Origin of the sequence: Streptomyces sp. enrichment culture (assembly GCF_964273255.1) — a bacterium.
GTDB lineage: Bacteria > Actinomycetota > Actinomycetes > Streptomycetales > Streptomycetaceae > Streptomyces.
In genome coordinates this window covers 3,817,501-3,930,099 of sequence record NZ_OZ186835.1, presented here as the reverse complement: position 1 = coordinate 3,930,099, position 112,599 = coordinate 3,817,501, and the positions used below count along the sequence as shown (strand labels likewise).

The 112,599-nt window shown below is 72.8% G+C and carries 105 protein-coding genes, 2 rRNA genes and 5 pseudogenes (2 of these 112 cut by a window edge); 48 read left to right on the top strand and 64 right to left on the bottom strand.

Going from position 1 to position 112,599, the window contains the following annotated elements:
• The 6 genes from ACSU53_RS17025 to ACSU53_RS17000 form a co-directional block, all read right to left on the bottom strand.
• Positions 1-1,179 carry the 5' portion of a DoxX family membrane protein gene (locus tag ACSU53_RS17025; protein ID WP_437028671.1) on the bottom strand. It extends 492 nt beyond the left edge of the window, so the window shows 1,179 of its 1,671 coding nt (coding positions 1-1,179); the start codon lies at positions 1,177-1,179; its stop codon lies beyond the left edge, outside the window.
• Between the two features lie 118 nt (positions 1,180-1,297).
• A complete protein-coding gene (rlmB, locus tag ACSU53_RS17020; RefSeq protein WP_437028669.1) occupies positions 1,298-2,236 on the bottom strand; it encodes a 23S rRNA (guanosine(2251)-2'-O)-methyltransferase RlmB in 939 nt (312 codons plus the stop codon).
• Positions 2,237-2,532: 296 nt separating this feature from the next.
• On the bottom strand, positions 2,533-3,930 hold the full coding sequence (gene cysS / locus ACSU53_RS17015; RefSeq protein WP_437028667.1) for a cysteine--tRNA ligase: 1,398 nt from the start codon (positions 3,928-3,930) through the stop codon (positions 2,533-2,535).
• A 315-nt stretch (positions 3,931-4,245) separates the two neighbouring features.
• Positions 4,246-4,785 carry a 2-C-methyl-D-erythritol 2,4-cyclodiphosphate synthase gene (ispF, locus tag ACSU53_RS17010; RefSeq protein WP_437028665.1) on the bottom strand — a complete coding sequence of 180 codons (540 nt, stop codon included), beginning with the start codon at positions 4,783-4,785 and terminating at the stop codon, positions 4,246-4,248.
• Complete coding sequence (ispD, locus tag ACSU53_RS17005) at positions 4,775-5,560, bottom strand: 2-C-methyl-D-erythritol 4-phosphate cytidylyltransferase (RefSeq protein WP_437028663.1); 786 nt, start codon at positions 5,558-5,560, stop codon at positions 4,775-4,777. Before ispD ends, ispF begins: the two co-directional genes overlap by 11 nt.
• 585 nt (positions 5,561-6,145) lie before the next feature.
• Positions 6,146-6,628 carry a CarD family transcriptional regulator gene (locus ACSU53_RS17000; RefSeq protein ID WP_003953493.1) on the bottom strand — a complete coding sequence of 161 codons (483 nt, stop codon included), beginning with the start codon at positions 6,626-6,628 and terminating at the stop codon, positions 6,146-6,148.
• Positions 6,629-7,760: 1,132 nt separating this feature from the next.
• On the opposite strand from ACSU53_RS17000, the gene ACSU53_RS16995 reads away from it, so the two are divergent.
• Complete coding sequence (locus tag ACSU53_RS16995) at positions 7,761-8,423, top strand: DUF461 domain-containing protein (RefSeq protein WP_437028661.1); 663 nt, start codon at positions 7,761-7,763, stop codon at positions 8,421-8,423.
• 148 nt (positions 8,424-8,571) lie between these two features.
• Here ACSU53_RS16995 and ACSU53_RS16990 read toward each other — a convergent pair whose 3' ends face one another.
• Positions 8,572-9,252, bottom strand: coding sequence for a response regulator (locus tag ACSU53_RS16990; RefSeq protein WP_432054763.1), 681 nt, complete (start codon positions 9,250-9,252; stop codon positions 8,572-8,574).
• Complete coding sequence (locus ACSU53_RS16985) at positions 9,249-10,817, bottom strand: ATP-binding protein (RefSeq protein WP_437028660.1); 1,569 nt, start codon at positions 10,815-10,817, stop codon at positions 9,249-9,251. Before ACSU53_RS16985 ends, ACSU53_RS16990 begins: the two co-directional genes overlap by 4 nt.
• Before the next feature lie 267 nt (positions 10,818-11,084).
• On the opposite strand from ACSU53_RS16985, the gene phoU reads away from it, so the two are divergent.
• The gene (gene phoU, locus ACSU53_RS16980; RefSeq protein ID WP_437028658.1) at positions 11,085-11,798 is read left to right on the top strand and encodes a phosphate signaling complex protein PhoU; all 714 of its coding nucleotides are present in this window, start codon (positions 11,085-11,087) and stop codon (positions 11,796-11,798) included.
• A gap of 362 nt (positions 11,799-12,160) precedes the next feature.
• Complete coding sequence (locus ACSU53_RS16975; RefSeq protein WP_437033496.1) at positions 12,161-12,349, top strand: hypothetical protein; 189 nt, start codon at positions 12,161-12,163, stop codon at positions 12,347-12,349.
• Positions 12,350-12,499: 150 nt separating this feature from the next.
• On the opposite strand, the gene ACSU53_RS16970 is transcribed toward ACSU53_RS16975, so the two are convergent.
• Positions 12,500-13,819: an MDR family MFS transporter gene (locus tag ACSU53_RS16970; protein ID WP_437028656.1), complete on the bottom strand. Its 1,320-nt coding sequence runs from the start codon at positions 13,817-13,819 to the stop codon at positions 12,500-12,502.
• Between the two features lie 193 nt (positions 13,820-14,012).
• On the opposite strand from ACSU53_RS16970, the gene ACSU53_RS16965 reads away from it, so the two are divergent.
• Together ACSU53_RS16965 and ACSU53_RS16960 are read left to right on the top strand one after the other, a co-directional pair.
• Positions 14,013-14,774, top strand: coding sequence for a phosphoglyceromutase (locus ACSU53_RS16965; RefSeq protein WP_437028654.1), 762 nt, complete (start codon positions 14,013-14,015; stop codon positions 14,772-14,774).
• A 110-nt stretch (positions 14,775-14,884) separates the two neighbouring features.
• Positions 14,885-15,502, top strand: a complete 618-nt coding sequence (locus ACSU53_RS16960; RefSeq protein ID WP_437028652.1) for a hypothetical protein — start codon at positions 14,885-14,887, stop codon at positions 15,500-15,502.
• Between the two features lie 28 nt (positions 15,503-15,530).
• Here ACSU53_RS16960 and ACSU53_RS16955 read toward each other — a convergent pair whose 3' ends face one another.
• Positions 15,531-16,106 (bottom strand): DUF5959 family protein, encoded by a 576-nt coding sequence (locus tag ACSU53_RS16955; RefSeq protein WP_437028650.1) that lies wholly within the window; start codon positions 16,104-16,106, stop codon positions 15,531-15,533.
• Positions 16,107-16,551: 445 nt separating this feature from the next.
• Here ACSU53_RS16955 and ACSU53_RS16950 point away from each other — a divergent pair, with 445 nt between their 5' ends.
• Positions 16,552-17,961: an MFS transporter gene (locus ACSU53_RS16950; RefSeq protein ID WP_437028648.1), complete on the top strand. Its 1,410-nt coding sequence runs from the start codon at positions 16,552-16,554 to the stop codon at positions 17,959-17,961.
• 229 nt (positions 17,962-18,190) lie between these two features.
• On the opposite strand, the gene ACSU53_RS16945 is transcribed toward ACSU53_RS16950, so the two are convergent.
• Positions 18,191-18,460, bottom strand: a complete 270-nt coding sequence (locus tag ACSU53_RS16945) for a hypothetical protein (RefSeq protein ID WP_437028646.1) — start codon at positions 18,458-18,460, stop codon at positions 18,191-18,193.
• Positions 18,461-19,051: 591 nt separating this feature from the next.
• On the opposite strand from ACSU53_RS16945, the gene ACSU53_RS16940 reads away from it, so the two are divergent.
• A complete protein-coding gene (locus ACSU53_RS16940; protein ID WP_437028645.1) occupies positions 19,052-21,016 on the top strand; it encodes a DEDDh family exonuclease in 1,965 nt (654 codons plus the stop codon).
• A gap of 295 nt (positions 21,017-21,311) precedes the next feature.
• Here the strand turns inward: ACSU53_RS16940 and helR are convergent, their stop codons facing one another.
• On the bottom strand, positions 21,312-23,627 hold the full coding sequence (gene helR / locus ACSU53_RS16935) for an RNA polymerase recycling motor ATPase HelR (protein WP_437028643.1): 2,316 nt from the start codon (positions 23,625-23,627) through the stop codon (positions 21,312-21,314).
• A 294-nt stretch (positions 23,628-23,921) separates the two neighbouring features.
• Between helR and ACSU53_RS16930 the strand changes: the two are divergent.
• From ACSU53_RS16930 to ACSU53_RS16915, 4 genes and pseudogenes are all read left to right on the top strand, one after another.
• Positions 23,922-24,167, top strand: a pseudogene (locus tag ACSU53_RS16930) (transcriptional regulator); the annotation flags it as partial.
• The gene (locus ACSU53_RS16925) at positions 24,079-24,261 is read left to right on the top strand and encodes a DUF397 domain-containing protein (protein ID WP_437028642.1); all 183 of its coding nucleotides are present in this window, start codon (positions 24,079-24,081) and stop codon (positions 24,259-24,261) included. The pseudogene ACSU53_RS16930 and the gene ACSU53_RS16925, both read left to right, overlap by 89 nt.
• 31 nt (positions 24,262-24,292) lie before the next feature.
• Positions 24,293-24,511 (top strand): DUF397 domain-containing protein, encoded by a 219-nt coding sequence (locus tag ACSU53_RS16920; protein WP_437028640.1) that lies wholly within the window; start codon positions 24,293-24,295, stop codon positions 24,509-24,511.
• 270 nt (positions 24,512-24,781) lie between these two features.
• On the top strand, positions 24,782-25,708 hold the full coding sequence (locus tag ACSU53_RS16915) for a hypothetical protein (protein WP_437028638.1): 927 nt from the start codon (positions 24,782-24,784) through the stop codon (positions 25,706-25,708).
• 44 nt (positions 25,709-25,752) lie between these two features.
• Here ACSU53_RS16915 and ACSU53_RS16910 read toward each other — a convergent pair whose 3' ends face one another.
• Positions 25,753-26,343: a hypothetical protein gene (locus ACSU53_RS16910; protein ID WP_437028636.1), complete on the bottom strand. Its 591-nt coding sequence runs from the start codon at positions 26,341-26,343 to the stop codon at positions 25,753-25,755.
• Between the two features lie 177 nt (positions 26,344-26,520).
• The gene (locus tag ACSU53_RS16905; RefSeq protein WP_437028635.1) at positions 26,521-26,991 is read right to left on the bottom strand and encodes a DUF2000 family protein; all 471 of its coding nucleotides are present in this window, start codon (positions 26,989-26,991) and stop codon (positions 26,521-26,523) included.
• On the opposite strand from ACSU53_RS16905, the gene ACSU53_RS16900 reads away from it, so the two are divergent.
• Positions 26,990-27,811, top strand: coding sequence for an AraC family transcriptional regulator (locus ACSU53_RS16900; protein WP_437028633.1), 822 nt, complete (start codon positions 26,990-26,992; stop codon positions 27,809-27,811). The genes ACSU53_RS16905 and ACSU53_RS16900 overlap by 2 nt on opposite strands.
• Before the next feature lie 190 nt (positions 27,812-28,001).
• Here the strand turns inward: ACSU53_RS16900 and ACSU53_RS16895 are convergent, their stop codons facing one another.
• The 3 genes from ACSU53_RS16895 to mshA all read right to left on the bottom strand — a co-directional run bounded on the left by ACSU53_RS16895 (position 28,002) and on the right by mshA (position 31,051).
• A complete protein-coding gene (locus tag ACSU53_RS16895) occupies positions 28,002-28,811 on the bottom strand; it encodes a hypothetical protein (RefSeq protein WP_437028631.1) in 810 nt (269 codons plus the stop codon).
• A 334-nt stretch (positions 28,812-29,145) separates the two neighbouring features.
• Positions 29,146-29,670, bottom strand: coding sequence for a YbjN domain-containing protein (locus ACSU53_RS16890; protein ID WP_437028629.1), 525 nt, complete (start codon positions 29,668-29,670; stop codon positions 29,146-29,148).
• Complete coding sequence (mshA, locus tag ACSU53_RS16885) at positions 29,663-31,051, bottom strand: D-inositol-3-phosphate glycosyltransferase (RefSeq protein ID WP_437028627.1); 1,389 nt, start codon at positions 31,049-31,051, stop codon at positions 29,663-29,665. The genes ACSU53_RS16890 and mshA overlap by 8 nt, the downstream gene beginning before the upstream one ends.
• A 539-nt stretch (positions 31,052-31,590) precedes the next feature.
• On the opposite strand from mshA, the gene ACSU53_RS16880 reads away from it, so the two are divergent.
• From ACSU53_RS16880 to ACSU53_RS16870, 3 genes and pseudogenes are all read left to right on the top strand, one after another.
• A complete protein-coding gene (locus tag ACSU53_RS16880) occupies positions 31,591-32,445 on the top strand; it encodes a class I SAM-dependent methyltransferase (protein WP_437028625.1) in 855 nt (284 codons plus the stop codon).
• Between the two features lie 351 nt (positions 32,446-32,796).
• A pseudogene (locus ACSU53_RS16875) lies at positions 32,797-33,891 on the top strand (NlpC/P60 family protein); the annotation flags it as partial.
• 787 nt (positions 33,892-34,678) lie between these two features.
• A complete protein-coding gene (locus ACSU53_RS16870) occupies positions 34,679-36,049 on the top strand; it encodes a PP2C family protein-serine/threonine phosphatase (protein WP_437028623.1) in 1,371 nt (456 codons plus the stop codon).
• A 154-nt stretch (positions 36,050-36,203) separates the two neighbouring features.
• On the opposite strand, the gene ACSU53_RS16865 is transcribed toward ACSU53_RS16870, so the two are convergent.
• The 5 genes from ACSU53_RS16865 to ACSU53_RS16845 form a co-directional block, all read right to left on the bottom strand.
• Positions 36,204-36,536 carry a DUF2516 family protein gene (locus ACSU53_RS16865; protein ID WP_362101412.1) on the bottom strand — a complete coding sequence of 111 codons (333 nt, stop codon included), beginning with the start codon at positions 36,534-36,536 and terminating at the stop codon, positions 36,204-36,206.
• A 148-nt stretch (positions 36,537-36,684) separates the two neighbouring features.
• On the bottom strand, positions 36,685-37,314 hold the full coding sequence (locus tag ACSU53_RS16860; protein WP_437028621.1) for a hypothetical protein: 630 nt from the start codon (positions 37,312-37,314) through the stop codon (positions 36,685-36,687).
• A gap of 78 nt (positions 37,315-37,392) precedes the next feature.
• Positions 37,393-38,007: a helix-turn-helix domain-containing protein gene (locus ACSU53_RS16855; RefSeq protein WP_437028619.1), complete on the bottom strand. Its 615-nt coding sequence runs from the start codon at positions 38,005-38,007 to the stop codon at positions 37,393-37,395.
• A 232-nt stretch (positions 38,008-38,239) separates the two neighbouring features.
• A complete protein-coding gene (locus ACSU53_RS16850) occupies positions 38,240-38,833 on the bottom strand; it encodes a DUF4240 domain-containing protein (RefSeq protein WP_437028618.1) in 594 nt (197 codons plus the stop codon).
• A 193-nt stretch (positions 38,834-39,026) separates the two neighbouring features.
• Complete coding sequence (locus ACSU53_RS16845) at positions 39,027-39,689, bottom strand: HAD family hydrolase (RefSeq protein WP_437028616.1); 663 nt, start codon at positions 39,687-39,689, stop codon at positions 39,027-39,029.
• A gap of 159 nt (positions 39,690-39,848) precedes the next feature.
• On the opposite strand from ACSU53_RS16845, the gene ACSU53_RS16840 reads away from it, so the two are divergent.
• The 3 genes and pseudogenes from ACSU53_RS16840 to ACSU53_RS16830 form a co-directional block, all read left to right on the top strand.
• Complete coding sequence (locus ACSU53_RS16840) at positions 39,849-40,718, top strand: NAD(P)H-binding protein (RefSeq protein WP_437028614.1); 870 nt, start codon at positions 39,849-39,851, stop codon at positions 40,716-40,718.
• 305 nt (positions 40,719-41,023) lie between these two features.
• Positions 41,024-41,533 (top strand): GNAT family N-acetyltransferase, encoded by a 510-nt coding sequence (locus ACSU53_RS16835; RefSeq protein ID WP_437028613.1) that lies wholly within the window; start codon positions 41,024-41,026, stop codon positions 41,531-41,533.
• 38 nt (positions 41,534-41,571) lie between these two features.
• Positions 41,572-41,814 (top strand): annotated as a pseudogene (locus tag ACSU53_RS16830) (PP2C family protein-serine/threonine phosphatase); the annotation flags it as partial.
• 139 nt (positions 41,815-41,953) lie between these two features.
• Here ACSU53_RS16830 and ACSU53_RS16825 read toward each other — a convergent pair.
• From ACSU53_RS16825 to ACSU53_RS16810, 4 genes and pseudogenes are all read right to left on the bottom strand, one after another.
• On the bottom strand, positions 41,954-42,547 hold the full coding sequence (locus ACSU53_RS16825; RefSeq protein ID WP_437028611.1) for a hypothetical protein: 594 nt from the start codon (positions 42,545-42,547) through the stop codon (positions 41,954-41,956).
• 437 nt (positions 42,548-42,984) lie between these two features.
• Positions 42,985-44,205: pseudogene (locus tag ACSU53_RS16820) on the bottom strand (aminotransferase class V-fold PLP-dependent enzyme); the annotation flags it as partial.
• Positions 44,206-44,535: 330 nt separating this feature from the next.
• Positions 44,536-46,836: a phosphotransferase gene (locus ACSU53_RS16815; RefSeq protein ID WP_437028609.1), complete on the bottom strand. Its 2,301-nt coding sequence runs from the start codon at positions 46,834-46,836 to the stop codon at positions 44,536-44,538.
• Positions 46,837-46,881: 45 nt separating this feature from the next.
• Positions 46,882-47,967: a phosphotransferase gene (locus ACSU53_RS16810; protein WP_437028607.1), complete on the bottom strand. Its 1,086-nt coding sequence runs from the start codon at positions 47,965-47,967 to the stop codon at positions 46,882-46,884.
• Positions 47,968-48,367: 400 nt separating this feature from the next.
• Between ACSU53_RS16810 and ACSU53_RS16805 the strand changes: the two genes are divergently transcribed.
• Complete coding sequence (locus ACSU53_RS16805; protein ID WP_437028605.1) at positions 48,368-49,126, top strand: HAD family hydrolase; 759 nt, start codon at positions 48,368-48,370, stop codon at positions 49,124-49,126.
• Here the strand turns inward: ACSU53_RS16805 and ACSU53_RS16800 are convergent.
• Positions 49,092-50,024, bottom strand: coding sequence for a winged helix-turn-helix domain-containing protein (locus ACSU53_RS16800; RefSeq protein ID WP_437028603.1), 933 nt, complete (start codon positions 50,022-50,024; stop codon positions 49,092-49,094). The two genes, ACSU53_RS16805 and ACSU53_RS16800, sit on opposite strands and share 35 nt — an antisense overlap.
• 175 nt (positions 50,025-50,199) lie before the next feature.
• Here ACSU53_RS16800 and ACSU53_RS16795 point away from each other — a divergent pair, with 175 nt between their 5' ends.
• Positions 50,200-50,382: a hypothetical protein gene (locus ACSU53_RS16795; protein ID WP_437028601.1), complete on the top strand. Its 183-nt coding sequence runs from the start codon at positions 50,200-50,202 to the stop codon at positions 50,380-50,382.
• Here the strand turns inward: ACSU53_RS16795 and ACSU53_RS16790 are convergent.
• Together ACSU53_RS16790 and ACSU53_RS16785 are read right to left on the bottom strand one after the other, a co-directional pair.
• Positions 50,373-51,098, bottom strand: a complete 726-nt coding sequence (locus ACSU53_RS16790; protein WP_437028599.1) for an HAD family hydrolase — start codon at positions 51,096-51,098, stop codon at positions 50,373-50,375. The genes ACSU53_RS16795 and ACSU53_RS16790 overlap by 10 nt on opposite strands.
• A gap of 29 nt (positions 51,099-51,127) precedes the next feature.
• Positions 51,128-52,015 carry a winged helix-turn-helix domain-containing protein gene (locus ACSU53_RS16785; protein WP_437028597.1) on the bottom strand — a complete coding sequence of 296 codons (888 nt, stop codon included), beginning with the start codon at positions 52,013-52,015 and terminating at the stop codon, positions 51,128-51,130.
• Between the two features lie 135 nt (positions 52,016-52,150).
• Here ACSU53_RS16785 and ACSU53_RS16780 point away from each other — a divergent pair, with 135 nt between their 5' ends.
• Complete coding sequence (locus ACSU53_RS16780; RefSeq protein WP_437028595.1) at positions 52,151-52,339, top strand: hypothetical protein; 189 nt, start codon at positions 52,151-52,153, stop codon at positions 52,337-52,339.
• Between the two features lie 41 nt (positions 52,340-52,380).
• Here the strand turns inward: ACSU53_RS16780 and ACSU53_RS16775 are convergent, their stop codons facing one another.
• On the bottom strand, positions 52,381-53,286 hold the full coding sequence (locus tag ACSU53_RS16775; protein ID WP_437028593.1) for a winged helix-turn-helix domain-containing protein: 906 nt from the start codon (positions 53,284-53,286) through the stop codon (positions 52,381-52,383).
• 179 nt (positions 53,287-53,465) lie between these two features.
• On the opposite strand from ACSU53_RS16775, the gene ACSU53_RS16770 reads away from it, so the two are divergent.
• Positions 53,466-53,651 (top strand): hypothetical protein, encoded by a 186-nt coding sequence (locus ACSU53_RS16770; RefSeq protein ID WP_437028592.1) that lies wholly within the window; start codon positions 53,466-53,468, stop codon positions 53,649-53,651.
• A 205-nt stretch (positions 53,652-53,856) separates the two neighbouring features.
• Here ACSU53_RS16770 and ACSU53_RS16765 read toward each other — a convergent pair whose 3' ends face one another.
• The 3 genes from ACSU53_RS16765 to ACSU53_RS16755 all read right to left on the bottom strand — a co-directional run bounded on the left by ACSU53_RS16765 (position 53,857) and on the right by ACSU53_RS16755 (position 57,164).
• A complete protein-coding gene (locus tag ACSU53_RS16765; RefSeq protein WP_437028590.1) occupies positions 53,857-55,116 on the bottom strand; it encodes a GNAT family N-acetyltransferase in 1,260 nt (419 codons plus the stop codon).
• Between the two features lie 309 nt (positions 55,117-55,425).
• Positions 55,426-56,451 carry an asparaginase gene (locus ACSU53_RS16760; protein ID WP_437028588.1) on the bottom strand — a complete coding sequence of 342 codons (1,026 nt, stop codon included), beginning with the start codon at positions 56,449-56,451 and terminating at the stop codon, positions 55,426-55,428.
• A gap of 71 nt (positions 56,452-56,522) precedes the next feature.
• Positions 56,523-57,164, bottom strand: coding sequence for an RsiG family protein (locus tag ACSU53_RS16755; RefSeq protein ID WP_437028586.1), 642 nt, complete (start codon positions 57,162-57,164; stop codon positions 56,523-56,525).
• Positions 57,165-57,353: 189 nt separating this feature from the next.
• Here ACSU53_RS16755 and dtd point away from each other — a divergent pair, with 189 nt between their 5' ends.
• A complete protein-coding gene (dtd, locus tag ACSU53_RS16750) occupies positions 57,354-57,779 on the top strand; it encodes a D-aminoacyl-tRNA deacylase (protein ID WP_437028584.1) in 426 nt (141 codons plus the stop codon).
• A gap of 61 nt (positions 57,780-57,840) precedes the next feature.
• On the opposite strand, the gene ygfZ is transcribed toward dtd, so the two are convergent.
• From ygfZ to ACSU53_RS16720, 6 genes are all read right to left on the bottom strand, one after another.
• Positions 57,841-58,806, bottom strand: coding sequence for a CAF17-like 4Fe-4S cluster assembly/insertion protein YgfZ (gene ygfZ / locus ACSU53_RS16745; RefSeq protein WP_437028583.1), 966 nt, complete (start codon positions 58,804-58,806; stop codon positions 57,841-57,843).
• 9 nt (positions 58,807-58,815) lie between these two features.
• A complete protein-coding gene (locus tag ACSU53_RS16740; protein WP_437028581.1) occupies positions 58,816-59,253 on the bottom strand; it encodes a Fur family transcriptional regulator in 438 nt (145 codons plus the stop codon).
• A 110-nt stretch (positions 59,254-59,363) separates the two neighbouring features.
• The gene (locus ACSU53_RS16735; protein ID WP_437028579.1) at positions 59,364-59,939 is read right to left on the bottom strand and encodes an FABP family protein; all 576 of its coding nucleotides are present in this window, start codon (positions 59,937-59,939) and stop codon (positions 59,364-59,366) included.
• A gap of 230 nt (positions 59,940-60,169) precedes the next feature.
• Positions 60,170-61,516 (bottom strand): hypothetical protein, encoded by a 1,347-nt coding sequence (locus ACSU53_RS16730; RefSeq protein ID WP_437028577.1) that lies wholly within the window; start codon positions 61,514-61,516, stop codon positions 60,170-60,172.
• The gene (locus ACSU53_RS16725; protein ID WP_437028575.1) at positions 61,513-62,346 is read right to left on the bottom strand and encodes a hypothetical protein; all 834 of its coding nucleotides are present in this window, start codon (positions 62,344-62,346) and stop codon (positions 61,513-61,515) included. The genes ACSU53_RS16730 and ACSU53_RS16725 overlap by 4 nt, the downstream gene beginning before the upstream one ends.
• Positions 62,343-63,194, bottom strand: a complete 852-nt coding sequence (locus ACSU53_RS16720; protein WP_437028574.1) for a hypothetical protein — start codon at positions 63,192-63,194, stop codon at positions 62,343-62,345. Before ACSU53_RS16720 ends, ACSU53_RS16725 begins: the two co-directional genes overlap by 4 nt.
• Positions 63,195-63,295: 101 nt before the next feature.
• Here ACSU53_RS16720 and ACSU53_RS16715 point away from each other — a divergent pair, with 101 nt between their 5' ends.
• Positions 63,296-63,658 (top strand): DsrE family protein, encoded by a 363-nt coding sequence (locus ACSU53_RS16715; protein WP_437028572.1) that lies wholly within the window; start codon positions 63,296-63,298, stop codon positions 63,656-63,658.
• 36 nt (positions 63,659-63,694) lie between these two features.
• Here ACSU53_RS16715 and ACSU53_RS16710 read toward each other — a convergent pair whose 3' ends face one another.
• From ACSU53_RS16710 to ACSU53_RS16675, 8 genes are all read right to left on the bottom strand, one after another.
• Positions 63,695-63,955 carry a DUF3099 domain-containing protein gene (locus ACSU53_RS16710; protein WP_437028570.1) on the bottom strand — a complete coding sequence of 87 codons (261 nt, stop codon included), beginning with the start codon at positions 63,953-63,955 and terminating at the stop codon, positions 63,695-63,697.
• A 194-nt stretch (positions 63,956-64,149) separates the two neighbouring features.
• Positions 64,150-64,437, bottom strand: a complete 288-nt coding sequence (locus ACSU53_RS16705; RefSeq protein WP_006348354.1) for a DUF1416 domain-containing protein — start codon at positions 64,435-64,437, stop codon at positions 64,150-64,152.
• 42 nt (positions 64,438-64,479) lie between these two features.
• The gene (locus ACSU53_RS16700; RefSeq protein WP_437028568.1) at positions 64,480-65,325 is read right to left on the bottom strand and encodes a sulfurtransferase; all 846 of its coding nucleotides are present in this window, start codon (positions 65,323-65,325) and stop codon (positions 64,480-64,482) included.
• Positions 65,326-65,454: 129 nt separating this feature from the next.
• Positions 65,455-65,535 (bottom strand): putative leader peptide, encoded by an 81-nt coding sequence (locus ACSU53_RS16695; protein ID WP_355172694.1) that lies wholly within the window; start codon positions 65,533-65,535, stop codon positions 65,455-65,457.
• A gap of 356 nt (positions 65,536-65,891) precedes the next feature.
• The gene (locus ACSU53_RS16690; protein ID WP_437028566.1) at positions 65,892-66,632 is read right to left on the bottom strand and encodes an LmeA family phospholipid-binding protein; all 741 of its coding nucleotides are present in this window, start codon (positions 66,630-66,632) and stop codon (positions 65,892-65,894) included.
• A 284-nt stretch (positions 66,633-66,916) separates the two neighbouring features.
• On the bottom strand, positions 66,917-68,347 hold the full coding sequence (locus ACSU53_RS16685) for a hypothetical protein (protein ID WP_437028565.1): 1,431 nt from the start codon (positions 68,345-68,347) through the stop codon (positions 66,917-66,919).
• Between the two features lie 3 nt (positions 68,348-68,350).
• Complete coding sequence (locus tag ACSU53_RS16680) at positions 68,351-68,605, bottom strand: MoaD/ThiS family protein (protein ID WP_437028563.1); 255 nt, start codon at positions 68,603-68,605, stop codon at positions 68,351-68,353.
• A 39-nt stretch (positions 68,606-68,644) separates the two neighbouring features.
• Complete coding sequence (locus ACSU53_RS16675) at positions 68,645-69,634, bottom strand: alpha/beta hydrolase (RefSeq protein ID WP_437028561.1); 990 nt, start codon at positions 69,632-69,634, stop codon at positions 68,645-68,647.
• Between the two features lie 225 nt (positions 69,635-69,859).
• On the opposite strand from ACSU53_RS16675, the gene ACSU53_RS16670 reads away from it, so the two are divergent.
• From ACSU53_RS16670 to ACSU53_RS16645, 6 genes are all read left to right on the top strand, one after another.
• Positions 69,860-70,648 (top strand): winged helix-turn-helix domain-containing protein, encoded by a 789-nt coding sequence (locus tag ACSU53_RS16670; protein ID WP_437028559.1) that lies wholly within the window; start codon positions 69,860-69,862, stop codon positions 70,646-70,648.
• 128 nt (positions 70,649-70,776) lie between these two features.
• On the top strand, positions 70,777-71,799 hold the full coding sequence (locus ACSU53_RS16665; protein ID WP_437028557.1) for a LacI family DNA-binding transcriptional regulator: 1,023 nt from the start codon (positions 70,777-70,779) through the stop codon (positions 71,797-71,799).
• 149 nt (positions 71,800-71,948) lie between these two features.
• On the top strand, positions 71,949-73,199 hold the full coding sequence (locus tag ACSU53_RS16660) for a S1C family serine protease (RefSeq protein WP_437028555.1): 1,251 nt from the start codon (positions 71,949-71,951) through the stop codon (positions 73,197-73,199).
• 208 nt (positions 73,200-73,407) lie between these two features.
• The gene (locus ACSU53_RS16655) at positions 73,408-74,160 is read left to right on the top strand and encodes a response regulator transcription factor (protein ID WP_437028553.1); all 753 of its coding nucleotides are present in this window, start codon (positions 73,408-73,410) and stop codon (positions 74,158-74,160) included.
• On the top strand, positions 74,157-75,620 hold the full coding sequence (locus ACSU53_RS16650; protein WP_437028551.1) for a sensor histidine kinase: 1,464 nt from the start codon (positions 74,157-74,159) through the stop codon (positions 75,618-75,620). Before ACSU53_RS16655 ends, ACSU53_RS16650 begins: the two co-directional genes overlap by 4 nt.
• A 145-nt stretch (positions 75,621-75,765) precedes the next feature.
• A complete protein-coding gene (locus tag ACSU53_RS16645; RefSeq protein ID WP_437028549.1) occupies positions 75,766-76,347 on the top strand; it encodes a hypothetical protein in 582 nt (193 codons plus the stop codon).
• Positions 76,348-76,449: 102 nt separating this feature from the next.
• Here ACSU53_RS16645 and ACSU53_RS16640 read toward each other — a convergent pair whose 3' ends face one another.
• Entirely contained in the window at positions 76,450-78,279 is a 1,830-nt protein-coding gene (locus tag ACSU53_RS16640; protein ID WP_437028546.1) for a bifunctional metallophosphatase/5'-nucleotidase, read from the bottom strand.
• A 241-nt stretch (positions 78,280-78,520) separates the two neighbouring features.
• Between ACSU53_RS16640 and mshD the strand changes: the two genes are divergently transcribed.
• Complete coding sequence (gene mshD, locus ACSU53_RS16635) at positions 78,521-79,447, top strand: mycothiol synthase (protein ID WP_437028544.1); 927 nt, start codon at positions 78,521-78,523, stop codon at positions 79,445-79,447.
• Positions 79,448-79,514: 67 nt separating this feature from the next.
• Here the strand turns inward: mshD and ACSU53_RS16630 are convergent, their stop codons facing one another.
• The 5 genes from ACSU53_RS16630 to ACSU53_RS16610 form a co-directional block, all read right to left on the bottom strand.
• Entirely contained in the window at positions 79,515-80,156 is a 642-nt protein-coding gene (locus tag ACSU53_RS16630; protein WP_437028542.1) for an ABC transporter, read from the bottom strand.
• Positions 80,157-80,269: 113 nt separating this feature from the next.
• On the bottom strand, positions 80,270-81,799 hold the full coding sequence (locus ACSU53_RS16625) for an ABC transporter permease (protein ID WP_437028540.1): 1,530 nt from the start codon (positions 81,797-81,799) through the stop codon (positions 80,270-80,272).
• Positions 81,796-82,656, bottom strand: a complete 861-nt coding sequence (locus tag ACSU53_RS16620) for an ABC transporter ATP-binding protein (RefSeq protein ID WP_437028538.1) — start codon at positions 82,654-82,656, stop codon at positions 81,796-81,798. The genes ACSU53_RS16625 and ACSU53_RS16620 overlap by 4 nt, the downstream gene beginning before the upstream one ends.
• A 196-nt stretch (positions 82,657-82,852) precedes the next feature.
• Complete coding sequence (locus ACSU53_RS16615; protein ID WP_437028536.1) at positions 82,853-83,767, bottom strand: zf-HC2 domain-containing protein; 915 nt, start codon at positions 83,765-83,767, stop codon at positions 82,853-82,855.
• Positions 83,764-84,309 carry an RNA polymerase sigma factor gene (locus tag ACSU53_RS16610; protein ID WP_437028534.1) on the bottom strand — a complete coding sequence of 182 codons (546 nt, stop codon included), beginning with the start codon at positions 84,307-84,309 and terminating at the stop codon, positions 83,764-83,766. Before ACSU53_RS16610 ends, ACSU53_RS16615 begins: the two co-directional genes overlap by 4 nt.
• A gap of 123 nt (positions 84,310-84,432) precedes the next feature.
• Between ACSU53_RS16610 and ACSU53_RS16605 the strand changes: the two genes are divergently transcribed.
• Both ACSU53_RS16605 and ACSU53_RS16600 read left to right on the top strand, forming a co-directional pair.
• On the top strand, positions 84,433-84,837 hold the full coding sequence (locus ACSU53_RS16605; protein ID WP_437033241.1) for a GntR family transcriptional regulator: 405 nt from the start codon (positions 84,433-84,435) through the stop codon (positions 84,835-84,837).
• Positions 84,834-85,310: pseudogene (locus ACSU53_RS16600) on the top strand (ATP-binding cassette domain-containing protein); the annotation flags it as partial. The gene ACSU53_RS16605 and the pseudogene ACSU53_RS16600, both read left to right, overlap by 4 nt.
• Before the next feature lie 147 nt (positions 85,311-85,457).
• Here the strand turns inward: ACSU53_RS16600 and ACSU53_RS16595 are convergent.
• Positions 85,458-85,769, bottom strand: coding sequence for a putative quinol monooxygenase (locus ACSU53_RS16595; RefSeq protein WP_437028532.1), 312 nt, complete (start codon positions 85,767-85,769; stop codon positions 85,458-85,460).
• A gap of 543 nt (positions 85,770-86,312) precedes the next feature.
• Between ACSU53_RS16595 and ACSU53_RS16590 the strand changes: the two genes are divergently transcribed.
• The 7 genes from ACSU53_RS16590 to pstB all read left to right on the top strand — a co-directional run bounded on the left by ACSU53_RS16590 (position 86,313) and on the right by pstB (position 95,232).
• Positions 86,313-88,682 carry an RNA degradosome polyphosphate kinase gene (locus tag ACSU53_RS16590; RefSeq protein ID WP_437028530.1) on the top strand — a complete coding sequence of 790 codons (2,370 nt, stop codon included), beginning with the start codon at positions 86,313-86,315 and terminating at the stop codon, positions 88,680-88,682.
• A complete protein-coding gene (locus ACSU53_RS16585; RefSeq protein ID WP_437028528.1) occupies positions 88,663-89,901 on the top strand; it encodes a CHAD domain-containing protein in 1,239 nt (412 codons plus the stop codon). Before ACSU53_RS16590 ends, ACSU53_RS16585 begins: the two co-directional genes overlap by 20 nt.
• Before the next feature lie 91 nt (positions 89,902-89,992).
• Positions 89,993-90,448 carry an NUDIX hydrolase gene (locus ACSU53_RS16580; RefSeq protein WP_437028526.1) on the top strand — a complete coding sequence of 152 codons (456 nt, stop codon included), beginning with the start codon at positions 89,993-89,995 and terminating at the stop codon, positions 90,446-90,448.
• A gap of 633 nt (positions 90,449-91,081) precedes the next feature.
• Complete coding sequence (pstS, locus tag ACSU53_RS16575; RefSeq protein ID WP_437028524.1) at positions 91,082-92,209, top strand: phosphate ABC transporter substrate-binding protein PstS; 1,128 nt, start codon at positions 91,082-91,084, stop codon at positions 92,207-92,209.
• Positions 92,210-92,340: 131 nt separating this feature from the next.
• Complete coding sequence (pstC, locus tag ACSU53_RS16570; protein WP_437028522.1) at positions 92,341-93,348, top strand: phosphate ABC transporter permease subunit PstC; 1,008 nt, start codon at positions 92,341-92,343, stop codon at positions 93,346-93,348.
• Entirely contained in the window at positions 93,345-94,406 is a 1,062-nt protein-coding gene (gene pstA / locus ACSU53_RS16565; RefSeq protein ID WP_437028520.1) for a phosphate ABC transporter permease PstA, read from the top strand. Before pstC ends, pstA begins: the two co-directional genes overlap by 4 nt.
• A gap of 49 nt (positions 94,407-94,455) precedes the next feature.
• Complete coding sequence (gene pstB / locus ACSU53_RS16560) at positions 94,456-95,232, top strand: phosphate ABC transporter ATP-binding protein PstB (RefSeq protein ID WP_362101245.1); 777 nt, start codon at positions 94,456-94,458, stop codon at positions 95,230-95,232.
• A 219-nt stretch (positions 95,233-95,451) separates the two neighbouring features.
• Here pstB and ACSU53_RS16555 read toward each other — a convergent pair whose 3' ends face one another.
• Positions 95,452-96,450: an anion permease gene (locus tag ACSU53_RS16555; protein WP_437028518.1), complete on the bottom strand. Its 999-nt coding sequence runs from the start codon at positions 96,448-96,450 to the stop codon at positions 95,452-95,454.
• Between the two features lie 8 nt (positions 96,451-96,458).
• Positions 96,459-97,079 carry a DUF47 domain-containing protein gene (locus ACSU53_RS16550; RefSeq protein ID WP_362101240.1) on the bottom strand — a complete coding sequence of 207 codons (621 nt, stop codon included), beginning with the start codon at positions 97,077-97,079 and terminating at the stop codon, positions 96,459-96,461.
• A gap of 248 nt (positions 97,080-97,327) precedes the next feature.
• Between ACSU53_RS16550 and ACSU53_RS16545 the strand changes: the two genes are divergently transcribed.
• On the top strand, positions 97,328-97,684 hold the full coding sequence (locus tag ACSU53_RS16545; protein WP_362101237.1) for a metal-sensitive transcriptional regulator: 357 nt from the start codon (positions 97,328-97,330) through the stop codon (positions 97,682-97,684).
• Positions 97,685-97,788: 104 nt separating this feature from the next.
• Here ACSU53_RS16545 and ACSU53_RS16540 read toward each other — a convergent pair whose 3' ends face one another.
• Positions 97,789-97,989 carry a hypothetical protein gene (locus ACSU53_RS16540; protein WP_437028515.1) on the bottom strand — a complete coding sequence of 67 codons (201 nt, stop codon included), beginning with the start codon at positions 97,987-97,989 and terminating at the stop codon, positions 97,789-97,791.
• A gap of 103 nt (positions 97,990-98,092) precedes the next feature.
• On the bottom strand, positions 98,093-98,938 hold the full coding sequence (locus tag ACSU53_RS16535) for a hypothetical protein (protein WP_437028513.1): 846 nt from the start codon (positions 98,936-98,938) through the stop codon (positions 98,093-98,095).
• 105 nt (positions 98,939-99,043) lie between these two features.
• Between ACSU53_RS16535 and ACSU53_RS16530 the strand changes: the two genes are divergently transcribed.
• Positions 99,044-99,214, top strand: coding sequence for a hypothetical protein (locus ACSU53_RS16530; RefSeq protein ID WP_362101230.1), 171 nt, complete (start codon positions 99,044-99,046; stop codon positions 99,212-99,214).
• A 106-nt stretch (positions 99,215-99,320) separates the two neighbouring features.
• Here ACSU53_RS16530 and ygiD read toward each other — a convergent pair whose 3' ends face one another.
• From ygiD to ACSU53_RS16515, 3 genes are all read right to left on the bottom strand, one after another.
• Positions 99,321-100,277: a 4,5-DOPA dioxygenase extradiol gene (ygiD, locus tag ACSU53_RS16525; RefSeq protein WP_437028511.1), complete on the bottom strand. Its 957-nt coding sequence runs from the start codon at positions 100,275-100,277 to the stop codon at positions 99,321-99,323.
• A 140-nt stretch (positions 100,278-100,417) separates the two neighbouring features.
• Positions 100,418-101,122 (bottom strand): phosphatase PAP2 family protein, encoded by a 705-nt coding sequence (locus ACSU53_RS16520; RefSeq protein WP_437028509.1) that lies wholly within the window; start codon positions 101,120-101,122, stop codon positions 100,418-100,420.
• Positions 101,123-101,328: 206 nt separating this feature from the next.
• A complete protein-coding gene (locus ACSU53_RS16515; RefSeq protein ID WP_437033240.1) occupies positions 101,329-102,276 on the bottom strand; it encodes an NlpC/P60 family protein in 948 nt (315 codons plus the stop codon).
• Positions 102,277-102,679: 403 nt separating this feature from the next.
• Here ACSU53_RS16515 and ACSU53_RS16510 point away from each other — a divergent pair, with 403 nt between their 5' ends.
• The 6 genes from ACSU53_RS16510 (at position 102,680) to ACSU53_RS16485 (ending at position 109,937) form a co-directional block, all read left to right on the top strand.
• A complete protein-coding gene (locus tag ACSU53_RS16510) occupies positions 102,680-102,988 on the top strand; it encodes a hypothetical protein (protein WP_006136301.1) in 309 nt (102 codons plus the stop codon).
• A 198-nt stretch (positions 102,989-103,186) separates the two neighbouring features.
• Positions 103,187-104,020, top strand: coding sequence for a hypothetical protein (locus tag ACSU53_RS16505; RefSeq protein WP_437028508.1), 834 nt, complete (start codon positions 103,187-103,189; stop codon positions 104,018-104,020).
• Positions 104,010-105,350, top strand: coding sequence for a hypothetical protein (locus ACSU53_RS16500; RefSeq protein ID WP_437028506.1), 1,341 nt, complete (start codon positions 104,010-104,012; stop codon positions 105,348-105,350). Before ACSU53_RS16505 ends, ACSU53_RS16500 begins: the two co-directional genes overlap by 11 nt.
• The gene (locus ACSU53_RS16495) at positions 105,347-106,903 is read left to right on the top strand and encodes an SCO6880 family protein (protein ID WP_437028504.1); all 1,557 of its coding nucleotides are present in this window, start codon (positions 105,347-105,349) and stop codon (positions 106,901-106,903) included. Before ACSU53_RS16500 ends, ACSU53_RS16495 begins: the two co-directional genes overlap by 4 nt.
• Before the next feature lie 12 nt (positions 106,904-106,915).
• Entirely contained in the window at positions 106,916-108,325 is a 1,410-nt protein-coding gene (locus ACSU53_RS16490; RefSeq protein ID WP_437028502.1) for an ATP-binding protein, read from the top strand.
• Between the two features lie 25 nt (positions 108,326-108,350).
• Positions 108,351-109,937, top strand: coding sequence for a type IV secretory system conjugative DNA transfer family protein (locus tag ACSU53_RS16485; RefSeq protein WP_437028500.1), 1,587 nt, complete (start codon positions 108,351-108,353; stop codon positions 109,935-109,937).
• Here the strand turns inward: ACSU53_RS16485 and ACSU53_RS16480 are convergent.
• The 3 genes from ACSU53_RS16480 to ACSU53_RS16470 form a co-directional block, all read right to left on the bottom strand.
• On the bottom strand, positions 109,926-110,474 hold the full coding sequence (locus ACSU53_RS16480; RefSeq protein WP_437028498.1) for a GNAT family N-acetyltransferase: 549 nt from the start codon (positions 110,472-110,474) through the stop codon (positions 109,926-109,928). The two genes, ACSU53_RS16485 and ACSU53_RS16480, sit on opposite strands and share 12 nt — an antisense overlap.
• A gap of 108 nt (positions 110,475-110,582) precedes the next feature.
• A 5S ribosomal RNA gene (gene rrf / locus ACSU53_RS16475) occupies positions 110,583-110,699 on the bottom strand.
• 91 nt (positions 110,700-110,790) lie between these two features.
• Positions 110,791-112,599: ribosomal RNA gene (locus ACSU53_RS16470) — 23S ribosomal RNA — on the bottom strand; it runs 1,315 nt beyond the window's last position.

The window sequence follows — 112,599 nt, the reverse complement described above, 5'->3', positions numbered from 1 at the left end:
CAGGACGTAGCGGCGCAGGTCCCAGATGTCGGCGCGGGGGCCGAGGCGCCGCCAGGCGCTGCCGGCCAGGCGGCCGTCCACGGAGTACACGGGGGCACCGGCGATGATCAGCGGCGACCAGGCGGCGAGGTAGATGATGTCGGGCGTGTCGTAGACCGGGACGCTCTTCCAGCTGACGGTGACCAGCAGGGCGGCGGAGAGCAGCGCGCCGACCACGGCGGCCACGCGCTGCCAGCAGCCGAGGACGGTCAGGACGCCGACGATGACCTGGAGGAAGGCGATGACGAGGCCGGAGCCGACGGGGTGTTCGAGGGCGAACTGCCGCAGCGGCTCGGCGACTTCCCAGGGGTGCAGGGTGTTCAGCCAGGTGACCATGGAGCCGCGCTTGCCGCCGTCGAAGTAGACGGGGTCGCACAGCTTGCCCATGCCGGCGTAGATGGAGATGAAGCCGAGGAAGACGCGCAGCGGCAGCAGCACGACGCCCAGGTTCATCCGGCGGCCGGGGTAGTAGGCGTGCCGGGCCGGGTCGTCGCCGTGGCGCCGGGTGCGCGGGGCGTCCTCGTCGGCGGCGGGCCGGGCGTCCGTGTCCTCGAACCCGTCGTCGCCATAGCCGCCCCGGTCGTAACCGCCCGTGTCGTAGGCCGGTTCGTCGTAGGCGCTGCCGACGGTGCGCATGGGCGGCAGCAGCGGGCCGCCGCCGTGGGTGCGCTGGGCGCCGACGACCGGCGTCTCCAGGGTGGCCGGGTCGTCGCCGTAGCCGTAGCCGGCGCCGACGCGCGGGATGACCTGGGTGGCGCCGGCGTCGGCGAGGGGCTCCTCGGCGTGGCGGACGCCGTCGTGCCGCACGGCCTGCAGCAGGCGGTGGGCTCCGGTGTCGTCCGGCGCCGACCGGCCGCTCCAGACGACGGGACGGCGACGGGCGGCGCCCGGACCGGCGGCGCCCATGGTGGTGACCACGGGGATGCGGGCGGTGTCCTGGGCGGCGCTCAGGTGCCGGGCGATCCGCGGTGACTGGACGCGTCGCGCCGAGACGCCCAGCTGCACGCGGAAGCTGGCGTGATTGACGATGACCTGCGCCGGATCGCTCGGCACCTTCACCATGCTCAGCGCGGGAGTGTCGTCGAGTCCCAACGAGCGGTCCCCCGTGGGCGGGCGGGGTGTTCTGGTGTCCACACTCATCTAACCGAGTGACACGGGGTTAGGACACTGCCTTGACCGGCCGGATGTGTCCGGACCCCGTCAAGCCGGTCCGGACCGCCGGGAACACTCCGTGTGGGTGATACGGCCGAACGCGCGTTCAGGCGCGGCGGCGCGCCACCTCGTACAGCACGATGCCCGCCGCGACACCGGCGTTGAGCGACTCCGCGCCGCCCGGCATCGGGATCCGCACCCGCACGTCACAGGTCTCGCCGACCAGCCGCGACAGCCCCTTGCCCTCGCTGCCGACGACGATGACGACCGGGCCGTCCAGCGCCGCCAGGGTGCCGAGTTCGGCCTCCCCGTCGGCGGCCAGCCCGACGACCGTGATCCCGGCCTTCTTGTACGCCTCCAGGGCGCGCGTCAGGTTGGTGGCGCGGGCGACGGGCGTCCGCGCCGCCGTGCCGGCCGACGTCTTCCAGGCACCGGCGGTCATCCCGGCGGCCCGCCGCTCGGGGACGACGACACCGTGACCGCCGAAGGCGGCGACGGAGCGGACCACGGCACCCAGGTTGCGCGGGTCGGTCACCCCGTCGAGGGCGACGATCAACGGGTCCTGGCCCTCGTCGTGGGCGCTCGCGACCAGGTCCTCGGGGTGCGCGTACTCGTAGGGCGGGACCTGGAGGACCAGGCCCTGGTGGTTCAGCCCGTTGGTCATCCGGTCGAGCTCGGGGCGGGGGGCCTCCATGAGGTTGATCCCGCCGCGGTCGGCCGCGAGCTGGAGCGCCTCGCGCACCCGCTCGTCGTTGTCGATGAACTGCTGCACGTACAGCGTCGAGGCGGGCACGCCCTCGCGCAGCGCCTCGACGACCGGGTTGCGGCCGACGACCAGCTCGGAGGCCGAGCGGCCGCCGCGGCGCTGCGGGGCGCGGCCCGTGGCGCGGCGCGCCTTGGCCTGGGCGGCCCGCTGCTTGGCGTGGCCCTTGCGCATCTCGGCGGGGGGCGTGGGGCCCTTGCCTTCCAGGCCCCGGCGCCGCTGGCCGCCGCTGCCGACCTGCGCGCCCTTCTTGCCGGACATGCGGCGGTTGTTCGCGGCCATGAGGTACTCGTCTCCGTGAAGTCGTGCGGTGCACGCGGGCTCGCGCGTCCCGCGATGGCGTCCGTGGGTCCTGCTCCGCACGGGGTCCGTGCGGGTGTTGCTCTGCGGTTGTCGTCCGCGGTGGCGTGCCCGTACGGACACGCGGCCGTGTACGTGCAGTGTGCCGTCCGGGGGCCCGGACGGCACACCCGGTTCCCGAGTCGCACGCGGTCCCCGGGGGCGTCGTCGCCCCCGTGGCCCGTGTGGTCCTCACGCTTGGGGTGCCCCGGGGGTCCCGCGGCACCGTTGCGGCGGGCTCAGCGCGGGCCGAGGCTCCAGCGCGGTCCCTGCGGGCTGTCCTCGATGACCAGGCCGGACTGGTTGAGCTGGTCGCGGATGGCGTCCGCGGTCGTCCAGTCCTTGCGGGCCCGGGCGGCCTCCCGCTGGTCGAGGACCATGCGCACCAGGGTGTCGACCACCCCGTGCAGGTCCTCGCCGCGGTCGCCCTCACCGGCCCAGTGCGGGTCCAGCGGGTCCAGGCCGAGCACACCGAGCATGGCGCGGACCTCGGCGAGGCGGGCGACGGCCGCTTCCTTGTCGTCGGCGGCCAGCGCGCTGTTGCCCTGCCGGACCGTGGTGTGCACCACGGCCAGTGCCTGCGGCACACCGAGGTCGTCGTCCATCGCCTCCGCGAAGGCGGGCGGCACCTCGGCCGACGGCTCGACGGAGCCGGCCTTCTCCACCACGCGCTGGACGAAGCCCTCGATCCGCGCGAAGGCCGACTCGGCCTCGCGCAGCGCCTCCTCGCTGTACTCGATCATCGAGCGGTAGTGCGGGGTGCCCAGGTAGTAGCGCAGCACGATCGGCCGCCACCGCTTGACCATCTCGCTGACCAGCACCGAGTTGCCGAGCGACTTCGACATCTTCTCGCCGCTCATGGTGACCCAGGCGTTGTGCACCCAGTACCGGGCGAACTCGTCCCCGAAGGCCTTGGCCTGCGCGATCTCGTTCTCGTGGTGCGGGAAGATCAGGTCGAGGCCGCCGCCGTGGATGTCGAAGGCGGTGCCCAGGTACTTGTGCGCCATCGCCGAGCACTCCAGGTGCCAGCCCGGGCGCCCGCGGCCCCACGGCGTCTCCCAGCTCGGCTCGCCGGGCTTGGCCGCCTTCCACATGGCGAAGTCCCGCGGGTCCCGCTTGCCGGTCTCGCCCTCGCCGGACGGCTGGAGCAGGTTCTCCAGCTCCTGGTTGGACAGCTTCAGGTACGCGGGGAACGAGGTGACGGCGAAGTAGACGTTGCCGTCGGCCTCGTAGGCGTGGCCGCGCTCGATCAGGCCGCGCATCATCTCCACCATCTCGGTGATGTGGCCGGTGGCGCGCGGTTCGTAGGTCGGGGGCAGGCAGCCGAGGGCCCGGTAGCCGTCGCTGAAGGCTCGCTCGTTCTCGTAGCCGATGGCCCACCAGGGGCGTTCCTGCTCCACCGACTTCGCGATGATCTTGTCGTCGATGTCGGTGACGTTGCGGACGAACGTGACGTCCAGGCCGCGGTACTCGAACCAGCGGCGCATGATGTCGAAGTTCAGCCCCGAGCGGATGTGCCCGATGTGGGGCGCCGCCTGCACGGTGGCACCACACAGGTAGATCGAGACGCAACCCGGCTGGAGCGGGGTGAAGTCACGGATCTGCCGGGCGCTGGTGTCGTACAGGCGAATAGTCACCCCTCCAGGGTAGTGGGCCCCGGAGGGTGCGTGTGCCTCCACCGCCGAGCCGTCCCGGACGGGGGACGTACGGACCACAGGAGCGCGCACGGGCCTGCGGGTGCCCGCACGGACCCGCGGGTACGCGCACGGGCCTGCGGGTGCACCCACGGACCCGCGGGTACGCGCACGGGTCTGCGGGTGCACCCACGGACCACCGGGCTCCGGCCCGGGGCCGCGCCGGACACCGCACGCGGACGTCCTGGCACGCGGACCCTCTGGCACGCGGACCCCCTGGCACGCGGACACCGGCCCGTCCGCGTGCGGACCCGGGCGTCAGTCCGTCGGCACCCGGACCACCAGCGCGGTGGCCACCGCCATCAGCCCTTCGCCGCGCCCCGGGAAGCCGAGGCCGTCCGTGGTCGCCCCGGAGACCGACACCGGCGCCCCGGCGGCCTCGGAGAGGACCTTCTGCGCCTCGTCACGCCGCTTGCCGATCTTGGGCCGCGGCCCGACGACCTGCACGGCGACGTTGCCGATGCGGAACCCGGCCGACCGCACGATCCGGGCGGCCTCGGTCAGCAGCGTGACCCCTGAGGCACCGGACCACTCGGGCCGCCCGGTGCCGAAGTGCTGCCCCAGGTCACCGAGGCCGGCGGCCGAGAACAGGGCGTTGCAGGCGGCATGGGCGACGACGTCCGCGTCGGAGTGCCCGGCCAGGCCGGGCCCCTCGCCCTCCCACTTCAGTCCGGCGCACCACAGCTCGCGGCCGTCCTCGAAGGCGTGGATGTCGGTGCCGATGCCGACCTGCGGAAGCGGCGGCAGCGGGGGCAGCGGCGGGACCGGCTCCGGAGCGCCGGGCGTCTCAGAAGCCATCGTTGTGCCTCCTGCGGGCCAGGACCGCCTCGGCGAGGACCAGGTCCAGGGGACGGGTGACCTTGAACGCCTCCTCGTGACCGGGCACGGTGACGACGGTCAGGCCGAGCTGCTCGACCATGCTCGCGTCGTCGGTGACCTGCTCCGTGACGGTCTCGTGGGCGCGCACCAGCGCGGACCGGTCGAAGCCCTGCGGGGTCTGCACCGCGCGCAGCACCGACCGGTCCGGCGTGGCGACGACCGCTTCCGGGTCGCCGGGGGCGGCGGCCGGCTCGACCTGCTTGACGGTGTCGGCCAGCGGCAGCGCGGGCACGACGGCGGGCGCGCCGCCGCGCACCGCCTCGATCACGGCGTCGACGGTGTCGACGGGGACCAGGGGGCGGGCCGCGTCGTGCACCAGCACGATGTCGTACTCCTCGGGCAGCGCCTCCAGGCCCAGCCGGACGGACTCCTGGCGGCTCTCCCCGCCGGGCACCACCAGGAAGTCGGTGCGTTCGGGCAGCGCGTGCGCGTCCAGCAGCGTCCTGACCTCGGCGGCCCCGTCGGGCGGGGCGACGAGGACGACCAGGGAGACGGCGCGCGAGTCGGCCATCGCGCGGACCGCGTGGATCAGCATGGGCGTCCCGCCCAGCGCGCGAAGCGCCTTCGGGGCGCCCGGGCCGAGTCGCACGCCCCGGCCGGCGGCCGGGATGACGGCTGCCGTACGGCGTGTCGTACGGTCGGACGCGTCGGGCGCGGGGTTCTGCGACGGCGGGGTGAGGGGATCGTCAGACATCGGTTCCTGTCAGGTTTGTGTGCTCGGCCTACCTGGGTATGGCCTGGGCGTACCCGCCGCTCGAGGAGCGGAGGGATGACCGGGCGTGACGACTCGACCAGCCCCTTCCGTGACTCTGGTCGAGCCGGGACGCCCGGACCGGTGTACCGGGTGCGGGACGTGAGTGACGGCACAGCCCGCGCGGACCCGGCACGCACCAGTACGGCGTACGGACGGCCGGCCCCTCGCGGTCGCCGGCCGGGCCGCATGCCGGTGGCCGTACGCGCCGCGCAGTCGTATCAGTACCAGGCGGCCGGAGCCAAGGGGCGTCACGGGCAGTCAGCCGTACGTCCGACCGGCCGCATGGCGCACCGTCCGGCTCCCGGAGCCGGCGCGGAACCGGGTGGCGACGCCGCGTGTCCGGATGCTCCTTCGGACGGTCCGGACGCCGGAGCCCCGGCCACTCGTGTCCCGGGTGCGGACATGCCGCAGCGCCCGGCGACATCTCCTTCGTCATCGGGCACCACGGCATTTCACTGTGCTGTGCTTGCTGCGTTGTGACTGCTGCGCTCAGGGAGCGCCGAGCGAGCAGCGCTCCGCCTCGGCTCAGGAGGCGAGTACCTCGTCGAGCAGGGCCTCGGCCTTGTCCTCGTTGGTGTTCTCCGCGAGCGCGAGCTCGCTGACCAGAATCTGGCGCGCCTTGGCGAGCATGCGCTTCTCACCCGCGGAGAGTCCGCGCTCGCGCTCACGACGCCACAGGTCACGCACGACTTCCGCGACCTTGATGACATCGCCCGAGGCGAGCTTCTCCAGGTTTGCCTTGTAGCGACGGGACCAGTTCGTGGGCTCTTCGGCGTAGGGTGCACGCAGCACCTCGAAGACTCGGTCCAGCCCGTCCTGACCGACCACATCGCGCACGCCGACGAACTCCGCATTGTCCGCTGGCACACGTACCGTCAGATCACCCTGGGCGACCTTCAGCACCAAGTAGGTCTTGTCCACGCCTTTGATCTGGCGAGTTTCGATAGCCTCGATCAGCGCGGCCCCGTGATGGGGATAGACCACGGTGTCGCCAACCTTGAACGTCATGTGACAGGTACCCCTTCCGTGGCTATCCAGGGTAACACGGATACGGCGGGTTCTGAATGACGTTTTCGCAGGTCAGGGCCATTCTCGGGGCTTGACAACCGCAACATGAACGTGCATCGGCCGCGGAACGGAAGCAGGTATTCGCAGGTCGGAGCGGCTCTCCGGGGCAGGGGAAAGACGCACGTCACACACGCCGGAAGCCCGCCACGAGTGACCGAACATACCCAAATGTCCGGTTCCACATGCTCGACTTCCGCTACTCCGTTCGGTGCGCCGGGCGGGGTTCCGGCCGAATCGGGAATTGATCTTCACAGGTCCCGGTGAACGGCCGGTGATCAATTCCCTGGGGGGCGTCGGCACATTCCCGCACGGGGAAATGCCGACCGGCCGGCCGGGCTATGCCCGCGCACCCGGGTGACACTCCCGGGAGTAATGCGAATGCCCACCACGTGCCACGACATCCACGTCCCGAATGCGCTGCGGTGTGGGTGGGGGGCGTGGCCGAGGCGAGGGAACGTCAGCGGTGAGGGCGAGGGTGTCGACAGGGACGAGGGGGCGAGAAGGGCTAGGAGGCTGGGAGGGCGGGGTGAGGGAGCCGCCGTCTCGGACGGGAGCGAGAAGGAGGCGGGAGGGGTCGGCGGCACGGTCCGTGGCCTGTGTCCCCGCGACATGTGGGTGAGGACCTGTATGTGCCCAGGGCCTGTAGGCCAGGCCCCTGTGTGCCAGGGCCCTGTGTGTCCAAGACCCGTGTGCCCGGGGCCTGTGTGCCCAGAACCCGTGTGCCCAAGCCCGGGGTGATCCGGGTGTGTCGGGCGCGCCGGGCAGGCCGGGTGGACCGGATGGGGGCAGGCCGGGCAGGCCGGACAGGCCGGGCCCCCGCTCGGGCGGACGACCGGCGTCCGGAGACCCGGCGGGCTCGGCAGGCTCGTCGGGCCCGGCGGAACGCGGAGCCCAGGCCGATCACCGGACGGGCGCGCCGCGGGCCGATGGGCGGCTTCTCGGGGGAACGGGGCCGTTCCGGGGAGGGTCGGGTGCGGTCGGGCGGGGACGGCTCGGTAACCTGAGGCCGCTGACAGACACTTAGGGCGGCTTTACAGGTCGCCACGCTCGAGTCCAAGGAGTTGCCGCCGCCGTGAGCAGCAGCCTTCGACGCGGTGCCCTCGCCGCCGCCGCCATCGCGTTCTCGGTCGTCTCGCTCTCCGCGTGCGCGTCCGGCAACAACGCCGAGACCCTCCAGGTCAAGCCGGACAACGCGGCCACGACCGTCGGTGACATCAAGGCCCAGAACGTCGTCGTCATCACCCAGCCCGACCTCGAGTCCACGGGCCCGGCCGTCGTCTCGGCCACGTTCTTCAACGAGGGTTCCACCGACCAGACCCTGGAGTCCGTCACCATCCCGGGCACCGGCAAGACCGCCGAGCTGTCCCCCGCCGAGGGCGGCAGCCTGACCGTGCCGGCCGGCGGTTCGCTGATCCTGGGCGGCGAGGGCAACGCGTCCGCCGTCCTGCCCAGCAGCCGTGAGGCCGTCCAGGACGGCAACGCGCAGAAGGTCACCTTCACCTTCAGCAAGACCGGCGACGTCTCCCTCCAGGCGTTCGTCCAGCCGGCCGCGGGCTTCTACGCCGAGTGGGGCCCGAGCAAGGCTCCGGCCACGCCGCCGGCGCAGCAGAGCGAGGAGCCGTCCGCGGACGCCCCGGAGTCCACCGAGTCCGGCGCGCCTTCCGGCGGCAGCAGCGACGCCCCGTCGGGCAACCCCTCCAGCGACGCCTCCGCCAGCCGGCCGGCCGGCGACTGACCCACCGCGGGGCGCCGCTCAGGCGCACGCGGACATGCGGAAGGGCGGGACCCGGGTGCAGTACCCGGGTCCCGCCCTTCCGTCGCGTCGGTCCGCCGGACCGGCCGCCTGACCGACCGGATCCGAGGGATCCGCCGGCACGCGCCTCCTACGGCTCGAACTTGTAGCCGAGGCCGCGGACCGTCACCAGGTACCGCGGGGCCCCCGGGTCAGGCTCGATCTTGGCGCGCAGCCGCTTGACGTGCACGTCCAGGGTCTTGGTGTCCCCCACGTAGTCGGCGCCCCAGACCCGGTCGATGAGCTGCATCCGGGTCAGCACGCGCCCGGCGTTGCGCAGCAGCATCTCCAGCAGGTCGAACTCCTTCAGCGGCAGGTCGACCTTGGTGCCGCCCACGGTCACCACGTGCCGGTCGACGTCCATCCGCACCGGTCCGGCCTCCAGGGCCGCCGGCGTGACCTCCTCCGGCTCCCCCCGGCGGCGCAGCACGGCGCGGATCCGGGCGACCAGTTCCCGGGAGGAGAACGGCTTGGTGACGTAGTCGTCGGCTCCTATCTCCAGGCCGACCACCTTGTCGATCTCGCTGTCCTTGGCGGTCACCATGATCACGGGGACGTTGGAGCGGTTGCGCAGCTGGCGGCACACCTCGGTGCCCGGCAGCCCGGGCAGCATCAGGTCGAGGAGGACGAGGTCGGCGCCGTTGCGCTCGAACTCGTCGAGGCCGTCGGGCCCGGTGGTCGCCACGGCGACCTCGAAGCCCTCCTTGCGGAGCATGTACGACAGGGCGTCGGAGAAGGACTCCTCGTCCTCGACGACGAGCACTCGGGTCACGGAAGGACCTCCGGGGAGGGAAGCGTTTCGTACGCGGATGAGTCGGAAGCGTGGGGGGTGGAGGGGGACGACATGTGGGGGGACGACTGGGAGGAGGCGGACGCGGAGGCGGACGGGCCACCGGGCGACTCGGCGGGCGGTGCGGCAGGTGACTCGGCGGGCGACTCGGCGGCCGACCTCGTGGGCGACCCGGCAGGGGGCCCGTTGGGCGCCCTCGTCGTCGATCCGGCAGGCGGCGTCGTGGACGACCCCGCGGGGGGTCCGGCAGGCGACCCGGTGGGCGAGGCCGCCAGTGACGCGTCGGGCCGGTCCTCGTCGGCCGTCTCGTCGGCCGTCTCGTCGGCCGTGCGGGCGGCGCGTTCCCGGCTCGCCGGTGCTTCCGGCAGGCGCAGGGTGAAGGTGGATCCCTGGCCCTCGGCACTCCACACGGTGACGTCGCCGCCGTGCGAGGCGGCCACGTGCTTCACGATCGACAGCCCGAGGCCGGTGCCGCCGGTGGCCCGGGAACGGGCCGGATCGACGCGGTAGAAGCGCTCGAAGACGCGCTCCTTGTCCTTCTCGGAGATGCCGATGCCCTGGTCGGTCACGGCGATCTCCACCATGGGCCCGCCGGCCAGGCGGACCGAGCGGGCCGCTATGCCGACGCGGGTGCGGGCGGGCGAGTAGTTGACGGCGTTCTCGACGAGGTTGCCGAGCGCGGCGGCGAGCTGCCCCCGGTTGCCCCACACCCTCAGGTCGGCCGCCCCGTCCGCGGGACCGTCGCCGTCCTCGTGCGGGCCGTCACCGGCGCCCACGTTGGTGGCCATGGTGATCTCCTTGGTGCCGGCGGCGTGCCGGCAGCGTTCGATCGCCTCGGCGACGAGTTCGGAGACCCGGACGGGTTCGGAGTCCTCCAGGGGATCGTCGTTCTGCACCCGGGACAGGTCGATCAGTTCCTGGACCAGGCTGGTCAGCCGGGTCGCCTCGATCTGCATGCGCCCGGCGAAGCGTTCCACGGCCTCGGGGTCGTCGGCGGCGTCCATGACGGCCTCGGACAGCAGCGAGAGGGCGCCGACCGGGGTCTTGAGCTCGTGGCTGACGTTGGCCACGAAGTCGCGCCGGACCGCCTCGATGCGCCGGGCCTCGGTGAGGTCCTCCACGAGCAGCAGCACCAGCCGCGAGCCGAGCGGCGCCACCCGCGCGGAGACGGCGAGGGCCTCGCCGCGGCCGGTGCCGCGCCGGGGCAGGTCCAGCTCGACCTGCCGTATCTCGCCGTCGCGCCGGGTGTCGCGGGCCATCTTCAGCATGGGTTCCACGGCCAGCTTCCCGCCCCGCACCAGACCGAGCGCATACGCGGCGGAGCTGGCCTTGACCACGCCGTCGGCCTCGTCGAGCACGACGGCGGAGGAGCGCAGGACGGACAGCACGGTGTCCACCCCGCGCGGCAGCACGGGTTCGGTGTGAAGAGAGGTACGCGTGGGGCGGCGCTGTTCGCGCTCGCTCCAGCGGAACGCCAGCATCGCGATGACACCGGTGAGCACACCGGCGATCGCAGCCGCTGCGGCGACCGCCGCGTTCAGGTCCATGCCCCCAGGTTAGGCATGGGCCGCACGGTGGCCCCAGCCGTCCGGGGGCGACCTCGAACACTCGTCGCCCAGAGTTCACCTCGGAGCCAGGGATGGTTCATTTGAGGTGGTGGAAGCGGACGCGTGGCAGCCGCACCGTGGGAGCGTGGGGTTCGGACCGTCGGTGGCGCGGACCGCGTACCACCGCCCGCGCGGCGGACACCCGCCCCCGAACCCCGTAGGGGCCCAGGTCGCTGGGTCCCCGAGACACGCATGAGAGGAACCCTGATGCGGGACGCGTACCACGAGGAACTGGATTCGATCGGCGACGGTCTGGTGGAGATGGCCAGGCTGGTCGGGTCGGCGATCGGGCGCGCCACGACGGCCATCCTCGACGCCGACCTGAAGCTCGCCGAGAACGTCATCGAAGGCGACCTGAAGGTCGACGAACTCCAGCACGACCTGGAGGCCCGGGCCATCACCCTGCTGGCCCGGCAGCAGCCGGTCGCCACCGACCTGCGGATCGTCGTCACGTCGCTGCGGATGTCGGCCGACCTGGAGCGCTCCGGCGACCTCGCGCAGCACGTCGCGAAGCTCGCCCGGCTGCGCTACCCGGCACGCGCGGTCCCGCGGGACCTGCACGCCACCATCCTGGAGATGGGCCAGCTCGCGCAGCGCCTGATGGCGAAGGCCGGCGAGGTGATCATCACCAAGGACGTCGACCTGGCGCTCCAGCTGGAGACCGACGACGACGCGATGGACCTGCTGCACCGCACGCTCTTCCAGCACCTGATGGACGACCGCTGGAAGCACGGCATCGAGACGGCCGTCGACGTCACCCTGCTCGGCCGCTACTACGAGCGCTTCGCCGACCACGCGGTCTCGGTCGCCAAGCGGGTCGTGTACCTGGTCACGGGCGAGCACGCGGACGAGATCCAGGCCACCGACCTCCAGCAGGAGATCCAGGAGATCCAGCCCGCGCCGGGGACCGAAGGGGCCTGACCGCAGCGACCGGACGGGCGCCGAGGAGCCGTACGGGGACGGCATGGGCCCTGGCCTCGCCCGGCCCGGCCCACCCCACGCGACCGCCGACCGTACGGCCGGGGCGGGTGACGGCCGAGTGCCGCCGCCCGCGGTGCGAGCGCGACGCGAGCGCGACTCCGATATGACGGGAGTCGCGCTCGCTTCGCGTTCGCCTCACTTCGCCGGCGTCCCCCTGGTTCGCCGGCGTCCCCCTGGGCGTGAAGGGGGCGGGCGGGGGCTCGTCGGTGCCGGCCGGGCGCGCGTGAGCCTCAGTGCGCCGTTGATGCGCCCGGCCGGGCGGGCATCCAATGGGCACAGGCACCCGTTCCGAGGAGGGACCCATGGCCGAGACCCCCGGCACGACACCCGACCCCACGCAGGAGCGCGAGACCGAGCAGCCCGCCGACATCAGGAACCTGACCCTGATCGCCGCCTGCGGCTGTGGCTCCGGCTGCGGCTGCGGGTGCCAGTCGGGCAGCCCTGCCAGTGCGGCTGAGGCCGTAGCCCCGGCACACGGACCGAACGGCTGAACGGCCCGACCGTACGGACCGGACACGCAGCCCTCCCACCGGCGGGATCACCGGTGGGACGCGCCTGGTGGGCGCGCCGGTGGGCATGGCTGCGCAGGGCTGTCCGGGCCGCAAGGGCGGTAACGGCTGCAACGGCTGCTCAAGCACCGCTCAGGAGGCCCCGACCTCCGGCTTCCGCAGCACCGGCCCCCCGGAGCTGCCCGCGTCCGTACGGCCGCCGTCCGGTCCGCCGCCCTCGCCCGCGACCTCCGCGGCGACGGACGACTCCTCGGCGGGCAGCCGCCGCATGAGCAGCGCGTACCCGAGTCCGGCCACGGTGCCGATGACGGCGCAGGTCCCCCACAGCCACTCCGCGCCGAACCGGTCGATGACGAACCCGGACATCAGCGGGGCGACGAGTGAGGCGACGGCCCAGGACATGGTGTACATGCCCTGGTAGCGCCCGCGCCCGTGCACCGGTGAGAGCCGCACGACGAGACCGGTCTGCGTCGGCGCGTTGACGATCTCGGCGAGGGTCCACACGCAGACGGTGAGCGCGAAGACGCCGACCGACCCGGCGAAGGCCGTCAGTCCGAAGCCGTACCCGGCGAGCAGCGACGAGATCACCAGCAGCCGGCCGGGGTCGCGGTGCTCGATGAACCGGGTGACCGGGATCTGCAGGACGACGATGAGCACCCCGTTGACGGCGATGGCCGTGCCGTAGTCGGCCGGGGTGAACCCGGCCGCCCCCATCGCGACCGGCAGTCCCACCGATCCCTGCATGAAGATCAGGGCGACCAGGAACGACAGCCCGACGACGCCCATGAACCGCCCGTCCCGCAGCACGGTCCCCAGACCCACGGACTCCTCGGCCACGGCCCCGCCGGACCGCACCGGCCGGGATTCGGGGATCTTCACGAAGACGACGACGGCACAGGCCATGGTCATCGCCGCTTCCAGCAGGAACCCGGCGAGGTAGCTGTACTCGGCGATGAACCCGGCGGCCATGGCGGACACGGCGAACCCGAGGTTGATCGCCCAGTAGTTGAGGGAGAAGGCGCGGATCCGGTCCTCGGGCCGGACGATGTCCGCCATCATCGCCTGCACGGCGGGCCGCGAGGCGTTGCTGGCCATGCCGACGAGGAACGCCACGGCGGCGATGGCGACCGGGTGGTACACGAACCCGAGCAGGGCCACGGACACCGCCGTGGACGCCTGGGCGACGAGCAGTGTGGGCCGCCGTCCCAGCCGGTCGGTCATCACGCCGGCCCCCAGCGAGGACAGCACGCCGCCGAGCCCGTGCAGGGCGGCGACCAGACCGGCGTAGGTGGCGGAGTAGCCGCGGTCGAGCGTGAGGTAGAGCGCCATGAAGGTGGCGACGAACCCCCCGAGCCGGTTGACCAGCGTGCTGGTCCACAGCCACCAGAACGCCGGGGGCAACCCCGACAGGGTCTCCCGGAGCGCACGCCGCGCACGGACAACGGATGACATGGAACCCCCCGCGGGAACGGCGCCCCTCCCCGGAGCGCGCCGACGGCCACCAGGAGATGTAAGCACCTCCTACCGACGGCACACCTTACGAACGACGGGTTCCGCCGAGCCACCCGATTAACAGATCCCGTCAACCGTCCGCTGGGCGGGCGGGACGCGCGGCCCGTGCGGGCCTTCGATTACCCTCGGCCCCATGGCCGACGCACCGTACAAGCTGATCCTCCTCCGCCACGGCGAGAGCGAGTGGAACGAGAAGAACCTGTTCACCGGCTGGGTGGACGTCAACCTCACCCCGAAGGGCGAGAAGGAGGCGACGCGCGGCGGCGAGCTGCTCAAGGACGCCGGCCTGCTGCCCGACGTGCTCCACACCTCCCTCCAGAAGCGCGCGATCCGCACCGCCCAGCTGGCCCTCGAGTCCGCCGACCGCCTGTGGATCCCGGTCAGCCGCAGCTGGCGGCTGAACGAGCGTCACTACGGCGCCCTCCAGGGCAAGGACAAGGCGCAGACCCTCGCGGAGTTCGGCGAGGAGCAGTTCATGCTCTGGCGCCGCTCCTACGACACCCCGCCGCCCCCGCTCGCCAACGACGCCGAGTACTCCCAGTTCTCCGACCCGCGCTACGCGACCCTCCCGCCGGAGCTGCGCCCGCAGACGGAGTGCCTCAAGGACGTCGTCGTCCGCATGCTGCCGTACTGGTTCGACAACATCGTCCCGGACCTCCTCACCGGCCGCACGGTCCTCGTCGCCGCCCACGGCAACAGCCTGCGCGCCCTGGTCAAGCACCTGGACGGCATCTCGGACGCCGACATCGCGGGCCTGAACATCCCGACGGGCATCCCCCTGCACTACGACCTCGACGCCGACTTCAAGCCGGTCAACCCGGGCGGCACCTACCTCGACCCGGAGGCGGCGGCCGCCGCGATCGAGGCGGTCAAGAACCAGGGCAAGAAGAAGTAGGCTCGATGATCATGCCTCCCACCTGCGCATACGGCGCGGATGGGAGGCATTTTCACGGCCCGGGGGAAGAGGCGGAGAGCCTTGTCAGACGTGGCGGATAGCCTGCGGGAATGAGTGATGCGACCTGGGATGCCCTGACGGCGACCGATCTTCTGGAAGTACGGCGGCGTGCGGCCGTCGTGAACGACGTCGTCGGGGTGGAGCACGTGGCGGTGCCCGGCGCACAGCGCCTGGCCTGGAACGACGGGGGTGGTCAGTCCACGGTCTGGTATTTCACGGAGGACGGCCGCGCGCTGCTGCTGACGTTCGACCACGAGTCGGACCTAAATCTCTACGCGGAAGAGGACTTCGACCTGCAGGAGTCGTTCTTCCAGGGCGTCCCCGAGTCTCTCGTCGCCCTGGTCCGCGACCGCCCCGAGAACTACGAGTCGCTGAACCTCACCGACCCGGAGACGCAGCGGACCATCCACTACGCGGGCGGGGTCTTCTGGTACGACGGCTCCCGCTGGCACGTTGCCGACGGGGTGGCGGAGCACTGCCGGCAGGAGGGCCTGGACCTCTTCGGCGAGTCCGGCTTCGACTACTGCTTGAAGGTCTACCGCTTCGGCCAGAGCCTCACCCCGGAGACGTTCGTCGCGCTCCGCGACGAGGGCGGCCGGTACAAGGACGAGGAGGAGAAGGAAGCGGACCTGGCCCGCCTCCGGGAGATCTTCGCCCGGCACGGCTAGGCCCTGCGTGGCGGTCCGGGGGAGACCGTCAGGCGCTGGGGGCGGGACGCCATGCGTAGGCACCGGGTGACGTCTCGATCACCTCACGGGGGTAGGCCGCACGGACCCGGGCGAGGAGGTTGCGTTGCTCGGCGGCCCATGTCGGCGGCGGTACGGGCAGCGGGAGGGTGACGGTCGCGCCGGTGGACGGTGCGTCGTGCACGGACACGCGCAGCCCTCCGTCTTCCTGCGGCTCGAACGTGAGGGTCGGCGTGCGTCCGGAGTCGAGCCACGTGGCGGGCTGTCGGGCCTCCAGCGTCGTCAGGATCTCCTCCCAGTCGTCCAGGTCGTCGGGGAACAGGGTGACCGGGAAGGAGGCATGGAGGGCTGCACTGCCCTGGGCGACGATCTCGCAGTCGAGCAGGTCGTGACCGGTCAGGATGCCGGGCTGGGAGCGTCCCAGGACGCGGACGGCGAGGCTGTTCCCGCTGGTTCCGGGTCTGTCGGTCAGGTGGATCAGATCGCTCACGTCGTCCGGCGAGCACGTGCCCGGGGACAGCACGGCGGACGTGGCGGCGTGTTCCGCACACACCGCCCACCAACTCGTGCCGCCTTCATCCGTCACGAGGACACTCCACCGCGCGGCGCCGGCGCAGGGCGCGGCCCAGGCGCACTCTCCACGCGCGGACGCGGTTCCGGGTTTGTGGTGGCTCGCGTCCCATGGGCGCATCCGCTGCAGTTCCATGGCTCGCAGTGAAGCGGAAGCCCGCCCTGTACCGCTACCGGTGTCGGCCTTCGCCCCTGCGCCCTTGGTAAGGTCCGTCCCATGTCTGCTTCCTCGTGCGCGGCCGCCTGTGCCGCAGTGACCCGGACCTCCCGCTAGCGGCGGGACGTTCGACGCACGTCACTTCTCCTGGACGTCCAGCCGCTTCGTGATCCGACCGGAGCGGCACGTTCGTGCTGCTCGGAGCCATCTCTGAGCGACGGAGCACCTGATGCTTCCAGGCATCCTCTCTTCAGGCGGGCGACCCGGCCCGTCTCCCGTGCGCGCATGGCTGGTGCTGTGCGCGATGTCCATGTTGCAGTTCCTCGTCGCGGTCGACGTGACCGTGGTCAACATCGCGCTGCCCTCGATCGGCGCCGAGTTCGACACCGGCGGGCATGCGCTCACCTGGGTCGTGGTCGGGTACACGGTCACCGGTGGCGGGTTGCTGATGCTCGGTGGCCGGCTGGCCGATCTGCTCGGGCGGCGGCGTGTACTGCTGCTCGGCACTGGCCTGTTCGGGGCGGCCTCGCTGCTGGCGGGGCTGGCGCCCACCTTTCCACTGCTGGTCGTGGCGCGTCTCGTGCAGGGGGCCGGTGAGGCCGTGGTGCTCCCCGCCGCGATGGCCGTCGTCGTCCTGACGTTTCCCGAAGGGCCGCGCCGGTCCCGGGCGTTGGGTGTGTGGGCGGCGGTGGCCAGCTGCGGTCTCGTGCTCGGGTTCGTCCTGTCGGGGTTCATCACCGCCCACTGGGGGTGGCGGTGGATCTTCCTGGTGTCGGTCCCGTTCGTCCTGGTCGTGCTGGTGGCAGTGGTGCTCCTGGTCGAGCGCGACCGGCCGTCGACCGGGGAGGCGCCGCCGTTGGACTACCCCGGCGCGCTGCTGCTCACCGCGTGCCCGCTGCTGCTCGCCTACGGTGTCGTGGAGGCCGGCGAGCCCGGAACTCCGGGCTGGGTCACCCCGGTGGCGCTGGCCGGAGCCGTGGCGGCCGGGGCCGGGTTCGTGCGGGTCGAGGGGCGCGCACGTCACCCGCTGCTGCCCTTGCGGTTCTTCGCCCACCGCACGCGGGTCAGGGCCAACGTCACCACGATGCTGCTGAGCGGCGCGCTGTCGACGTCGTTCCTGTTGTTCACGTTCCACCTGCAGGACCGGTGGGGCTTCGGCCCGCTGGAGGCGGGCGTGACGATGGTGCCGCTCGCGGTGGCGTTGATCGCCTGCTCGGTGTGCGCGCCGCGATTGCTGGGCCGGTGGGGAGCGCGGGTGTGCGTACTGGCCGGGCTCGGGTGCACCGCCGCCGCGATGGCCGCGATCACCCTCGTCTCGGCGCTGGGGGCGGGCGGGGTCGCGCTGGTCCCGGCCATGCTCCTGATCGCGGCCGGGATGGGCTTCGGTCTGGTGGGGTTGCAGTACGTCGCGGTCAGCGGCGTCACCGAGGACGACGCGGGGATCGCCTCGGGCATCCAGCGCGCCGCCGATCAACTGGGCGGCGCGACCGGGGTGACCGTCTGTGTCGGGATCGGGTTCGCCCCGGCCCTGCACTCCTTCGACCCGTTCGTGGTCGCCGCCACGCTGGCCGGCGTGGGGCTCGCGGCCGGTGCGCTCGTGGCCGGGCGGCTGCCCTCCTCGGGTCCCGCAGGGGGGACGCCGCCTGAGGCGCCGGAAGTGCCCGAGGCACCGGAAGTGCCCGAGGCGCCTGAGGCGCCCGAAGAGGCCGGGTGACACGTCCTCCCGGCGCCGGGCCGGGGTGTGCCGTCGCGTGACCGGGCGCCACACCCCGGCACGCCCGGGCACACCCCCGCCCGGCAGATCGGCCCGGCAGATCCGCCCGGCAGATCGGCCCGGCAGATCGGCCCGGCAGGTCGGCTCACGTGTATCGGCGCCGTACCCGGCTCCCTCCGGCATCACGTCCGGCCGCCTCAGGTCCGTCGAGCCGGCCGGGTGCAGGCGGTCACGGCGGCGTCGGAGGCGGTGTGTGCAGCCTGTGGTGCAGCCACACGTACACCGCCAGGGACAGCGCGGCGCGGGCCATCAGCTCCGCCCACAACGGCCAGGCCCTGAGGGCGGCTTCGGCGGACCCGAGCACGACGCCCAGCAGGACGGTGGTGAGCGCGCCCGCCAGGGCCAGGGCGAGGACGTAGTCGGCGCGTACCGTGCGGTGGCGGCTCAGCAGGGTGCTCAACAGGCCCGACGGGATCTGCACCAGGACGTGGAAGCTCACGCCGACCAGGATGAGGGCCGAGGGGACGAGACCGGGCGGGCCCGCCGTGGGGCCGCCGGGCTGCGTCGCCCGGTGGGCGTCCAGGGCCCAGGTCGGTGCAGCAGGAAGGTGAGGACCAGCAGCGCCCCGCTCAGGTGCATGGCGACGAGGTGGACCGCCGTCCCCTGGACCAGGCGCTTCGTACGGCTTCCGGCAGGGGTGGTCCGAGGGCGTCCGGCCGTCACCTCTGTCCCCTCGACCTGCTCCTCCGCCCGCACGGCTCACCTCGGCCTGCGGTTGCAGTTGCAGCAGGAGCAGCAGGCGCAGCAGCACGAGCAGGGCAGCAGCCGGGGCGTCGAGGGCAGAGTACGCCCCGGTTCAGGAGCACGGCAGGCTGCCCCGCACGCCCGCCCGCCGCCCGATGCCCGATGCCCGATGGATGCCCGACGCCCCGGGTCTCCTCCGTCGCCGGGCCACCGCAGCAGGCGCAGCGTGGGGTGCGTCAACGGACCGGGGGGAGGTACGTCGCCTTACGGGTCATCGGCGGTCCGGAGGGGCGTATGTCGTCATACGGGTTGATCAGTGGCCGTCCGTCGGATCATTCTGGGCCGCATGCATCTCGCCCCTACCTCCTTCGACCTGCCCGTCGCGGGCGACTACGCCCGTGACTGGGCCCTGGTCGATGTGGAGACCTCCGGTCTGAGCGCCCGGCGTGACCGGGTGCTGTCGGTCGCCGTCATCACCCTCGGGCCCGACGGCGAACAGACCGGGGAGTTCTCCACGTTGCTCGATCCGGGGTGCGATCCGGGCCCGGTGGACGTGCACGGGCTCACCGCCGAGCGGCTGCGGGGTGCACCGACCTTCGAGCAGGTCGCCGGACGGATCGGGGCCCTGCTCCAGGACCGCGTCCTCGTCGCCCACAACGCGCAGTTCGACTACGACTTCCTGGCCCACGAGTTCGCCCGCGCCCGGTTGTGGCTGCCGGTGTCGCAGCGGCTGTGCACCCTCGCGCTGAACCGCCAGGTGGACCCGCCCACGCCCGACATGAAGCTCGGCACCCTCGCCGCCCACTACGGAGTGCCGCAACAGCGCGCCCACGACGCGCTCGACGACACCCGCGTGCTGGCCGGGATCCTGCGGGCCACCCTGCGCGAGGCCGCACGTCTCGACCTGCCCCTGCCGCTGGTGTCCTGCCCGCCGCGCGGCGAGTCCCTGTTCAGTCCGAAACCGCCGAAGACGCCCTGCGCGTACCGCAATCCGGGGCGGATGAGCCCCGGCGGGCCGCTCCGGCAGGGGATGAAGGTCGCCATCACCGGCTCCACGGCCCACGCGCGCCCCGAGTTGGTGGCGCGTGCCGTCGAGGCCGGGCTGAACATGATGTCGTCGGTCAGCCGTCACACCAGCGTGCTGGTCACGAACGAACCGGATTCCGGCTCGTCCAAGGCCCGGCGCGCCCGTGCCGAGGGCGTCCCCGTCATCGACGAGGCCACGTTCCTGGCACTGCTGGCGGACGTACGGGCCGGCGTCGCCCACGAGGTGACGATCCCCCGCCCCGCCACGCCCACGCCGACGGCCCCGGCCACGGGCCCCGCTACGGCTGCGGCCGCGCCCACCGGCCCCGCTGCGGCTGCGGCACCTGCCACGGCTCCCGCCGCGTCCCCGGCGGGGGCACGCCAGGCCGCCGCCCGTCCGGGCGGGACGCCCGTGCCCGACGGCGCGGTATCCGCCGTCCCCGCTCCGCGCCGGTCCGAGCCGGCCGGTCACGAGACCGGCCGCCCTCTCGAGGGACGCCGGGTCCTGGTGCTGGGCGGGGTCCATGCGGAGGCCGTGGCGGCACGTACCCGGGTCGTGGAGCTGGGCGCGTCGGCGGCGATCAACCTGTCGGCCAGCGTCACCGACGTCGTGCTCCTGGCGGGAGGCGAGGCCGACCGGCGGATGCGGCGGATCACCGCACTCGAACTGCCCGTGCACGACCGGGAGTGGCTCGTCTCGCCGACCGTCACCGACCCGGACCCCTCGGCCTTCTTCTCCGCGCCTGGGCCACAGGTCCTGCCGCGGGGCGGCGTCGTCGATCTGCCCGTGCCGCACGCGGGGCCGGCACCGGAGTGGTACGTCACCGTGGGCTGGGAGCCTCGGATCGAGGGCGAGATCGACGTGGTCGCGTTCCTCCTCGACGAGGACGAACAGGTCGGCGCCGACGAGGACTTCGTCTTCTACGGTTCACCGGAGACGCCCGCGGGAACCGCTCGCCTGCTCACGGGTGGCCCCGCCGAGCAGACCGTCGCACTCGACCTGGCCTCCCTGCCGCCCGCCACGCAGCGCATCGTGATCGCGGCCGCCATCGACGGTGACGCCACCTTCGGCACGGTCGGCGCCATCCAGATCGGCGCCGCCCCCGGCAGCAGCGGTGCCCCGCTGGCCCGCGCCACGCTGGACGCCGCCACCACCGAACGCACCCTCCTCCTCGCGGAGATCTACCGCCGAGGGCCGCTCTGGCGGCTCCGCGCGGTCGGGCAGGGGTACGACCACGGGCTCGACGCACTGGCCCGCGGCTACGGGGTCGATGTCGACGGCTGAGGGATCCGGAGGGTCCGTAGGGGCCCTGGGGGTCCCGAGGGTCCGTAGGGGCCCTGGGGGTCCCGAGGGTCCCTGGGGTCCCTCCCGATCCCTAGGGGTCCCGGGCTCCCCGGAGGCCCCGGAGGGTCCGGCGGCTGACGATCCCCCACGGCCGGGGAGTCTCCGGCGGCTGAGGAACCCCCCGCCGCCGGTGAGTTCCCCACGGCCGCCGGTGAGTTCCGCCCGGCCGCCGGTGGGTCCCCGGCGGCTGAGGGAATCCCGACGCCCGCCGGAACCCCCGACAGGCCGGGCCACCTCATGAGCCGCCGAGCACCACCAGCTGCCGCGTCGCCCGTGTCATCGCCACGTAGTGGTCCACCGCTCCCGAGATGCCGGCGCCGGACGGCCGGGCACCGCTGCCGGCCCCGGCGGCGTCCGCGCCGAACCGCTCCGGTTCGACGAGGACGACCAGATCGAACTCCAGCCCCTTGGACAGTTCCGGGGTCAGGAATCGCACCCGCTCGGTCGCGCGCCCGTCGCCGGCCGGGGCGCCGATGACGCAGGCCGTGCCCTCGGGGTGGGTGGCGAGCCAGGTGTCCAGGGTGGCGTCGAGATCGGTCACCGCGCCATGGGTGACGGGGATGCCCGTGCTGCGGACCGAGGTCGGCACGTTGGCGTCCGGGAGCACGGCGCGGATGACCGGCTCCGCCGCCGTCATGATCTCCTCCGGCGTCCGGTAGTTGACGGTGAGCGAGGCGAGCCGGACGCGGTCGAGGCCGACGCGTTCGAGGCGTTCCTGCCAGGACTCGGTGAACCCGTGCCGTGCCTGGGCCCTGTCGCCGACGACGGTGAAGCTCCTGGACGGGCAGCGCCGCAGCAGCATCTGCCACTCCGCGTCGGTGAGTTCCTGCGCCTCGTCCACCACGATGTGCGCGAAGGGTCCGGCGAGCAGGTCCGGGGTGGCGGTGGGCAGTTCCGACGTGTCGACGAGGCTGACGTCGGCGCCCTGTCCGCGGAGCATGATGACGAGCCCTTCCCCGTCGTCCAGGTCGGCGCCGGAGTGGGCGGTGGCCTCGACGAGGTTGTCGACGACCTGGTTCATGCGCTCGCGCTGGGCGGCGAGGGCGGCCTCCTGCCGGCGGGCGCGCCGGTCCGACTCGGGGTCGCCGAGCCGGTGGCGGGCCGCGTCCAGGAGGGGCAGGTCCGACTCGGTCCAGGCCCGGGGTTCGGCGCGCTGGAGCCTCTGCACCTCGTCCCGGTCGAGCCACGGGGCGCACAGGCGCAGGTAGGCGGGCACGGACCAGAGGTCGGAGACGAGGTCGGCCGCGTCGAGCACGGGCCAGGCCCGGTGGAGGGCGGTGGCCAGTTCCCCGTTCCGGCGGAGCGCCCTGCGCAGCACGTCCTCGGAGACGCCGCCGTCCCCGGCCGGGCCGTCCCCCGCCGGGACGCCGTCCTCCACCGGTGCTCCGTCCTCCGCCGAGGCACCCGGCCCGTGCTGCTCGATCAGGATCGTCAGCAGTTCCTCCCGGATCTGCTCCCGGGCCTCGTTGTGCGGGGTGCCCGGTTCCACGGCGGCGAAGGCGGACGTCCAGTCGTCGGGGGTCAGCCAGAGGTCCGACCAGGGCGTCGTCACCGTCAGGGCCTCGGTGGGCGGGTCCTCGTAGAACCGGACGGCGGTGTCGATCGCCCGCACCATGTCGGCGGACGCCTTCAGCCGGGCCACCTCCGGGTCGGACTCCGGTGCCGCCCCCGCCCCCTCGTCCACCAAGTCCCGCAGGATGCACGTCTGCACGCCCTCCTCGCCGAGGCTGGGCAGCACGTCGGAGACGTAGTCCAGGTACGGGCGGTGCGGGCCGACGAACAGCACGCCGCCCCGGCGCCGCCCCACGCGCGGGTCGGCGTGCAGCAGGTAGGCGGAACGGTGCAGGGCGACGACGGTCTTCCCCGTTCCCGGCCCGCCGTCCACGACGAGGGCGCCCCGCGAGCCCGCGCGGATCACGGCGTCCTGGTCGGCCTGGATGGTGCCGAGCACGTCCCGCATCCGCGGTGACCGCGTGTCGCCCAGGCCGGCGATGAAGGCGGACTGGTCGTCGAGGGCGGCGGCGTGGCCGGTGAGACCGTCCGCCGTGAACACCTCGTCCCAGTAGTCGCTGACCCGGCCACCGGACCAGCGGTACCTGCGGCGGCTGGCGAGCCCCATCGGGTGGGCGTGGGTCGCCCCGAAGAACGGCTCGGCCGCCGGGCTGCGCCAGTCGACCAGGAGGCGGCGGCCGGTGCTGTCGGTCAGGCCGAGGCGGCCCACGTAGACGGGGTCGGTGCCGTCGTCGGCGACCATGCGCCCGAGGCACAGGTCGAGCCCGAAGCGACGCAGGGCGCGCAGCCGCGCGGTCAGCCGGTGGATCTCGGCGTCCCGGTCCATGGCGTGCCGGCCCAGCCCGCCAGGTGCCCTGCGTTCGGCGTCCAGGCGCGCGGTCAGCTCGGCGATCGTCTCCTCCAGGCACGCCGCGATCGCCGCGAAGTGCGCCTCGTCGCCCGCGATCAGTGCGGGGTCGGCCTTGGCGACGAGCCGGTCCGGCAGGTCGAAGGCGCCGGCGGCGTCGGCCGCGCCGTATCCGGACAGCATCGTACTCATGACGCAAATCACCCTTTTCCGCAGCTTTCTGGCTCCGGCCGGAAATTCTGCGGCAGAAGGGGGGCCTTGCCGCAAGCCCCCCAGTGCGCTATACGTTGAGAGTGGCGAGGAGTGGGCGACCATCCGCCCACCGCAGCCCCACCTCACACCACCGGGCCTTTCGGCTCCCACCACCGGGCCTTCCCGCTCCGGTCCCGCAGAGGGCTCCCGGTCCGGCAGACCGGTTCGAGCCGTTCAGCGCCCCCCTCACTACGGCACCGCCCCCGCGCGGGGCACGTCGGAGCAGCCATCGCGGTCGTCGAAGAACCGTCCGATGTCGAGAAGTTCATCCTGACCTACGATCAGCTCAGAGCGGCAGCTCTGCCCCCGCTCATGTCGCTCGACATGATCCGATCCGTGATGGAGGACCACCACCGTGGAGCGAACGTCCCGTCTCGATCTGAACGACGTCGTGTGGCGCAGGAGCAGCTACAGCAATCAGGAGGGCGGCGACTGCGTCGAGGTGGCCACCGGAGCCGCCGGACTCACCCCCGTCCGTGACAGCAAGGCGCCCCAAGGCCCCGTACTCACCTTCCGATCCGGCACCTGGGCTGCCTTCATGGGGGACTTGAAGGCCGTACGCCCACTGGCATGACGCCTGCCGATCGGTAGAAGGAGGAACCGCCGTGACGCGAACGTCCCGTCCCGATCCGAACGGCGTCGCGTGGCGCAGGAGCAGCTACAGCAATCAGGAGGGCGGCGACTGCGTCGAGGTGGCCGTCCAGGCCCCCGGCCTCGTCCCCGTGCGTGACAGCAAGGCCCCGCACGGTCCCGTTGTGGCCTTCCGCAGCGCCTCCTGGGCTGCGTTCATAGGCGAGTTGAAGGCCGGCCGGTACCGGCGCTGAGCCGCCCGGGTACCGGTCACGTCCCGTCGTTCCGGCCCGCCGGTCCCTCGTTCGCGAGGGGGCGGTGGGCCGCGCGGCTTCCAAAGAACCGGGGGAAAGAACTACCCGCCCGCCCACCCTCCCGGCTGCGTCACCCGTCCGGGTGACCGGCTTGCCTGGGTGGGTCACGGACCGTTACGTTCGCGGCGACCAGAGTAATCAGAACGGCCCCCGGGCGGGACTGCCATCCCGAGCGAGGGCCTCACCACGACGGAAGCAAGGACCTTCCCCATGGCTGACTCGCAGTCTAACGCGCCCCTGCGCGCGGACACCGGACCTCCGGCCACCGGTGTGACCCACGTACGCACCCGCCTCACCGCCGACTTCACGGTGCTCGCCAACGCCCTCGCCCAACGCCGGGGCAGCGCGGTCACGATCGGCGTCGCGGCCTACATCGCCTCCCTGCCCGACGGAGCCCCCGTCAGCATCAGCGCCCTGTGCGGGCACTTCACCGAGGGCGAGATCCTGATCTCGCGTGCGCTGCGTGAGTTGGAGAGCGCCGGGTACCTGGAGCGGCGCCGGGTCCGGCTGTCCAGCGGCCACATCCGCACGCGGACGTTCTTCTACGACGTACCCGGCGGGCCTCCGACACCGGACGGGCCGCCGGAACCGCCGAAGCCACCCCGCCCCCGCAGGGCGGCCCCGGTCCAGCCCTCGCCGGAGTCGCCGCCCCCGCCGGCCTCCGCCGCGACGGCCCCGGAGCCTCCACCACCGCCCACGCCCACCTCCACGCCGGATCAACCGGCCACCACGCCACCGGCATCCCTGGCGGGCGCCGACCCCCGAGCGGTCGCGGTGCTCGCCTCGCTCCGCCGGGTGGACGCCCGGCTCGTCCTGTCCGCGCAGGAAGCGGCACGCCTGGCACCGGCGGTCACCCAGTGGCTGGCCGCGGGCGTGGGGACCGCTCAGATCACCGAGCGGCTGACCGCCGGCCTCCCCGATCACTTCCGTACCCGACCGGCGAGCGTCCTGGCCTTCCGCCTGAGCGAGACACCGCTGCCCGCACCGCCCCGACCGGCTCACCCCGTGGACCGCGAACGCCCCACAGCCGCCCTGCCGTTCCAGACCTGCGACGGCTGCGAACGGGCATTCCGCGCCCCCGCCCCGGGCCGCTGCCGCGACTGTCGCCCGGCGGGGGCCTTCCGGGCGGCGGGGTGAACGGGCAGCAGCCCCGGGAACCCGGAACCCGGAACCCGGGCCTACTAGCGCGACTCCTGTTCCCGCCAGGGATCGATGGCCGGGGCGGCGACGAGCACGAGGAAGCCCGCGGCGGCATGGAACAGCATCGCCCCGGAGGTAAAGACGCGGACCTGTGCCTTGCGCACTTCGTGATGCCCCGCATCGGTGAGCCCTACGGCTTCGCTGCGCTGCTCCGGCGCCCTCCCCTGGGTGGAGGAGTGACGGCCGGACTCGTCGGCATGGGTCGCCCTTGCCATGCCCCCGGTCACCAGGGCCAGGGCGAACACGGCCAGCACGAGCGCGTAGGCACACTGCAGGCCGGTCGGGAAGGCCCGGGCGAAGCGCAACAACCGCATGCCGTTGCCGAGTTCACCGCGGTACAGCAGCGTCCGGGCACGTGGGGAGGACACGGCGCGCAGGACCGCGGCACCGTATACGGGAAAGGCCGCGACGAAGACGGCGACCTCGGCCCAGGTCGGCACCCTGCTCGGCCCCGGCAGCCACGCCACCACGGTGATCAGCATCGCGGCCACGGACAGACACCACGCCAGCACGAAGTGGACCCGGCTCACCCGGCTCAACCTCACCCCGGGCACCAGTCCGCCCCAGTCCATCTGCCACCCTCCCCCGGATCGGCCGTCGTGCAAGATCGCCCGCGGCCCGTACAGCATGGCGCAGGCCTGTCCCAGCACGGCAGGCAGCCCCGACTCCGGCAGGGTGGAGCGGCCGAGCGGCCGAGCGGCCGATCCTGCGAGGTCCCGGCAAGCCGCGTGAAGGTGTGAGGGCGCGGGTCACGGGTGCATCCGCGCCCCCTTGAGGACCTTGTCCACCGCGTTCCTCGGGCCGTGCACCGCCAGGCCGACGAGGTCCAGGTCGGCGGTGCCGACGGCGCGGACCGCCGCGCGGTTGGCCTCGTCGTGGCCGGTGGCGAACAGGTCGCCGGTGAAGACGGCGCGGGGCAGGGCGCGGGCGAGGGTGCGGGTGTGGGCGGTGCGCAGGGTCTCCTTGGTGCCCTCGAAGACCAGGACCGGCTGGCGGAACATCGGCAGGTAGCCCACCCGGTCCGCGTCCTCGTAGGGCTCCCCGATCACCTCGGGGAACTGCGTGCCCAGGCCGCTGACCAGGAACGCGGTGACGTTGAGGCGCTGCCAGGTCTCCAGGTCGTCGCGCAGCAGGACGGCGATCTTCGTGTCGAAGCGTGGGGTCGTCATGCCCTGAGACTGCCGATCGGCGCACGCCCGCGTCTTGTACGTTGTTTGCATGGACGCAGCGCGCTCCGCGGGGACGTCCGAGGCGACCGTCTCCGCCTGGCGGCCCCGGGTGCCGGGGGTCGTCGAGGTGTTCCACGCGCGTTTCACCGCGTACGCGTATCCGATGCACGTCCACGACGCCTGGACGCTGCTGATCGTGGACGCCGGTGCCGTCCGGTACGACCTGGACCGGCACGAGCACGGCACCCCGCACGACACCGTCTCGCTGCTGCCACCCCACGTCCCCCACAACGGCTCCCCGGCCACCCCGGACGGCTTCCGCAAGCGGGTGCTCTATCTCGACGGCACGCACCTCGCGGACGACCTCATCGGGCCCGCCGTGGACGGTCCCGACCTGCGGGACCCGCTGCTGCGGCGGCGCGTCGGGCAGGTGCACACCGCGCTGGCCCGGCCGGGAGACGAGTTGGAGGCGGAGAGCCGGCTGACGTTCGTCGGGGAGCGGCTGCGGGAGCACCTGCGGTCCCGAGGGCCGGTGCGGACCCCGCTGCGGGATCCGGTCCTCGCCCGGCGCCTGCGGGAGCTGCTCGACGCGCGGGTGGTGGAGGGCATCGGACTGCGCGAGGCCGCCGGGACGCTGTCCGCGCATCCCGCGCACCTCGTGCGGGCGTTCAGCGGCGCCTACGGCATCGCACCGCACCAGTACCTGATGTCCCGGCGGGTGGGGCGGGCCCGGCGGCTGCTCCTGGAGGGGCGGTCGCCGAGCGAGGTCGCGGTCGCCACCGGGTTCTACGACCAGGCCCACCTCACCCGGCATTTCCGCAGGCTGGTCGGGGTCACCCCGGGGCGGTACCGGGCCGGGGAGCGGCCGTAGGAGGGACCGGGGCGGTACCGGGCCAGCGAGGGGCCGTAGGAGGGACCGGGGCGGTACCCGGGTCGGGGAACGGCCGTAGGAGGGGCCGGGGCGGTGGCCGCTGCGGGAGCGGACCACCGGCTGCGTACCGCCGCGCCGCACGGAGCCGGCCGCGGAAGGCGTTCGGCTCCGGACGGCGCGGCGGTCGCGGTCACTTCACGTCGACGTAGTCGCCCGCCGCCGTCGCGCCGCCCGTGGTGGCCGTCTGGCCGAACGTCCAGCGCCAGTAGCCGTCCACGGTCGCCTTCACCGTGGTCTTCAGGTTGCCGCTGGAGTTGGCCCGCACCGTCTTGACCGTGGTGTAGGTGCTGGTGCCGGCCTTGCGGAACTGGAGCTTGGCCAGCTTGCCGCCGTACGCGGAGTAGGCGCGCTTCGCCCAGTCCGCGCGGGTCAGCTTGCCGGTGACGGTGAGCGTCTTGTTCTTGACGACCGGCTCCGGCGAGGCGTTGACCGTGACGCGGGCCGCGCGCTTGACCTGGAGGGTCGCCGGCGTGGTCAGGTACTCGTGGTCGAGCCTGCCCTTCCTCTCCAGGAAGGCGATGACCGACATCTTCCAGGTGGTGGCGTCCTTGGCGGAGTCGAGGTTCTCGCGGGGCCGGATGCGCAGGTGCCCCGAGCAGTTCGCGGCACGCGGGCCGTCCTCGAAGCACTCGAACATGTCCGACTGGATCAGCTGGTTGCTGGTCTCGTTGGCCTTGGCCGGCGTCATCCCGTGGTACATGAACGGGCTCGTGCTCGCCGTGCTGATGGTGTAGCCGGCGGGCCAGGTCACCCGGTAGCTGAAGGTGGGGTACTTGGTCTCGGTGGTGCCCACCACCATGGGCTTGCCCTCGTTCACGACCACGTTCGACACCTCGATGCCGGTGTCGGCGGCGACGGCCTGTGCGGGCTGTGCGGTGAACGCCCCCAGCGCGAGTGCTCCGGCGAGCACGGCCACGAGGGCGGATCTGCCAGTGTGCATGCACGTCCTCTTCATGCATGGGACCCCTGCGAACGGGGTCCGGATCGCGGCAGAGTAACAGGGCGGGATCGCACGTCCGTTCGCCACCCCGATGTCGAACGGACCGGCGGTGACCTGGGGCGTCGTCCGACGGGCGGCTCGGACGGTCCGCCCTGAGGGCCGTTCGGACGGCCCGCTCCGAGGGCGGCTCGGACGGTCCGCTCCGGAGGGTGGCTCGGACAGGCGGCTCCGGCGTCGATCCCGTCGACCGGCTTGGACAGTCAACCCTGTCGACCGGCTTGGACAGTCGATCCCGTCGGCCGGCTTCGCCAGTCGGTCCTGTCGGCCGATGCCGTCAGTCGTCGTCGCCCGAGGGCCGCTGCAGCAGGTGGGTGAAGGCGTCCAGGTTGCGGGTCGACTCCCCGCGGGACACCCGCCAGGCGTACTCCTTGCGGATGGCGGAGGCGAAGCCCAGTTCCAGCAGGGTGTTGAAGCTGCCGTCGGCGGCCTCCAGGACCTGGCCGAGCAGGCGGTCCAGTTCCTCCGGCGTGACGGCGGGCAGCGGGAGGCGCCCGGTGACGTAGATGTCGCCGAGCGGGTCGACGGCGTAACTCACCCCGTACAGCTTGAGGTTGCGCTCCAGGAGCCAGCGGTGGACGCCCGCCTCGTTCTCGTCGGGGTGGCGGATGACGAAGGCGTTCAGGGAGAGCGTGTGGCGGCCCGCGATCAGGGACAGCGTGGTCGACAGCTTGCGGGTGCCGGGGAGCTTCACGACGTACGTGCCGGACTTGGGGTTCTCCCATTCGAGCTCGGCGTCCTTCAGCACGTCCTCGATGACCCGGGTCACCCTCTGCTGCTCTGCTTCCGCGTGATCAGCCATGCAGCGAGCGTACGTGACGGCGGTGCGCCTGCGTCGCCGCCGCGTACACGTCGGCGGTGGCGGCGGCCGCGGTGTCCCAGCCGAAGGACTGGGCGTGCCGGGCGGCCGCCGCGCCCATCCGGTCGGCCAGGTGCGGGTCGTCGGCGAAGTCGCTCAGGACGCGGGCGTAGGCAGCGGGGTCGTGTCCCTGCACGAGGACGCCGGTGTGCCCGTCGCGCACCGCCACGGGGAGACCGCCGACCGCGGCGGCCAGCACCGGCGTGCCGGCCGCCTGGGCCTCTATGGCGACCAGGCCGAACGACTCGCTGTAGGACGGCATGACCAGCACGCTCGCGGCCCGGAACCAGTCCGCGAGCTGCTCCTGCGCGACCGGCGGACAGAAGCGCACGACGTCGGCGATGCCCAGGCGCGCGGCCAGCTTCTGCAGCCCTTCCGGCTTGGCGAGACCGCTGCCGCTGGGCCCGCCCACCACCGGGACGCAGATCCGTGAGCGCAGCTCGGGACGCTCGCCGAGGAGGACGGCGACCGCGCGGAGCAGGACGTCGGGCGCCTTCAGGGGCTGGATGCGGCCCGCGAAGAGCGGGATCAGGGCGTCCTGCGGCAGCCCCAGCCTGGCCCGGGCGGCGGCGCGTGCGGCCGACGTCCCCTCCCCCTCCACCCTGCGGGGCTCGGCGTGGCCCTTGGGAAACGGGCGGAAGCGGTCCAGGTTGACGCCGGGGTGGACGATGGCGACCTTGTCGGGGTCGGCCGCGTAGTGGCGGACCAGCTCGTCGGCTTCCTCGGCGGTGTTGGCGATCAGCCGGTCGGCGGCCTCGACGATCTGGGTCTCGCCGATGACCCGGGCGGCCGGTTCGGGGGTGTCGCCGTCGGCGAGGTTGGCGTTCTTGACCTTGGCCATGGTGTGCATGGCGTGCACCAGGGGGACGCCCCACCGCTGGGCGGCGAGCCAGCCGACGTGGCCGGAGAGCCAGTAGTGCGAGTGGACGAGGTCGTAGTAACCGGGACGGTGGCCCGCCCACGCCTGCATCACGCCATGCGTGAAGGCACACAGCTGGGCGGGCAGCTCCTCCTTGGCCAGACCCTCGTAGGGGCCCGCGTCGATGTGCCGGACGAGGACACCCGGGGCCAGCTCGACCGTGGGCGGGAGGGCGGCGGTGGTCGCGCGCGTGAAGATCTCGACCTCGATGTTGATCGCGGCGAGGCGCTGCGCCAGTTCGACGATGTACACGTTCATACCGCCGGCGTCGCCGGTGCCCGGCTGGTGGAGCGGTGAGGTGTGCACGGAGAGCATCGCCACCCGGCGGGGCTGCCTGCGGTGCAGGCGCAGCCGCGCGGGGACGGCCGCGGAGCGCCGCCCGAGCCTGCCGATGTACTGGCTCACGTGGCGGTCCTCCTCGGGCTGCGGGCATGGCGGGCGCGGGTCGTACGACCCTCCGGGACTGGAACGCCGGAGGGGGGCGTTCCCATTTCCGGGGGACCGCACCGGAAGCGGTCTTTGCCGAATCATTACCGTTTGTCGCTCAACCGTTCGAGGGTCGACGGCGACCGTCCGGTACGGGCGGTGCGCACCACGGCGACCGTCCGGTCGGGGCGGTGCGTACGGGGGCGCCGTGCGCCGCCACCGGTCCGCGGGCCGCGCGTGCAGGGTCGCCGGGCTGCGGGCTGCGGGCTGCGGGTGCACGGTCGACGGTCCGACGGCGTTGCACGTGTCCGACGGCGTTGCACGTGTCCGACGGCGTGCCACGCGCTCCGGACGCCCGACGTCCGTCCACGCTGGGCGTTCCGCGGGCTCCGGGCACCCGCCTGCCCTCGGCGTTCTACTGCCCTCGGTGCTCTACGGGCCTCGACGTTCTGCGGGCCTCGGTGTTCTACAGGCCTCGACGTTCTGCGGGCCCCGGGTACCCGCCTACCCTCGTAGTCATGACCAGCCGCGCCGCCTCCCTGCCCCACGCTCGGCCACGCCCGAGCCGGGGAGCGCCCGTCGTCGGCACGGTGACGCGCGGCACCACCAACCCGAACCGGCTGCGCCGCATGGACCGCTGGATCGCCGCCACCCACGGCGCCGCCCTGCGCCGCGCCGCCGAACCCGTCGCCGTCGACCTCGGTTACGGGGCAGCCCCCTGGACCGCCGTGGAGCTCCTGCACCGCCTGCGCGCCGTGGCCCCGCGCACGCGCGTCACCGGCATCGAGATCGAACCGGCCCGCGTCACCGCCGCCCAGTCCTATCGCCGGGAGGGGCTGGACTTCCGGCACGGCGGCTTCGAGCTGCCCGTCCCCGGCCGCCCCGTGCTGGTGCGGGCGGCGAACGTCCTGCGCCAGTACGACGAGGGCGAGGTCGCCGACGTGTGGCGGCGCCTGTGCGCGCGGCTCACCCCGGCCGACCCGGCGACCGGCTCACGCGGCGGGCTGCTGGTCGAAGGCACCTGCGACGAGATCGGACGCCGTCACGTCTGGGTCGCCCTCGGCCCCGAAGGGCCCCGCACGGTCACCTTCGCGACCCGGCTCGGCTCCCTGGAGCGCCCGTCCGACCTGGCGGAACGCCTGCCGAAGGCCCTCATCCACCGCAATGTGCCCGGTGAGCCCGTGCACGCCTTCCTGCGCGACTTCGACCGCGCCTGGGCTGCCGCCTCGCCCTACGCCTCCTACGGCGCCCGCCAGCGCTGGATCCGGACGGTGCGGGATCTCACCGCGGACTGGCCGGTGACGGACGGGCCGGCGCGCTGGCGGCAGGGCGAGGTGACCGTGCGCTGGGAGGCCCTGGCACCTCGGGGCTGACGGCAGCACGGCCAACCGACAGCCGTCACCCGTCACCCGTCAACCGGCCACCGGCAACCGACAACCGACAGCCGTCAACGACAGGGCCAGAGGTACAGGGGCGGGCAGCCCGGGAACGATCGGCGTGAGTCGTTCGTCACACCGTCAGGCGGATCGACATGCCCGGCCGGGCGGGGCGGAAAGCACTCGGATGGGGCGGGCGGCGGTCCGGGTCGGCGAGGAGCACGGGGCGGGGCTCACCGCCGGGCACCCCTGTTGCTTCGCGGGCCGACGTGGCAACATCCCCCCGACGACCGCACGTTACCGACGGTTAACAAGTTGGGGGAGTGAGTCATGGGCACGGGGCCGGGCATGCGTTCGGGGACGGGCAAGCAAGGGCTGATCACCGTGGCCGTGGCCGTGGTCTGCGCGGTCACCGTGCTCGCGGCACCGGGCACCGCGTACGCCACCCCCGCACCCGCCCCGACGCCGACACCCGGCGCGAGCGCGAGCGCGACGGCTCCCGCCTCCAACGCCGAACTCGAAGCCGTCCGCAAGAAGCTGGACAAGCTCTACCGCGCGGCGGCCGTCGCCACCGACGAGTACAACGCCGCCGAGGAGAAGACGCAGGACCAGTCGGCGCAGATCGTCCGGCTGGCGAAGAAGATCGTCAAGGGCCAGGACAAGCTGGACGAGTTGAAGCAGCGCGCGGGCGCCGCTGCGGCGGCCCAGTACCGCGGCGGCGGGCTCCCGCCCGAGGCGCACCTGATGCTGAGCGACGACCCGCAGGATTTCCTCGAAGGCGCAGGCCGGGTCCGCCAGGGCCAGCACGCGACGAGGGGCCTGCTGGGCGAGATGACCCGCACCCAGGCCGACTTGAAGCAGTACGCCCGCGACGCCGACGCCCAGTGGCGCAAGCTGGAGGCGAGCCGCAAGGCCAAGGCCGCGGCCCAGCGGAAGATCGAGAAGCAGATCGCGGCGGCCGAGAAGCTGGAGTCGGAACTGGAGGCGGAGGAGCGGGAGCGCCTCGCCGGGCTGGAACGGCAGGCCGAACAGCAGGCGCAGGCCGCCTGGCTGAGCTCCGGCATCCTCGACGACATCACCGGCGAGGCGACGGCCCAGGGCAGGAAGGCCATCGCGTACGCCACCGCGCAGATCGGCAAGCCGTACGTCTGGGGCGCCGAGGGCCCGGCGGCGTTCGACTGCTCCGGCCTGACGTCCCAGGCGTGGGCCGCGGCCGGGCGGGCGATACCGCGCACCTCGCAGGCGCAGTGGAAGCAGCTCACCCGCGTGGCCGTCAAGGACATGCGGCCCGGCGACCTCATCATCTATTTCGGTGACGCCAGCCACGTCGGGATGTACGTCGGCGACGGCACCATGGTGCACGCGCCCCGGCCCGGCCGTTCGGTGACACTCGCGGGCGCGGGCTCGATGCCGATCCTCGGCGTCGTACGCCCGGACCCCGACACCAGGACGCCGTCCGGGGAGAAGAAGTCCGGGGAGAAGAAGTCCGGGGAGAAGAAGTCGGGGGAGAAGAAGTCCGACACGACGGCCGACGGGAGCGCGGACAAGACCGCGAACAAGGCCGCCGACCAGAAGACGAAGAACAGGGAGAGCGAGGAGAAGAACAACAAGGACCGGACGGACACGGAGACGGAGACGGACGCGGCGAAGGACGCGAAGTCGAACGCGTCGACGCAGACGAAGTCGACGGCGGACTCGAAGCCGTAGCCGACGGCGAAGCCAAGGCCGAAGTCGAGGCCGAAGCCGGACCCGACGACAGCTGACGCCCGCACGGCACTCGCAGCGCCGCGAAGGGATGTCGATGGGTGTCGAGAAGGCGTCGGGAACGCGTCGGGAAGGCGTCGCCGGACGCCCGGGACGCCCGGGACGCCCGGGCACGTAACCACACAAGCCGGACCGCCGCCCGCCCCACACCCCTGCACCTCAACACCCCGGTGACACAGGCCACGTGACTCAACGCACGCCGATCGGGCCGTCCCCCCGCCCGCCGACGTGACGTTCGTCATCCCCGCAGCATGCGCGAGCTGTCCAACTGCGGGCGAAAACGCGGCATATGACACTGGCTCTTGGCCGAACCCCGTGCGCCACACCATTCCGCTGCGGCGCTGCCACCCGCTATCGTCCCCGTTCGAAGGGGCCGCCTCTGCTCGCACGGAACCGTGCGCCGGGGGAGGGCCGAGAAGCCCGGCCCCGGACCACGCCCTCGGGGGGAGGGAAGGAACCCGGAACGATGCCCGTACCCGTACCGCGGCAGAGAGCGATCCCGGCCGCGGAAAGTGGTCAGGCGCCCGCCGCACCAGTGAACAGCGGCCCCACCCAGGACTCCTCGGAGTACCGGACAGCGGGCCCGCGCACGGCGGACCGGCCCGCGACCACCGCGGAGCAGGCCGCGACCGCGCCGGGCCGGGCGGCCGAGGCTCCCGCGCACCAGAACCTGACGCTGCTGCTGATCGAGGACGACCCGGCGGGCTCACCGATCGTGCCGGACCTGCTCGACCAGGCCGGCAAGCCGATCCGCGTGCGCACCGCCCGCAACCTCACCGAGGCCGAGCGGCTGCTGACCGACGACGTGCACTGCATCCTGCTGGACCTGGCGCTGCCGGCTCCGGGCCGGGTGGGCGACACCGACGACGAGCTGGCCGTCCTCAAGTACGTTCTGGAGCTCGCGCCCCGGCACGCCGTGCTCGCGCTGACCGCGTCCGGCGACGCCGAGCGCGGCGCGGAGGCGGTGCGCGTCGGCGCCCAGGACTACCTCTTCCGCGACGAGCTGGACGGCAGGCTGCTGAGCCGCGCGATCCGCTACGCGGTGGAGCGCAAGCGTTCCGACTCCGCCGAGCGGCGGCTCGCCGAGGGCAGGCTGCGCGCGCAGGAGAACGCCCGGCTGGAGCGCGGCCTGCTGCCGACCCCGCTGCTGGACGGATCGCCGCTGCGCTTCGCCGCCCGCTACCGCCCCGGCCGCTCGCGCGCCCTGCTGGGGGGCGACTTCTACGACGTCGTCCGCACCCCCGACGGCACCGTGCACGCCATGATCGGGGACGTGTGCGGCCACGGCCCGGACGAGGCCGCGCTCGGCGTCGAGCTGCGCATCGCCTGGCGGGCCCTCACGCTGGCCGGGCTGTGCGGGGACGAGCTGCTGGGGACACTCCAGCAGGTGCTGGAGCACGAGCGTGCCGACGACGAGATCTTCGCCACCCTCTGCACCGTCGACATCGCACCGGACGGCCGCCGGGCGGGCCTGTGCCTCGCCGGGCACCCGTCGCCCCTGCTGCTCCGCCCCGGCTCCCCCGCCCGGCTGCTGCCGTACGACAACAACGGCCCGGCGCTCGGCCTGCTGCCCGGCGCCCGCTGGCCGCGGACCCAGGTGGAGCTGGGCGGCGAGTGGAGCCTGATGCTCTACACCGACGGCCTGATCGAGGGCCGTGTCGGCGAGGGCGGGGAACGGCTCGGTCAGGACGGCATGGTCGAGATGGTCCGCCGCCAGCTCTCCGAGGGCCTGCGCGGCGAGGAACTGCTGCGGGCCGCGGTCAACGAGGTACGGGACCTCAACGGCGGCGATCTCACGGACGACGTGGCCGTCCTGCTCCTGGACCGCACCGGCTGACGGCCGTCACCTGCGAACCGCGCCCGCCGCCCTCCCGGCCCGTTCGGCCGACGCTCGACGAGGATGCCCGGCAGGCGGCTGCTGGCAGCCGATTGCCGGCTGTCGGGATGACCGGCCGCCGTTGGCCGGGGTCACCGGCCGCTGCTGTACGGGGTCACCGGCCGCCGTTGTACGGGCCGTAGGGTCCGTCGCTGCTCGATCCCCCGTACTTGCGGCCACCGCCGGACAGACCGCGCAGGGCGGGCCGCACGTCGACCATGTACACGATGGTCGCGATGAGACCGATGATCGGCAAAAGCGACAGGATGTTGAAGATCAGGTTCACCACGAAGGCGAGGCCCAGGATGATCAGCCAGAACGGCTTGGTCTTCTTGTCCGCGGCGCGGTAGGCGTCCTCACGGCGCACGGCGGCGTCGATCAGCGCGAAGCCGCTGAACACGATCAGGGCCATGCTCAGCAGCCACATGAACCCCGCGAAGCCCTGCATCAGCACTACGTCCACCACCCGACTCGGCTCGTCCTTACGCGGTCACCGTACCCGCAACCGCCGGCCGGCTATCCGGAGAACGGGCCGGACACCGCAAAGGTGCCCGGCCCGCCGGACCGGCGGTGCGGCCGGCCGTGCGGCCGGCCGCTCACTTGGCGGGCGGAGTCGTCCGCTTCGCCGTGCTCTTGCGGGCCGGGGCCTTCTTCGCGGCGGCCTTCTTCTCCGCGGCGGCCGCGGCGGAGGCCGGGGTCGCGACCGGCGTCGCGGCCGGGGCGGCGGCGGGCTTGTCGTCCTTGACCTCGACCGGCGTGGGCGAGGGCTCGGCGTTCGGCTCCACGGCGACCGCGATGTCCTCGATCGTCTCGGCGGTGTCGCCGCGCCAGGTCTTCACGGCCTGCTCGCCGTGCTCGGCGACCTTCTCGTAGGCCTCCCGGGCCTTGACCGCGTACTCGGCGGCCACGCCCACCCCGCGCAGGGCGAGGTCCTGGGCGGTCTCGCCCAGCTTCTTCAGGTCGGTGTCGAGGGAACCGATGAACTCGTTGACCTTGGCCTGGAGGTTCTCCTGGGTCTCCTTGACCCGGTGGCCGGCCTTCTCCTGGACGGCCTTGGGGTCGGTGTTGCGCACGGCCTCGAACCGCGCAGGCGCCTCCGCGCGCAGCTGCTCCACCAGGGCGGGCACCTTCCGGGCCTGCTGCAGCGCCAGGTCGGCGGTACCGGCGGCGAAGTAGAGCGGGGTCGGGTTGCTGAGGGACTTGCGCAGGTCGTCGGTGATGGCCATGGTGAGGGTCCTCCCGGATGTCGTTCTCGGCTGAGGGTTGGTGTGGTCCGCGGCGGACGGCCGGTGCCCTGGTCCGGCTCAGCCGGCCGTCTGCTGCGGACCGCTGTCACTGCCGCCGGCCTTGCGGGGCCGGCGCTCGGCGGAGGTACCGCCCTTGCTGGTGGAGCCGCGACGCCCGGCGGACTTCCCGCCGTCGGCCGCACGGCTCCGACGTATCGACTCGGCACCGCCGTCGGTCCCGCCGGTGGCGTCGGCCCCGTCGGTCTCGTCGGCGTCCACGGCGACCCGGCTTCCGGGCCCGTCGGCACCGGTCACCCCTGTCGCATCGCCGTCCTCGGCGCCGCCAAACCCGTTCTCCTTGCGGAAGGACTCGTAGATCTGGAGCAGCACCTGCTTCTGGCGCTCGGTGAGCGTGGGATCGGCGAGCAGCACGGCCCGCGTCTCCACCTCGTCCCGGTCCCGCTCGGCGTCGAGGATCCCGGCCCGCACGTACAACGTCTCGGCGGAGATCCGCAGCGCCTTCGCGACCTGCTGCAACACCTCCGCGCTCGGCTTGCGCAGCCCGCGCTCGATCTGGCTGAGGTACGGGTTGGACACCCCGGCGGCATCCGCGAGCTGCCGCAGCGACAACTGCGCACTGCGACGCTGCTCCCGCAGGTACTCACCGAGATTGCCGACGTTGAGCGATGCCATGCCTCCACTGTCGCGCACCGCGCTAACTATTGCAAGCAAGCCGCTTGCAGGAGTGCGCCGGCTCACGCCCGGCCGACGACGGCTGGACGTGACCGGTGTCCGTTCTCAGTAGATGCGGCGAGTCCCCGTGGTTCTGGCAAACGACCTGGCGGAGTCCCGGCGGAGCTGGCCGGCTGTACGGTCCACCGCATGGTTGACGAGTTCGGTTGCCTGATCCCTCGCGCTTTCGCGCCTACCGGACCAGTGGCCGGAGGGGAAACATCGCGCTCAGTCTCGGCAGTTTGCGCATCGCCTCGTCTTCGTATCGCACGTCCCACCGGTCGCCGCGCAACCCTCTATTGCCGCCTACAGCACCCCCCTCGGCTTCGACGGCTTCATAGAATGCGTCGCCGCTATCGTCATCCGCGCGGGTGAGTAGTCCATACGCCTCCATGGCGACGTAGTCGAGAGACTCCCACTCCGGCCAGTCGTCGTTCCAGAGCTCCCGAGGGCGACCCACCAGGCGTTGAACCTCGGGGGTGTCGGCCAGGGAGTCGGAATCGATCACTGCCGGCACGAAGGCTTCCCGACCGATCCCCACCATCCACAGGCCGAAGTAGCAGAATCCGTCGTCCGAACACCAGCCGCCGAAGATCCGCTCCGCAGCAGCCCAGAGATCCCAGGTGAGGGCTTCGTCCGTCACTTCGTCCAGGCGAACCTGGAACTGCACGATCTCTGTCCGCGGCCTCCGCGACAACTCGTCACGCAACCACGTCAGCCGTTCGCCCCGGTCCCGCGTCTGCCGTCGACACTCTTCTATGAGCTTCCAGAAGGAATCGATGTCCACGGCGGCACTGTGCCAGGCACCTCTGACACCGCAGGGTCGCCGAACATGTTCGAGCAGTGCAAAACACTGAGATCATCATCAAGCTCACCTCCCATGAGGCGCTGGTCCTGTCGGACTGGCTGGAGCGATCAGGTCGACGCCCCGGACAACCTCGGTCACCGGCTGTCGGTTGTCGGTTGTCAGCCCTCGGCCGTCAACGAGTGGCTGTGACCAGGCGGCTCAATACGGGAAGCACGCCCCGCAGGTCGTCGTCGTCCACCGCGACGGTCGCCGCTCCGCGCGCTCCGGCCGAGGCGTTGAACGCCACGCTCAATCCGACGGACGCGAACAGGGGAAGGTCGGATCGGCTGTCTCCGACCGCCCCGCACGATCGGGGAGGCAGCCCCAGCTCACGCGCCTGTGCGAGGGCGACATCCCGTTTGTCGTACTCGTCGAAGTGACGGGCGACCCGCCCCGTGAACCGGCCGCCGACGGTCTCCAGTTCAGGGCCGCTGAACGCATGGAAGCCGAAGCGGTCGGTCAGGTAGCGGCCCACAGGCGACCAGGCGAGGGTCGCCAGCACGGGCACCAACCCGTTGTGCCGACACCAGGCCACGGTCTCCGCTATGCCCGAGACCAGGGGAAGTCCGTCGAGCCAGCCGGAGACCTGGTCCTCGTGCGCCCCCCTCCAGCCCTCGGCATCCAGCTCGGAGACCTGCCGGTTGTCCACGTCACCGGCGGCGTAGGCGGCCTCGGCCTCGGCCAACTCCTCCCGGTGGCCGAGGAAGCCGGCCAGGTGGACCGAGGAACTCGTGCCGGGGACGAGAGTGCCGTCGACATCGAAGAACACGGCGCCCGCGGGATCGGATGAGACCACCGGCCAAGGATGTCACCACCCCGCGGAACGACGGATCGGTGGTGTCGGCCCGACCGTGCGGCAGCATGATGTCCCGTGCCTCCCGGCGCCCGGATCTCTACCGTGGGGCACGGACCGTGACGCCGGACCAGACGATGACGCCGGACCAGGGGGAACACGATGCGGATCGCGGTGACGGGAGCGGCGGGCGGACTGGGTGGGCGGGTGGTGGGGTTGCTCGCGGAACGGGGGGACGTGGACGTCGTGGCGATGACCCGGCGGAGCCTTCCCACGGGCGCGTTTCCCGCGCAGGTGGCGGTCGCCGTCGCCGACTACGCCGATCCGCCCGCTCTGCGTGCGGCACTGAAGGGCGTGGACACGCTGGTCCTCGTCTCCAGTGACGGACCCGACGCGCGGATGCTGATGCACCACCGCAACCTGGTCGCCGCCGCCACGGCCGAGGAGGTCGGCCATGTCGCCGCGCTGAGCAGCGTCGACGCCGACACCTCGTCCCCGTTCTGCTACGCCGTGGTCAACGGCCTCACCGAAGAACTGCTCCTGGCCTCCGGCGTCCCCTGCTCGTTCGCCAGGGCCTCGCTGTACATCGAGTTCTTCGCCACCTGGCTCGACGAGGCTCGTGCGACCGGCCGGTTGAGGATCCCGGCGGCGGACGGCCGGATCTCCCTGGTGGCACGCGACGACGTGGCCCGCGCCCTCGCCGCACTCGCCGTGGGTGAGCCGACCGGCGGCCACCACGACATCACGGGACCCGCGTCGATGGGCGTGGCGGACATCGCCTCGGTCGCTGCGGAGGTGTGGGGGAGACCGGTCGTCTTCGAGGACATCCCGGCGGACACGTACGCCGCCGAGACCGCGGCGACCGGTCTGGACCCCTGGTGGGTCTACGCCTTCGCGTCCCTGTTCGCCTCGGTACGCGAGCAACGCTGGGACCGGGTCGAGAACGACTACATCCGGTTGACCGGCCGCTCCCCCGTCGCGCTCCGCGACGCCCTGTCAGCGCCCGTACCGCCCCACGAGGGAGACCGGTGAGGCGAGTGGTGAGATGCGCGGTGATACGTACGGTGACACGCGCCGGGAGACGAACGGGACGCCAGCACGGACACGTGCGGGTACCGGCATCCGCCGCGCACGCCGGCAGCCCTGCCGGACCAGAGCCGTGATCACCTGGCCCGTGCGGTCCCGTGACAGCACGGCACGGCCGAGACCCCGGCCCGGCCACACCGGGCACGGACCGGCCTTCGACGCGCGCACGCCAGCGGCCACTACGACGCCCGCCCGCTCGCTCCTGCTCCCCGACGACACTCCTCTCCGACGACACTCGTGAGAACGGAACCATGACCCACTGGACCGTCCACCCCGAAACCGCCGACGACGTCGCCGCCGTCCGCGGCATCCTGCTCGCGGCCTTTCCCACCGCCGCCGAGGCCGGCATCGTCGACGCCCTGCGGGCCGACCCGGAGGCGTGGATCGACGGCCTGTCGATGGTCACCACGGCCCCCGACGGCACCCCGGTCGGATACGCGCTGCTCAGCCGGTGCCACGTCGACGGCCACCCCGCCCTCGCCCTGGCCCCCTGCGCGGTCCTGCCCTCGGCCCAGCGCACCGGCGCCGGCTCCGCCGCCGTCCGCGCCGCCCTGGACGCCGCCCGGGTGAGGGGCGAGAACCTCGTCGTCGTCCTCGGCCACGCCGACTACTACCCGCGGTTCGGCTTCGTCCCGGCCTCCCGCCTGGGCATCCGAGCGCCGTTCGAGGTGCCCGACGAGGCCATGATGGCCCTGGCCCTCGACGACAGCCGCCCCGTGCCGTCCGGCACCATCCGGTACCCCGCCGCGTTGAGCGTCTGACCCCTCCTGCGGTGCAGGCACTGGGGGCTCCCGCCGGCGCCCTGGCCCGGGGCGCGGACGCCACCCCGGACATGCGGCTGCACGACGCGCGGCGGGGCGACCGTTACCTGCTCAGCTCGGACGGCCTGTCCACCGTCGTGCCGGCCGACGTGATCCGCCGGGTGCTCACCGACATCGGGGAGCCCGAGCGTGCGGTCCGCGAACTCGTCGCCCTGGCCAACCGTTCCGGCGGTCCGGACAACGTCAGTTGCGTGGTCGCCGATGTCGTCGAACTGCCGTAGGAGCACCGGCGTCGAGCCGCCGCGGCCGAGGCTGCGGCGCCGTCCCGCCGGTGCGCACGGCCGGGCGGTACCAGCGGGCTTCGGGATCGGGAGCCCGGACCCCACCGCCCGGTTCCCGCGGGGCCCGCCGCCGCCGGCCTCACTCCCCGTGACGCAGTGCGCGCCGGGTCCAGAGCGTCACGTCACTGCTGGTGGCTACGGCGAGGGTCAGGCCGGAGGGGGAGAAGCCGGCGGCGCGGAATTCCGAGTAGTCGGAGTGGAAGACGTGCCACCACGTCCCTCCCGCCGGCCCCGTGCTCATACCGCCGTCGGCGGAGAGGATGACGCGGTGGTGGGGCCATTCGGGGCTGACGACGTCCAGGGTCCAGCCGTCCGGCGTGGTGCGGTGCAGGCCCCCGCCGAAGAGGCCGGCGATGCGCACCGGGGTGCCCGCGACCGGGCCCAGCCCGGGGCAGGCGAGGTCCGGGTGGGCGTCGGGGGTGCTCGTCTCGGGGTCGGGGTCCCGGTCGCGGGCGATCTTCTCGCCGGTGACCGCGTCGAGGAGTCCGTGGCCGTCGCTGGACACGGTCATGACGAGGTCGTGTCCGCTGTCGGGGTGCACCGCGAAGCCGATGCCGACCAGGCCCCCGACGGGGATACACCGGTCCCCCACCGGCTGCCACGGCTCGGGCGTCGGCATGACGGGTGCCGCGAGGTAGCGCTCGCGCAACTGCTGCTGGTACCCGGTGATCAACTCGTCTCCTCCCTCGGAGCGCGTCGGGGCGGGCAGCCGGACGCGCGGAAGCCCGGAAGGATCCAAGCCAAGGGCCCCACCGGCTCCCGGGGGCCCGGGTGCTCCGGGGCTCTGAGAACCCTAGAGGTCCGGTGCTGTGAGTCCCCCAGAGGTCCGAGGCTAAGGGGACGCTAAAGGTCCGGGGCTTCCGGGCGCGGGTCGGCGGTCGTCGCACGTGCGTCGGGCGTGGCCCCACGGCCGACACACGTGGTCGTACGGTCGCCGGACGTGGTCGTACGGTCGCCGGGAACGGCCGGGCGGCCACCGGACAAGGCCGATCCGGCTGACCCGACCGATCCAGCTGACCCGGCTGACCCGGCCGATCCGGCCGATCCGGCTGACCCTGCTGACCCGGCTGGTACGACCGGACGCGCACCGGCCCCCGCGGCTGCCGTGCGGGCCCGGTGGGCCCAGTCGCCCAGGACGGGGACGCAGCGCTCGGCGAAGTGCTCGTAGTCCTCGGCGGTGTTGTAGACGTGGGCGGACAGCCGCAGGTAGCCGAGCCCGGCGAAGCTGGTGAAGGCGGCCTCCACGCCCAGTTCGCGGGCCACGCGGTCGCGCAGCGCGTCGGCCTCGATCCGGGTGCCGGCGAGCCCCTCGGGCAGCCGCACCAGCCGCATCCCGGGGACGGGCATGCCCACGTCCACCGGGCCGCCCTCAGTGCCGGTCAGGTCGGCGAAGGCCGCGCCGATGACGCGTTCGCCGTAACCGGCCAGGTCGTCCATGTAGCGGCGGGCCGCGGGCCAGCCCCAGGTGGAGCCGATGAAGTCCAGTGCCGTCGCGGCGGCCAGGTAGCCGGTGGCGTCCACCGTGCCCTGCTGGTCGAAGCGGTCGGGATACGGGTCGCCGGCGCCCCACGAGTCGATCAGCGGATACAGCCCGTCCCGCAGCGGCCCGCGCGCCACCAGCGCCGCCGTACCGCGCGGCGCGCAGCCCCACTTGTGGAGGTTGCCCACCCAGAAGTCGTACGGCTCGCCCGCCAGCGGCGCGGCGATCAGGCCCGGCGCGTGCGCCCCGTCCACCAGCAGCGGCACACCGCGCCGCCGCGCCGCCGCGGCGATCCGCTCCACGGGCAGCCGGCGCGCGGTCGCGGAGGTGATCTGGTCGACGACGACGAGGTCGGTGGCGTCGCTCAGCTCGGCGGTCACGGCCTCGCACGCCCGGTCCGCGTCCGCGTCGAGCGGCACCCGCGCGGTGCGGACCCGGCCGCCCCAGCGGCGGGCCAGGCGCTCGGCGCCCATCGTGACGGCTCCGTAGCCGTGGTCGGTGACGACGATCTCGCCGCCACGACGGCGTTCCAGACCGGCGAACACGATGCTGGCCCCGGCGCTGGCGTTCGGCACCAGGGCCAGGTCGTCCGGGTCCGCCCCCAGGAAGGCGGCGAGGCCGGCGCGGGCCTGCGCGAGCCGCTGCGGCAGGGCCGGGAACCACACCACCGGTGCGCTCTCCATCTGCGCGCGCAGCCCCTGCTGCCGCTCCTGCGCCACCCGTGGCACGGCCCCGAAGGAGCCGTGGTTGAGGTGGAGCAGGGCCGGATCCAGTGACCAGGCGTCGGCCGCCGGGCGGCCGTCGGCCAGCAGCAGCGGACGCGGCGCGGTGGTGACTTCGGTCCCGCTCACCTGACTCCCCTCATGGCCCCGGTGGCCCGGAACAGCCGTCCGACGACGGCACGCCAGCAGACCCTATCCGTCCGGCCGGCTGCCCAGGACGTCTGAGGGCCGAGGCCGCTGCCCGCGCACCGGCCCCGCGCCGCACGCCCCCTTGCGACGCACGCGTCGCACCCCCCTTGCGACGCACGCGTCACCGCCCCCCTTGCCACGCACGCACCGCACGCACGCCCCTCGCATCGCAAGCACCACGCCGCCCGAGCCGCCCTCAAGCCCCCACCCGCCCTCGAGCCGCCCTCAAGCCGCCCTCGGCCCCGAACCACGCTCAAGCCCCTGCCGCCCTCAAGCCCCCCGGATCACGTCCCGCAGTCTGAGCACGGCGGACGGCCACGCGGCGTCGTCCGTGTCGCCGCGCGGCAGGGCCCGCAACAGCAGGGAATGGCCGGCAGCCTCGTTGTGCGGGAGGCCGAGGCCCTCCTTGGCGCGTTCCAGGGTGCGGGCGTAGGAGGCGACCGCCCGGGTCACCTTCGGCGCGTCGAGATGGGTGCGGGTGACCATGCGGTCGAGATCCGTGTAGGCGGAACGCACCGTCTCCAGCAGGTCGTACGTCCTGCTGTCCTCCTGCCAGCCGCGGGTGTGCCCGGGCGGCAGGGTCCGTTCCCAGCGGGCCAACATCCGGGTGCGCAGGCGTGGCCGGGTGGGCGTCAGATGCAGGTGGCGCACCAGGTCGTACAGCGGGTCGCCCGCCCGGGCGAGCTCCCAGTCGACCAGCACCAGGGCCGCCCGGTCCTCCGGGCGCCGGACGAGGTTCCACGGGTTCAGGTCGCCGTGCAGCAGAGCGGGGGACCGGTCGGTGACCCGGCGGGAGCCCAGCAGACCGTGCAGGGTGCTGGCGTCCGGCAGGCCCAGTTCCTCGGCGAGCCGCAGAGTCGCGGGCGACATCGCGCGCACCCGCCGGACCAGCCGGCGGGTCAGCCGGCTGTAGAAGTCGGGCGTCTGGGTGCGGACGAGGTCCTCCCGGTCCAGGTCCATGAGCTCGGCGACCGAGGCCAGCACGCCCGGGTCGGTCAGGGCCGCGAGCTGGTCGACCAGGGCGTCCGCCTCGCCGGGGAGCAGTCCGTGCACGGGGTGGTCGGGGCGTCCGGTGCGGCCGGCCGGGCCGACGTAGTCGTGCAGGGCGAACACCCCCTGGCCGTCGCTCTCGCCGATGGCCAGCACCCGCGGGGCGCGGACCGGGCGGCCGTTGCGCTGCAGGCTGCGCAGCACGTGGTTCTCGTCGAGGAAGCGCCGGCCGTGGCCGTGCCGGACGTGCAGCCGCCGGCGCACCACCGCCTCACCGCCCCGCACGACGGTGACCCGGTGCGCGGTGCCGTCGATCACCTGCTCGGGCGGCGCGCTGCGCTCCTGGTGCAGCGCGTCCTGCACCGCCTTGCGCCCGTACGCCCCCGGGGTGCGCCCGCCGGGCTCCCCCGTCCGGGCGCCGGGCGGGGGGAAGTGGACGGTGAAGTACGAGCGGCTGTCGGCGGGGGAGCCTCCGGTGTGCACCCGCCACTCGGCCAGCACGGTGCGGATGAGGCGCTCGTCCGGGACCTGGGCGAGCTTCAGCGGGCCGGCGGCCGCGGTGAGCGCGCGGGCGACGGTCGCCGCGGCCTCGGCGATGTCGCGTTGGTCGAAGTAGTCACCGAGGCCGTGTGCGGCACGGATGACGTCCGGGTACACCGACTGCGCGCGTTCGAAGGAGAGGTAGTGGGGCAGGTCGCGGCTCAGGCCGTAGGCCGCGGCGGGCCGGTGGCGGCGCAGCGCGGCCCGCCAGGCGGTGATCACCTGGTGGCACTGGACGCGCGGATAGCGCATGCGCACCAGGTGAACGGCGAGATCGGACAACGGGTCGCCGTACCCGGCGAGTTCCCAGTCCACGCAGACCGGGGTGCCGTCCGCCGCGTAGGGCAGGATCAGGTTGCCCCGGTGCAGGTCGCCGTGGAGCAGGCCGTACGGACGGCGGGTCAGCACCGGCACCCGGTCGGCGTAGCGGAGCATGGCGTCGCCGGGCACGCCGAGCCGCTCGAACAGCTCGTGGTGGGCCCGGTTGGGCAGCCACACCTTCTCGTGGACGAGCAGGGCCTGGTGGCGCAGGTACGCCTGGCTGTCGTCGCCGTCGGCGGTCAGGCCGTCCGGCAGGGGCGGCAGCACGTCCGGCGGCACGGCGGCCATCAGCCCCATGAAGCGGGTCAGCGCGACGACCAGCGGCCGCTCCACCCTGGTGCCCTCGGGGCAGACGGTGTCCAGGGAGACGCCCTCGACGTGACTCTGCACGTTGACGTTGCCGCTGCGGCCCAGGAACCGGGGCAGGTGCGGCAGCCGGCCGCCCAGCGCCCGGAGCACCCGCCCCTCGTCCTCCCAGGTACGGACGACGACCGGGACCGCGTCCCCCCGGCGGAGGCGGACGGTGACCGGGGTGCCGGCCGCCACGCCGAGGCGGCCGGCGACCTCGTCGGTCACCGGGACCACGAAGTTGACGTTGTGATGGCCGCTGTGCGCCGGCGGCCGGCGCAGGGCGTCGGCCACGAAGGCGCCGAGGGGGTCGGACGGATCGTCGGGGTGCCTGACCCACAAGGGGACGGAGGGGCGGGAGGGACTGCCCACGGGCGGCGCTCCTCGGGGATGAGGACGGCGGGAGGGGACGGAACGCTACTGCACGGCAGGGACATCCGTACCCGCACGGGCGGCGCGTGCCTCAGCGCGCGCCCCAACGGGGGACTCCCGGTGTTCCCAGTACCAGCGAGTGAGGGCGGAGGTGATGTCCCGCGGACTCGGCACTGCCTCCAGGCCGAGGGGATCCGCGGCGGCGGTGAGTACATGGTAGAGCTGAACGGCCGTGTGATCGTAGGTGTCCGGGTCGTCGTCCGGGGCGGTCTCCAGGGACAGGCAGGCGCGGATGGCGTCGGTGAACACCGACTGGGCCCGCTTGTAGGCGAGCAGTTTCGGCAGGTCGTCCTCCCACCCCCGGGACGCGCCCGGCCGGACCGACTCGACGGCCTCCCGCCACCGCGCGGTCATCTCCTCGCCCTGCGCGGCGGGGTACCGCATCAGATGCAGGTGGGTGGCGAGGTCGTACAGCGGGTCGCCGACCATGGCGAGTTCCCAGTCGATGGTCCACAGCCCGCCGTACGGGTCCACGATGAGGTTCTCGCGGTGCAGGTCGGCGTGGAGCAGGCAGAAGGGCCTGGGGGTGAGGTCGCGAAGGCGGAGCCTGAGCCGGTCGAAGCACGGGGCGTCCACCCCCAGGCCCCTGAAGAGCGTGTCGAAGCGCTTGCTGTTGTGCCGGTAGACCCGGCGTTCGGTGAAGAGCAGCAGCCGGTCGAGGAAACCGGTGGTGTCCCCGTCGGCGGGCCGGTCCTCGGGTCTGCACCGGCGCCTGGCCCGAACGTCACCCACGCCCAGGGCGGCCAACTGCCGGAACCGGTCGACGATCTGATCCGTCAGCTGGTCCGGGACGGCGCTGCCCGCCTCGTGGAGGGTCCCCAGCGTCGTCCCCTCGACGAAACGCTGCAGAGGGGTGGAACCCGCCCGGATGATCTCGGGGATGCCGGTGACGCGCCCCTGCAGGGACCGGAGCAGCAGTTCCTCCGAGACGAAGCAGCGGCGGTCGAACCACAGCAGCCCCCGGCGCGGTTCCCGGCACTTCCAGCGCACCTGCGGGCCGGTGCCGGTGGGGTCGGGCAGGGGGAACACGTACGTCTCGTGGTGGTATCCCGTGAGGGGTCCCACCACCACGCTCGCGTCCCCGCTCATGGCAACGGCACGCCGTCGGGTCGTGGAAGCCGTTTCGGGTGGCATCGCCCGTTCTTTCACCAGAGGCCGCAGCGCGGGACGCGGAACGAGAGGGAGGCGGGAGGGTGGGAGGGGAGGGTCGTGGTCCCCGTCTCCACCGTGCCGGTGCATCGTGTGCGAGTGCATCGTGCCAGAAGTCGGTTCTCCTGGGGACGTCCCTCCCCTCGCTCGCGCGGACGACGGAACGTCCACCAGTACGAGCGGACGCGTTCCGCGGTTCAGGAACGTCCGGCGCGGCCCCGGTGCAGGGGGTGCGGAGCCCGGCCGTGCGCCGGGTGGGACACGAGGGCGAGGAGTTGACGATCCGGCTGCCGACACGATCCGGATCGTGCATCCTTGCCCAATGACATCGACCCTTCCGGCGGTCGGGGACCGTGCACGGGGCACGGCACTCCTCGACCTGCTCGCCGGGACCGAGGCGGTGCTGCTCGACTTCGACGGCCCCGTCTGCGACCTCTTCGGACCGGTTCCGACCGCACACGTGGCCGCGGAGATCAAGGCCATGGCGCGCGGTCACTGGGGCCGGCTGCACCGCGAGGTGGAGGACTGCCACGACTCGCACGGGATCCTGCCCCGGCTGGGTGACATGGCCGACAAGCACCGGGCCGACGGCCTGAGCCGCGAACCCCTGCGCCGGGCCCACGCGATCGTCACCGGGTACGAGTACGACGCCGTGCGCACCGCCCGGCCCACCCCGCTGGCCGGGGAGCTGCTGAGGCAGTTCCGGCGGCTGCGGCTGCCCGTCGTGGTGGTGACCAACAACGCGGCCGGGCCGGTGCGCGCCCACCTCGAACGCGAAGGGCTGACGGGGCTCGTCGCCGACGTGTGCGGTCGGGACGCGGACGAGCCGCGCCGCATGAAGCCCGACCCCTACCTGGTGGACTGCGCGCTGGCGCTGCTCGGCGGGCCGGACCCGTCACGGGTGCTGCTGATCGGGGACCAGCTGACGGATCTGGAGGCCGCGCGGCGGGCCGGGGTCCGCTTCCTGGGGTGCACGGCCGACCCGGACAAGCGGCGCCGCATGGCGGAACTGGGCGCGGACGGGGTGGTCGGCTCGCACGCGCCGGTCATGGACGCGGCACGGCGACTCCCCGCGCCGTGAGCCCTTCCACGGTGTGCAGGTCCCACCGGGCGTCGAACCAGGACTGCTTGTCCTGCACCATGTAGGCGTCGACGGCGTGGGCGTCGTCCCCGCTGAAGTACATCAGCGCCGCGTCCAGGCCCAGCACGTCGATCACCTCGACGGACTCGTCCGAACCGAGTCTGATCTTCCGCTGGACGGCCTTGTAGGTGCCGTAGAGCATGCGGCGCTTGTTGAGCAGGTACACCTTGATGTCCGGCACCATCAGGGCGTGCCGGATCTCCAGGTCGACGGCCGGCACGAACTCCTCGGTCTTCAGTTCGTCCAGGGCCTGGGTCAGGGTGGCCGTGCTGCGACGCGCTATCTCGCGCAGCCGGGCGCGGGGCCGGTCGTCGTCCGGGTCCCTGACGTTGATCGGGTACGGCCAGGTCGCGGACTCGGAGGGCAGCATCAGCCGGACCTTGATGCTGCGCGGGGCGCTCCGTTCCGCCCGGCGCGGGTCGCTGCTCCGCTCGGCACGGATCCGGTCCAGCATCAGCCGGATGTGGATGCCCAGGGATTCCGATGTCAGCGTGCACACGTCGAGAGTGACCTCGTCCTCCTCGAACGCGTCGCCGATGACCCGGCCCAGGGTCATCCCCCGCTCCCCGGCGGGCGGCAGGGACGTGCTCCGGATCCGCTGGGTCGTGACCACCTTGGAACCGCTGCCCTGCCGGGTCGAGATCCACCCCTCGTCGGTCAGCTCGCGCACCACCCGGCGGACCGTGTCCCGGGAGACCTCCAGCTCCTGGGCCAGTTCCCGCTGCGGCGGAAGGTAGGTGTTCAGGGGATAGGTGCCGTCGAGCATGCGGGAGCGCAGGGCTTCCAGGACCCGCCTGAACTCCCTGCCGCCGCCCTCCCCGGTGTGCTCCGCGTCCACATGCCGACCGTACCGCCCTCGACGCCGGACCAAACCGCTTTCCGTCAACTTGGGCCGATAGCCGCCGCCTTGTTAAGGGATCTCTCCGGCCGGGGACAACCACTATTGGTCAAGCAGCCCAATTGGACGGGTGAGGGCACGGCCGTCATCCGGGTGAGGGACGCGGGTGGGGGACATGCTTCTTTTTCACGCGACGTGGGCGGCCCTGGAGTTCTCGGTGGGGCTGCTGGCACAGAGCAGACTCGGATTCCTCGGCCTGGTGCTGGTGTGCACGGGGGCGGTCGCCGTCCGGGTGCGCCACGACGGGCTGGCGGTGGGCGCGGCGGTCGTGTTCACCCTCCTGCTGCTTCAGGCCTGAGAGGACCGCAGGACGTGCAGCACCGTCTCCAGCGAGTCCACGACGACCCGGGCGCCGGCCTTGCGCAGGGCGGCAGCCTTGTCCTCGTCGCGCGCGTAGCCGAGGAAGGGGACCTCCGCCCGCTCGGCGGCCTCGCGGTCCTCGGGGCTGTCCCCGATCATCAGCGCGGAACCGGCCGCCGCCCCCATGGCGTTCAGGGCGCGCAGCAGACAGTGCGGATCCGGCTTCAGCAGGTCGAGCCGGATCGTCCGCCCGTAGAGGTGGGGGGAGAAGCAGCCCAGCAGGCCCCGGCCGCCGAGGTAGTCCCGCACCGTACGGGCGGAGTTGTTGGTGGTCACCGCGAACCGGCCGCCCAGCGCAGACCAGGTGCGGATGAGGGGGTCGGCGTGCGGAGTGGGCTGGGCGGAGGCGACCGCGTGCCGCTCCCGGTCGGTGAGCCGCGCCTCCAGCTCGGTGACCAGATCGCTGCCGGGATGGCGCCGGTCCACGGCCCGCAGCACGACCTGCGGGTCGGGGTGCTCGCGCTCCTCGTCGCTGAGCAGTCCGCTCAGACCCTGCTGCTCGAGCCACTCCACCAGCTCGCGGGCCACGCGCTCCGCCGAATGGCCCGCGAACAGGCGGCAGATGGGCCCGTCGAAGTCCCACAGCACGACGCGGTCGGGAGTGACCACATCTCTCAGTGCGGCAACCAGCTCTCTTCCGGTCTCGGACGTCACCGCATCAGTCTGCGTCGTATCAGGAGTCACTAGGAGAGTGTCAGGTCGGTCGTGATGGTTTCCCAGAGGGCGTCGAACCACTTCTGCGATTCCTCCACGAACGCCGCGTCCCGCTGGCCCGCCCGGCGGGCGAAGCAGAACAGGAGGGACTGCGAGCCGAGGGTGTCGTACATGTCGAGCGTGTGCTCGCCCCACTCCTCCTCGCGCCGTTCCAGCCGGTAGTAGCCGTAGAGCGCTTCGGCGCCGTTGAGCAGGTAGAGCTTCATCGGCGGGGTGAACGGCAGGGCGCGGAAGCGGACGTGGACGTCGATGCCGTGGGTGGCGCGGACCGCGTGGAGGTTGTGGCGCAGCACCTGGGCCTGGGCGTTGCGCATCGACAGCCACCGGTCGTGGACGGGGTCGCCGCCCTCGTCGTCGGCGCCCTCCTCGACCAGCACCGGGAACGCGAGGTTGATCTTGCGGGAGGGCAGCAGCATGCGGAACTCGATGGACTGCGGGCGGATGGCGCCCTCGTGGATCATCCGCAGGGGCTCGCCGACGGCGACCATCAGGGTCTCGGACGTGTGGCAGACGACGTCGATGCGGACGTGCTCGGCGTGGAAGGCGTCCGTCAGGCGGGGTGCCAGGGCGACCATCGTCGGCCGGGGCTCCTCCGGGACGGCCGCCGGCTCCGCCACCGTCGGCGGTGCGCCCTTGGTGACGTTGGTGAGCAGACCGGCGTCCTGGAGGGCACGCAGGGCCTGGCGGACGGTGCCGCGCTCCACGCCGAACTCGTCGGCGAGTTCGGCCTGGGTGGGCAGGCGGTCGCCCGCCCTGAGGTCACCGCTGCGGATGCGTCCGCGCAGCGTCTCGGCGATCTCCTGGGCGGAGAGCTTGCTGCTGCCGTTCACGGCCACGTTCTCCTGGGTCACGACCAAACGCTACAACTTTGATCCATCTTTGGGGAGTTACCGGGGAGTTGTTTATTGATATACACCAAGTGGGGACAACCACGTCAGAGTTGGCAGCCAACTTGGTCGAGTTGGCATTCACACCGTTCACCGGGGGTCGTCGTGCATGTCCTCGCTCTCCTGTCCACCGTCCTCGTCGTCACCTTCGAGCAGCTCGTCGAGTGGCGGTACGGCACCGCCGGCCTGCTCGGCCTGCTGCTGCTCACCGTCGGCATCAGGGCCGGGCGCCCGTCCGTCAGTTCCGCCGGGGCGGTCCTGCTCGCCCTGCTGGTCGCACGGCCCGCCCTCTGAGGGCGGCACCCGCTCGGCTTCTCCTCCGTCCGTGGGAGACGTCAGCTCGTGAGCTCCAGCTCCGAACTGATCGTCTCCCACAGTGCGTTGAACCACAGGTGGGACTGTTCGACGAAGGTGGTGTCCCGCTGGTCAGCGCCGTGCGCGAAGGAGAAGAGCATGGACCGGATGCCCTGGGCGTCGTACGTCTGAAGGCTCTCGTGGTCGATGCGCGTCTCGTGGCGGGACAGCGTGTAGTAGGCGAACAGCGCCTCCGTGCCGTTGAGCAGGTACAGCTTCACCGGCGGGGTGAACGGCAGGGCCCGGAAGGAGACCCGCACGTCGATCCCGTGCGTCGCCCGCAGGGCGAGCAGGTTGTGCCGCAGCACCTGGCCCTGGGCGTTGCGCTGGGCCAGCCAGCGGTCGTGCACGGGGTCGTCGTCGCCGTGCCGCTCGACCGGCACCGGGAAGGCCAGGTCGATGCTCCGGCTGGGCAGCAGGACGCGGACGTCGACCTTGGCCGGTTTCTGCCGTCCGGCGTGGATGCGGCGCAGCGGTTCGCCGATGGCCAGGGTGAGCGAGACCGCGGTCAGGCAGACGGCGTCGATCTCCACGTGCTCCGCCTCGAAGGCCGCCGTGACACGGGCCGCCAGGGCCACGGTCGTGGGCTGGGGCGGTGCCGCCGGGCCGGCGGGGACCGGCCCGGGAGCCGCGGCGACGGTCGCCGGGGCGCCCTTGGAGACGTTGGTGAGCAGCTGCTCGGACTGCAGGATCCGCAGCGCACGGCGCACCACGCCGCGTTCCACCCCGAACTCGTCGGCCAGCCGCGCCTGGGTGGGCATGCGATCGCCCGGTCGCAGCGCTCCGGTCCTGATCCGGGCGCGCAACGCGTCGGCCACCTCCCGATGGGTCGGCCGTGGCCGCTGTGACCTCGTCCGTCCGGGGACGGAGACGTGTTCCGGGTCCACAACCGAACCCTACAACTTCGCGCCATCTTCGGGGAGTTCCCGGAAGGGTGGTTATGAGTCGACTCCAAGTGGAGATAACTCAGGGGAAGTTGGTTACCAACTTGAGCAACATGGTCGACGCAATGGGGGGTTGGCCACCAGGGTGACGGTTGGGGACCACGATTGTGAGGGGGACCGTCATGCCGCTCGTCGCCATCGTCCTCGCCGCTCTGGCCGTGGGGTTCGAACAGGTCCTGCAATGGCGGTTCGGCACGATGGGCATCATCGCCTTCGTCGCCCTCACCGTCGGCATCAAAGCGAGGAACGGTCTGCTCAGCGGCATCGGTGCGGTCGTCCTCGTGCTGCTGCTCGCTCAGCCCGGCTGAGCGGGTGTTCCTCCGGGCCGCCGGCCGGGCTCCCCTCCGGAGGGGAGCCGGGAGCCCCGCCGCACGGCACCGGACGCGCCCACGGCGCGCACGTCACCACACCACCACAACCGAACAGCTCGCTACGGATGAGCACCCACCCGCACCCGGACGAAGGAGGAGAGCGGACCAGCGGAGGGAGCGCGGCGGCAAAAGCCGCCGGCGCTCAGAACATGTCCGGGCACCACGGTCGCCTGGACGTACGCAGCAGGGCGTCGGCCTCCAGGGCGGCGCCCGCTCGTTCTTCCCGGACCCGGCCGAGGGCCGCGAGCCGCACCGCGGACTCGTCCCCCAGCCAGAGGGTCGCCAACTCGGCGACGTCCAGCGCGAGATCGGCACGGCCGGTGGTCGGCGTACAGCTTCCGGTGCCGTCCGCGGACGCCTCCAGGCGGTAGCGGCCGCCGGTCAGCCCGCCGCCGTCCGTCACGTCCAGCACCAGCGTGCCCGCGGCCCCGTACGTGCGCGCCTCCAGGGCCCGGACGACGTCCAGGATCCGCACCCACAGCCAGTCCGCGTGGCTGGTGACCGCGGCCGCCCGCGGGTCGGGCAGGAAGTGCGGGAGCAGGTCGTCGGGGGCCCGCCAGCCGCTCTTGACCCGCACCACCCAGTCGATCGAGCACAGGTACTGCCACAGCGCCCGCTCGGCGGCCGGGCTCACGGCCGTCAGCCAGTCGACGCTCACCGTGTTCAGCGGCTGCTTGGCATCGCCCCAGTGGTCGTCCGCACCGTAGGAGACCATGCCCTGCACCTCGCCGCCCGCCGAGCGGTACACGGCGAAGAACGGTTCGCTCCAGGACGTGTCCAGGCGGACGGCACCAGTGGCCAGCTGCCACCACAGATCGTCCCGGCTCACCGCGCCGGGGAGCGTCCGCCGCAGCCGCTCGTGCAGTTCGGGGCCGAGCTTGCGGACGTCCGCACCGTCCACGAGGTCGATCCGGCCGCCGTCCGCGGGACCGGACCACCGCGGGTCCAGACCGCTGCGCGGCACGTCGACGGTCCACTCGGTGGCGGAGGTCGCGGGGCCGAAGCCGTAGCGGCCGTAGATCGGGTACTCGGCGGCGATCAGGGTGGCCACCACGTCCCCGCGTTCCTTCGCCGCGGCCAGGTCCTGCGCCATCATCCGGCCGAGCAGGCCGCGCCGGCGGTGGGTGGGGGACACGGTGACGTTCGAGACGGCGCCCGCGGGCACCTCCGCACCGCCGACCACGGTGAGGTCCTGCGCGAAGGAGCGGAGCGTCGCCACGCAGCGGCCGCCGTCGAAGGCCCCGAGCGAGCGGCCGGGCCGGAACCGCAGACGACGAGCCTCGATGATCTCCTCGGACGAGGTGGGCTCGCGCAGGAAACCCGTGTTGAGCGCGCGGACCCAGTCGGGGAACTCGGCCTCGGTGATCGGTCGTACGTCGATGTCGGAGCGGGGGGCGGTCATGGAGCCACGGTAGGGGGGCGGGGAGAGCGGTGTCGTGGGATTTTCGGTGGGCCGGCGGTCGGCCGGGTCCGCAGGTCCGCGTCCCGGGCCCCCTCCCGGCGTTCGGGTCCGCACGCCCGCGTCCCAGGTCCCTCCCCACGTCGGGTCCGCACGCCCGCGTCCCAGGTCCCTCCCGACGCCCGGGTCCGCACGCCCGTGTCCGCCGGTCGCCCGTCGGGGCCGCTGACGCCCCCGTCCGCCGGGCTCCGGGACCGCCGGGCTCCGGGACCGCCGGGCTCCGGGACCGCCCGTTGCCCGCCCCGCTTCCGCTCAGAAGGCCGCCCGGACCTCCCCCACCACCTCGGCACCGCCGGTGAGCGGCGCGGCGCCGATCCGGTCGACGACGGGTCCGTCCACCCCCATCAGCCGCAGCGCCCTCGCCAGGACCGGGCCGAGGGCCCGCAGGGAGCCGTCCTCCACCTTGAAGGCCAGGGCCCGGCCGTCGGGCAGGGCGACCGCCTGCACGGCCTCCGCGCCCATCTTGGACAGGGCTCCGGGGACCTCCCGCATCAGCCAGGTGTCCGCCCGGCGGGTGCCGGCGACGTACTCGGGGTGGGCCCGCATCGCGTCGGCGACCCGGCGTTCGGGCGTACCCGGCTCGGCCAGGACGAAGGAGCGATAGGCGCGGGCGAGGCCGGTGAGGCCGATCGCCAGGAGCGGGGCGCCGCAGCCGTCGGTGCCGACCGCCGCGACCGGTTCGCCGGCCGCCTCCTCCACACCCCGGTGGATGAGCTGCTGGAGCGGGTGGCCGGGGTCGAGATAGCCCTCCAGCGGCCAGCCGTTGAGCGCGCAGGCCGCCAGCATCGCCGTGTGCTTGCCGGAGCAGTTCATGGTCACGCGGTCGCGCACGCCGCCCGCCGCCAGGTACGTCTCCCGCTCCTCCGGGTCCAGCGGCAGGTCGGGCGGGCAGGCGAGCTGTTCGGCGCTCAGTCCGTGCTCGGCCAGCATCTTGCGGACCAGATCGCGGTGAAAGGTTTCTCCGGAGTGGCTGGCGGCGGCGAGCGCCAACCGCTCCCCCGACAGCTCCAGGCCCGCCCGGAGCACCCCGGCGGCCTGCATCGGCTTGTTGCTCGAACGCGGGAAGACGGGGGCCGTCACCTCGCCGAGCGCCCGTTCCACGGACCCGTCGGCAGCCAGCAGGACCAGGCTCCCCCGGTGCCGCCCTTCGAGGAACCCCGAGCGGACCACCTCCGCCAGCACCGGCGGCACGGACGAGGGCGTGGACGAGGGCGTGGACGAGGGCGTGGACGAGGGCGTCGACGAGGAGGAGCGGGGCGAGGGGGACGGTGCGGGCATCGGCGGTGGCCTTCCGGGCGCGGGACGACCCGCCCACCGCGGAGGCCCGGGATCACCGGGCCCGTCTCGCCTCACACGAGCAGATCGTCGACTTGAGCTTCCCCTTCACGGTACCTGCGGGCGATTTCCGCGCTGCACCCGTCGGCCGTCCGCTGCAGGCCCTGCCGCCGCCGGGACACCTGCTCCTCGTACCGCACCAGGCGGCCCATCGCCGCGTGCAGCTCCGCGTCGGTGCGCGCCCGGAGGTCGGACAGCTCCACCTCGGCGAGCATCTCGGCCGCCAGCCGCCCGTACTCCTCGCTCTGCGGGGTGCCCAGCGTGACGTGGCGGGCGGAGGAACGGTGCCGGGTCGGCGCGTCCCGCAGGATCTCCGGCAGCCGCTCCACCACCGAGGCGGGCGGCATCTGCGGGACCGCGGCAGTGGCCGTCGCCCCCAGCGGGGTGCGCCGGAGCAGTTCGGCGTTCAGGATGTCGATCCGCCCCTGGAGCAGCCGCCGCACGTAACTGAGGTCGGCCTCGTCGCGTTGCGCCTCCCTGCGCAGGGCGCGCAGCTCGGGCAGGCTCAGGGCCGTCAGGTCGTGTGCGGACTGATTCTCGGGCATCACAGGGCTGTCCGTTCGCTGCGTGGGCGGCCGGTGGAACGCCGGCTCCCCGGCGCCCGCCCCGATGGGCGCGCCGGCCCCGGCCGGATACCCGGTCCCTCGTGTGCTCATGTGCCTCTACCGTCCCCTCGACCGGCGTGTGCCATGCATCGTGCCACCCTTCGCGGCCCCCGGGTGACCGAGTGGTCCCGAACAGCCCCAGATGGGGGGTTAAGGAGTAAAAATAGCCCGACCGGGGACCCCGCCCGGCCCGCTCGGGGGGCGGTCGGAGGGCCTTCGGGCACCCGGCATCATGGTCGTATGCGTGCAGTGGTGCAGAGGGTGGACGGCGCGAGCGTCGTCGTGGACGGCGAGACGGTGGGGGCCATCGAGGGCGAGGGCCTGTGTGTCCTGGTCGGGGTGACCCACGAGGACACCAAGGAGAAGGCGGCCCAGCTCGCCCGCAAGCTGTGGTCGATCCGGATGCTGCAGGACGAGCGGTCGTGCAGCGACGTCGACGCCCCGCTCCTGGTGATCAGCCAGTTCACCCTTTACGGCGACGCCCGCAAGGGCCGGCGTCCCACCTGGAACGCCGCGGCCCCCGGTGACGTCGCCGAGCCGCTGGTCGACGAGGTGGTCGCGCATCTGCGCGCGCTGGGTGCGACGGTGGCGACGGGCCGCTTCGGCGCGCGGATGCGGGTGTCGCTGACCAACGACGGCCCGTTCACCGTCCTGCTGGAGATCTGAGCCCGCCGGGACGCCTCCCCGGCGGGCCGGAACGGTCCCGCGCGGGGCGGGACCGGTGTGCTCAGGGCTCGACCACGGTCTCCTGGGCCGCTGCCGTGTCGCCGGCCAGCAGCCGGGCATCGACGGGCACGTTCCGCTTGACCAGGGCGAGGGCGACCGGCCCCAGCTCGTGGTGGCGCACCGACGTCGTGACGAAGCCGATCCGGCGCCCCTCGGGGCCGTCGTCGGCGACGCGGATCTCCGTGCCCGGCGCCGGCAGGTGCACCTCGCTGCCGTCCAGGTGCAGGAAGACCATCCGGCGGGGCGGCTTGCCGAGGTTCTGCACCCGGGCGACGGTCTCCTGGCCGCGGTAGCAGCCCTTCTGCAGGTGCACCGCACCGCCGATCCAGCCCAGCTCGTGCGGGATGGTGCGGTGGTCGGTCTCGAAACCGAGCCGGGGGCGGTGCTGCTCCACGCGCAGCGCCTCGTGGGCGAGGATCCCGACGGGCGGCCCGGCCTGCCCGGCGAACCGCTCCAGGTCGGCACGGGGCAGGAACACGTCACGGCCGTACGGCATCTCCCGCACGACGGAGCCCTCGGGGACCTCGGTGATGGAACCGGCCGGCAGGTGCACCACCGCGAAGTCGGCGGTGCGGTCGGCGACCTCGACCCGGTAGAAGAACTTCATCGACTCCAGGTACGCGATCAGCGCCTCCTGGCTCCCCGGCTCGACGTGGGCCCAGGTGGTCTCGCCGTCGTCGACCAGGTAGAGCGCGTGCTCGATGTGGCCGTGCGCGGAGAGGATCAGCGCCTCGGTGGCCCGGTGCGGCGGGAGATCGCTGACGTGCTGGGTGAGCAGCAGGTGCAGCCAGGTCAGCCGCTCCGCCCCGGAGACGGTGACCACCCCGCGGTGGGACAGGTCGACGAAACCGGTGCCGTCGGCGAGGGCGCGCTGCTCGCGGAACAGGTCGCCGTAGTGCGCGGCCACGCCTTCGTCCACGCCTTCGGCGGGGACGGCGCCCGGCAGGGTCAGCAGGGGGCTCTTCATGCCTCTAGCCTACGACTCGGCAGGTGAGGCCTTCAGCGTGCAGGTCTCGCAGCGGCCGAAGATCGCGAAGTGCTTCAGATCGGTGTCGAAGCCGAAGGTCTCCCGCAGCTTGGCGGTGAACTCGGCCGCCACGTCCACGTCCGCCTCGATGACGTCGGTGCAGTCGCGGCACACCAGGTGGAGGTGGTGGTGCCGGTCGGCCAGGTGGTAGGTCGGCGCACCGTGCCCGAGGTGGGCGTGGCTGACCAGGCCCAGTTCCTCCAGGAGTTCCAGGGTGCGGTAGACGGTGGAGATGTTCACCCCCGACGCCGTCTTGCGCACCTCGACGAGGATGTCGTCGGGGGTCGCGTGCTCCAGCGTGTCCACGGCTTCGAGCACGAGTTGGCGCTGCGGCGTGAGGCGGTAGCCGCGCTTCCTGAGATCGCTCTTCCAGTCGGTGCTCACCACACCACGAGTCTAGAGCGGGCACGGCCCGACCGGGCCGGGCCCGCCGGAAGGCTCACAGACGGCTCGGAGCCGGCTCACAGACGGCTCACAAACCGCTCGGGGGAGGCGGCCTACTTGAAGAAGGCGATCCCGTCGTCCGGCATGTCGTCGGGCAGGGCCTTCGCCCAGCGCTCGACCTCCTCCGGGGTGACGACCTTCTTCAGGTGCGCCGACATGTAGGGGCGCAGCTCGACCTCGGGGGTCTGCTTCTCGCCGACCCACATCAGGTCGCTCTTGACGTAGCCGTACAGCCGCTTGCCGCCGCTGTAGGGGCGGGCGGCGGGCGTGCGTGCCACGGCGTCCGTGACCAGGTCGATCTGCGGCTTCTGGTCGGCCATCTCGCCGTACCAGATCTCGATGACGCCGTCGTCGCGGGTCATCGTCACCTCGACCTTGCGCTCGGCGTCGATCCGCCAGAAGCCGTGCTCGGACTCCAGGGGCCGGACCTTGTTGCCGTCGCCGTCCAGCACCCAGGTGTGGGAGGCGTACTCCAGGAAGTCCCGGCCGTCGTGGGAGAAGGTGACCTCCTGCCCGAAGTTGCACTTCTCGGCGCCGGGGAAGTCGTGCACGCCCGCACCCGCCCAGTTGCCCAGCAGGAAGGCGAGCGGGACGAGGTCCTTGTGGAGGTCGGACGGGATCTCGATCATGAGAGGCAGTTCCTGGACGTGGTCGGGCAGGTCAGCGCTGGCCCTGATACAGCTTCTTCACGGTCAGCCCGGCGAAGGCGAGAACGCCGACGGCGACCAGGACCAGCAGGGCTTCGAAGAAGATAACCACGGGGTGCTCCTTGAGCGGGGGGTGCGGTAGTGCACAGGGCCGGGCCCCAGCTTACGCGGCCGGGGCCCGGCCCTCCGTACGAGGTCGCTCCTGTCCGCCGTCAGCTCAGGAGCTGGCCCTGCAGCGTCACCGTCTGCTGGAAGGGGACGGCGGCCGCGGTGCCCTTGCGGGACTGGACGACCAGGGCCACCACGTCGCCGGCGCGGAGGTACGCCTGCCGCACGTGCTCCGCTCCGCGCGGCTTCAGCTCGTCGTAGGAGTACCGGGTCACTCCCCTCGGGTCGGCGGCCGACGGGAAGCGCTCGTCGAACTCGGCGCGCTCCGCGCCGGCGAGGGAGTACGTGGGCGACCCGTATCCGGTCAGCTCGCCGTAGACCGCGTCCCCCACCTCGGCCGTCGCGAACCGCAGCAGGAAGATCCGGGTGCGGGTGCCGTCCGGCGTCGTCCAGCCGCGGGCGGCCACGTGCCGCAGGCCGTGGTCGGTCATCAGCTGCTTCGCCTCGGCCCGGTGCTCCTTCTCCGCGAACACGGAGACGAAGTCTTCGGTGGCCAGCCACCCGTCCTCGCCCTTCAGCTCCTCGTCCTCCGTCGCCCCCGCCGGCGCGGGCAGCAGCAGGGCCCGCAGGTCGGCCGCGTGGGCGCTCGCCGGGTCCTCGTGGTCGTACGGGACGGCTCCGGCGGGCAGGGGCGGCTTGGTGATCCGTGGGTAGTCCCAACGGCCGTCCGGCTCGGTGGCCAGCCCGGGGACGTCGGTGCGCTCCATGCTCGTGATCCCGTAGGCCGTGCCCGCTCCGAACGCGGCGAACACGGTCACCACGGCGGTCCAGCGCAGGGCCGCCCGCAGCCGGTGCCGGTCCCGGAACCGGACCCGCAGCGGGGCGGCCGGGGTCACGGAGCCCGCCGGGGCGGCCGGGTCCGGTGCGGTGACGGGGGCCGCCGAGGTGACGGGGGCCGCCGAGATGGTGGAGTCCGGCAGAGCCGCCGGGGCGGACGCGGCCTCCGGGGCCGACGGGGCTTCCGGGGCCGACGGGAGTCCCTGTTCCGCGGACGGCGTCTGATCCGGGGTTCGTGGCTGCTCCGCCCTCTGCGGCTCCGCCCCGGACTGCGGCTCGCCGGACTGCGGCCCCTCAGCTGTCTGCGGCTGCTCGCCGGACTGCGGCTGCTCGGCGTGCTGCGGCTGCGGCTGCGGCTGCGGCTGCGGCGAAGGCTGCACCTCCGCCCGGGACTCCGGGTCCACCTCCGCCTGTCGCGGCTGCTCGGCGTGCTGCGGCTGCTCCGCAGGCCGCACCTCCGCCCCGGACTGCGGCTCCACTGCGGTCTGCGGCTCCACTGCGGTCTGCGGCTCCGCTGCGATGTGCGGCTCCGCCCCGGTCTGCGGCTGCTCGGCAGCCTCCTCGGGCGCGGTCGTCCGGTCGGCCGGGGCCGTCGTCTGTGCGTGCTCGGTCATACGGCCAGTCCCGGGTTGTCGATGCGGTCGAGTTGTGCGGCGAAGAACGCCGTGACGCCCTTGCGGTCGACCGGCCCGGGCGAGTCCACGACCATGTTGACCAGTACGTCGCCCACGTGGCTGACGCAGAACGCGCCCTCCAGCCCGTCCTTCTCGGCCTTCGGCGACAGGTAGCACCGGGCGTCCCTGTGGCCCTTGACCTTCGGCGCCTCACGGAACACGTCGCTGCTCTCCATGAACCGCTGGGCGGAGCCCGCCATGTTCCGCACCGCGGACCGGTTGCCCATGCGCTGCAGGGTGACCTCGGCCGTGAAGGCCTCGCCCTCGTAGCCGCCGTCGTGGACCGCGTAGCTGCGCAGGGCCATGCCCTTGATGTCCTGCTTCTCGATCAGCTTCGCCAACTGCCGCTTGACCGAACCGGGGAGCCCCTTCAAGGACTCCTTGCGCAGGGCCGTGGCCTTGGCGCCGCTGAGCTCGGTGTCGTGGCCGAAGTCCCGCACGTCCGGGCCCGGGAAGCGGGCCCCGTCCTCGAACGGCAGGAACAGGGCGCTCAGCCCCTCGCTGTCCGCCCCTCCGTCGGGCGCCCCGGCCTTGCCGGCCGGCGGGAGCTTCCAGGCAGGCTTGCCGGCACTGCGGTCCGCGTTCTGCACCGTCACCACGGTGTACGCGACGCCGCCGATCATCGCACCGGCGAGCAGAACCGATCCGGCAACGGTGGCGACGCGGCGGGCGCGCGCGCTGCGGGCGACCCGTGCGGTCACGCCGTCGACGGCGGGCTCCGCCACGGCCCCCTCGATGACCTCGGGCATGGCTTCGGAGTTCTCGGTCACAGCTTGCCCACCTGCCGCTTCGCCAGGTCCATGATCTTCGCCTTGGGAACCGGCTTCGTGTCGTAGATGAAGATCTCGACGTAGACGTCGCCGCGCCAGGCGTGCGCCTCGGCCGAGTACAACGGGAGGTAGCCCGCCTTCCGCTCGGGGGTGTCGTGGACGTACGCCGTCCCGGCGTGCTCCCCGGTGCCCGGGATCGGCCAGCTGCGGGTGTCGGTCTCGCGGTCGGCCCAGTAGAAGCCGTTCTCCGCCCAGAGCGACGCACCCATGGTGCTCACCTGGCGGAACTGCGTCAGGTTGATGTAGACGCCCCCGTGCTGGTCGAACGCCCAGGACACGCTCGCGGAGCGGCGGAAGTCGTCGGCGACCAGGCCGGCGAACGTCGACGCCGGGTCCTCGTACCGCTTCGCGTACTCGGAGAGTCCCACCCAGCCGTCCGCATCCGGCACGTCGTCGACGTCCCGCGCGTTCTTGGGCCGGTCGATCAGGAACTCACGCAGGTCGCCGTCCATCCGCACCTGGCGGTCCCGGGACGCCGGCAGCGGCTCCGCCTCGGCCTTCGCCTGCGGGACGACGGGTTGCGACAGCGGTGGCAGCGCGGTGGGCGGGCGTTCGGCCTGGATCAGATAGCCGGCGCAGGTGCCGGCCACCACGCCCAGCACGGCGGCCGCCGCGATCATCAGCGTGGTCCGGCCCCGGGGGCGCCGAGCCGCCCCCTCGATGTCGCCCGTCTCCCCGGCCGGGCCGGGCTCCGGGTTGTCCCCGGCGAACTCGATCTCCCCGATCTCGCCCACCACGCCCGTCACCGGGCCGGAACCGGCCTTGTCGGGTCTATCGGCGTCTTCCACTCAGTCCCCCTCAGAACGTGAAGGGCGCGTTCCGTATCGCGCCTCCCAGGAGACTCCTACGTCACACCGGTAGTTGTAGGCGAGGTGATTACGATTCAGCCATGGCGAAGAAGCTCGTGATCAAGGTGACCGCGGGGGCCGATGCCCCCGAACGCTGCTCGCAGGCCTTCACGGTGGCGGCGGTGGCCGTGGCCAGCGGGGTGGACGTCTCCCTGTGGCTGACCGGGGAGTCCGCCTGGTTCGCGCTCCCGGGCCGGGCCGCGGAGTTCGAGCTGCCGCACGCCGCTCCCCTGCCCGACCTGCTGGACTCGCTCCTCGCGGGCGGCCGCGTCACCCTGTGCACGCAGTGCGCGGCCCGGCGCGACATCACGGAGGAGGACGTCCTGAAGGGCGTCCGCATCGCGGGCGCGCAGGTGTTCGTCCAGGAGGCGCTGGCCGACGACGCCCAGGCGCTCGTCTACTGAGACGCCTGCCCACGGACCGGGCGGCGGGCCCGGCCCTCACCGGGGCCGCTTCCTGCCGTCGAGTTCGTCCCACCACTCGTCCGACTGCGGGTCCCCCGAGGGGTCGTCCCACCAGCGGTCGTCGGGGCCGCGCCGGTTGGCGATCACCGCGGCGACCGGCGGGATGACCATGGCGACGACGCACATGCCCACGGCCACCGGAACCGACCAGAGCCGGACGACGGCCCAGGCCAGGACGAAGAGCGCGATGCACGTGCCCATCAGGGTGAAGTAGACGTGCCGCCTGCGCGCGTACATGCCTCCAGCGTAGGTCCGGCCGGCCCGCCCGGCGCGGGGCGGACGGGCCGGCCGGGCGAGGCCCCCGCACGGTGCCCCCGCCCCCGGCATGCCGAAGGGCCGCATCCCGGGTGTCCAACCCGTGGGATGCGGCCCTTCAGCCGCAACGGGCCCGTGAGGTGCGCGGCCGGGCGGCCGGGTTCCCCGCGGCGTCCTCAGACCGCGATCGCGACCTCGGCCAGTCCGCCCTGCTGGGCGACGACCGTGCGGTCGGCGGTGCCGCCGGGCACCAGCGCGCGGAGGGTCCAGGTGCCCTCGGCCGCGTAGAAGCGGAACTGACCGGTGGCGGAGGTCGGAACCTCCGCGGTGAACTCGCCGGTCGAGTCCAGCAGACGGACGTAGCCCGTCACCGGCTCGCCGTCGCGGGTCACCTGACCCTGGATGGTGGTCTCACCGGGCTTGATCGTCGAGGCGTCCGGGCCGCCGGCCTTCGCACCGCACATGTAGCTGCTCCTGTTGGGGTCGGAAGAGGTCGGTCGGGGGACTTACTTGGCGGGGCCCAGCTCGATCGGCACGCCGACCAGCGAGCCGTACTCGGTCCAGGAGCCGTCGTAGTTCTTGACGTTCTCCACGCCGAGCAGCTCGTGCAGCACGAACCACGACAGGGCGGAGCGCTCACCGATGCGGCACAGGGCGATGGTGTCCTTGGAGAGGTCGACCTGCTCGTCCTCGTAGAGCTTCTTCAGCTCGTCGTCGGACTTGAAGGTGCCGTCGTCGTTGGCGTTCTTCGACCACGGGATGTTGCGCGAGCTCGGCACGTGGCCCGGGCGCTGCGACTGCTCCTGCGGCAGGTGGGCCGGGGCGAGCAGCTTGCCGGAGAACTCGTCGGGGGACCGCACGTCGACGATGTTCTTCTTGCCGATGGCGTCCACGACCTCGTCGCGGAAGGCGCGGATCGACGTGTCCTGCGGCTTGGCCCGGTAGTCGGTCTTCGGGCGCTCGGGCACCTCGTCGCCGGGGACCAGCTCGCGGGCGTCGAGCTCCCACTTCTTGCGGCCGCCGTCGAGCAGCTTGACGTTCTCGTGGCCGTAGAGCTTGAAGTACCAGTACGCGTAGGCGGCGAACCAGTTGTTGTTGCCGCCGTAGAGGACGACCGTGTGGTCGTTGGAGATGCCCTTGTCGGACAGGAGCTTCTCGAAGCCCTCCTGGTCGACGAAGTCACGGCGGACCGGGTCCTGCAGGTCCTGCGTCCAGTCGATCCGGATGGCGTTCTTGATGTGGTTCTTGTCGTAGGCGGACGTGTCCTCGTCCACCTCGACGATGGCGATGCTCGGGTCGTCCAGGTGCTCCTGGAGCCAGTCGGCGTCGACCAGGACGTCGCTGCGGCTCATGCTTTTCTCCTCCGGGGCAGTTGCGGCGGGGCGTGCGGGGTGAGACAGGGCGCACGGCGGTACGGCGGCCGGCGCGGGGGTGCCCTTCAGTGGGCGAGGGGGAAGGCGGACGTCGTCGACGACGTCGGCTCAGAAGGCGCGACAGAGCATGGCGGCGACACGGCACAGGTCTACTGCCCGCCGCTTCGTGAGATCCGCCTGTCGCTTCATGGCCCCGATGGTAAGGAGAGCGGGGCGGGCGTGTCACCGGCGTGTCGCATGGTGAGACGCGATCGTCCGCATGGCGGGATCGGGACGCGGATCAGGGGTGCGCGGCGCTGTTCCGGGGCGCTCCGCGTCCGGATGTGCCGGGCGTCACCCTTGGCATGCGGACACGTCCGTCTCGCTCCTCGGACGGAGGCCGTGCAGCCCGGCCGTTCCCTCCCGGCAGCCGGGCACCGGGAGCCCGTGCCGCAGCGGCCGGTGCCTGTCCCCGCTCCCGTGCCCGGGCCTGCGCCCCTGCCACCTCGGCTCCCCACGACCCTCGGCTTCTCGGCTCCTGTCGGCTCCTCGGCTCCTGTCGGCGGTTACCCGGCCAGGCGGACGTCGGAACCCTTCACCGTGATGCCGACACCGGCCTCGGACGTCTCGACCTTGTCCAGCCGGATACCGCCGGGCAGACCGTCGATCTTCTGCTCGAAGTCGGTGATGCTGCGGACCCGGGACTCGGCGATCGTGACCCCGCCGAACTTGGGCAGCGCGTCCGCCTTCACGCGCACCGTGTCACCGTCCACCACGGTGACGGAGCTGAGCACGAACACCGGCTCGGGCAGCTTGGCCCCGAGCACCGTGGCCTCCACCTCGACCTTGATCTTCCCGTTGCCGCCGTCCGACAGCCCGACGACGTTCGCGGTCACCCCCGGGGCCACCTGCTGGGGCTCCGACTGGGCCGTCTTGAGCAGCTCGTCGTAGGAGATCGACGCGGTGCCGGTGGCACGGGCGGCGGTGGCCGAGCTGAAGTTGCCCGAGAACTCGACGCCCTTCATGTCGGCGTGCAGGTCGGAGATGCGGATCTTCCGGCCGTCGTCGCCGGTGGTGGCCTCGTAGTCCTGGATGCCGATCTCGATGTCGTCGAGGGTGCCGCCGGCGACCTGGGTGAGGAAGGGGAAGCCCTTGATGGACACGTCGGGCGTGGAGGAGAGGTTCTCGGTGGCCTTCAGGCGGTCGGCGGCCTCGCCCTCGGCGAAGTTCACCGCCACGCGGTCCACGATGACGAAGAGCCCGCCGAGTATCACGACGACGACGAGCAGTATTCGCAGTGCGCGCATGCGGTGTTCCCCCACCTAGGCGTTCCGACGGCAGTCCCGACGACCGGGCGGCCGTCCAGCGCGAGCGTAACCCGCACGGGAGCGCTCTCCCGAGGATTGTGGATCACCTGTGACGTGAGAGGGCGGCGGAGGTGGCCCGTGTGGGGCCGCCCCCGCCGTGTCCTGTCGCCGCCGTGCCTGTCGCCGCCGTGCCTGTCGCCGCCGGGCCTGCCGTCGCCGTGTCCTGCCCGCGGTGCCGGCCGAGCCGGAACGGCACGGACGGCCCGGCCGCCCTCCGGGGCGGGTCAGGCGACCACGCGGCCCAGGAGGTACGCCGCCGGCGCCGCCGCGGCCAGCGGCAGCGCCACACCGGCCGTGAAGTGGACGAAGCGGGACGGGTAGTCGTAGCTCGCGACCCGGTGGCCGATCAGGGCGCAGACCGCCACCCCGGCACCCAGCAGGGCGCCCGCGCCGGCGCCCGGTCCGCTCAGCCCGCCCAGCGCCGCGCCCGCACCCGCGGCGGCCGCCAGGGCGGCCGCCACCGAGGCCGGCGTGGGCAGCGGCAGGGCCCGCACCACCATCGCCACGGCCACCGCGCCCGCGCCGACCGTCACGGCGTCCGCGTCGGCCGCCAGGTAACCGCCGGCGAGGATCGCCAGCGCCGCCGCCGCCACGGTCGCCATGAGGCCGTACATCCGCTCGTCGGGATCGGCGTGCGAGCGCAGTTGCAGCACCAGCGACAGCAGCACCCAGACGCCCAGGGTCCCGAGGAGCGCACCGGGGGACCGGTCCGACGCCAGCAGGGCCACGTCCGCCGCCAGCGCGCCCAGGAAGCCGAGGGCGATGCCCTGGCGGGCCGGCCACATCCCGTTCAGCCGGAACCAGCCGGCCGCCGTGAGGCCCTGGAGCGCGATCAGCGGCAGGAGCAGCGCGTACGTGCCCAGCGCGGCGCCGCCGGCCAGCAGCAGTCCCAGCACCGCGGTGAGCGCGGCCGGCTGCATGCCGGGCTCGATGATCGGCGAGCGTCCCTCCGCCCGGGCGCGCTGCGCGTCGGTGACGCGCGAGTTCCCGGCGAGGGTGGCCGGGCCGTACGCGGGTCCGTCGGCGTCGGGCGCGACGCCCGGGGCCGCCGGTGCCGGGGCCGCTGCGGACGCGGCCGGGTGCGGGAGTCCGCCGTAACCGCCGGAGGGGTCCGGCGCGGCGGGCGCGTGGGACGCCCGGGCCGCGGCCGGGGCGGGAGAGGCGGCGGGCAGCGGACCGGGCGGGGGCGCCCCGTACGTCGCGGCCCCGCCGTGGCTCCCGGCCCCGCCGTGACCCGCGTGCGCGGCCGGTCCGTCCACCGGCCCGGCGGGCCCCTGCGGCGGCAGGTAGGCGGTCTCCTCGGCAGCCGCCGGCACCGGCGGCTGGACGGACGTCTCCCAGGTCTGGCCCTGCCACTGCTGGGTGTGCTGCTCGTCGAAGAACGGATCGGCCGCCCGCCCCTGCTCCCCGGGCCACGCGTGCGGCTGCGCGGGCGCCGGGTGCGGCTGCGCGTGCTGCGGGTGCTGCGGGTGCTGCGGATACGGGGACTGCCCCTGCTGGTACGGCTGCTGCGCCTGCTGGTACGGCTGCTGCGGGTGGTGCTGGAGGTGCTGCTGCGGGAGGCGCTGCTGGTGCTGCTCGGGGTGTTGCGGGTACTGCTGTGGCGGCCCGTAGGGCTGATACGGGTCGTGGCCCTCGTACGGCTGATCGGTCATCGCTCACCCTCCTGCGAACGGCGGGAGCACCTCGACCGTGCCGCCGTCGGCCAGCCGTACCGTCTCATGCGCGCGGGTGCCCACGGGATCACCGTCGACGAGGAACGAGCATCGCCGCAGGACGCGCGGGAGTTCGCCGGGGTGCCGCTCGCGGGCCGCGTCGAGCGCCTCGGCGAGCGTGGCCGCTTCGAACAGCTCCTCGGCCACCCCGGCCGCGGCCTTGGCTGCGGCCCAGTACCGCACCGTGACCTTTGCCATCTGCTGGTTCCTCAATCGTTGACGGTGGACACGGTCAGGCTAGCCCGCCCGGGCGACCGCCCAGCGCCCGATCCGGTGCAGCAGCTCCTCGGTGACGGCGTTCTCCGCGTGGCCCATGCCGGGCTCGATCCACAGCTCCCCCTGCTCACCGGCCGCCGCGGCCAGCATCCGCGGGTGGTCGAGCGGGAAGTAGCCGTCGCGGTCGCCGTGCACGACCAGCAGCGGCGTCGGCGCGATCCGCGGCACCGCCTGGACCGGGGACAGGGGCACCGGGTCCCACGGGAGGTGGTGGATCCGCGTGCGCAGCCCGTACCGGCCGACCAGCCGCCCCTCGGGCCGGGTGACCAGCCAGTGCAGCCGCCGCATGGGCGCCGTGCCCCGGTAGAACCAGCGGGCCGGGGCGCTCACCGACACCACCGCGTCGGGACCGGCCTGCCGTCCCGGCAGCACCGGCTGCACCGGCAACTCCGACGGTTCGCCGCCCGTCCCGGTGTCACCCGTCCCGGCGTCACGCGTCCCGGCTCCGAGCGCCGCGTGCCGCAGGACCACCGAGCCGCCCATGGAGAAGCCGACCGTCACCACCCGCGTGTGCCCCAGTTCCCGGGCCCGGCCGACCGCCGCCGCCAGGTCCAGCACCTCGCGGTCACCGACCGTGGACCGCCCTCCGGAGGCACCGTGTCCCCGGAAGGAGAACGTCAGCACGGCCCCGTGCCGGCGCAGCGCCCGCGCCACCCGGCGCAGGTGCGGCCGGTCCACGTCCCCCGTGAAGCCGTGCGCGACCACGAAGACCACGGCGGTCTCCCGGCCGCCGGTGCGCGCACCCTCCGGACCGCCCCGCCTGCCCTCCGCCGCCGCCTCCCGGAGGCCGGGCTCCGGCGTCCGCCGGGGCTCGTAGAGGCAGTCGATCCGGACGCCGTCGGCGGTGCGCAGAAACGTCCGCACAGCCGTACCGGCGTTCGCCGTCCCGGGTGCCCCGCCATACGGACGAGGGGTGGTACATGCCACACGACCTGCCGAACCGCTGCTCATGTCCGCTATTCTGCTGGGAAGAGGACTCGGGCAGCGAAGCCCCCGGGTCCTTTTGTGCTTTCGGAAGCGTTGTATACGACGCGGGAGACCGCCGACGTACGGGGCGTCGAAACGCACGGAGCAATCCATAAACGTCCTCGCAGGGACCGCCGAGGAGGAACCAGACGTTATGGGCGAGCGAAGCGTGCACGAACGGAAAGCCCCGGGCCGGGGAGGTGGGGCGCGATGAGCTCCCTGCTGCTCCTCACCAACGCCCTCCAGCCGTCGGCGGAGGTCCTCCCCGCCCTCGGTCTGCTGCTGCACACCGTGCGGGTGGCGCCGGCGGAGGGACCGGCCCTGGTGGACACCCCGGGCGCGGACGTCATCCTCGTGGACGGCCGCCGTGACCTGCCCCAGGTGCGCAGCCTGTGCCAGCTGCTGCGCTCCACCGGCCCCGGGTGCCCCCTGGTGCTGGTGGTCACCGAGGGCGGCCTGGCCGCCGTCACCGCCGAGTGGGGCATCGACGACGTCCTGCTGGACACCGCGGGCCCGGCCGAGGTCGAGGCGCGCCTGCGGCTCGCCATGGGCCGCCGGCAGATCACGGACGACGACTCCCCGATGGAGATCCGCAACGGCGACCTCTCCGTCGACGAGGCGACCTACAGCGCCAAGCTCAAGGGCCGCGTCCTGGACCTCACGTTCAAGGAGTTCGAGCTGCTGAAGTACCTCGCCCAGCACCCCGGCCGGGTCTTCACCCGGGCCCAGCTGCTGCAGGAGGTCTGGGGCTACGACTACTTCGGCGGCACCCGCACGGTCGACGTCCACGTACGGCGCCTGCGCGCCAAGCTGGGGCCGGAGCACGAATCCCTGATCGGCACGGTCCGGAACGTCGGTTATCGATTCGTTACGCCGGAGAAGGGCGACCGCTCCCCGGACGAGACGAAGACCACGTCCACCCGGGCCGCCGCGCAAAAGCGGGCGGATGCGGACGGGACGGCCGCCCGCGACGCCGCCGGGGTCAGGGCACAGGCGTGAGGGGCGCACGCATGAGCGCACCGCGCCCGCGGACGAGCGCCGCACCCGGACGGACGCACCCGTCCGGTGGACCGCACGGCCGTCCGCACGCCCTGCCCGCATTCGGTATATCCGCGTAGACTCCGCGCGTGGCCAAGGTAACCAGGGATGACGTGGCGCGGCTGGCGGGCACCTCCACCGCCGTCGTCAGCTACGTCATCAACAACGGACCCCGGCCGGTCGCCCCGGCCACGCGCGAGCGTGTCCTCGCCGCGATCAAGGAACTGGGGTACCGGCCCGACCGCGTGGCCCAGGCGATGGCGTCCCGGCGCACGGACCTCATAGGTCTGATCGTGCCGGACGCCCGGCAGCCCTTCTTCGGGGAGATGGCCCACGCCGTCGAACAGGCCGCGTCCGAGCGCGGGAAGATGGTGCTGGTCGGCAACTCCGACTACATCGGCGAGCGCGAGGTGCACTACCTGCGCGCCTTCCTGGGGATGCGCGTCTCCGGACTGATCCTGGTCAGCCACGCCCTCAACGACCTGGCCGCGGCCGAGATAGACGCCTGGGACGCCCGGGTCGTGCTGCTGCACGAACGCCCCGAGGCGATCGACGACGTCGCCGTCGTCACCGACGACCTCGGCGGCGCCCAGCTCGCCGTGCGCCACCTGCTGGAACACGGCTACCCCTACGTCGCCTGCCTCGGCGGCACGGCGGACACCCCCGCCGTCGGCGACCCGGTCTCCGACCACGTGGAGGGCTGGCGCCGGGCGATGAAAGAGGCCGACATCCCCACCGACGGCCGCCTCTTCGAGGCCCCGTACAACCGGTACGACGCCTACCGGATCGGGCTCGACATCCTCTCCGGCCCGAACCGGCCGCCCGCGATCTTCTGCTCCACGGACGACCAGGCGATCGGCGTCCTGCGCGCGGCGCGCGAACTGCGCATCGACGTCCCGGGCGAGCTGGCGGTCGCCGGGTTCGACGACATCAAGGAGGCGGCGCTCACCGACCCGCCGATGACCACGGTCGCCTCCGACCGCTCGGCGATGGCCCGGGCCGCCGTCGACCTCGTCCTCGACGACGGTCTGCGGGTGGCCGGGGCGCGCCGCGAGCGCCTGAAGGTGTTCCCGTCCCGCCTGGTCGTCCGCCGCTCCTGCGGCTGCGGCTAGCGGAGCCCGGCGGGGGCGGCCGGAGGGGACGGCGGGACCGGGCCGGGCGCCTTGACGGCGAGCGCCCTTATATCGGGCATACGAGGTTCTGCCGGACTTCTCAGTCGCCCCTCAGACTGCTCTCATCGTCGGGCACGAACCTCGTCGGCATGGACGAGACCTTTCGCAGCCCCGGCACCCCGTACGAGAACGAGCGGCCCTCCGCCCCGCCCGCCCCGCAGCACGCCCGGCCGTCCGGCGCGCACGCGCACCCGGACCTGGGCGCGGACGCGCGCTCGGACGCGTCCGCGCGGCCCCGGCCGCCGGGGCAGCAGCGCGTGAGCGGGGCGGAGGGCCTGCCGGCGGGCGGTGCGGCGGACGCGCAGGGGCCGCCGGTGCCGCCGCGGCCCCCGCTGCCTCCTCACCCCCCGGAGTCCTCGCAGACGCCGCATTCCTCGCAGTCCCCGCAGTCCTGGCAGTCCCCGAGGTCCTCGCAGCCCTCGCAGTCCTCGTCGGACGACCAGCGGGGCCCTCGGCGCACGGGGCGCGGGCGCGCACGCCGCGGGCCGGGGGCGCTGCTGGCCGCCGTGGCGATCGTCGCGGCGGCCGTGGGCGGCGGCACCGCCTACGGCATCCAGGAACTCACCGGCCCGGACACGGTCGCCGCGGGCAGCGCGTCGCCCGCGAACGCGGTGCCCGCCGGTCAGAAGGGCACCGTGTCCGGGGTGGCCGCCGCGGTCGGCCCGAGCATCGTCGAGATCAAGGCCGCCACCGGCTCGGGGACCTCCACCGGATCCGGCGTCGTCATCAGCGAGGACGGCGAGGTCGTCACCAACAACCACGTCATCGCGGGCGCCTCCTCGATCACGGTGCGCACCGGCGACGGCACCGAATACACCGCTGAGGTCGTCGGCACCGACGGCAGCAAGGACCTCGCCCTGCTCCGGCTGCGGGACGCCTCGGGCCTGAAGGCCGCCACGCTCGGCGACTCCGACGCGGTGAAGGTGGGTGACCAGGTGGTGGCGATCGGTTCCCCCGAAGGCCTCACCGGCACCGTGACCAGCGGCATCGTCTCCGCTCTCGACCGGGACGTGACCGTCGCGACGGAGGAGGGCCGCGGGCAGCAGCAGTGGCAGCAGGGCGAGGGCTGGCCCTTCGAGTTCGGTGGCCGGGAGTTCAACGGCGACACGGGCGGCTCCACCACGACCTACCAGGCCATCCAGACCGACGCCTCCCTCAACCCGGGCAACTCCGGCGGTGCGCTGATCGACATGAACGGCCACGTGATCGGCATCAACTCCGCCATGTACTCGGCCGGCGGGTCCTCGTCCGACGCGGGCAGTGCGGGCCTGGGCTTCGCCATCCCGGTGAACACCCTCAAGGCCGACCTGCCGGCGCTCCGCGCGGGCGCCACCGGGTGAGCCGGGGCGGCCGGCGGACGTGCGAGGCTTGGAAATCCGGGGCCCCGGCCACGGGACGGGCCGGTACGTGCCGGGAGGCGCCGGGACGGGGACCGGCGACCGGACACCGATCGCCCACCCAGAACCCCCGCCCGAACCCCCGCCCGCCCCGGCCACCGCACCGCACCGCACCGCAGACCCGACCGACCGACCGAGGGAAGCCGACTCCATGAGCTCCGTGCCCGCCGATGGCGACCGTGACCGCGACCGTGGTCCCCAGCGCATCCTGATCGTCGACGACGAGCCGGCCGTCCGGGAGGCGCTCCAGCGCAGTCTGGCCTTCGAGGGGTACGACACCGAGGTCGCCGTCGACGGCGTGGACGCCTTGGAGAAGGCCGCCGCCCACCGGCCCGACCTGCTCGTCCTGGACATCCAGATGCCCCGCATGGACGGCCTGACCGCCGCCCGCCGCATCCGGGCCACCGGTGACACGACTCCCGTGCTCATGCTCACGGCACGCGACACCGTCGGCGACCGGGTCACCGGACTGGACGCCGGGGCCGACGACTACCTGGTCAAGCCGTTCGAGCTGGACGAGCTGTTCGCCCGCATCCGGGCCCTGCTGCGCCGCAGTTCCTACGCGGCGGCCGTGGCGGCCTCGGCCGGGACGGACGACGTCCTCACCTTCGCCGACCTCAGCATGAACCTGGTGACGCGGGAGGTGCGGCGGGGCGGGCGCGCGGTGGAGCTGACCCGCACCGAGTTCACCCTGCTGGAGATGTTCATGGCGCACCCGCGCCAGGTGCTCACCCGCGAGCAGATCCTCAAGGCCGTGTGGGGCTTCGACTTCGAGCCGTCGTCGAACTCGCTCGACGTCTACGTCATGTACCTGCGCCGCAAGACCGAGGCGGGCGGCGAACCCCGCCTCGTGCACACCGTGCGGGGCGTGGGCTACGTCCTGCGGCAGGGCGGCGCGGAGTGAGCGGTGCCCTCCACCGCTTCCGCACGCTGCCGATCCGGGCCCGGCTGTCCCTGCTGGTGGCGGCGGCGGTGGCGTTCGCCGTCGCGGCGGTGTCGGTGACGTGCTGGTTCATCGTGCAGGGGAGGCTGTACGAGCAGCTCGACGCCGATCTGCAGAAGGCCACCGTCCTCCAGGGCCCGCAGCGCGAGGGCGAGATCCGCAGTGCGCTGAACGCCTGCACGGACACCCCCCGCGACACCGTCGACGGCAGCTTCCAGGACACCTACTCCCAGGTGGTCGGCGCCGACGGCACCGTCTGCCTGTTCCCCAGTTCGGCGGGCCGGATCGAGGTCACCGCGTCGGACCGGGAGGTCATCGCGAGCGCGGGCACCGCCTCCTCCGGCGTCCACCGCGACGGCACCGACCAGAACGGCGACCCGGTCCGGGTGCTGGCCCTCCCCCTGGTGATCAACAACCCGTCCACGCTGACGAGTTCGAAAGCGGCCGTGCTCGTGGCGGTGCCCCTGAAGGGCACCGAGGCGACGCTCGACGACCTCGCCCTGATCCTGCTGCTCGTCTCGGGCGTGGGCGTGGTCGGCGCGTCCGCCGCCGGTCTCGCCGTCGCCCGCGCCGGACTGCGGCCCGTCGACCGGCTCACCGAGGCCGTCGAACACGTCGCCCGCACCGAGGACCTGGGGATCCGCATCCCGGTGGACGAGGAGGCCGACGACGAGATCGCCCGTCTGTCCCGCTCCTTCAACTCCATGACGTCCGCCCTGGCCAGCTCCCGCGACCTGCAGCAGCAGCTCATCGCGGACGCCGGACACGAACTGCGCACGCCCCTGACCTCCCTGCGCACCAACATCGAACTCCTCACCCGCAGCGAGGAGACCGGCCGCCCGATCCCGCCGGCCGACCGGGCGGCCCTGCTCGCCTCGGTGAAGGCGCAGATGACCGAACTGGCGTCGCTCATCGGCGACCTCCAGGAGCTGTCCCGCCCCGACACCGGCCAGCACTCCGGCCGGGCCCGGATCGTCGCCTGGCACGAGACCGTCGAGGCGGCCCTGCGCCGCGCCCGGCTGCGGGGCCCCGACCTCACCCTCACCGCCGACCTCCACCCCTGGTACGTCCGCGCCGAGCCGAGCGCGCTGGAACGCGCCGTGGTCAACGTCCTCGACAACGCGGTGAAGTTCGGTCCAGCGGGCACGACCGTCGAGGTCCGGCTGACCGACGGGGTCCTCACCGTCCGCGACCACGGCCCCGGCATCCCCGCCGACGAACTCCCCCACGTCTTCGACCGGTTCTGGCGCTCCCCCACCGCCCGCGCCCTGCCCGGCTCCGGTCTGGGCCTGTCCATCGTCGCCCGCACGGTCCAGCAGGCCGGCGGGGACGTCTCGCTCCGCCCCGCCGCGGACGGCGACGGCACGGTGGCGACGGTACGGCTGCCGGGGGCGCCGACGCCTCCGCCGGAGGTGCCGTAGACGGGCGGGCGGGGCGACGTCCCGGGCGGCTCCGGCCCGGGGGGCGGCCGTCCGCGCCCCTCCGGGCGGGGAGGGTCTCCTACTCAGTCCGATTGAGCGAAAACACCCGGGCGGGAAGGGCCGCGCGGCTCCTACCGTCGTGATCATGACTGCGACGACGCGCAACCGCCTGCTCCTCGCCCTCGCGTGCTCCGCCGCCGGGCTCGTCCTGGCCGGCGCGACGGTGGCCGTCCGGAGCCTGTGGGAGGGGACGCCGTACCCGGCTGCCGATCCCGGCCGGGTCGCCGCGCGGCTGAAGGCCCACGCCCAGCAGGTGCACACCGAGGCGGCACTGCCCCAGGGCCCTGCCGCACCGGCACGCGTCCTCACCGGCACCTGCGCCTACCGCGGTCTCAAGGCGCTGGCCCACATCGACCGGGACCGTACCGACGTGCACAGTTTCCACCTGGACTGGCGCGTGACGGACGTGCCGGAGGCGGTGGCCCGCCGGGCACAGGAGCCGACCCGGCGCCGACTGGAGCGGGACGGCTGGGAGGTGGAGCTGCGGGACGACTCCCGCGTCGGCTTCGGCTTCCGGTTCCGGCACCCCGGGACCGGGGAGGCGGTCGACGTGCACTGGTACCGGCCCACGGGAACCTACGCGGTGTCCGCCTACGCCCCCTGCGGCAAGGTGCCGGACGGCTTCGACGCCCACACCTGGCCGGCGGCCCGGTGGACCCCGGCCTGAGCCTCGGCCGGGGGCCCGGCCGGGGCCGCTCCCGCCGCACACGGCGCGGGGCCGGTGCGGGCGCCGTCGCGTCCCGTACCGGCCCCGGCGGGGGTCAGGCGGTCACTGCACGAGGGTGATGCGGTCCGCGGCCGGCGGGGCCAGCGGGGAGGAGGCCGAGGAGTTGGCCGTCAGGTACTGCTCCAGGGCGGTCAGGTCGTCGGCGCCGACGAGGTCGTCGGTGCCTTCGCCCAGGGTCGGGAAGCCGTCGCCGCCGCCCGCCAGGAAGCTGTTGGTGGCGACACGGTAGGTGGCGTCCGGGTCGATCGGGGAGCCGTTGAGCCGGATGGAGTCCGTGACCACGCGGTCCGCGCCCGACCTGGTCAGGTCCAGGGTGTAGGTGAGGCCGTCGGAGACCTGGAGGATCTTCGGGGCGGCCTCGTTCGGTCCGCTGACCTGCTCCTTGAGTGCCTGGATCAGCTGCGCGCCGGTGAAGGTCTGGAGGTTCACCGTGTTGGCGAAGGGCTGCACGGTGAACGCCTCGGCGAAGGTGACCACGCCGTCGCCCTCGGCGCCGCTCGCCGCGTGGGTCAGGGAGGCGCGGATGCCGCCCGGGTTCATCAGGGCCAGGTCGGTCTCCGGGTCCAGCGTCCTGGCGTACTCCAGCTGGGCGTCGGCGATGAGGTCGCCGAGCGGGGACTCGGTGCCGTCGCGCACGATGTCGCCGGAGATGTAGCCGATCGGGCGGTTGCCGATGGGGGCCGCGAGGGTGTTCCACGTGCCGATGAGGCGGGTCATGTCGGGCGCCTTGGGGACGTCCCGGGTGACGACGTGGTTCGCGGACTTCACCGCCGTGCGGGCGATGTCACCGGTGCGGCGGTCGTAGGTGAGCGTGGTGTCCGTGTAGAGGCGGCCGAAGGACGCGGCCGAGGTGACCGTGCGCGGCTTGCCCGACGGGTCGGGGATGGTGCAGGCGTACGCCGCGTGGGTGTGGCCGGTGACCAGGGCGTCGACGTCCGGCGTGACGTTCTTCGCGATGTCCGCGATCGGACCGGAGATGCCGTCGCCGGCGCCCGGGGAGTCGCAGTCGTAGTTGTAGTCCGGGGACGCCGGGAAGCCGCCCTCGTGGATCAGCGCCACGATGGACTTCACGCCCTTGCGGCGCAGTTCCTTGGCGTACTTGTTGATCGTGACGACCTCGTCCTTGAAGGACAGGCCCTTCACGCCCTCGGCGGAGACGATGTCCGGGGTGCCCTCCAGGGTCACGCCGATGAAGCCGATCTTGACGTCCCGCTTCTTCCACACCCAGTACGGCTTCAGCAGCGGCTTGCGCGAGCGGTCGTCGATGACGTTCGCGGCCAGGTAGGGGAAGTCGGCGCCCTTGAACTTCTTGTCCGTGTAGCAGCCGTCCGTGGGGTGGCAGCCGCCGTTCTGGAGGCGGCGCAGCTCGCGCGCGCCCTCGTCGAACTCGTGGTTGCCGACCGAGGTGACGTCGAGGTCCAGCTTGTTCAGCGCCTCGATGGTGGGCTCGTCGTGGAAGAGTCCCGACAGCAGCGGGGAGGCGCCGACCATGTCGCCGCCGGCCGCGGTGACGGAGTAGGGGTTGCCCTTGCGGGCCTCGCGCAGGTGGGTGGCCAGGTACTCCACACCGCCCGCGTCGATGGTCCTGGTGGTGCCGTCCGGCTGCTGCTCGGTGACCCGGCCCGAGGAACCCGTCGGGGGTTCGAGGTTGCCGTGCAGGTCGTTGAAGGACAGCAGTTGCACGTCCTGGTACCGCTTCGCGTGGTGGTGGCCGTGCGAGCCGCGCTTGCCGCCGTGGTGCTCGCCGGCGCTCGCCGCCCCGGGCAGCGCCGCCGCGGCCAGCGCCCCGGCGGTGAGCACACCGGCGGCGGCGAGAAGACGGTGGGTACGGCGTCTGCGGCGCGGCTGGTGCGCCGGGGATGTGGCTGGCATGCGCCCCCCTGTGGGTCGACGTGGGTCCGGGCGGGGCCGTGGGACACGGCGGGCCGCCCGGCGCAGCCTAAGGTCAACGCGCGTAGCGCGACAGGGGTTTCCTGGTTACAGCCTGGTCTATCTTTCGCGCGCCCCGGGGACGGGACCCCCCCCAGAGGGGCCACCCCCGCGGGTTCCCGTCCGCGCCCGCGACCCGCTCGCCGCCCGCCGGTTTCCGGCCCCGGCCCTTACCCTCGTACGCATGACCAGCGACGACATCGCACGGCCCGGAAGCCCCCGTTCGCTCCAGACCCTCGACGCGCTCTCCCCCGAGCAGACCGAGGCGGTGCTCGCCCTGCTCGCGGAGGCCGCCCGCACGGACGGGCAGCAGGCGGTGTCCGAGCAGGGGCGGTTGCAACTGCGCGGCGGACAGCGCGAGGGCGTGTCCCACCTGCTGCTCACCGTCGAGGGTGAACTCGTCGGCTACGCCCAGCTGGAGGACACCGACCCGGTGGAACCGCCCGCCGCCGAACTGGTCGTGCACCCCTCGCACCGCGGGCGGGGACACGGGCGGGCCCTCGGCACCGCGCTGCTCGCCGCCTCCGGCAAGCGGCTGCGGGTCTGGGCGCACGGCGGCCACTCCGCGGCCCGGCACCTCGCCCAGGTCCTCGGGCTCACCCTGTTCCGGGAACTGCGGCAGATGCGGCGGCCGTTGACCGGCTTCCAGCTGCCCGACGCGGTGCCGCCGGAGGGCGTGACCGTGCGCACCTTCGTGCCCGGCCGGGACGACGCCGCCTGGCTCGCGCTGAACGCCGCCGCCTTCGCCCACCACCCCGAGCAGGGCTCGCTCACCCAGCGGGACCTCGACGACCGCAAGGCCGAGGAGTGGTTCGACCCCGAGGGCTTCTTCCTCGCCGAACGGGACGGCCGGCTCGTCGGCTTCCACTGGACCAAGGAGCACCGGGAGGAGGGCCTCGGCGAGGTGTACGTCGTCGGGGTCGGACCGGACGCGCAGGGCGGCGGGCTCGGCAAGTACCTCACCACGGTCGGCCTGCGGCACCTCGCCGACCGGGGCCTGCCCACCGCGATGCTCTACGTCGACGCCGACAACAAGGCGGCCGTGTCGGTGTACGAGCGCCTGGGGTTCACCACCCACGAGACCGACCTCATGTACCGCACGGAGACCTGACACACCGCACGGAGGCGTGACACCGGCCCCGGGAAGCCGCCCGGCCGGGGCCTTCCCGGGGCCGCCGTCACGGCCGCGCCCCGCTCGGGCGGCCCGCCCGTCCGGTGACCGGCCGCCACGCCCGCCGCCGCAGCGGCTCCGGCGCGCACGCCGCCCCCACCACGACGACCGCGCACAGCAGCACCGCCCACCGGTCGTGCGCCGCCGCCCACCGCTCGTCGCCGGGCACCACGAACAGGGCCCATCGCTCCGGCCACAGCAGCGGCGCGACGACGGCCGCCGCGATCAGCCCGCCCGCCACCGCCTGCCCCGGCCGGACGCCGTACGAGCACCGGACCGCGCAGGCGGCCCCGGCCAGGGCGAGGGCGGCGACGGTGGCCGCCTCCAGGGTCATGCCGGCGGCCGGGGGCCGGACCGACGGCGGGACGAGGAGCAGCGCGGCCGTCCACCACAGGGCGGCGACCGGGGCGACGAGCGCCAGGCGCAGGGTGTGCCGGACCGCCCGCCGGGTGGGCACGGCGGCCGTGGTGTGCCGGGCCGGGTCGTCCAGGAGGAACGCCAGGCCGACGGCGAACGCCACGGTGGCCGCCCTGAGCACCTGGACGGTGAACCACGCGTCCGGGTTCTGCGTCAGCCGGGGCGACACGGCGAGCAGCAGGCCCACCGCGCTCCCCGCGCCGATCGCCCGCCACGGCACGGTCCGCGCCATCGGCCGCACCAGCCCGGGCACCCGTGCCCGCCGTCCGGCCGGGTGTCCCGCGGGCGGTCCGCCGGGCGGTGCCGCCCGTTCCGGCCCGGCCGCCGACGGCGTCCGCCGTCCCGTCACAGGCACGTGTCCTCCCCCTCCGGCGACGGCAGTCCCAGCACCTCGGCGACCCGGTCGGTCGTCACCTTCGGGGCGGTCAGCTCCCGCCAGTTCGCCCGGACCTTCTCCGCCACCTCGGCGCGGGGACGGTCCAGCAGGGCGCGGACCACTTCGGTCTGCGCGGCCGTCATGTACGTCGGCTCGGTCTGCGAGATGACGAGGGCGCTGCCGGTGTCGCTGTCGTCGAGGCGGACCCGGCGCAGGTCGGCCACCGGGTCGGGCCGGCCGGCCAGCGCCAGCCACATGACGGTGACCGTGCGGCCGTCGCAGAACGCGGCCGCGTCCTTCTCGGTGCCGGCGACCAGCACGCCGGCCACGGCGGTGGTGAACTCCGGGACGCGGTTGCCGCCCCAGGAGGTGCCGACGGTCACCTCACCGGGCCGGGTCAGCGCGGGGATCGACGAGTCGCCGGTCAGGCCGTACCGCGCCTCCACGCGCTGCCGGACGACCAGCGGCCGGTCCGCCGCCGCGTCACCGGCGAGCGCGGTGACCGACTCCAGGGCGTCCGCCCAGTCGCCGGTGCGCGCGGTCCACTCCGGGAAGGCGCAGTACCGCACACCGTCGCGGACGGTGCACTCGTGCACCTGCTGCGGGACGGCCGAGTAGCGCGTACGGGCGTCCTTCGTCTCCGGGGACACCCCGCCGGCCTGCCCCACCGCGCCGGCCAGGGTCAGCAGCACCGCGCCCGCGGAGGCCGCCCGCAGGGTCCGTACCCGTCCGGCACCGGACAGCAGGACGGCGGCGAACGCGAGGGTCAGCCCCAGCCCGGCCAGGTACAGGGCGTGCCAGGCGGCGGGGCGGCCGATCAGCTCGGACGGCAGCGTGTGGGAGCCGCCCTCCGCGACCAGCGGCATCAGCCAGCGGGTCGCGCTGTCCTCGTCGGTGTCGACGGAGGAGAACAGGCCGAAGAACAGGCACAGGACGATCAGCAGGGGGGCGGCGAGCGCCGACCTCACCAGCCGGGCCAGCAGGGCGCCGGAGGATCCGAGCAGCAGCACGCACAGCGGACCCACGAGCAGTTCGCCGGGCGAACCGTGCCCGACCGCGCCGGGCTTGAGGGCCTCCCAGGTGAACTGGGCCGCCACGCACCCCGCGGTGACCAGGGTCAGCGCGCCGACGGACAGCAGGTGGGCGAGGGTGCGGCGCCACCGCGGGAGCACCAGGACGGTCAGGTGCCGTTCGGTGTCGTGCCGCCCGTCCCGCAGCATCGCCTGGTTGACGCACAGCAGGACGGCGAAGCCGACGAGCAGCGGGCCGTTCTGGGTGGCGCGGTCGGCGTCCTGGAGCGCGGGGAAGCCGTCCCAGGAGGTGCGGGTGCTCCACACGGTCAGGGACACGTACAGGGCGAGCGCGACGAGGACGGGCACCCGCAGCAGCAGTCTGCGGGTCTCGAAGCGGGCCAGGGCGAACACGGCCGCCCAGGAGCCGCCGTCTCCCGTCGGGACGGCCGGCCGGGTGGGCGTGGGGTTCTCGGTCACGGTGGTCACGCCGTCACCTCCACGCCCGCGTCGTCGAGGGTGAGCAGGTAGCCGTCCTCCAGGGTGGGTTCGAGGAGTTCGGCGCCGGGCGGCGGATCGCCGACGTTGCGGTACGTGCCCTGGCCCGTGCGCCAGCCGGCCTTGGCGCCGGGTGCGCGCTCGGCGCTGCTCCACACCCGGCCCCCGGCCCGGGCGGTCAGCTCGGCGGGGGTGCCCTCGAAGCGGACGGTGCCGGCGGCCATGACGACCACCCGGTGGCAGAGCATCGCCACGTCCTCCGTCTGGTGCGTGGACAGCAGCACGGTGCGGCCCTCACCGGCGTGGGCGATCAACTCGCGGAACCTCATGCGCTGTTCGGGGTCGAGGCCGACGGTCGGCTCGTCCAGGACGAGGAACCCGGGGTCGCCGACCAGCGCGGCGGCCAGGGCGACGCGCTGGCGCATCCCGCCGGACAGCTTCTTGATGCGCTTGCCGCGCACGTCACCGAGGCCCACCTCGTCGAGGACCCGCCGCACCTCGCGGTGCCGGGCGGAACGGTCGGTGAGCTCCTTGAGGATCGCCACGTAGTCGACGAACTCGAAGGCGGTGAAGTCGGGGTGGAAGCCCGGCGCCTGCGGCAGGTAGCCGAGCGCGCGCCGGACCTCCTGGCGTCCGCGCGAGGTGGCGGGGTCGTGGCCGAGCACGGTGAAGGCGCCCCGGTCGGCGGGTACGGCGGTGGCCAGCACCCGCAGCAGCGTGGTCTTGCCCGCGCCGTTGGGCCCGAGCAGCCCGGTGACGCCGGTGGACAGCGTCAGCGACACGTCGTCGAGGGCGCGGGTGCCCCCGTAGCGGAGGCTCAGCCCGGAGGCGGAGACGGAGGGGGTCATGCGGGAACTCCCGTGGATCGCGCGGCGCGGGCCGCGAAGGGACGGAGAAGGACGGGTGGGGCCGGGTCTTGAGGAGTGGCGACGGGCGGGGTGGGGCGGGGCAAGGAGAGGCGGAGCGGGCCGGGGGCGGCGGGGCCGCCGGGCCGGGGACCGGCCGGGCCGGGGACCGGCCGGGCCGGCGGCTCCGGTCACCCGGTCACCCGGTCGCCGGGCCGCCGCCGAGGTCGAAGCGTTCGCGCAGCAGCAGGATGAGCGCGGCTCCGGCCGCCGCGACCAGGGCGGACGCGCCCTGCCCCACCGCGGTGAACGGGGCCAGCGGGTCACCCTCGCCCTGGCGGACGGCGTCCGCGGCGACCAGCACCGCGACCCAGCCGCCGCCGACGAGCAGCGGCGCCGCGGCCGGGCCGAGCCGGGGAGTCAGGGCGAGGCACGTGGCGGTGAGCGCGAGCGCGGGCAGCAGCCAGGCCAGGGCTCGCGGGCCGTACCCGGGCAGGGCGAGCGTGGCCAGCCCGTTGAGGCCCAGCGCCACGGTCAGGACCGCCACCGTACGGATCATCAGCAGGCGGAACCCGTGGGTCGGAGCGACCACCGCCATCTCGTACGTGGGGTCCAGGGCGGGACCGTAGGACAGCGCCACCCCGGCGAGGGGCAGCAGCGGCGCGAGGGCGAGGAAGAGGGTGGGCGAGCCGGTGTCCCGCATGGCGTGCGTCGCCAGCACGGTGAGCAGCAGGACGGCGACGACCGCGGCCAGCCAGGAGCGCCGCAGCACCGGGGTGGCCGCGAGCAGCCGCGCGGTGTGGTCGGCGACACCGGCCCGCACCAGCAGCGACTCCAGCAGGCCCGTGCGGGGCGCGTCCAGGGCGGCGTCGAGCCGTTCCCAGCCGGCGTCCAGGGCGACGGGGTCGGCGGACTCGGCGAGCACGGCCCGGCAGGCCGCGCAGGCGATGAGGTGGCTGTCGGCCGACCAGAGCATCGGCGCCGCCAGCTCGCCGCGCGCGTAGGCCCGCAGGTCCTCCTCGGGGACGTGCCAGCTGCCCTGCGCGCCGGAGGCGCCCCGCGCACCGCCGTCCCGGTCGTCGCCGGCCGCGCCGTCCCAAGGTGTGTACGTCATGCCAGCGCCTCCCGCAGTTGCTTGCGGGCACGCATCGCCCGCGTCTTGACCGTGCCCGGCGGGATGCCGAGCAGGACGGCGGCCTCACGGGTGGTCAGCCCGTCCAGCACCGTCGCCTGGAGCACCGCGCGCAGTTCCGGGGAGAGCCGGACCAGCGCACCCGCCAGGTCCCCGTGCTCCACCCCGGCGAGCACGCGCTCCTCCGCCGAGGCCTCGTCCCGGTGCCGCAGCCGGGCCAGCGTCTGCCGCAGCCGGCCCCGGGCCCCGGCGCCGCGCAGGGCGTCGACGAGCCGCCGGGAGGCGATCCGCCACAGCCAGCCGGCGGCGTCCGCACCGGTCTCCCGGTAGCGGGCGGTGCCGCGCCAGACGGCCAGGAAGGTCTCCTGGACGACGTCGTCGACGACCCCCGCGTCGGAGCACCGGCTGCGCATCCGGGCGGTCAGCCACGGCGCGTACCGCCGGTACAGCTCCTCGAAGGCGCTCCGGTCCCGCTCCCCGGCGATGGCGGCCAGCAGCTCGCCGTCGCTTCTCGTTTCGCTCACGTCTCCCTCATCGCACGAGCCGCCCCGATCGGTTCACTCCCGCCGACGGGAGATCCCGATTGACTTTTCCGGCCCCCTCCACCACCCTTTCACTACTCAATTAGTGAAAGGGTGGTTCATCGCGTGGTCGACTACCGCATCGACCGGCACTCCGGCGTCGCCACCTACCTGCAGATCGTGCAGCAGACCAAACAGGCGCTCCGGCTGGGGATGCTCCGGCCCGGCGACCGGCTGCCCACGGCCCGGGAGGTCGTCGAGGCCACCGCCATCAACCCCAACACCGTGCTGAAGGCGTACCGCGAACTGGAACGCGAGGGCCTGGTGGAGGCCCGGCGCGGCCTCGGCACCTTCGTGCGGCGCGGCCTCGGCACCGCCGCCGCCTCCCCGCTGCGCGCGGAACTGGAGGACTGGGCGGCCAGGGCCCGGCAGTCCGGGCTGGAACGGGAGGACGTCGCCGCGCTCTTCACCGCCGTACTCGACACGCACTACCCGGACCACCGGACGACCCCCCAGGGAGACCCGTCATGACCCACCCGGCCATCGAGGCGACCGCGCTCGGCAAGCGCTTCGGCCGGCGCGGGGGGTGGGCGCTGCGCGACTGCTCCTTCCGCCTGCCCGCCGGCCGCGTCTGCGCCGTCGTCGGCCCCAACGGCGCCGGCAAGTCCACCCTGCTCGGCCTGGCCGCCGGACTGACGGTGCCCACCGAGGGCGCGATCACCGTGCTCGGCAGCCCGCCCGCGTCCGCCCGGCCCCGCGTCGGCTACGTCGACCAGGCCAAACCGCTCTACCCCCAGCTCACCGTCGACGAGACCCTGCTCATGGGCGCCGACCTCAACCCCGGCCGCTGGGACGCGGACACGGCGGCACGCGTGGTGGCCGGCGGCGACCTGGACCCCCGGCAGCGGATCCGCGCCCTGTCCGGTGGCCAGCGCACCCGCGTCGCCCTCGCCCTCGCCCTCGGCAAGCGCCCCGACCTGCTGCTGCTCGACGAGCCGATGGCCGCCCGCCCTTGCCGCGTGCACCCGGTTCGTCGTCAACCCGGTCGAACTGGCCCTCCGTGTACACCAGTGTGACGTCGATGCCCAGTTCCCTGGCACCGTGGACGGGGGCGGGCCGGCCGCCCACGACGGCGATCCGGTGCCGCGCGGTCATGCGGGGGCTCCTTCGGTCCGTGCGGTCACGGGCGTGCTCGGATGCACCTCGCGCTCGACGCGCGGCAGGATCTCCGGCAGGTAGATGTCCTGGATCGCCGACTCCTCGCCGTGCGCCTCCCAGTGGGCGCGGGAGGCCCAACGCTCGACCAGCACGAACCGGCCGGGCTCCTCCTCCGACCGGTACGCCTCCCAGCTCACGCAACCGTCCTCCGCACGGCACAGCGGACGCATGCGGGCCAGGGCGTCGCCGACGGCGGCCACGTCCTGCGGGTCACGTACGCGGACGATGACGATGAGGTCGAACATCACTGCTCCTTGAGGACGGTGCGGGCGAGGGCGGACAGCCACTCGGCGACGGGAGTGAAGCGGTGGCCGTACGATGCGGCGCGCTCGGACGCCATGAAAAGTCGGCGGGGCAGGAGAACGGGGACAGGTCGGCGTCGCCCGCCGGATCCTGCTTCTCGACCACCCGGGCGGTCAGCCCGGTGGCGGCCTCCACGGCCGCGCAGACGTCGTACACGTCGGCCGTGTCCGGGGACGCCACGTTGAAGAGGGTCTCTCCGTGCCTCCGCCGCACCGCCGTCGTCATGACAGCACTCCTCCACGCCCTCCCCCTCCCTCCCCCCTCCCGCTCCCTCTTCCCCCTCCCCCGGACCGTCCGCCCCCGGCGCGCACCGCCTCCCCCACCCCTCCCGGACCGCGCCCCGGTAGAGGGCCTGGTCGCGCGCGGCTGCGGCGGTCGGCGGGCGGCTCGCACGGGAGCCGGTCCGGTCGCCGTGGTGATCCCGCATCCGCAGGACGTCATGTCGCCGTAACCGTCGGTTCAGACGGGCTTGGGACCCTCGGCGCATGCAACCCGCCGCGCCAGAGCCGACGCCGCCCACGGGGCGGAACGGGCGGAACGGGCACGCCCCGGCGGCCCCACGGTTCCCGCCCGCGGTTTCCGGCGCGCCCGGGAGGGGGTCCGCGCGGAACAATGGGTCCATGAGCCAGCCGAATGCCCAGGCACAGGTACAGCACGCGCAGCCCTCCGTGGGCTCCATCGCCGCGCACCGTCCGCACACCGTGGCGGGCGTGGTCTCCGATCTGGAACCCGACATCGACGCCGACCTCGACGGCTACGAGGAGCTGCCGGACGGCGACGCCGCCGCCCTGCCGCAGGACCGCTTCCTCGACCGGGAACGCAGCTGGCTCGCCTTCAACGAGCGCGTCCTCGAACTGGCGGAGGACCCCGACACCCCGCTGCTGGAGCGCGCCAACTTCCTCGCGATCTTCGCCAGCAACCTGGACGAGTTCTTCATGGTCCGGGTGGCCGGCCTCAAGCGCCGCATCGCCACCGGGGTCGCCACCCGCTCCGCGTCGGGGCTGCAGCCCCGCGAGGTGCTGGAGATGATCTGGGCCCGCTCGCGCGAACTGATGGCCCGGCACGCCGCCTGCTACCACGAGGACGTCGCCCCCGCACTCGCGGAGGAGGGCATCCACCTGGTCCGCTGGAACGAGCTGACCGAGAAGGAGCAGGCCCGCCTCTTCACCCTCTTCCGGCACCAGATCTTCCCGGTGCTGACCCCCCTGGCGGTCGACCCGGCGCACCCCTTCCCGTACATCTCCGGCCTGTCCCTGAACCTGGCCGTCGTCGTCCGCAACCCCGTCACCGGGCACAAGCACTTCGCCCGGGTGAAGGTGCCGCCGCTGCTGTCCCGCTTCCTGGAGAGCTGCCCGGGCCGCTACGTCCCCCTGGAGGACGTCATAGCCGCCCACCTGGAGGAGCTGTTTCCCGGCATGGAGGTGCTGGAGCACCACGCCTTCCGGCTCACCCGCAACGAGGACCTGGAGGTCGAGGAGGACGACGCGGAGAACCTGCTCCAGGCGCTGGAGAAGGAGCTCATGCGGCGCCGCTTCGGCCCCCCGGTACGCCTGGAGGTGGAGGAGTCCATCGACCGAGAGGTGCTCGACCTCCTGGTGCGCGAGCTGAAGATCAGCGAGGCGGAGGTCTACCCGCTGCCCGGCCCGCTCGACCTCACCGGCCTCTTCCGCATCCACAGTCTGGACCGGCCGGAGCTGAAGTACCCGAAGTTCATCGCGGGCACCCACCGTGACCTGGCGGAGGTGGAGTCCGCGTCCGCCCCCGACATCTTCGCCGCGCTGCGCAGCCGCGACGTGCTGCTGCACCACCCGTACGACTCCTTCTCGACCTCCGTGCAGGCGTTCCTGGAGCAGGCCGCCGCCGACCCGGACGTCCTCGCCATCAAGCAGACCCTGTACCGCACCTCGGGCGACTCCCCGATCGTGGACGCCCTCATCGACGCGGCAGAGTCCGGCAAGCAGGTGCTGGTGCTGGTCGAGATCAAGGCCCGCTTCGACGAGCACGCCAACATCAAGTGGGCGCGCAAGCTGGAGGAGTCCGGCTGCCACGTCGTCTATGGCCTGGTCGGGCTGAAGACCCACTGCAAGCTGTCCCTGGTGGTGCGCCAGGAGGGCGAGACGCTCCGGCGCTACAGCCACGTCGGCACCGGCAACTACCACCCGAAGACGGCCCGCCTGTACGAGGACCTCGGCCTGCTCACCGCCGACCCGCAGGTCGGCGCCGACCTCTCCGACCTGTTCAACCGCCTCTCCGGCTACTCCCGCCGGGAGACCTACCGGCGGCTGCTGGTCGCCCCCAAGTCGCTGCGCGACGGCCTGGTCTCACGGATCGACAAGGAGGCCCAGCACCACCGCGCCGGGCGCCCCGCCTACGTGCGCATCAAGGTCAACTCGATGGTCGACGAGGCCGTCATCGACGCCTGCTACCGGGCGTCCCGGGCGGGCGTGCCGGTGGACATCTGGGTGCGCGGCATCTGCGCGATCCGGCCGGGCGTGCCGGGACTGTCGGAGAACGTCCGGGTCCGCTCCGTCCTCGGCCGCTTCCTCGAACACTCGCGGGTGTTCGCCTTCGGCAACGGCGGCGAACCCGAGGTGTGGATCGGCAGCGCGGACATGATGCACCGCAACCTCGACCGCCGCATCGAGGCCCTGGTGCGGGTCACCGACCCGGCCCACCGGGGCTCGCTGAACCGTCTCCTGGAGACCGGCATGTCCGACGCCACCGCGTCCTGGCACCTGGACGCGGACGGCGAGTGGACCCGGCACGCGACCGACGCCGACGGCCGGCCCCTGCGCAACATCCAGGAGATGCTCATAGACGCCCGGAGGCGCCGGCGTGGCACCGCAACACCCTGACCCGACGCACCCGGCGGCCGGACCCGTGCCGGCCGCCGCCCTGGAGCGGCACCTGCGCGCCCAGGCCACCGCGTTCCTCCGCGCGCTGCGCCTGCACCGGGAGACCGGCACGGGCGCGGCGCCGGAGGAGTCCGCCGAGGCGGCGCGGGCCCTGCGCCGCTCGGCCCGCCGTATCAGTGCCGGGCTGCACACCTTCCAGCCGCTGCTGGACCGGGACTGGGCGCAGGCCCTCAGTCCGGAACTCGCCTGGGTCTCCGGCACCCTGGCCGTGGAGCACGGCTGCACGGCCCGCCTGCAGCGGCTGCTGGCGGCCCTGCACCGCCTCTCCGGCGCCCCGGTCCTGCCCACCCAGGCGGCACCCGCCCCCGGGACACCCCCGGCCCGCGCCGCCTCCCGGCCGCCGGCCGCCCACGGCTCCCCCGCCGCGCCCCCGCCCGGCCGTCCCGGCACCGGCGCACCGGCCCCGGCCCGGTCCCGTACCACCACCGCCACGACGGCCGTCCCGCCGCCGTCCCCGGCCACCACGGCGACGGCCCCGGCCCCCGGCACCGCACTCTCCCTCCCCGACCGGGGCAACCTGACCGTGGGCGCCGTCAAGGCGGGCGCCCTGCTGGACCGGCAGCTCACGCTCGCCCGGACCCGCGCCCACTCCACCGCCCTCCAGGCCCTGCGCTCCTCCCGCTTCCACGCGGTCGCCGACCAGGTCGCCGTGCTGGCCAGCGAGGTCCCCCTGGCCCCGGCCGCGGACCGGGCCGACCTGCGCGCCCCGGCCGCCGCCGCCCGGGACCGCCTCGCCGACGCCGTGGCCGCGCTGCCCCTCGTCACCGCGGGCAGCCCGTACAACGCGGAAGCGCTGATCCACGGGCTGTCCCCGGACCCGGCCCCCCACCCGCAGGACGCCCCCTGGCACCAGGTCCGCCTGCTGCTGCGGCTGCACCGCTACGCCCGCGAGGTGCTGCGCGACGGCGAGGCCGGCGGCGGGGAGGCCCCGCCCACCCCCGCCGACGCGGCCCTGCTGGCCGCCGGCACGGCCCTCGACCGGCACCGGGACGCGGCCGAGGCGGCGACCGCCGCCGCACAGGCGGCCCGCACCCCGCGCATCGCCCCCGCCACGGCGTACGCGCTCGGCGTGCTCCACGCCGACCAGCGGCACGAGGTGGAGGCCGCCCGGTACGCGTTCCAGCGCTGCTGGCGCAAGGATGTCCTCGGGGCGCCGTAGGCCACCCGGGCCCAGCGGGCACCGCCGGGACGCCCCGGCCGCGCGGCCCGCGGCACGTGCACCGGCCGAGGTCCAGGAAGGCGGGACTCCCATGGCGGACGGCACCCTCACGGTCCAGGCGGCGGGCTGCGTCCTGTGGCGGCACTCCCCCGTGACGGGTGAGCTGGAGCTGTGTCTCGTGCACCGTCCCCAGTACGACGACTGGTCCTGGCCCAAGGGCAAGCTCAAGCGCGGCGAGGACCCGCTGGCGGGTGCCCTGCGCGAGGTCGCCGAGGAGACGGGCCACACGGCCGCCCCCGGTGCCGAGCTGCCCTCCGTGCACTACCTGGCCGACGGCCGGCCCAAGCGGGTCCGCTACTGGGCCGCCCGGGCCGTCTCCGGCGGCTTCACCCCGAACGACGAGGTCGACCGCGTCCTGTGGCTCCCCCCGGACCGGGCCCGCCACCGCCTCACCGCGCCGCGCGACGCCGGCCTCGTGGACGACCTGCTCGCCCACCTCGCCGCGTCCGGCGACCGGGACGGCCGACCCCCCGCGGGCCCCGCGTAGGGCGGCACCCCGCGTGCCACCCGTGCCCCGCCCACCCCGTTCAGCCCGCCCGCCCCGTCCACCCCGTCCCGCCGCGCCGACGGACGGCTGCCCGACCGGGCCACCGCACGACCGGGCGACCGCACGACCGGGCGACCGCACGCCCCGGACGGACCGGTGCTCCGGGCCGGGAGAGCGGACCGGGCGGGCGGACCGGGCCGACGCCGGCCGTATGCGGGCGCGTACGCGCCCGGCCCGCCAGGCCGGTTCCCAGCCCGCCACCGGCCCCGCCCCAGCCCCGCCACCGGCCCCGACCGCGACCGACCCGGACCGGCCCCACCCCGGCCCCACCCCGGCCGCAACCCGCCACCGCCCCCGCCCTGCGCGGCCCCGGTCGCGGCGGCACCCGGCGGACCGACCCCTTCCGCCCGGTATCGACCCGTGTCCGGGACGTGAGCGTTCCGTGACCTCACCGCACCGTCCTCAGGGGTTCACCCCTCGTTCATGTACGGCCATCGGCGGCTTCACCTGTTCTGCCTAATTTCGGCCGTGCACGATGCGGCTCGACCGCCGGCCCGGCGCCCGGGCGTCCGCATCACCCACACTTCGCGCACGCCGCCGAAATCAGGACGGCGGCACCTGGAAGGAATTCAAGTGAAGCTTCAGCGCAAGAACCGGCGGGCCCTCGCTCTCGGCGCTCTCGCCGTCTCCGGCGCCCTGGCCCTCACGGCGTGCGGCTCCGACGACACCTCCGGCGGCAGCGGCGGCGACGCGTCCGCCGCCACGCAGGCCGGGAACATCAAGTGCGACGACGCCCGGGGCCAGCTCCAGGCGTCCGGCTCCTCCGCGCAGAAGAACGCGATCGACGCGTGGGTGAAGCAGTTCACCGCCGCCTGCAAGGACGTGCAGGTCAACTACAACCCGACCGGTTCCGGCGCCGGCATCACCGCCTTCACCCAGGGCCAGACCGCCTTCGCCGGCTCGGATTCCGCGCTGAAGCCCGAGGAGGTCGAGGCGTCGAAGAAGATCTGCACCGACGGCCAGGGCATCGACCTGCCGATGGTCGGCGGCCCGATCGCGGTCGGCTTCAACGTCCCGGGCGTCGACACGCTCACCCTGGACGCGGCCACCATGGCCCAGATCTTCGACAACAAGATCACCAACTGGAACGACGAGGCGATCAAGAAGCTCAACCCCGACGCCAAGCTGCCCGACCTGAAGATCCAGGCGTTCCACCGCTCCGACGAGTCCGGCACCACCGACAACTTCACCAAGTACCTCAAGGCCGCCGCGCCCAAGGACTGGACGTACGAGCCGGGCAAGTCGTGGGAGGCCGAGGGCGGCCAGTCCGCGCAGGGCTCCTCCGGTGTGGCCCAGCAGGTCAAGCAGACCGCGGGCGCCATCTCCTACTTCGAGCTCTCCTACGCCAAGGACGGCATCAAGACCGTCGACCTCAAGACCGAGGCCGCCGAGCCGGTCGAGGCGACCGTCGAGAACGCCACCGCGGCCATCGGCGCCGCCAAGGTCGTCGGCACGGGCAAGGACCTGGCGCTGGAGCTGGACTACACCCCGAGCGCCGAGGGCGCCTACCCGATCGTCCTGGTCACGTACGAGATCGTCTGCGACAAGGGCAACAAGGCGGAGACCCTGCCCGCCACCAAGGCCTTCCTGAACTACATGGCCTCCGAGGACGGCCAGGGCCTGCTGGCCGACGCCGGCTACGCCCCGATGCCCGACGAGATCATCACCAAGGTCCGCGACACCATCGCGTCCCTCAGCTGACCCGCGTGTGCGGACCGGCCCCCACCGGGTCCGGTCCGCACACCGTCCGGTGCACCGCCATCAGGAGCCGCCGGCCCCGACGGCTCCGACCGAGCCGCCCCGACGGACGGCTCCGCAGACCGGAGAACCCGATGGACATCACGACACAGACACCCACCGCCCCTCCCTCCGCCCCCCTGCCGGCCACGGCCGAGCAGAAGCGGGCCGCACGGGCCGCCACCCGCCCCGGTGACCGGATCTTCCTCGGGCTCTCCCGCGGGTCCGGCATCTTCGTGCTGGTGCTGATGGCCGCCATCGCGGCCTTCCTGACGTACCGCGCCTCCCTGGCCATCGGCAAGGACGAGGCGAACTTCTTCACCACCTTCGAGTGGAACCCCACCGGCGTCCCGCCGGAGTTCGGCATCGCCGTCCTGGCCTTCGGCACCGTCGTGTCGTCGGTCATCGCGATGATCATCGCGGTGCCGATCTCGGTGGGCATCGCCCTGTTCATCACGCACTACGCCCCCCGCCGCCTCGGCGGCCCCATCGCGTACGTGATCGACCTGCTCGCCGCGGTCCCCTCGATCGTCTACGGCCTGTGGGGCGCCCTCTTCCTCGTCCCGCACCTCAACGGCCTCTACGGCTGGCTCGACGACTACCTCGGCTGGACCGGCGTCCTCGCCTGGAACGACGGCGCCCCGCGCTCGCTGTTCACCATCGGCATCCTGCTGGCGATCATGATCCTGCCGATCATCACCAACGTCAGCCGCGAGGTGTTCCGCCAGGTGCCGCGGATGCACGAGGAGGCCGCCCTGGCCCTCGGCGCCACGCGCTGGGAGGTCATCCGCATGTCGGTGCTGCCCTTCGGCCGCTCCGGCGTCATCTCCGCGTCGATGCTGGGCCTCGGCCGCGCGCTCGGCGAGACGATGGCCGTCGCGATGGTGCTCTCGCCGTCCTTCGACATCAACCTCAGCCTGCTCGACACCGGCGGCGGCACCTTCGCCCAGAACATCGCCAGCAAGTTCAACGAGGCCAACGTGATGGGCCAGGACGCGCTGATCGCCTCCGGCATGGTCCTCTTCGTCATCACCCTGCTGGTCAACGGCGCGGCGCGGCTGATCATCGCCCGCCGCAAGGAGTACTCGGGGGCCAACGCATGAGCCACGCAACCCTGTCCCCGCAGCGCAGCTCGCTGCGCGGCGCGACCCTGCCGAAGTGGTTCCCCTGGGCGGTGGCCGCCGCGTCCGCCGCGCTGGGCTACGGCATCAGCGCCGCCGCCGGACTGCAGAGCGACATCCAGTGGGCCCTGATCGCGGCCCTGCTGTTCGTGGGCGGGTCGTTCGCCGTCGCCGCCAAGGTCGAGGGCGTCCGCCAGGCCAAGGACCGCACCGCGACCAGCCTGGTGTGGGTCGCCTTCCTGCTGGCCGTGGTCCCGCTGGCGTCCCTGCTGTGGGAGACCGTCCAGCAGGGCGTGAAGGTCCTCGACGGCTACTTCCTCACCCACTCGATGGGCACCGTCGCCGACGCCGAGCCCGGCGGCGGCATCTACCACGCCATGCTCGGCACCCTGCAGCAGGTCGGCCTCGCCGCCCTGATCTCGGTGCCGGTCGGCGTGCTCACCGCGATCTACCTCGTCGAGTACGGGCGCGGCCGGCTCGCCAAGGCGGTCACCTTCTTCGTCGACGTCATGACGGGCATCCCGTCGATCGTCGCGGGCCTGTTCATCCTCAGCCTCTGGGTGCTGATCCTCGGCATGGGCCCGTCCGGCTTCGCCGGCTCCATGGCCCTGTCGATCCTGATGATCCCCGTGGTCGTCCGCTCCACCGAGGAAATGCTGAAACTGGTGCCGAACGAGCTGCGCGAGGCGTCCCTGGCGCTCGGCGTGCCGAAGTGGCGCACCATCCTCAAGGTGGTGCTGCCCACGTCGATCGGCGGCATCACCACCGGCGTGATGCTGGCCGTGGCCCGCATCACCGGCGAGACCGCCCCCGTGCTGCTGCTGGTGTGGGGCACCGACTTCATCAACGCCAACCCGTTCCAGGGTCCGCAGGAGTCGCTGCCGATGTACATCTACCTGCAGTACGCCAACAGCGGAGGCTCCGGCGCGGCCTACGACCGTGCCTGGGCGGCGGCCCTGACGCTCATCGCGTTCATCATGATCCTCAACCTGGTCGCCCGCGGCATCGCCCGCTGGAAGGCCCCGCAGACCGGTCGCTGACGCGGCCACGGCGACCCTCGTCAGCGACCCGAAAGAAGCAGTGATTCCCATGGCCAAGCGCATCGACATCAGCGGCCTCAACGCCTACTACGGCTCCTTCCTCGCCATCGAGGACATCTCGATGACGGTCGAGCCCCGCTCCGTCACGGCCTTCATCGGCCCGTCCGGCTGCGGCAAGTCCACCTTCCTGCGCACCCTCAACCGCATGCACGAGGTCACGCCGGGCGGCCGGGTCGAGGGCAAGGTCATGCTCGACGACGAGAACCTGTACGGCAGCGGCATCGACCCGGTGGCCGTGCGGCGCGAGGTCGGCATGGTCTTCCAGCGCCCCAACCCCTTCCCCACCATGTCGGTCTACGACAACGTGGCGGCCGGCCTCCGGCTGAACGGCAAGTACAAGAAGTCGCAGCTGGACGACATCGTCGAGAAGTCGCTGCGGGGCGCCAACCTCTGGAACGAGGTCAAGGACCGCCTCAACAAGCCCGGCTCGGGCCTGTCCGGCGGTCAGCAGCAGCGGCTGTGCATCGCCCGCGCCATCGCGGTCGAGCCGAAGGTGCTGCTGATGGACGAGCCCTGCTCCGCCCTGGACCCGATCTCCACCCTCGCCATCGAGGACCTGATCGGCGACCTGAAGGAGCGGTTCACCATCGTCATCGTCACGCACAACATGCAGCAGGCGGCCCGCGTCTCCGACCGCACCGCGTTCTTCAACCTCGCGGCGGTCGGCAAGCCCGGCAAGCTGATCGAGATCGACGACACCGAGCGCATCTTCTCCAACCCGTCGGTCCAGGCCACGGAGGACTACATCTCCGGCCGCTTCGGCTGACCCGGTCCCCTCACGGTGCTGCATGGCGGTGCCACCGTGAGGAGCACAGGGCCCGCCCCCGACTGCCGGGGGCGGGCCCTTTCCCGTTCTCCGTACGTCCTGCCGTGCCGCTCCGACCGCACCCCTGCTGCCGCACCCCTGCTGCCGCACCCCTGCTGCCGCACCTCTGCTGCCGCACCCCTGCTGCCGTGCCGCGGGGCACCCCGCTCCGGGCACGCGCTACAGGAACGCCAACCGCACCACCCAGAACGACAGCGCGGCCACCAGGGCGGCCGCCGGCATGGTGATGAACCAGCCCAGGACGATGTTCTTGGCGACGCCCCACCGCACCGCGTTGACGCGCTTGGTCGCCCCCACACCCATGATCGCCGAGGTGATCACGTGCGTGGTGGAGATCGGCGCGTGGAACAGGAACGCCGAACCGAACATGATCGTCGCGCCCGTGGTCTCCGCCGCGAAGCCCTGCGGCGGGTCCAGCTCGATGATCTTCCGGCCGAGCGTGCGCATGATCCGCCAGCCGCCCGCGTACGTGCCCGCGGACAGCATCACCGCACAGGCGATCTTGACCCACACCGGGATCGGGTCGCCGTAGTCCTCGACGTCGGCGATGACCAGCGCCATCACCACGATGCCCATCGTCTTCTGGGCGTCCTGCAGACCGTGCCCGAGCGCCATCCCGGCCGCCGACACCGTCTGGGCGATCCGGAAGCCGCGCTTGGCCTTGTGCGGGTTGGCCCGGCGGAAGATCCACATGATCGCCGTCATGACCAGGTAACCGGCCAGCAGGCCGACCAGCGGCGAGACGAACATCGGGATGACGACCTTGTCGACGACGCCGTTCCAGTAGACGGCCGTCCCGCCGGCGAGCGCGGCGCCCACCATGCCGCCGAACAGGGCGTGCGAGGACGAGGACGGCAGTCCGAAGTACCAGGTGATCAGGTTCCAGACGATCGCGCCCACCAGGGCGGCGAACAGGATCCCCATGCCCGTCGAGCCCTCGGGGGTCTCGATCAGCCCCTCACTGACCGTCTTGGCGACGCCGGACCCCATGAACGCGCCGGCCAGGTTCATCACGGCGGCCATCGCGAGCGCCGCCCGCGGGGTCAGCGCGCGGGTCGACACGGAGGTGGCGATCGCGTTCGCCGAGTCGTGGAAGCCGTTGGTGTAGGTGAAGAAGAGCGCGACCCCGATGGTCACGACCAGTGCGAACGTCTCCATGGGTGGTGTCAGGACTCCTTGACGGAGATGGTCTCCACCGTGTTCGCCACGTGCTCGAAGGCGTCCGCCGCTTCCTCCAGTACGTCCACGATCTGCTTCAGCTTGAGCACCTCGATGGCGTCGTACTTGCCGTTGAAGAGGTGCGCCAGCAGCTTGCGGTGGATCTGGTCGGCCTGGTTCTCCAGCCGGTTCACCTCGATCCAGTACTCGGTGAGGTTGTCCATGGTCCGCAGGTTCGGCATGGCCTCGGCCGTCAGCTCGGCGGCCCGCGCCAGCACCTCGATCTGCTGCTCGACGCCCTTGGGCAGTTCCTCGACGTTGTAGAGGACGACCAGGTCGACGGCCTCCTCCATGAAGTCCATGATGTCGTCGAGGGACGAGGCGAGGGAGTAGATGTCCTCGCGGTCGAAGGGCGTGATGAACGAGGAGTTCAGCTGATGGAAGATCGCGTGCGTGGCGTCGTCGCCCGCGTGTTCCGCGGCCCGCATACGCTCTGCGATCTCGACCCGGGCGGAGGAGTCCGCCCCGAGCAGTTCCATCAGGAGTTTGGAGCCCGTGACGATGTTGTCCGCGGATGCGGCGAACATGTCATAGAAGCTCGTCTCCCTGGGGGTCAGACGAAAGCGCACGTGGGGTCCTCGGGGTGCAGAGGGTTCGGTCAGGCTGATGCTAGGCGCATCATCCGGCCACGACTAACGGGCCGTCCCCCAGTGTCGCCCATCGGGCTCGCTGCTCCGCACGGGGGCCGTCCGAGGTCCGCGTCCGGCCGTCGCGCACGGCACCGGCCACAGGTCCTATACCCAGGGAAATTCGGTACCATATACCCGGCAGGGGTATATACGGGACCACGACCGGCAGCACACCACAGGAGGACGCGATGACGACCACCGAGGCCGGCGCCGGAGCGCCCTCCTCCGAGGCGACGGAGATCGTCACCGACCACGACCGCGGCATCCACGGCTACCACCACGAGAAGCAGGAGCACCTCAAGCGCCTGCGCCGCATCGAGGGACAGATCCGCGGTCTGCAGCGGATGGTCGACGAGGACGTCTACTGCATCGACATACTCACCCAGGTGTCCGCCTCCACCAAGGCGCTGCAGTCCTTCGCCCTGCAACTCCTGGAGGAGCACCTGCGTCACTGCGTCGCCGACGCGGCCGTCAAGGGCGGCGACGAGATCGACGCCAAGGTCAAGGAGGCCACCCAGGCCATCGCCCGGATGCTGCGCACCTGACCGTCACGGGGGGCCGTCACGGGGACCGTCACGGGGGGGCCGCCACGAGGGCCGGGCGGACGAGGGCCGGGCGGACCCGCGAGGGCCGGGCGGGCGGCGGACCGTCAGCGCCGCCCCGGCCCGGCGCGCCGGCCGGACTCCTGGGCCGCGGTCCGCGCCTCGGCCACCCGGAGCACCTCGTCGATGCTCTCCAGACTCAGCCGACCCTGCGCGGCGGACGCCGCGATGATCAGGTCTCCGCACAGCTCTATCTCGGCGAGAGCCACGTGGTCCTGGACCATCCCGAGGGGGGCCACGCGCGTCACCTCATCTCTGCCGTCACCGACGTCCCGGGGCCTGCCGGACAGGACCCAGGGTAGGCAGCGGCCCACGCGCCGCGCATGGCACGTAAGGGCTAGTTCCCGCCGGTCACTCCTCGGCGATCCGGCCGGCGTAGATGTCGTCCGCGGCGGGCAGCCGCACCCGCACCGGGGCCCCGAACCCGAACAGCAGGGTGGTGGACGCCACCTCGACCGGCCGCTCCTCGGCACCGTTCACGAAGCTGAACCGGTGCCGGACCTTGCGGATGCGGCCCTCGTCGTCCAGATACACGTCGAACGGCACCGCGGCGGTGGCGAACCCTTTCGCCGCCGCACCCAGCGGCCCCCTGTTCGGCTCCGCCGCGTCGCGCGCCGCCGCCGAGAGGTCCGCCGTGCCGCGGTAGTGCCGCACGGCGGTGCCCGCGACCTCGGTCCGCTCGACGAACACGGCCGTCCGCGTCCCGCGCAGCACCTCGGCGGCGACCAGCGGATCCGTCGCCCCGCCGGTGACGAGGTTCCCGTCGGACAGCGTCCCGGTGTCCACCCGCACCCACTTGTCGGCGGGCACCCCGGCCCCGCGGTTCTTCATGAACAGGGCGCCCGGAGCGAGCAGCTCGGTGATCGGCCGCCGCACCTCCTGGCCCGCCGGGTCCTGCGGCAGCAGCACCTTCAGCCGCCCCGTCCGCGCACGGAAGTCGTACACGCCCTCGCCCCGGATGGTCACCCGGGTCCCGCCGCTGGCCATCTCCATCGACGTACGGGTCTGGGCGCTCCCGGCCTCCACCAGCGCGTCGGCGGCACCCCGCAGCACCGTCACCGGATCCCCGGCGGGGGCACCCCCGGTCACCGCGCCGCTCTCCGCGCACGCCCCGGCCGTCAGGCCCAGACAGCCGACGGCTCCGAGCGCGCCGACGGCCCGGCGCACCCGCCCGCCCCGCAGTGGTCTTCCCGCCATCGTCCGCCTACCCCCGCTCCATCCGCCACGGGCCGCTGTCGTTGCGGTTAACGACCGGTAGGTGCCCCCGTCACGCGCGGCGGGACGGGCGGTACCGTGGTCGGCGTGGCGCAGCAGCAGGAACGGCCCGAGCCCGTCGGACAGAAGGAACACTCCACCACCACCGCGGAGCAGGGGCGCTTCTGCACGGCCCGCTGCACCTGCGGCTGGCGCGGCCCGGCCCGCAGGGCCCGCAGTCAGGCCCGCACCGACGCCGAGAAGCACACGGCCGGGTGACCGCCGGGCCACCACACCGGCGGGTACTGGCGGGTGAGGCGGCCCCGGCGGACGGGACGGCACCGCCCCGACGGCCGGGAGAACGCCGGGGAGGCGTCCGGCCGACTCAGATGTTGGAGTCGAGCGCCGGGAAACCGGGGGGCAGATCGGCGGCGGGCTCGTCGCCGACCGCGCCCGTCAGGTCGCGGTCCAGCCCCAGGGTGTAGGCCGCCATGGAGATCGAACCGGCGGCGTGCCCGTCCACCAGCAGGTCCAGCGGCCGGGTGTCGGCCAGCCCGGCGATGTACAGCAGCGGCAGGTAGTGGTCCGGCGTCGGCACCGCACGGCCGAAGTCCGGGTGCCCGTCCAGCGCGGCCACCCCGGCCGGGTCGTCGGCCAGCCGCTCGCGGGCCACCTCGTCGAAGCGCAGCGCCCAGTCGTATCCGGTGTCCGGCTGCCGGAAGTCCACCGCCCGCAGGTTGTGCACGACGTTGCCGCTCCCGATGATCAGCACGCCCTGCTCCCGCAGCGGCGCCAGCCTGCGGCCCAGGTTCAGGTGGTGGTCGAAGTCCTTGAACGCGTTGAGCGAGAGCTGCACCACCGGGATCGACGCGTCCGGGAAGGCGTGCACGAGCACCGACCAGGTGCCGTGGTCGATGCCCCAGCTGTCGATGTCCTGCCCCACCCAGGTCGGCTTCACCACGTCGGCCACCAGCTCGGCGACGTCGGGCGCGCCGGGCGCCGGGTACTGGACGTCGAACAGCTCCTGCGGGAAGCCGTAGAAGTCGTGGATCGTACGCGGCCGGGGCATCGCGGTGACCGCGGTGGCGTTGGTGTACCAGTGCGCCGAGATCACCAGGATCGCCCGCGGCCTCGGCACCGACGCGCCGAACAGCCGCCAGGCCTCGGTGTACCGGTTCCGCTCCAGGGCGTTCATCGGGTTCCCGTGGCCGAGGAAGGCGGCCGGCATCACCGTCCCGGCGGCCCCGCCCGTCCCGCCCGCGCGCCCCGCTGCGGCGCCCGGGCCGCCCGCACCGCCGTCCTGGCCACTCGCCGGGCCGCTCGCACCGCTCACACCGCTCATGCCGTGCACGGACGCTTCCCTTCGCCGGGGACCGGTTCCCCGGCGAGCCTAGGTCCTGTCACCGGCCCACGCCCGCGACCCGCCGCTGCGACGGCACGTCAGCACCCGGCGTGCTCCGCGCCGTTGGCCCGCCCGGACGCTCAGGCCGCCAGGTCGCGCTCCCCGGGACCGGACGCCTCACGGCGCGGACCGCGCGTCGCCCCGCCTCCCCCGCTGTCCCGCCCGTGGGCCGTGATCAGCCATCCCGCCCTCGGTGACCGTTCGATCGCCCGCATCAGCGGCGTCAGCAGCGCCATCGCCGCCGGCGACAGCAGCAGCGCGACGGCCGTGCCGAGCGCGAGTCCGCCGATGACGTCCGTCGGGTAGTGCACGCCCATGTAGACCCGGCAGAAGCCGGCGAACACCGCCATCACGATGGCCACCAGGCCGAACTTCCGGTGGGCCAGGAACAGTCCGACCGCCAGGGCCATGCTGAGGGTGGCGTGATCGCTCACGAACGAGTAGTCGGTCTTGCCGGAGACCAGCACTTCCAGACCGTCGTGGTCGAGGAAGGGTCTGGGCCGCTCGACGATGCCCCGGATCGGCACGTTCACCAGCACCGCCACGGCCGCCGCGAGCGGGGCCCACACCAGCGCCGCGACCGAGACCGCCGCGTCCTCACCGCCCCGCTTCCGCACGCCCCACCAGCACCACATGACCATCAGGACCACGGCGAACAGCAGCCCGTACTCGCCGACGAACTCCATGGTGCGGTCGAACCACGGCGGGGCCGCCTTGGCCAGGCCGTTGATGTCGTAGAGCAGGTCGACGTCGGGGTTCGACCCGGATTCGGCGAGTCCAGCCATGGTGCTGCGGCCCCTTCGTCATGTAGTGCGGCACACGGTGTGCACGCCTTCCCTGTCCACCCCCGTGGTGTGTAGATCCGCTTTCCGGCTACGCCAACAGGAACGCACGGCCCCCGTCCATACGTTCCACGGTCCACCGAATGATCACCCAGACGTTACCGAAGAGAGATTCATCTCCGCAGCTCAGGGGGTGGGTTCACGCTCCGCTACGCAGGAGTGGGGAGCGCTTTCGCGCCATCTTCGGTCACCCGGGTGGCACCGAAGTAGTCGGGGGTGTCGATCGGGTCGAACCGGATCACCGCCCCCGGCCGGGGCGCGTCGATCATGTACCCACCGCCCACGTAAATGCCCACATGCCGGATGGCCCGCGAATCGGTCGGATCGTCAGAGAAGAAGACCAGATCACCGGGGAGCAGTTCGTCCCGCGCCGGGTGCGGCCCCGCGTTGTACTGATCGTTCGCCACCCGCGGCAGCGTGATCCCCACGCTCTCGTACGCGGCCTTCGTCAGACCCGAGCAGTCGAAGCGTCCGCCCTGCTCAGCGGTGCCGTTGCCACCCCACAGATACGGCGTGCCCAGCTTCTCCTGCGCGTACGCGATCGCCCCCGCGGCCTGCCGGGAGGGGTCGACCCGGCCGACGGGCGCCGCGAAACTCTTCTCCAGCGCGGTGATCCGGGCCACGTAGTTCCGCGTCTCCTTGTACGGCGGCACGCCCCCGTACTTGATCACCGCATAGGCCCCCGCGTTGTAGGAGGCCAGCATGTTTTCGGTCGGATTCCCCGGCACGTCCTTCACATAGGACGCCAGCGTGCAGTCGTACTGCGCCGCCGACGGGATCGCGTCCGCGGGATCCCACACGTCACGGTCGCCGTCCCCGTCCCCGTCGATGCCGTGCGTGGCCCAGGTACCGGGGATGAACTGCGCGATGCCCTGCGCCGACGCGTGGCTCTGCGCCCTCGGGTTGAACCCGCTCTCCTGGTAGAGCTGCGCCGCCAGCAGCGCCGGATTGATGGCCGGGCAGAGGTTGCCCCACTTCGCCACCAGCTCCTGGTACTCGGCCGGCACGGCACCCTTGGCCAGCGCCTTGGCGGCCCCGCCCCCCACCCCGTTGACGAGGTTCCCGGCGACGAGATAGACGCCCACGACGAGCAGCATGACGAAGGCGAGCCCGCCGCTGAGCGCGACGCCCGCCACCACCCACGCCTTACGCACCGTCAACCGCCCTTCACCCCGAGGGAGTCCGACCGCCGCCGTCAGTGTAGAGGCGGCCCCCGGCCGCCACCCGGCGCGCACGCGCCCGCACGCCACCCGCGCCGCCCCCACCGGCCGGCCCTCTCCGGCCCCGGCACCGGACGCGTACCGCTCTCTTCGCGGGCTTCATTGCCCGGCGTAACATACCGTGATACACAGAGTGACGATACGACTCTTCATTCACACAAAACACGCCAGCCAATGACGCCAAGTCGACATGCGTTGGCGCATTTGTCGGCGACAATGAGGTCTGACCTCTGCATGCCCGCAGAGGGTGCGGAACTACCCAACAGGGGCGGTGACTTACATGCTCTTTGCGGCCGACGAGGGAGACATCAACACCATTATCGGCGGGATCGCTCCGGACTGGGGCCCCTTCGGCAGCCTGGGCAACGAGGCCAAGGTCATGATCGAAGTGGTCATGGCGGTCGCCATCCTGATCTGCCTCGGCATCGCCATCTGGGGCGCCGCCAAGCAGCGCATCGGTGCCACGGCCCTGCGCGACACGTTCAGCGCCGAACAGGGCAAGGGCCTCATCATCGCGGGCCTGACGGGTGTGTTCATCATCGGCTCACTCGGCACCCTCTTCACCATCGTGTACGGCATGGCCGTCTAGCCCGCTCCATCGGTCCCCACCGGGCACGCCCGGCACCCCTCCACCCCACCCGCCCGTCGTGCCCACCGGCTGAGGTTGCGTTTCCCTGATGTCGAGTCACCACACCGCGCCCGCGCGGGGACCAGCACGGCTACCGTCGTACGAGGAGTACGCGGAGTACGAGGTGTTTCCGCACGACGTCGAGGGGGCGTACGCGGCATGAGTCTCGGAGACGAGCACGAGGCCACCAGCGGTTACGGAGGCACGGGCCAGACCCGGACCCGCCTGCCCGAGGGCAACGGCGGCGGTCCGTACGGCGGCGCGCGCAGAACCGGCCGCTCGTCCTCCCGCAGCCTGGTCACCGTGGTCGGCGTGGTGGTCCTCCTCATCGCCGCCATCGCCTTCGCCAACCGCGGGGGAGACGGTCCCGCATCCGGCACCCCGGAGGCCGACTCCCCCAAGGCGGCGGCCACCGCCCCGTCGGGCGAGAAGCCGGTGAGCACCAGAACGGGCGGCATCCCCTCGGGCTTCGCCCACGACCGACAGGGGGCGGAGAGCGCGGCGGCGAACTATGCGGTGGTGCTGGTGTCGTCGGACATCCTCAAGCCGGACCGGCGAACCGCCATCGTTCAGCAGGTGTTCGTCCAGGAGAAGCAGGCGCCGCTGCAGGAGCGTTTCAACAAGGCCTACACCAAGGACTTCCTGAACAACCTGGGCCTCGACGAAAAGGGCAACGCAGCCGCCGGCAGCACCTACGTCTCGCGCACCATGCCGATCGGCACCAAGGTCACCAGCTACTCGGACACCGCCGCCGCGGTCGAGGTCTGGTGCACCGGGGTCTTCGGTACGGCAGGCGAAAGCACGACCAACCCGGTCAGCAGCGACTGGTTCACCATGACGCTTCAGCTGCACTGGACCGGTGACGACTGGAAGGTCGACAGCTTCGCCCAGAAGGACGGCCCCGCGCCTGTCCCGGGCGACCACAGGGCGTCCACGGCCGACGAGATGGCCAAGGCCGTCAAGGAATACGGAGGCCTCACGTATGCCCGGTAATCCGCGCCGTGCCCTGTCGGTCACCGCGGCCGTCGCTGCCGTACCGGCCACCGTCCTGCTGCTGGCCAAGCCCGCTGCCGCCGACCCGTCGCCATCCCCCTCTCCGTCGCCGACGCCCTCCCCGTCGAACGACAACTGCGACCTCATCGTCGGCCCCGCCAAGGACTACTGCGAACGAGGCGAGAGCGGTGGCGGCAGCGCCAACCGCCTCAACGACCCCTCCTCCACCCTCGACCCCCTCGCCTCCCTCGCGCAGGGCTGCGCCGACGCCGCCTCCTGGACGGTCAAGAAGCTCAGCGCGGCCGTCCAGGAGACGGCCCACGTCGACTTCACCAACCCCATGTTCCTCCAGCAGTACGCCGTCGTGTTCGCCGCGTCGACGATCCTGACCCTCCTCCTGTGGCTGCTCGCCGTCGCCAAGCGGGCCGTCCGGGGCGTTCCCCTCACGACCGCCCTCTCCGAGGCCATAGGGTTCCTGTGGCTCACGGTGCTCGCCTCGGCGTTCACCCCGCTGATCCTCTACACCGTCGTCTCGGCCACCGACGGCATCACCGACGTGCTCGCCAAGGCGACCGGCGACCAGACGGACACCTTCTTCGGCACCTTCTCCGCCGCCCTGGAGAAGGGCGAGGACATCGGCGGCGGCCCGATCATGCTGATCGTCGTGTCCCTGGTGTCGATCCTCGCCGCCGGCGTGCTCTGGCTGGAGCTCGTCATCCGGGCCGCCCTGCTCTACGTCGGCGCGCTGCTCGGCACCGTCGTCTACGCGGGCCTGGTCGACAAGAACCTGTGGGGCCACGTCCGCCGCTGGGCCGGAATCATGATCGCCGTGATCCTGGTGAAGCCGGTCATCGTCATCGTGCTGGGTCTCGCCGGGGCCCTGTCCGCCGACGACGGACCCGACGCGTTCTCGGCGGTCGTCTCCGGACTCGCCATCATCCTGCTGGCGATCTTCGCCTCCGCGATGATCTACCGCTTCGTGCCGGGCTTCGGCGACGAGATCGCCGGCTCCCGCAACAACCGCATCATGCAGGGCGCCGAGGGCAAGGCGGCCGCCGTCATCAGCTCGCCCGCGACCCTGGTCGCCCAGGGCATCAAGACCCACAGCACCCGCGCCGACCACAACGCGGGCGGCGGCCAGTCCTCCGGCCCCCGCCCGTCCAATCCCGCCTCCGGCGGCGTGGCCGCCCACAGCTCGCGCCCGGCGAACGGCGGCGGAACTGTCCCCTCCGCCGCACCCGCCCCGCGCGCCGCCAGCCCGGTGAACACACCGCACGCCGGCAACACCCGCAACAGCAGTACCAACCGCACGGGAGGTGAAGGGCGTTGACGACCGAGTCCCACGTGTCCCATCCGGTCACGCCCCGCCGTACGTATCTGATCGGCCGCGCCCGGCCGAACGCGATCATCGGCCGCAACCGCGAGACCGGCGAGATCGCGCTCATCGTCCTGGGCGCGTTCCTCGGCATGATGTGCGGGCTCCTCGTCCCCGTCCTGTCCCTGCGGATCGTGCTGCTCGCCGGGCTCCCGATGATCGCCCTGTCGGCGGTGTACGTGCCCTACAAGGGCCGCACCTTCTACAAGTGGTTCGAGATCAACCGCAGCTACAAGCGCACCCTGCGCAACAGCGCCACCTACCGCTCCGCCGTCGTGGAAGCCGGCACCCGCCTCGACGGGCGCGAGGTGGAGGTCGGACCGCCGCCCGGCATCGGCCGGATCACCTGGCTCGCCGCACCGTTCGGCCCGGACGAGATCGCCGTGCTCCTGCACGCCGACCGCAGAACCGTCACCGCGGCCATCGAGATCGAAGGCCCCGGCGTCGGCCTGCGCGACTCCGAGGACCAGGAGGCCCTGGTCGACCGCTTCGGCACCCTCCTCAAGCACGTCGCCAACGGCGACGGCTTCGTCACCCGCCTCCAAATGCTGGCCCGCACCCTCCCCGCCGACCCCGACGCCCACGCCAAGGACGTCGCCGTGCGCGGCGACGACAAGGCGCTGCCGTGGCTGCAGCAGTCCTACGACCAGCTCCAGTCCATGGTGTCCACCAGCAGCGAACAGCACCGCGCCTACCTCGTCGCCTGCATGCACTACACCCGCGACCTGGCCGCCGAGGCCAACGCCATGGCCCGGGCCGTACGCACCCAGGGCCGCAGGGTGGACCGGGACGCCGGCCTGGCCGTCGTGATGGCCCGCGAGCTCACCGACATCTGCTCCCGGCTCCAGGAGGCCGACATCCGCGTCCGGCAGCCGCTCGGCCAGAGCCGGCTGTCCTCGCTGATCCACTCCATGTACGACCCGGACCACCCGATCGACCACATCCAGGCGATGACGAAGCGCAACGCCTGGCCGGCCGAACTGGACGCGACCGAACCCACCTACCTCCAGGCCAAGACCCGCGAGTCCGCCACCCGCGCCCCCTGGTGCCACGCCACCGCCTGGGTGAAGGAATGGCCGATGACCCCGGTGGGCGTCAACTTCCTCGCTCCCCTCCTCGTCCACACCCCCGACGTCATCCGCACCGTCGCCGTCACCATGGACCTCGAACCCACCGAGGTCGCCATCGAACGCATGCTGACGGAGAAGACCAACGACGACGCCGAGGCGTCCCGCGCCGCCAAGATGAACCGCACCGTCGACCCGCGCGACATCGCCGCCCACAGCCGCCTCGACCAGCGCGGCGAGGACCTCGCCAGCGGCGCGGCCGGGGTCAACCTGGTCGGCTACATCACCGTCTCCTCCCGCTCACCCGAGGCCCTGGCCCGCGACAAGCGGACGATAAGGGCGTCGGCCGGCAAGTCGTACCTGAAACTCGAGTGGTGCGACCGCGAGCACCACCGCGCCTTCGTGAACACACTCCCGTTCGCCACCGGCATCCGAAGGTAGGGACTGAGTCCGATGCGGGATCCGCTGTCCGTCGTCACCGACGCCTTCACGTCCTTCCTCTTCGGGAAGGTCGAGACGACCCGCCTGCCGGTGCGCACCTCCACCGGCCAGGCCCAGGCCGTCTACCTGCCGACCGCCGCGCCCGGCCTGGGCGACTCCGGCGTCATCATCGGCCGCGAGGTCTACTCCGGCAAGGGCTACATCTACGACCCCTTCCAGCTCTACGGCCAGCAGCTGCCCGCACCGCACTGGCTGGTGCTGGGCGAGTCCGGCAACGGCAAGTCGGCCCTGGAGAAGACCTACGTCCTGCGCCAGCTGCGCTTCAAGGACCGCCAGGTCGTCGTGCTGGACGCCCAGGGCGAGGACGGCGTCGGCGAGTGGAACCTCATCGCGCAGGAACTCGGCATAACTCCCATCCGGCTCGACCCGACGGCCGCCCTCAACCACGGCATCCGGCTCAACCCGCTCGACCCGGCGATCACCACGACCGGGCAGCTCGCCCTGCTGCGCACCATCATCGAGGTCGCCATGGGCCACGGCCTCGACGAGCGCGCCGGCTTCGCCCTCAAGGTCGCGCATGCCTACGTCACCGAGACCATCCTGGACCGCCAGCCGGTGCTCTCCGACATCGTGGAGCAACTCCGCCACCCGGAGCCGGAGTCGGCCGCGGCGATGAACGTCGCCATAGACGACGTACGGGCCTGGGGCCTGGACGTCGCCCTGGTCCTGGACCGCCTGGTCGACGGCGACCTGCGCGGCATGTTCGACGGCCCGACGACCGTCGGCATCGACCTGGACGCGCCACTGATCGTCTTCGACCTGTCCCACATCGACCGCAACTCCATCGCCATGCCGATCCTCATGGCGATCGTCGGCGTGTGGCTGGAGCACACCTGGATCCGCCCCGACCGGAAGAAGCGCATCTTCCTGGTCGAGGAGGCCTGGCACATCATCAACAGCCCCTTCGTGGCCCAGCTGTTCCAACGGCTGCTGAAGTTCGGCCGACGGCTCGGCCTGTCCTTCGTCGCGGTCGTCCACCACCTGTCCGACGTCGTCGACGGAGCGGCGGCGAAGGAGGCCGCGGCCATCCTGAAGATGGCCTCGACCCGCACCGTCTACGCCCAGAAGGCCGACGAGGCCCGCGCGACGGGACGGGTCCTGGGCCTGCCCCGCTGGGCCGTGGAGATCATCCCGACCCTCACTCCCGGCATCGCCGTGTGGGACGTCAACGGCAACGTGCAGGTGGTCAAGCACCTCGTCACCGAGACGGAGCGCCCGCTGGTCTTCACCGACCGCGCGATGACCGAATCGTCCGCCGACCTGACCGACGACGCCCTGCGCGCCGCCGAACTGGAGGCCGAGGAGCGGGCCGCGGCCTTCGTGGAACACCATGTCGGCGACTCCGAATCGACGGTGGCGTAGCCCAGCAGGTGCGGGGAGGACACACGTGAGAGCGCACGACCGCCGCGGCGAGGGAGCGGACGGCCGGGGCGGCATCCCGGACGGGCTGCTGATCGGCGTCCTCGGCTTCCTCCTCGGCATGACGACGCTGGTGTGGACGGCCACCGGTCTCGCGGGCCTCCTGGCCCACGGCGCCTGGCCGTCCGGCGTCACCTTCGCCCGCACGCCCCTGGCGATGCGCTCCCTCATCGCCGAACCGCACGACCTGCCGGGCGCCTGGCCGGACACCCCGGCGGGCGCCCTCTCAGGCTACGGCCTGTTCTGGGGGCTGTTCATCGGCCAGCTGATGGTCCTCGTCGTGCTCACGGTGTTCGTGCTGGGCACCATGGCCCGCTGGAGGGCCGGCCGCGCCCGGCGCCGCGCCGAGAAGACGGCCGTCCCGGCCCACGTCCGACCGGAGCCGGAGTCCTCGGAGCCGCGGACGCCGGTCGTGCACGAGGTCCCGACCCCGAGGACACCGGAAGCCGAGCAGCCCCCCACGGCGACCGCACCCGCCGCGGCCCCACCGGAGCACGCAGCGTCGGAAACGATCCCCTCCTCTCCGGAAACGATCCCTTCCTCTCCGGAAGCGGCGACCCCTCCACCCCGGGCGACGCCCGCGCCCCTCCTGGAGGCAGCCTCCGCCAACGGCTGGGACACGTCCCGCACCGCGGGCTCCGTCCACTACGGCCCGCCCGGCACCCGCCACCCGGCCGCCGCCCAGGCCGTGCGGGACGCGGAGGGCCCCGTCCTCGTCCTCACCTCCCACCCCGCCCTGTGGGAGGAGACCAAGGACGCCCGGGGCAAACTCGGCCCCACCCACCTCTACGACCCGACCCACCGCTGCGACACACCGGCCCGACTGCACTGGTCCCCCACGACCGGCTGCGAGGACAAGGACACCGCCGTCGCCCGGGCCACCGCCCTCCTCGCCCCGGTCCGGCCCGCCTCACGCCTCGACCAGGCCGTCAGCGACACCGCGGAACTCCTCCTGCGCAGCTACGTGCACGCCGCCGCCGTCGACGGCCGCACGATCCGGCACGTCCACCGCTGGGCGCAGGGCCTCCAGGTCCAGGACGCCGTCCGCATCCTGCGCACCAGCCCCAAGGCGGCTCCCGGCGCCGCCGGCGAACTCGAAGCCGCCCTCACCGCGCACCCCGAACGCCGCGACATGGCCCAGCAGCTGACGACCCGTGCGCTGTCGGCCCTGTCCATCGTCAACGTGCGGGAGGCCTGCACACCCAACCGAAATGATGCCCTCGCGCTGGATTCCTTCATCGCTGAAGGGGGCACGCTCTATGTGGTGGGCGAAAGCATCGAGGATCCCCGCACCGCCCCGGGGGCCATGCCCCTGTTGACGGCCCTCGCCTCAAGCGTGGTCGAGCACGGCCGGCGCATGGCCGCACGGTCATCCTCCGGTCGGCTCGACCCACCACTCACTCTCGTCCTGGACGACGTCGCCGCCGTGGCACCGCTCCCCCGTCTCCCGGAGCTCCTGGCCACCGGTACGGAACAGGGCCTTGCGACCCTGGCCCTCCTCCGCTCCCGCGAACAGGCCCGCGCCCGCTGGCCCCACGCCGAACTACCCGTCTGACCGGGACCGTTCGTACACCATCTCCCACTCGTGCTCCCCCGGCTTCCCGGCCAACGGCACGGTCACCCCGCTCCGCACGAAGCCCGCCTTGCGGTAGAAGCCCAGCGCCCGCCCGTTCTCCGGGTGCACGATAAGCCGCACCCGCTCCGCTCCGCGCTGCCACGCCCACTCCAGGGCCGCGGCGAACAGCGCTCGGGTCAGCCCGCCGCCCCGGTGGTCCGGCGCGACGTACACGCCGATCAGATGCCCCTGGCGTCGCTCCACGGGCAGTCCCGCCCAGTCCTTCGTCCCGGCCTCCTCGATCAGGACGGCGACCGTCCCGACCCACTGGCCGGCCTCGGTCACGGCGACGAACTGCCGCACGGCGCCCGCTTCCTGAGCGGCACGGGCCGTACGGTCGCGCCAGAAGCTGTCGGGCCGCGCGGCGGCCTCCTCGTAGGTCTCGAGAAAGGCGAGGTGGGCGACCGGGTCGCGCAGCGCCGTCAGCCGCAACTCCTTCACCTCGGCCCATTCCTCTGCGAGTACGGGACGTATCACGGGGTTCCCTGTGGGGCGTGCAGTCATGACCGCAACGGTAGAGCACCATCGCCCCGAGAACGCAGAAAGCCCCCGTGCCATACGGCACAGGGGCTTTCCCAACGTATTGTTCGGCGGCGTCCTACTCTCCCACAGGGTCCCCCCTGCAGTACCATCGGCGCTGTAAGGCTTAGCTTCCGGGTTCGGAATGTAACCGGGCGTTTCCCCTACGCTATGACCACCGAAACACTATGAAACACTCAACCGCACCACACCCAGAAACCCGGGTGTGGGGTTGTTCGTGGTTTCAGAACCAACACAGTGGACGCGAGCAACTGAGGACAAGCCCTCGGCCTATTAGTACCGGTCAACTCCACACGTTACCGTGCTTCCATATCCGGCCTATCAACCCAGTCGTCTACTGGGAGCCTTACCCCATCAAGTGGGTGGGAGCCCTCATCTCGAAGCAGGCTTCCCGCTTAGATGCTTTCAGCGGTTATCCCTCCCGAACGTAGCCAACCAGCCATGCCCTTGGCAGAACAACTGGCACACCAGAGGTTCGTCCGTCCCGGTCCTCTCGTACTAGGGACAGCCCTTCTCAAGACTCCTACGCGCACAGCGGATAGGGACCGAACTGTCTCACGACGTTCTAAACCCAGCTCGCGTACCGCTTTAATGGGCGAACAGCCCAACCCTTGGGACCGACTCCAGCCCCAGGATGCGACGAGCCGACATCGAGGTGCCAAACCATCCCGTCGATATGGACTCTTGGGGAAGATCAGCCTGTTATCCCCGGGGTACCTTTTATCCGTTGAGCGACGGCGCTTCCACAAGCCACCGCCGGATCACTAGTCCCGACTTTCGTCCCTGCTCGACCCGTCGGTCTCACAGTCAAGCTCCCTTGTGCACTTACACTCAACACCTGATTACCAACCAGGCTGAGGGAACCTTTGGGCGCCTCCGTTACCCTTTAGGAGGCAACCGCCCCAGTTAAACTACCCATCAGACACTGTCCCTGATCCGGATCACGGACCCAGGTTAGACATCCAGCACGACCAGACTGGTATTTCAACGACGACTCCCCCTGAACTGGCGTCCAGAGTTCACAGTCTCCCAGCTATCCTACACAAGCCGAACCGAACACCAATATCAAACTGTAGTAAAGGTCCCGGGGTCTTTCCGTCCTGCTGCGCGAAACGAGCATCTTTACTCGTAGTGCAATTTCACCGGGCCTATGGTTGAGACAGTCAAGAAGTCGTTACGCCATTCGTGCAGGTCGGAACTTACCCGACAAGGAATTTCGCTACCTTAGGATGGTTATAGTTACCACCGCCGTTTACTGGCGCTTAAGTTCTCAGCTTCGCCCCACCGAAATGGAGCTAACCGGTCCCCTTAACGTTCCAGCACCGGGCAGGCGTCAGTCCGTATACATCGCCTTACGGCTTCGCACGGACCTGTGTTTTTAGTAAACAGTCGCTTCTCGCTGGTCTCTGCGGCCACCCCCAGCTCACCGAGTAAATCGGATCACCAGGAATGGCCCCCCTTCTCCCGAAGTTACGGGGGCATTTTGCCGAGTTCCTTAACCATAGTTCACCCGAACGCCTCGGTATTCTCTACCTGACCACCTGAGTCGGTTTAGGGTACGGGCCGCCATGAAACTCGCTAGAGGCTTTTCTCGACAGCATAGGATCATCCACTTCACCACAATCGGCTCGGCATCAGGTCTCACCCTTGATGAGTGGCGGATTTGCCTACCACTCGGGCTACACCCTTACCCCGGGACAACCACCGCCCGGGATGGACTACCTTCCTGCGTCACCCCATCACTCACCTACTAACCGCTTGGTTCAGCGGCTCCACCACTCCGACCTCGTCCGAAGACTCAGCCGGCGGCTTCACGGCCTTAGCATCACGATGCTCGATGTTTGACGCTCCACAGCGGGTACCGGAATATCAACCGGTTATCCATCGACTACGCCTGTCGGCCTCGCCTTAGGTCCCGACTTACCCTGGGCAGATCAGCTTGACCCAGGAACCCTTAGTCAATCGGCGCACACGTTTCTCACGTGTGAATCGCTACTCATGCCTGCATTCTCACTCGTGAACCGTCCACAACTGCCTTCCGGCGCTGCTTCACCCGGCACAC

Excerpts from the sequence above, each read along its gene's own strand:
- ACSU53_RS16855 (WP_437028619.1), bottom strand. The coding sequence starts at position 38,007 with ATGGCATCGCTCAACGTCGGCAATCTCGGTGAGTACCTGCGGGAGCAG.
- ACSU53_RS16685 (WP_437028565.1), bottom strand. The coding sequence starts at position 68,347 with ATGACCGATCAGCCGTACGAGGGCCACGACCCGTATCAGCCCTACGGG.
- ACSU53_RS16795 (WP_437028601.1), top strand. The coding sequence starts at position 50,200 with ATGCTTCTTTTTCACGCGACGTGGGCGGCCCTGGAGTTCTCGGTGGGG.
- ACSU53_RS16940 (WP_437028645.1), top strand. The coding sequence starts at position 19,052 with ATGCATCTCGCCCCTACCTCCTTCGACCTGCCCGTCGCGGGCGACTAC.
- ACSU53_RS16640 (WP_437028546.1), bottom strand. The coding sequence starts at position 78,279 with ATGCCAGCCACATCCCCGGCGCACCAGCCGCGCCGCAGACGCCGTACC.
- phoU (WP_437028658.1), top strand. The coding sequence starts at position 11,085 with ATGCGGGACGCGTACCACGAGGAACTGGATTCGATCGGCGACGGTCTG.
- ACSU53_RS16535 (WP_437028513.1), bottom strand. The coding sequence starts at position 98,938 with ATGGCGGGAAGACCACTGCGGGGCGGGCGGGTGCGCCGGGCCGTCGGC.
- ACSU53_RS16490 (WP_437028502.1), top strand. The coding sequence starts at position 106,916 with ATGCGGGATCCGCTGTCCGTCGTCACCGACGCCTTCACGTCCTTCCTC.
- ACSU53_RS16620 (WP_437028538.1), bottom strand. The coding sequence starts at position 82,656 with ATGACCCCCTCCGTCTCCGCCTCCGGGCTGAGCCTCCGCTACGGGGGC.
- ACSU53_RS16615 (WP_437028536.1), bottom strand. The coding sequence starts at position 83,767 with ATGACGTACACACCTTGGGACGGCGCGGCCGGCGACGACCGGGACGGC.
- ACSU53_RS16865 (WP_362101412.1), bottom strand. The coding sequence starts at position 36,536 with ATGCAGGGCTTCGCGGGGTTCATGTGGCTGCTGAGCATGGCCCTGATC.
- ACSU53_RS16770 (WP_437028592.1), top strand. The coding sequence starts at position 53,466 with ATGCCGCTCGTCGCCATCGTCCTCGCCGCTCTGGCCGTGGGGTTCGAA.
- ispD (WP_437028663.1), bottom strand. The coding sequence starts at position 5,560 with ATGTCTGACGATCCCCTCACCCCGCCGTCGCAGAACCCCGCGCCCGAC.
- ACSU53_RS16760 (WP_437028588.1), bottom strand. The coding sequence starts at position 56,451 with ATGCCCGCACCGTCCCCCTCGCCCCGCTCCTCCTCGTCGACGCCCTCG.
- ACSU53_RS17000 (WP_003953493.1), bottom strand. The coding sequence starts at position 6,628 with ATGACGTTCAAGGTTGGCGACACCGTGGTCTATCCCCATCACGGGGCC.
- ACSU53_RS16580 (WP_437028526.1), top strand. The coding sequence starts at position 89,993 with ATGGCGGACGGCACCCTCACGGTCCAGGCGGCGGGCTGCGTCCTGTGG.
- ACSU53_RS16975 (WP_437033496.1), top strand. The coding sequence starts at position 12,161 with ATGGCCGAGACCCCCGGCACGACACCCGACCCCACGCAGGAGCGCGAG.
- ispF (WP_437028665.1), bottom strand. The coding sequence starts at position 4,785 with ATGGCTTCTGAGACGCCCGGCGCTCCGGAGCCGGTCCCGCCGCTGCCC.
- ACSU53_RS16555 (WP_437028518.1), bottom strand. The coding sequence starts at position 96,450 with ATGGAGACGTTCGCACTGGTCGTGACCATCGGGGTCGCGCTCTTCTTC.
- ACSU53_RS16840 (WP_437028614.1), top strand. The coding sequence starts at position 39,849 with ATGCGGATCGCGGTGACGGGAGCGGCGGGCGGACTGGGTGGGCGGGTG.
- pstB (WP_362101245.1), top strand. The coding sequence starts at position 94,456 with ATGGCCAAGCGCATCGACATCAGCGGCCTCAACGCCTACTACGGCTCC.
- ACSU53_RS16890 (WP_437028629.1), bottom strand. The coding sequence starts at position 29,670 with ATGGCTGATCACGCGGAAGCAGAGCAGCAGAGGGTGACCCGGGTCATC.
- ACSU53_RS16730 (WP_437028577.1), bottom strand. The coding sequence starts at position 61,516 with ATGACCGAGCACGCACAGACGACGGCCCCGGCCGACCGGACGACCGCG.
- ACSU53_RS16895 (WP_437028631.1), bottom strand. The coding sequence starts at position 28,811 with ATGCACACTGGCAGATCCGCCCTCGTGGCCGTGCTCGCCGGAGCACTC.
- ACSU53_RS16755 (WP_437028586.1), bottom strand. The coding sequence starts at position 57,164 with ATGAGCACACGAGGGACCGGGTATCCGGCCGGGGCCGGCGCGCCCATC.
- ACSU53_RS16905 (WP_437028635.1), bottom strand. The coding sequence starts at position 26,991 with ATGCAAACAACGTACAAGACGCGGGCGTGCGCCGATCGGCAGTCTCAG.
- ACSU53_RS16765 (WP_437028590.1), bottom strand. The coding sequence starts at position 55,116 with ATGACCGCCCCCCGCTCCGACATCGACGTACGACCGATCACCGAGGCC.
- ACSU53_RS16880 (WP_437028625.1), top strand. The coding sequence starts at position 31,591 with ATGACCAGCCGCGCCGCCTCCCTGCCCCACGCTCGGCCACGCCCGAGC.
- ACSU53_RS16910 (WP_437028636.1), bottom strand. The coding sequence starts at position 26,343 with ATGGACTGGGGCGGACTGGTGCCCGGGGTGAGGTTGAGCCGGGTGAGC.
- ACSU53_RS16700 (WP_437028568.1), bottom strand. The coding sequence starts at position 65,325 with ATGAGCCGCAGCGACGTCCTGGTCGACGCCGACTGGCTCCAGGAGCAC.
- ACSU53_RS16680 (WP_437028563.1), bottom strand. The coding sequence starts at position 68,605 with ATGGCAAAGGTCACGGTGCGGTACTGGGCCGCAGCCAAGGCCGCGGCC.
- ACSU53_RS16805 (WP_437028605.1), top strand. The coding sequence starts at position 48,368 with ATGACATCGACCCTTCCGGCGGTCGGGGACCGTGCACGGGGCACGGCA.
- ACSU53_RS16965 (WP_437028654.1), top strand. The coding sequence starts at position 14,013 with ATGGCCGACGCACCGTACAAGCTGATCCTCCTCCGCCACGGCGAGAGC.
- ACSU53_RS16950 (WP_437028648.1), top strand. The coding sequence starts at position 16,552 with ATGTCCATGTTGCAGTTCCTCGTCGCGGTCGACGTGACCGTGGTCAAC.
- dtd (WP_437028584.1), top strand. The coding sequence starts at position 57,354 with ATGCGTGCAGTGGTGCAGAGGGTGGACGGCGCGAGCGTCGTCGTGGAC.
- ACSU53_RS16630 (WP_437028542.1), bottom strand. The coding sequence starts at position 80,156 with ATGGCGCGGACCGTGCCGTGGCGGGCGATCGGCGCGGGGAGCGCGGTG.
- ACSU53_RS16860 (WP_437028621.1), bottom strand. The coding sequence starts at position 37,314 with ATGGCCATCACCGACGACCTGCGCAAGTCCCTCAGCAACCCGACCCCG.
- ACSU53_RS16660 (WP_437028555.1), top strand. The coding sequence starts at position 71,949 with ATGGACGAGACCTTTCGCAGCCCCGGCACCCCGTACGAGAACGAGCGG.
- helR (WP_437028643.1), bottom strand. The coding sequence starts at position 23,627 with ATGAGTACGATGCTGTCCGGATACGGCGCGGCCGACGCCGCCGGCGCC.
- rlmB (WP_437028669.1), bottom strand. The coding sequence starts at position 2,236 with ATGGCCGCGAACAACCGCCGCATGTCCGGCAAGAAGGGCGCGCAGGTC.
- ACSU53_RS16705 (WP_006348354.1), bottom strand. The coding sequence starts at position 64,437 with ATGTGCGGTGCGAAGGCCGGCGGCCCGGACGCCTCGACGATCAAGCCC.
- ACSU53_RS16900 (WP_437028633.1), top strand. The coding sequence starts at position 26,990 with ATGGACGCAGCGCGCTCCGCGGGGACGTCCGAGGCGACCGTCTCCGCC.
- pstA (WP_437028520.1), top strand. The coding sequence starts at position 93,345 with ATGAGCCACGCAACCCTGTCCCCGCAGCGCAGCTCGCTGCGCGGCGCG.
- ygfZ (WP_437028583.1), bottom strand. The coding sequence starts at position 58,806 with ATGAAGAGCCCCCTGCTGACCCTGCCGGGCGCCGTCCCCGCCGAAGGC.
- ACSU53_RS16985 (WP_437028660.1), bottom strand. The coding sequence starts at position 10,817 with ATGGACCTGAACGCGGCGGTCGCCGCAGCGGCTGCGATCGCCGGTGTG.
- ACSU53_RS16675 (WP_437028561.1), bottom strand. The coding sequence starts at position 69,634 with ATGAGCAGCGGTTCGGCAGGTCGTGTGGCATGTACCACCCCTCGTCCG.
- ACSU53_RS16515 (WP_437033240.1), bottom strand. The coding sequence starts at position 102,276 with ATGCTGCTCGTCGTGGGCGTCTATCTCGTCGCCGGGAACCTCGTCAAC.
- ACSU53_RS16735 (WP_437028579.1), bottom strand. The coding sequence starts at position 59,939 with ATGATCGAGATCCCGTCCGACCTCCACAAGGACCTCGTCCCGCTCGCC.
- ACSU53_RS16695 (WP_355172694.1), bottom strand. The coding sequence starts at position 65,535 with ATGAAGCGACAGGCGGATCTCACGAAGCGGCGGGCAGTAGACCTGTGC.
- ACSU53_RS16520 (WP_437028509.1), bottom strand. The coding sequence starts at position 101,122 with ATGGCTGGACTCGCCGAATCCGGGTCGAACCCCGACGTCGACCTGCTC.
- ACSU53_RS16970 (WP_437028656.1), bottom strand. The coding sequence starts at position 13,819 with ATGTCATCCGTTGTCCGTGCGCGGCGTGCGCTCCGGGAGACCCTGTCG.
- ACSU53_RS16645 (WP_437028549.1), top strand. The coding sequence starts at position 75,766 with ATGACTGCGACGACGCGCAACCGCCTGCTCCTCGCCCTCGCGTGCTCC.
- ACSU53_RS16510 (WP_006136301.1), top strand. The coding sequence starts at position 102,680 with ATGCTCTTTGCGGCCGACGAGGGAGACATCAACACCATTATCGGCGGG.
- ACSU53_RS16960 (WP_437028652.1), top strand. The coding sequence starts at position 14,885 with ATGAGTGATGCGACCTGGGATGCCCTGACGGCGACCGATCTTCTGGAA.
- ACSU53_RS16590 (WP_437028530.1), top strand. The coding sequence starts at position 86,313 with ATGCAACCCGCCGCGCCAGAGCCGACGCCGCCCACGGGGCGGAACGGG.
- pstC (WP_437028522.1), top strand. The coding sequence starts at position 92,341 with ATGGACATCACGACACAGACACCCACCGCCCCTCCCTCCGCCCCCCTG.
- ACSU53_RS16545 (WP_362101237.1), top strand. The coding sequence starts at position 97,328 with ATGACGACCACCGAGGCCGGCGCCGGAGCGCCCTCCTCCGAGGCGACG.
- ACSU53_RS16870 (WP_437028623.1), top strand. The coding sequence starts at position 34,679 with ATGCCCGTACCCGTACCGCGGCAGAGAGCGATCCCGGCCGCGGAAAGT.
- mshD (WP_437028544.1), top strand. The coding sequence starts at position 78,521 with ATGACCAGCGACGACATCGCACGGCCCGGAAGCCCCCGTTCGCTCCAG.
- ACSU53_RS16710 (WP_437028570.1), bottom strand. The coding sequence starts at position 63,955 with ATGTACGCGCGCAGGCGGCACGTCTACTTCACCCTGATGGGCACGTGC.
- ACSU53_RS16655 (WP_437028553.1), top strand. The coding sequence starts at position 73,408 with ATGAGCTCCGTGCCCGCCGATGGCGACCGTGACCGCGACCGTGGTCCC.
- ACSU53_RS16505 (WP_437028508.1), top strand. The coding sequence starts at position 103,187 with ATGAGTCTCGGAGACGAGCACGAGGCCACCAGCGGTTACGGAGGCACG.
- ACSU53_RS16595 (WP_437028532.1), bottom strand. The coding sequence starts at position 85,769 with ATGTTCGACCTCATCGTCATCGTCCGCGTACGTGACCCGCAGGACGTG.
- ACSU53_RS16915 (WP_437028638.1), top strand. The coding sequence starts at position 24,782 with ATGGCTGACTCGCAGTCTAACGCGCCCCTGCGCGCGGACACCGGACCT.
- ACSU53_RS16715 (WP_437028572.1), top strand. The coding sequence starts at position 63,296 with ATGGCGAAGAAGCTCGTGATCAAGGTGACCGCGGGGGCCGATGCCCCC.
- ACSU53_RS16690 (WP_437028566.1), bottom strand. The coding sequence starts at position 66,632 with ATGCGCGCACTGCGAATACTGCTCGTCGTCGTCGTGATACTCGGCGGG.
- ACSU53_RS16670 (WP_437028559.1), top strand. The coding sequence starts at position 69,860 with ATGAGCTCCCTGCTGCTCCTCACCAACGCCCTCCAGCCGTCGGCGGAG.
- ygiD (WP_437028511.1), bottom strand. The coding sequence starts at position 100,277 with ATGAGCGGTGTGAGCGGTGCGAGCGGCCCGGCGAGTGGCCAGGACGGC.
- ACSU53_RS16835 (WP_437028613.1), top strand. The coding sequence starts at position 41,024 with ATGACCCACTGGACCGTCCACCCCGAAACCGCCGACGACGTCGCCGCC.
- ACSU53_RS16500 (WP_437028506.1), top strand. The coding sequence starts at position 104,010 with ATGCCCGGTAATCCGCGCCGTGCCCTGTCGGTCACCGCGGCCGTCGCT.